Origin of the sequence: Streptosporangium sp. DT93, assembly GCF_049844535.1 — a bacterium.
GTDB lineage: Bacteria > Actinomycetota > Actinomycetes > Streptosporangiales > Streptosporangiaceae > Streptosporangium.
In genome coordinates, this window is record NZ_JBNCLF010000007.1 from 166,847 (window position 1) to 276,663 (window position 109,817).

Annotated in this window: 99 protein-coding genes, 1 tRNA gene, 3 pseudogenes and 2 riboswitches; of the genes and pseudogenes, 31 read left to right on the forward strand and 72 right to left on the reverse strand. The window is 71.9% G+C overall.

The features are described from left to right. Positions 1-170 precede the first annotated feature (170 nt). The 9 genes and pseudogenes from ACLQ2R_RS17730 to rpsP all read right to left on the reverse strand — a co-directional run. On the reverse strand, positions 171-494 hold the full coding sequence (locus ACLQ2R_RS17730; RefSeq protein ID WP_362797055.1) for a DUF2469 domain-containing protein: 324 nt from the start codon (positions 492-494) through the stop codon (positions 171-173). Positions 495-533: 39 nt separating this feature from the next. Beyond that, positions 534-1,220 carry a ribonuclease HII gene (locus tag ACLQ2R_RS17735; protein WP_425960855.1) on the reverse strand — a complete coding sequence of 229 codons (687 nt, stop codon included), beginning with the start codon at positions 1,218-1,220 and terminating at the stop codon, positions 534-536. 64 nt (positions 1,221-1,284) lie between these two features. Then, positions 1,285-1,890 (reverse strand): signal peptidase I, encoded by a 606-nt coding sequence (gene lepB / locus ACLQ2R_RS17740; protein ID WP_425960857.1) that lies wholly within the window; start codon positions 1,888-1,890, stop codon positions 1,285-1,287. Then, positions 1,887-2,756, reverse strand: a complete 870-nt coding sequence (gene lepB, locus ACLQ2R_RS17745; RefSeq protein WP_425960859.1) for a signal peptidase I — start codon at positions 2,754-2,756, stop codon at positions 1,887-1,889. Before lepB (ACLQ2R_RS17745) ends, lepB (ACLQ2R_RS17740) begins: the two co-directional genes overlap by 4 nt. Positions 2,757-2,912: 156 nt before the next feature. After that, on the reverse strand, positions 2,913-3,266 hold the full coding sequence (gene rplS, locus ACLQ2R_RS17750) for a 50S ribosomal protein L19 (RefSeq protein WP_386235244.1): 354 nt from the start codon (positions 3,264-3,266) through the stop codon (positions 2,913-2,915). Between the two features lie 485 nt (positions 3,267-3,751). Next, positions 3,752-4,528 (reverse strand): annotated as a pseudogene (gene trmD / locus ACLQ2R_RS17755) (tRNA (guanosine(37)-N1)-methyltransferase TrmD); the annotation flags it as partial. A gap of 1 nt (position 4,529) precedes the next feature. Continuing rightward, the gene (gene rimM, locus ACLQ2R_RS17760; protein ID WP_425960861.1) at positions 4,530-5,177 is read right to left on the reverse strand and encodes a ribosome maturation factor RimM; all 648 of its coding nucleotides are present in this window, start codon (positions 5,175-5,177) and stop codon (positions 4,530-4,532) included. Positions 5,178-5,422: 245 nt separating this feature from the next. Continuing rightward, the gene (locus ACLQ2R_RS17765; protein ID WP_030906210.1) at positions 5,423-5,665 is read right to left on the reverse strand and encodes an RNA-binding protein; all 243 of its coding nucleotides are present in this window, start codon (positions 5,663-5,665) and stop codon (positions 5,423-5,425) included. A 154-nt stretch (positions 5,666-5,819) separates the two neighbouring features. Beyond that, a pseudogene (rpsP, locus tag ACLQ2R_RS17770) lies at positions 5,820-6,230 on the reverse strand (30S ribosomal protein S16); the annotation flags it as partial. A 267-nt stretch (positions 6,231-6,497) separates the two neighbouring features. Between rpsP and ACLQ2R_RS17775 the strand changes: the two are divergent. Then, entirely contained in the window at positions 6,498-7,127 is a 630-nt protein-coding gene (locus tag ACLQ2R_RS17775) for a hypothetical protein (RefSeq protein WP_425960863.1), read from the forward strand. Positions 7,128-7,237: 110 nt separating this feature from the next. Here ACLQ2R_RS17775 and ffh read toward each other — a convergent pair whose 3' ends face one another. The 5 genes from ffh to ACLQ2R_RS17800 all read right to left on the reverse strand — a co-directional run bounded on the left by ffh (position 7,238) and on the right by ACLQ2R_RS17800 (position 13,687). Beyond that, complete coding sequence (gene ffh, locus ACLQ2R_RS17780) at positions 7,238-8,797, reverse strand: signal recognition particle protein (protein ID WP_425960865.1); 1,560 nt, start codon at positions 8,795-8,797, stop codon at positions 7,238-7,240. Positions 8,798-8,882: 85 nt separating this feature from the next. Continuing rightward, on the reverse strand, positions 8,883-9,476 hold the full coding sequence (locus ACLQ2R_RS17785) for a GTP-binding protein (protein ID WP_425960867.1): 594 nt from the start codon (positions 9,474-9,476) through the stop codon (positions 8,883-8,885). Further along, a complete protein-coding gene (locus ACLQ2R_RS17790; RefSeq protein ID WP_425960869.1) occupies positions 9,457-9,915 on the reverse strand; it encodes a DUF742 domain-containing protein in 459 nt (152 codons plus the stop codon). Before ACLQ2R_RS17790 ends, ACLQ2R_RS17785 begins: the two co-directional genes overlap by 20 nt. Before the next feature lie 24 nt (positions 9,916-9,939). Further along, a complete protein-coding gene (locus ACLQ2R_RS17795; RefSeq protein ID WP_386236572.1) occupies positions 9,940-10,353 on the reverse strand; it encodes a roadblock/LC7 domain-containing protein in 414 nt (137 codons plus the stop codon). A 43-nt stretch (positions 10,354-10,396) separates the two neighbouring features. After that, entirely contained in the window at positions 10,397-13,687 is a 3,291-nt protein-coding gene (locus ACLQ2R_RS17800) for a nitrate- and nitrite sensing domain-containing protein (protein WP_425960870.1), read from the reverse strand. Positions 13,688-14,174: 487 nt separating this feature from the next. On the opposite strand from ACLQ2R_RS17800, the gene ACLQ2R_RS17805 reads away from it, so the two are divergent. From ACLQ2R_RS17805 to ACLQ2R_RS17825, 5 genes are read left to right on the forward strand one after another with little or no spacing between them, the layout of a single operon-like run. Continuing rightward, on the forward strand, positions 14,175-15,161 hold the full coding sequence (locus ACLQ2R_RS17805; RefSeq protein WP_425960872.1) for an ABC transporter substrate-binding protein: 987 nt from the start codon (positions 14,175-14,177) through the stop codon (positions 15,159-15,161). Beyond that, the gene (locus tag ACLQ2R_RS17810; RefSeq protein WP_425960874.1) at positions 15,158-15,946 is read left to right on the forward strand and encodes an ABC transporter permease; all 789 of its coding nucleotides are present in this window, start codon (positions 15,158-15,160) and stop codon (positions 15,944-15,946) included. The genes ACLQ2R_RS17805 and ACLQ2R_RS17810 overlap by 4 nt, the downstream gene beginning before the upstream one ends. Then, positions 15,946-16,737, forward strand: a complete 792-nt coding sequence (locus ACLQ2R_RS17815) for an ABC transporter permease (protein WP_425960876.1) — start codon at positions 15,946-15,948, stop codon at positions 16,735-16,737. Before ACLQ2R_RS17810 ends, ACLQ2R_RS17815 begins: the two co-directional genes overlap by 1 nt. Positions 16,738-16,746: 9 nt before the next feature. Continuing rightward, entirely contained in the window at positions 16,747-17,529 is a 783-nt protein-coding gene (locus tag ACLQ2R_RS17820) for an ABC transporter ATP-binding protein (protein ID WP_425960878.1), read from the forward strand. Between the two features lie 24 nt (positions 17,530-17,553). Then, on the forward strand, positions 17,554-18,558 hold the full coding sequence (locus ACLQ2R_RS17825) for a methyltransferase (protein ID WP_425960880.1): 1,005 nt from the start codon (positions 17,554-17,556) through the stop codon (positions 18,556-18,558). Between the two features lie 176 nt (positions 18,559-18,734). Here ACLQ2R_RS17825 and ACLQ2R_RS17830 read toward each other — a convergent pair whose 3' ends face one another. The 6 genes and pseudogenes from ACLQ2R_RS17830 to ACLQ2R_RS17855 form a co-directional block, all read right to left on the reverse strand. Further along, a complete protein-coding gene (locus ACLQ2R_RS17830) occupies positions 18,735-19,274 on the reverse strand; it encodes a GTP-binding protein (protein ID WP_386235268.1) in 540 nt (179 codons plus the stop codon). A 7-nt stretch (positions 19,275-19,281) separates the two neighbouring features. Beyond that, positions 19,282-19,692 carry a DUF742 domain-containing protein gene (locus ACLQ2R_RS17835; protein WP_425960882.1) on the reverse strand — a complete coding sequence of 137 codons (411 nt, stop codon included), beginning with the start codon at positions 19,690-19,692 and terminating at the stop codon, positions 19,282-19,284. A gap of 9 nt (positions 19,693-19,701) precedes the next feature. Then, positions 19,702-20,124, reverse strand: a complete 423-nt coding sequence (locus tag ACLQ2R_RS17840) for a roadblock/LC7 domain-containing protein (RefSeq protein WP_307562194.1) — start codon at positions 20,122-20,124, stop codon at positions 19,702-19,704. Then, positions 20,121-23,567, reverse strand: coding sequence for a nitrate- and nitrite sensing domain-containing protein (locus ACLQ2R_RS17845; RefSeq protein ID WP_425960884.1), 3,447 nt, complete (start codon positions 23,565-23,567; stop codon positions 20,121-20,123). Before ACLQ2R_RS17845 ends, ACLQ2R_RS17840 begins: the two co-directional genes overlap by 4 nt. A 186-nt stretch (positions 23,568-23,753) precedes the next feature. After that, a pseudogene (locus ACLQ2R_RS17850) lies at positions 23,754-25,163 on the reverse strand (aminobutyraldehyde dehydrogenase); the annotation flags it as partial. 31 nt (positions 25,164-25,194) lie between these two features. Further along, positions 25,195-26,466: a glycosyltransferase gene (locus ACLQ2R_RS17855; RefSeq protein WP_425960886.1), complete on the reverse strand. Its 1,272-nt coding sequence runs from the start codon at positions 26,464-26,466 to the stop codon at positions 25,195-25,197. A 127-nt stretch (positions 26,467-26,593) separates the two neighbouring features. Here ACLQ2R_RS17855 and ACLQ2R_RS17860 point away from each other — a divergent pair, with 127 nt between their 5' ends. After that, complete coding sequence (locus tag ACLQ2R_RS17860; RefSeq protein ID WP_425960888.1) at positions 26,594-27,202, forward strand: TetR/AcrR family transcriptional regulator; 609 nt, start codon at positions 26,594-26,596, stop codon at positions 27,200-27,202. Here ACLQ2R_RS17860 and ACLQ2R_RS17865 read toward each other — a convergent pair. The 4 genes from ACLQ2R_RS17865 to ACLQ2R_RS17880 are packed head-to-tail and all read right to left on the reverse strand — an operon-like array spanning position 27,196 to position 30,989. After that, the gene (locus ACLQ2R_RS17865; protein ID WP_425960890.1) at positions 27,196-28,221 is read right to left on the reverse strand and encodes an ABC transporter ATP-binding protein; all 1,026 of its coding nucleotides are present in this window, start codon (positions 28,219-28,221) and stop codon (positions 27,196-27,198) included. The two genes, ACLQ2R_RS17860 and ACLQ2R_RS17865, sit on opposite strands and share 7 nt — an antisense overlap. Further along, complete coding sequence (locus ACLQ2R_RS17870; protein WP_425960892.1) at positions 28,221-28,994, reverse strand: ABC transporter permease; 774 nt, start codon at positions 28,992-28,994, stop codon at positions 28,221-28,223. Before ACLQ2R_RS17870 ends, ACLQ2R_RS17865 begins: the two co-directional genes overlap by 1 nt. After that, positions 28,987-29,838, reverse strand: a complete 852-nt coding sequence (locus ACLQ2R_RS17875) for an ABC transporter permease (protein ID WP_425960894.1) — start codon at positions 29,836-29,838, stop codon at positions 28,987-28,989. The genes ACLQ2R_RS17870 and ACLQ2R_RS17875 overlap by 8 nt, the downstream gene beginning before the upstream one ends. A gap of 26 nt (positions 29,839-29,864) precedes the next feature. Further along, positions 29,865-30,989 (reverse strand): polyamine ABC transporter substrate-binding protein, encoded by a 1,125-nt coding sequence (locus tag ACLQ2R_RS17880; RefSeq protein ID WP_425960896.1) that lies wholly within the window; start codon positions 30,987-30,989, stop codon positions 29,865-29,867. A gap of 391 nt (positions 30,990-31,380) precedes the next feature. Between ACLQ2R_RS17880 and ACLQ2R_RS17885 the strand changes: the two genes are divergently transcribed. Together ACLQ2R_RS17885 and ACLQ2R_RS17890 are read left to right on the forward strand one after the other, a co-directional pair. Then, entirely contained in the window at positions 31,381-32,343 is a 963-nt protein-coding gene (locus tag ACLQ2R_RS17885) for a hypothetical protein (protein ID WP_425960898.1), read from the forward strand. A 166-nt stretch (positions 32,344-32,509) separates the two neighbouring features. Beyond that, a complete protein-coding gene (locus tag ACLQ2R_RS17890; protein WP_425960900.1) occupies positions 32,510-33,583 on the forward strand; it encodes an SIS domain-containing protein in 1,074 nt (357 codons plus the stop codon). A 180-nt stretch (positions 33,584-33,763) separates the two neighbouring features. On the opposite strand, the gene ACLQ2R_RS17895 is transcribed toward ACLQ2R_RS17890, so the two are convergent. The 17 genes from ACLQ2R_RS17895 to ACLQ2R_RS17975 all read right to left on the reverse strand — a co-directional run bounded on the left by ACLQ2R_RS17895 (position 33,764) and on the right by ACLQ2R_RS17975 (position 55,542). Next, positions 33,764-34,219, reverse strand: coding sequence for a DUF742 domain-containing protein (locus ACLQ2R_RS17895; RefSeq protein ID WP_425960902.1), 456 nt, complete (start codon positions 34,217-34,219; stop codon positions 33,764-33,766). Then, on the reverse strand, positions 34,209-36,491 hold the full coding sequence (locus ACLQ2R_RS17900; protein ID WP_425960904.1) for a nitrate- and nitrite sensing domain-containing protein: 2,283 nt from the start codon (positions 36,489-36,491) through the stop codon (positions 34,209-34,211). The genes ACLQ2R_RS17895 and ACLQ2R_RS17900 overlap by 11 nt, the downstream gene beginning before the upstream one ends. 372 nt (positions 36,492-36,863) lie before the next feature. Next, complete coding sequence (locus tag ACLQ2R_RS17905; RefSeq protein ID WP_425961155.1) at positions 36,864-37,421, reverse strand: GTP-binding protein; 558 nt, start codon at positions 37,419-37,421, stop codon at positions 36,864-36,866. 10 nt (positions 37,422-37,431) lie between these two features. Further along, positions 37,432-37,794: a DUF742 domain-containing protein gene (locus ACLQ2R_RS17910; RefSeq protein ID WP_425960906.1), complete on the reverse strand. Its 363-nt coding sequence runs from the start codon at positions 37,792-37,794 to the stop codon at positions 37,432-37,434. A gap of 30 nt (positions 37,795-37,824) precedes the next feature. Beyond that, entirely contained in the window at positions 37,825-38,250 is a 426-nt protein-coding gene (locus tag ACLQ2R_RS17915; RefSeq protein ID WP_425960908.1) for a roadblock/LC7 domain-containing protein, read from the reverse strand. Then, on the reverse strand, positions 38,247-41,282 hold the full coding sequence (locus ACLQ2R_RS17920; protein ID WP_425960910.1) for a sensor histidine kinase: 3,036 nt from the start codon (positions 41,280-41,282) through the stop codon (positions 38,247-38,249). Before ACLQ2R_RS17920 ends, ACLQ2R_RS17915 begins: the two co-directional genes overlap by 4 nt. Positions 41,283-41,520: 238 nt before the next feature. Continuing rightward, positions 41,521-43,797: a [protein-PII] uridylyltransferase gene (locus ACLQ2R_RS17925; protein WP_425960911.1), complete on the reverse strand. Its 2,277-nt coding sequence runs from the start codon at positions 43,795-43,797 to the stop codon at positions 41,521-41,523. 3 nt (positions 43,798-43,800) lie between these two features. Then, positions 43,801-44,139 (reverse strand): P-II family nitrogen regulator, encoded by a 339-nt coding sequence (locus ACLQ2R_RS17930; protein ID WP_344888200.1) that lies wholly within the window; start codon positions 44,137-44,139, stop codon positions 43,801-43,803. Continuing rightward, positions 44,136-45,449, reverse strand: coding sequence for an ammonium transporter (locus tag ACLQ2R_RS17935; RefSeq protein WP_425960914.1), 1,314 nt, complete (start codon positions 45,447-45,449; stop codon positions 44,136-44,138). Before ACLQ2R_RS17935 ends, ACLQ2R_RS17930 begins: the two co-directional genes overlap by 4 nt. 807 nt (positions 45,450-46,256) lie before the next feature. Further along, a complete protein-coding gene (locus ACLQ2R_RS17940) occupies positions 46,257-48,497 on the reverse strand; it encodes a glycoside hydrolase family 9 protein (protein WP_425961156.1) in 2,241 nt (746 codons plus the stop codon). 168 nt (positions 48,498-48,665) lie between these two features. Then, positions 48,666-48,971, reverse strand: a complete 306-nt coding sequence (locus ACLQ2R_RS17945) for a hypothetical protein (protein WP_425960916.1) — start codon at positions 48,969-48,971, stop codon at positions 48,666-48,668. Positions 48,972-49,475: 504 nt separating this feature from the next. Beyond that, entirely contained in the window at positions 49,476-50,414 is a 939-nt protein-coding gene (locus ACLQ2R_RS17950) for a sigma-70 family RNA polymerase sigma factor (RefSeq protein WP_425960918.1), read from the reverse strand. Positions 50,415-50,611: 197 nt separating this feature from the next. Further along, a complete protein-coding gene (gene hutI / locus ACLQ2R_RS17955; protein WP_425960920.1) occupies positions 50,612-51,793 on the reverse strand; it encodes an imidazolonepropionase in 1,182 nt (393 codons plus the stop codon). Further along, complete coding sequence (locus ACLQ2R_RS17960) at positions 51,790-53,151, reverse strand: formimidoylglutamate deiminase (protein WP_425960922.1); 1,362 nt, start codon at positions 53,149-53,151, stop codon at positions 51,790-51,792. The genes hutI and ACLQ2R_RS17960 overlap by 4 nt, the downstream gene beginning before the upstream one ends. Further along, positions 53,139-54,305 carry an allantoate amidohydrolase gene (locus ACLQ2R_RS17965; RefSeq protein ID WP_425961157.1) on the reverse strand — a complete coding sequence of 389 codons (1,167 nt, stop codon included), beginning with the start codon at positions 54,303-54,305 and terminating at the stop codon, positions 53,139-53,141. The genes ACLQ2R_RS17960 and ACLQ2R_RS17965 overlap by 13 nt, the downstream gene beginning before the upstream one ends. A gap of 100 nt (positions 54,306-54,405) precedes the next feature. Next, positions 54,406-55,092, reverse strand: coding sequence for an SDR family oxidoreductase (locus ACLQ2R_RS17970; protein WP_425960924.1), 687 nt, complete (start codon positions 55,090-55,092; stop codon positions 54,406-54,408). A gap of 120 nt (positions 55,093-55,212) precedes the next feature. Next, on the reverse strand, positions 55,213-55,542 hold the full coding sequence (locus ACLQ2R_RS17975) for a hypothetical protein (protein WP_425960926.1): 330 nt from the start codon (positions 55,540-55,542) through the stop codon (positions 55,213-55,215). A 37-nt stretch (positions 55,543-55,579) separates the two neighbouring features. On the opposite strand from ACLQ2R_RS17975, the gene ACLQ2R_RS17980 reads away from it, so the two are divergent. From ACLQ2R_RS17980 to ACLQ2R_RS17990, 3 genes are all read left to right on the forward strand, one after another. Next, on the forward strand, positions 55,580-56,110 hold the full coding sequence (locus tag ACLQ2R_RS17980) for a PadR family transcriptional regulator (protein WP_425960928.1): 531 nt from the start codon (positions 55,580-55,582) through the stop codon (positions 56,108-56,110). 105 nt (positions 56,111-56,215) lie between these two features. Then, entirely contained in the window at positions 56,216-57,175 is a 960-nt protein-coding gene (locus ACLQ2R_RS17985; protein WP_425960930.1) for an ATP-binding cassette domain-containing protein, read from the forward strand. Between the two features lie 16 nt (positions 57,176-57,191). Continuing rightward, positions 57,192-57,941, forward strand: a complete 750-nt coding sequence (locus ACLQ2R_RS17990) for an ABC transporter permease (protein WP_425960932.1) — start codon at positions 57,192-57,194, stop codon at positions 57,939-57,941. A gap of 53 nt (positions 57,942-57,994) precedes the next feature. Here the strand turns inward: ACLQ2R_RS17990 and ACLQ2R_RS17995 are convergent, their stop codons facing one another. From ACLQ2R_RS17995 to ACLQ2R_RS18040, 10 genes are all read right to left on the reverse strand, one after another. Beyond that, on the reverse strand, positions 57,995-58,819 hold the full coding sequence (locus ACLQ2R_RS17995; protein ID WP_425960934.1) for a MurR/RpiR family transcriptional regulator: 825 nt from the start codon (positions 58,817-58,819) through the stop codon (positions 57,995-57,997). A 62-nt stretch (positions 58,820-58,881) separates the two neighbouring features. After that, a complete protein-coding gene (gene hutU / locus ACLQ2R_RS18000) occupies positions 58,882-60,537 on the reverse strand; it encodes a urocanate hydratase (protein WP_425960936.1) in 1,656 nt (551 codons plus the stop codon). Between the two features lie 405 nt (positions 60,538-60,942). Continuing rightward, entirely contained in the window at positions 60,943-62,670 is a 1,728-nt protein-coding gene (locus ACLQ2R_RS18005; protein ID WP_425960938.1) for an ABC transporter ATP-binding protein, read from the reverse strand. Between the two features lie 324 nt (positions 62,671-62,994). Continuing rightward, positions 62,995-64,236, reverse strand: coding sequence for a beta-ketoacyl-[acyl-carrier-protein] synthase family protein (locus tag ACLQ2R_RS18010; RefSeq protein WP_425960940.1), 1,242 nt, complete (start codon positions 64,234-64,236; stop codon positions 62,995-62,997). A gap of 123 nt (positions 64,237-64,359) precedes the next feature. Further along, positions 64,360-64,608, reverse strand: coding sequence for an acyl carrier protein (locus ACLQ2R_RS18015; RefSeq protein ID WP_386235334.1), 249 nt, complete (start codon positions 64,606-64,608; stop codon positions 64,360-64,362). 231 nt (positions 64,609-64,839) lie between these two features. Further along, positions 64,840-65,037 (reverse strand): hypothetical protein, encoded by a 198-nt coding sequence (locus ACLQ2R_RS18020; RefSeq protein ID WP_425960942.1) that lies wholly within the window; start codon positions 65,035-65,037, stop codon positions 64,840-64,842. A gap of 263 nt (positions 65,038-65,300) precedes the next feature. Further along, the gene (locus ACLQ2R_RS18025) at positions 65,301-65,996 is read right to left on the reverse strand and encodes a nucleotidyl transferase AbiEii/AbiGii toxin family protein (protein WP_386235337.1); all 696 of its coding nucleotides are present in this window, start codon (positions 65,994-65,996) and stop codon (positions 65,301-65,303) included. Then, the gene (locus ACLQ2R_RS18030) at positions 65,984-66,328 is read right to left on the reverse strand and encodes a hypothetical protein (protein WP_425960944.1); all 345 of its coding nucleotides are present in this window, start codon (positions 66,326-66,328) and stop codon (positions 65,984-65,986) included. Before ACLQ2R_RS18030 ends, ACLQ2R_RS18025 begins: the two co-directional genes overlap by 13 nt. Before the next feature lie 187 nt (positions 66,329-66,515). Then, positions 66,516-67,268, reverse strand: a complete 753-nt coding sequence (locus ACLQ2R_RS18035) for a hypothetical protein (protein ID WP_425960946.1) — start codon at positions 67,266-67,268, stop codon at positions 66,516-66,518. 60 nt (positions 67,269-67,328) lie between these two features. Then, the gene (locus ACLQ2R_RS18040) at positions 67,329-68,051 is read right to left on the reverse strand and encodes a FadR/GntR family transcriptional regulator (RefSeq protein WP_425960948.1); all 723 of its coding nucleotides are present in this window, start codon (positions 68,049-68,051) and stop codon (positions 67,329-67,331) included. A gap of 87 nt (positions 68,052-68,138) precedes the next feature. Here ACLQ2R_RS18040 and ACLQ2R_RS18045 point away from each other — a divergent pair, with 87 nt between their 5' ends. From ACLQ2R_RS18045 to ACLQ2R_RS18080, 8 genes are all read left to right on the forward strand, one after another. Beyond that, positions 68,139-69,494 (forward strand): glutamine synthetase family protein, encoded by a 1,356-nt coding sequence (locus ACLQ2R_RS18045; RefSeq protein WP_425960950.1) that lies wholly within the window; start codon positions 68,139-68,141, stop codon positions 69,492-69,494. A gap of 2 nt (positions 69,495-69,496) precedes the next feature. Continuing rightward, the gene (locus ACLQ2R_RS18050) at positions 69,497-70,846 is read left to right on the forward strand and encodes an aldehyde dehydrogenase family protein (RefSeq protein ID WP_425960952.1); all 1,350 of its coding nucleotides are present in this window, start codon (positions 69,497-69,499) and stop codon (positions 70,844-70,846) included. Positions 70,847-70,850: 4 nt separating this feature from the next. Further along, positions 70,851-71,615, forward strand: a complete 765-nt coding sequence (locus ACLQ2R_RS18055; protein WP_425960954.1) for a 3-oxoacyl-ACP reductase — start codon at positions 70,851-70,853, stop codon at positions 71,613-71,615. Positions 71,616-71,659: 44 nt separating this feature from the next. After that, on the forward strand, positions 71,660-72,355 hold the full coding sequence (locus ACLQ2R_RS18060; RefSeq protein ID WP_425960956.1) for a gamma-glutamyl-gamma-aminobutyrate hydrolase family protein: 696 nt from the start codon (positions 71,660-71,662) through the stop codon (positions 72,353-72,355). Positions 72,356-72,523: 168 nt separating this feature from the next. Beyond that, a riboswitch (glycine riboswitch) is annotated at positions 72,524-72,622 on the forward strand. Then, a riboswitch (glycine riboswitch) is annotated at positions 72,623-72,718 on the forward strand. It abuts the riboswitch before it with no gap. Positions 72,719-72,751: 33 nt separating this feature from the next. Continuing rightward, positions 72,752-73,843 carry a glycine cleavage system aminomethyltransferase GcvT gene (gcvT, locus tag ACLQ2R_RS18065; RefSeq protein ID WP_425960958.1) on the forward strand — a complete coding sequence of 364 codons (1,092 nt, stop codon included), beginning with the start codon at positions 72,752-72,754 and terminating at the stop codon, positions 73,841-73,843. After that, positions 73,840-74,232, forward strand: coding sequence for a glycine cleavage system protein GcvH (gene gcvH, locus ACLQ2R_RS18070; protein ID WP_425960960.1), 393 nt, complete (start codon positions 73,840-73,842; stop codon positions 74,230-74,232). The genes gcvT and gcvH overlap by 4 nt, the downstream gene beginning before the upstream one ends. A 73-nt stretch (positions 74,233-74,305) precedes the next feature. Continuing rightward, positions 74,306-75,682 carry an L-serine ammonia-lyase gene (locus ACLQ2R_RS18075; RefSeq protein WP_425960962.1) on the forward strand — a complete coding sequence of 459 codons (1,377 nt, stop codon included), beginning with the start codon at positions 74,306-74,308 and terminating at the stop codon, positions 75,680-75,682. Between the two features lie 168 nt (positions 75,683-75,850). Beyond that, on the forward strand, positions 75,851-78,004 hold the full coding sequence (locus tag ACLQ2R_RS18080; protein WP_425960964.1) for a hypothetical protein: 2,154 nt from the start codon (positions 75,851-75,853) through the stop codon (positions 78,002-78,004). Positions 78,005-78,228: 224 nt separating this feature from the next. Here the strand turns inward: ACLQ2R_RS18080 and ACLQ2R_RS18085 are convergent, their stop codons facing one another. Further along, positions 78,229-78,900, reverse strand: a complete 672-nt coding sequence (locus ACLQ2R_RS18085) for a DUF6286 domain-containing protein (protein WP_425960966.1) — start codon at positions 78,898-78,900, stop codon at positions 78,229-78,231. 149 nt (positions 78,901-79,049) lie between these two features. On the opposite strand from ACLQ2R_RS18085, the gene ACLQ2R_RS18090 reads away from it, so the two are divergent. After that, positions 79,050-80,243, forward strand: a complete 1,194-nt coding sequence (locus ACLQ2R_RS18090) for an amino acid deaminase/aldolase (RefSeq protein ID WP_425960968.1) — start codon at positions 79,050-79,052, stop codon at positions 80,241-80,243. A 21-nt stretch (positions 80,244-80,264) separates the two neighbouring features. Here the strand turns inward: ACLQ2R_RS18090 and ACLQ2R_RS18095 are convergent, their stop codons facing one another. Continuing rightward, the gene (locus ACLQ2R_RS18095; protein WP_425960970.1) at positions 80,265-80,597 is read right to left on the reverse strand and encodes a DUF3618 domain-containing protein; all 333 of its coding nucleotides are present in this window, start codon (positions 80,595-80,597) and stop codon (positions 80,265-80,267) included. A gap of 111 nt (positions 80,598-80,708) precedes the next feature. Between ACLQ2R_RS18095 and bcp the strand changes: the two genes are divergently transcribed. From bcp to ACLQ2R_RS18125, 6 genes are all read left to right on the forward strand, one after another. Continuing rightward, positions 80,709-81,173 carry a thioredoxin-dependent thiol peroxidase gene (gene bcp, locus ACLQ2R_RS18100; RefSeq protein WP_425960972.1) on the forward strand — a complete coding sequence of 155 codons (465 nt, stop codon included), beginning with the start codon at positions 80,709-80,711 and terminating at the stop codon, positions 81,171-81,173. Between the two features lie 523 nt (positions 81,174-81,696). Further along, positions 81,697-81,769: transfer RNA gene (locus tag ACLQ2R_RS18105), tRNA-Leu, on the forward strand. 356 nt (positions 81,770-82,125) lie between these two features. Further along, a complete protein-coding gene (locus tag ACLQ2R_RS18110) occupies positions 82,126-83,328 on the forward strand; it encodes a sensor histidine kinase (protein ID WP_425960974.1) in 1,203 nt (400 codons plus the stop codon). Positions 83,329-83,600: 272 nt separating this feature from the next. Beyond that, complete coding sequence (locus ACLQ2R_RS18115; RefSeq protein ID WP_425960975.1) at positions 83,601-84,287, forward strand: response regulator; 687 nt, start codon at positions 83,601-83,603, stop codon at positions 84,285-84,287. Positions 84,288-84,560: 273 nt separating this feature from the next. Next, entirely contained in the window at positions 84,561-85,331 is a 771-nt protein-coding gene (locus tag ACLQ2R_RS18120) for an ABC transporter ATP-binding protein (RefSeq protein WP_425960977.1), read from the forward strand. Position 85,332: 1 nt separating this feature from the next. Next, positions 85,333-87,843, forward strand: coding sequence for an ABC transporter permease (locus ACLQ2R_RS18125; protein ID WP_425960979.1), 2,511 nt, complete (start codon positions 85,333-85,335; stop codon positions 87,841-87,843). Positions 87,844-87,986: 143 nt separating this feature from the next. On the opposite strand, the gene ACLQ2R_RS18130 is transcribed toward ACLQ2R_RS18125, so the two are convergent. The 8 genes from ACLQ2R_RS18130 to ACLQ2R_RS18165 form a co-directional block, all read right to left on the reverse strand. Further along, a complete protein-coding gene (locus ACLQ2R_RS18130; RefSeq protein WP_386235391.1) occupies positions 87,987-88,256 on the reverse strand; it encodes a hypothetical protein in 270 nt (89 codons plus the stop codon). Between the two features lie 40 nt (positions 88,257-88,296). Continuing rightward, positions 88,297-89,046 (reverse strand): toxin glutamine deamidase domain-containing protein, encoded by a 750-nt coding sequence (locus tag ACLQ2R_RS18135; RefSeq protein ID WP_425960981.1) that lies wholly within the window; start codon positions 89,044-89,046, stop codon positions 88,297-88,299. 298 nt (positions 89,047-89,344) lie between these two features. Continuing rightward, positions 89,345-90,967, reverse strand: a complete 1,623-nt coding sequence (locus ACLQ2R_RS18140) for a molybdopterin-dependent oxidoreductase (protein WP_425960983.1) — start codon at positions 90,965-90,967, stop codon at positions 89,345-89,347. A 231-nt stretch (positions 90,968-91,198) separates the two neighbouring features. Continuing rightward, positions 91,199-91,846, reverse strand: coding sequence for an RdgB/HAM1 family non-canonical purine NTP pyrophosphatase (gene rdgB, locus ACLQ2R_RS18145; protein ID WP_425960984.1), 648 nt, complete (start codon positions 91,844-91,846; stop codon positions 91,199-91,201). Further along, positions 91,804-92,520 carry a ribonuclease PH gene (gene rph, locus ACLQ2R_RS18150; RefSeq protein ID WP_425960986.1) on the reverse strand — a complete coding sequence of 239 codons (717 nt, stop codon included), beginning with the start codon at positions 92,518-92,520 and terminating at the stop codon, positions 91,804-91,806. The genes rdgB and rph overlap by 43 nt, the downstream gene beginning before the upstream one ends. 5 nt (positions 92,521-92,525) lie before the next feature. After that, positions 92,526-93,278 carry an MBL fold metallo-hydrolase gene (locus ACLQ2R_RS18155; RefSeq protein ID WP_425960988.1) on the reverse strand — a complete coding sequence of 251 codons (753 nt, stop codon included), beginning with the start codon at positions 93,276-93,278 and terminating at the stop codon, positions 92,526-92,528. A 125-nt stretch (positions 93,279-93,403) separates the two neighbouring features. Then, on the reverse strand, positions 93,404-94,225 hold the full coding sequence (murI, locus tag ACLQ2R_RS18160; RefSeq protein ID WP_425960990.1) for a glutamate racemase: 822 nt from the start codon (positions 94,223-94,225) through the stop codon (positions 93,404-93,406). A 288-nt stretch (positions 94,226-94,513) separates the two neighbouring features. Beyond that, positions 94,514-95,305, reverse strand: a complete 792-nt coding sequence (locus ACLQ2R_RS18165) for a thioesterase family protein (RefSeq protein WP_425960992.1) — start codon at positions 95,303-95,305, stop codon at positions 94,514-94,516. Between the two features lie 401 nt (positions 95,306-95,706). On the opposite strand from ACLQ2R_RS18165, the gene ACLQ2R_RS18170 reads away from it, so the two are divergent. Beyond that, a complete protein-coding gene (locus ACLQ2R_RS18170; protein WP_425960994.1) occupies positions 95,707-97,638 on the forward strand; it encodes a DUF3352 domain-containing protein in 1,932 nt (643 codons plus the stop codon). A 120-nt stretch (positions 97,639-97,758) separates the two neighbouring features. On the opposite strand, the gene ACLQ2R_RS18175 is transcribed toward ACLQ2R_RS18170, so the two are convergent. From ACLQ2R_RS18175 to clpS, 5 genes are all read right to left on the reverse strand, one after another. Next, positions 97,759-98,706, reverse strand: a complete 948-nt coding sequence (locus ACLQ2R_RS18175) for a PLP-dependent cysteine synthase family protein (RefSeq protein WP_425960996.1) — start codon at positions 98,704-98,706, stop codon at positions 97,759-97,761. Between the two features lie 109 nt (positions 98,707-98,815). After that, positions 98,816-99,094 carry a MoaD/ThiS family protein gene (locus ACLQ2R_RS18180; RefSeq protein WP_425960998.1) on the reverse strand — a complete coding sequence of 93 codons (279 nt, stop codon included), beginning with the start codon at positions 99,092-99,094 and terminating at the stop codon, positions 98,816-98,818. A gap of 397 nt (positions 99,095-99,491) precedes the next feature. Continuing rightward, on the reverse strand, positions 99,492-99,908 hold the full coding sequence (locus ACLQ2R_RS18185) for a Mov34/MPN/PAD-1 family protein (protein ID WP_425961000.1): 417 nt from the start codon (positions 99,906-99,908) through the stop codon (positions 99,492-99,494). Between the two features lie 9 nt (positions 99,909-99,917). Beyond that, on the reverse strand, positions 99,918-100,442 hold the full coding sequence (locus ACLQ2R_RS18190; protein WP_425961002.1) for a DUF2017 domain-containing protein: 525 nt from the start codon (positions 100,440-100,442) through the stop codon (positions 99,918-99,920). Positions 100,443-100,575: 133 nt separating this feature from the next. Beyond that, the gene (gene clpS, locus ACLQ2R_RS18195) at positions 100,576-100,863 is read right to left on the reverse strand and encodes an ATP-dependent Clp protease adapter ClpS (RefSeq protein ID WP_425961003.1); all 288 of its coding nucleotides are present in this window, start codon (positions 100,861-100,863) and stop codon (positions 100,576-100,578) included. A gap of 40 nt (positions 100,864-100,903) precedes the next feature. Here clpS and ACLQ2R_RS18200 point away from each other — a divergent pair, with 40 nt between their 5' ends. Continuing rightward, positions 100,904-102,193: a nicotinate phosphoribosyltransferase gene (locus ACLQ2R_RS18200; protein WP_425961005.1), complete on the forward strand. Its 1,290-nt coding sequence runs from the start codon at positions 100,904-100,906 to the stop codon at positions 102,191-102,193. A gap of 4 nt (positions 102,194-102,197) precedes the next feature. Then, entirely contained in the window at positions 102,198-102,773 is a 576-nt protein-coding gene (locus tag ACLQ2R_RS18205; protein WP_425961006.1) for a nicotinamidase, read from the forward strand. A 6-nt stretch (positions 102,774-102,779) separates the two neighbouring features. Here ACLQ2R_RS18205 and ACLQ2R_RS18210 read toward each other — a convergent pair whose 3' ends face one another. Beyond that, the gene (locus ACLQ2R_RS18210; RefSeq protein WP_425961008.1) at positions 102,780-103,478 is read right to left on the reverse strand and encodes a hypothetical protein; all 699 of its coding nucleotides are present in this window, start codon (positions 103,476-103,478) and stop codon (positions 102,780-102,782) included. A 197-nt stretch (positions 103,479-103,675) separates the two neighbouring features. Between ACLQ2R_RS18210 and ACLQ2R_RS18215 the strand changes: the two genes are divergently transcribed. Further along, positions 103,676-104,095: a hypothetical protein gene (locus tag ACLQ2R_RS18215; RefSeq protein WP_425961010.1), complete on the forward strand. Its 420-nt coding sequence runs from the start codon at positions 103,676-103,678 to the stop codon at positions 104,093-104,095. Positions 104,096-104,183: 88 nt separating this feature from the next. Here the strand turns inward: ACLQ2R_RS18215 and ACLQ2R_RS18220 are convergent, their stop codons facing one another. The 5 genes from ACLQ2R_RS18220 to ACLQ2R_RS18240 all read right to left on the reverse strand — a co-directional run bounded on the left by ACLQ2R_RS18220 (position 104,184) and on the right by ACLQ2R_RS18240 (position 109,681). Next, positions 104,184-105,935 (reverse strand): DEAD/DEAH box helicase, encoded by a 1,752-nt coding sequence (locus ACLQ2R_RS18220; RefSeq protein WP_425961012.1) that lies wholly within the window; start codon positions 105,933-105,935, stop codon positions 104,184-104,186. Positions 105,936-106,190: 255 nt separating this feature from the next. Next, the gene (locus tag ACLQ2R_RS18225) at positions 106,191-106,877 is read right to left on the reverse strand and encodes a hypothetical protein (RefSeq protein WP_425961014.1); all 687 of its coding nucleotides are present in this window, start codon (positions 106,875-106,877) and stop codon (positions 106,191-106,193) included. Positions 106,878-107,015: 138 nt separating this feature from the next. Then, on the reverse strand, positions 107,016-108,413 hold the full coding sequence (locus ACLQ2R_RS18230) for an MFS transporter (protein WP_425961015.1): 1,398 nt from the start codon (positions 108,411-108,413) through the stop codon (positions 107,016-107,018). Beyond that, positions 108,410-109,108 (reverse strand): zinc metalloprotease, encoded by a 699-nt coding sequence (locus tag ACLQ2R_RS18235; protein WP_425961017.1) that lies wholly within the window; start codon positions 109,106-109,108, stop codon positions 108,410-108,412. Before ACLQ2R_RS18235 ends, ACLQ2R_RS18230 begins: the two co-directional genes overlap by 4 nt. 321 nt (positions 109,109-109,429) lie before the next feature. Continuing rightward, a complete protein-coding gene (locus ACLQ2R_RS18240) occupies positions 109,430-109,681 on the reverse strand; it encodes a DUF3039 domain-containing protein (RefSeq protein WP_362796968.1) in 252 nt (83 codons plus the stop codon). Between the last annotated feature and the right edge of the window lie 136 nt (positions 109,682-109,817).

A 109,817-nucleotide genomic window follows, 5' to 3' on the forward strand; every position in this document is an offset into this window, starting at 1 on the left:
CGCGAACGCCCCACGGCTCATGCCGACGGCCCTCCGGCCGGCCCCGGCCTCACGACGCCCCACAGCCCCCACGGCCATCCTCACGGACGACCCACGACCCACGGGCCCACATCACCGGCCCACAGGACACCCCAAAGGCCTCGTACCGCCCCACGGGTGCCGGGAGACGCTCAGGAGGAGAAGCCCTCCTTGGGCATCTCCAGGTCGGGCTTGGCGAGCTCCTCCACGTTGACGTCCTTGAACGTCACCACCCGTACGTTCTTGACGAACCTCGCGGGCCGGTACATGTCCCAGACCCAGGCGTCCTGCATCTTCACGTCGAAGAACACGTCACCGTTCTCGGCGGTGCGCACGTCCAGATCGACGGAGTTGGTCAGATAGAAGCGGCGCTCGGTCTCCACGACGTAGGCGAACAGGCCGACGACATCGCGGTACTCACGGTAAAGCTGCAGCTCCATCTCGGTTTCGTACTTTTCGAGATCCTCTGCGCTCATACCGGTCCTCCTGTCGAACACCCACCCCGAACCGTCCGGTCAGACGGTCCCGGCCCCCACTTCATTCTCACTCATCACCTCGCCCGCTCCTGACCGCGCCACCGTCGAGAACGAGAAGCGGTGATCCGGACACGGGCCGTAGGCTCCGAGAGCCCTTCGATGATCGGCGGTACCGTACCCCTTGTGCACGGCGAACCCGTACCGGGGATGGCGCTCGTGCAGGGCGATCATCATCGCGTCCCGCGTCACCTTGGCCACGATCGAGGCCGCCGCGACGCAGGCCGCCACCTGGTCCCCCTTCCACACGCCCAGTGAGGGCGCGGGCAGCCCGGGGACGGGAAACCCGTCCGTGAGGACGTAGCCGGGGTCACAGGACAACCGCGCCACGGCCCTGCGCATTCCGTCGATGTTGGACCTGTGCAGGCCGCGGCGGTCGATCTCCCCCGGAGGGATCACCACCACCGCCGTCGCCCGCGCCGTGGCCGTGATCCGCTCGTACAGCGCCTCGCGCCGTGAGGCCGTCAGCAGCTTGGAGTCGTCCAGGCCGTCGATCCGCTCGCCCAGCACCACCGCGGCGATCACCAGAGGCCCCGCACAGGCACCCCGGCCCGCCTCGTCGACCCCGGCCACGGGGCCGAGCCCGCGACGGCCCAGGGCCCGCTCATAGCCGTAGAGCCCCGAATCCCGCCGGACCACGCTGGGTCTCGGGCGGAACACCACCGTCATGACACCACGGGCGACACAGCGAACATGAGCAGAGAGTACGCCCCCTTCAGGGTATTCGGTACTGCTATCTCACCTTGAGGAAGCTCTCCGGCCGGGACAGGACGGTGGCCCTGGAGAACGGCCAGTAGATCGCGACGGCACGGCCGATGACGTCCGCCTCGGCGACCGTTCCCTCCCCCAGTCTCTCCTCCTGGGCGCGCGAGTCGGCCGAGGCGGTGCGATGGTCCCCCATGACCCACAGGCGGCCCTGGGGCACGACCTTCTCGAACTCGTCTCCCGAGGGGAAGTCCTCGGAGTAGAGGTAGGAGCTCTCGTTCAGCGGCACGCCGTTGACGGTGATGCGGCGCTTGGCGTCACAGCACTTCACGGTGTCACCGCCGACACCGATGACCCTCTTGATGGTGTCCTGGTTGTTCCAGCCCCTGAAGACCACGATGTCACCGCGCTCGGAGGCGCCGTGCAGCTTGTTGACGACCACCCGGTCGCCGTCGCGCAGGGTGCTCTCCATCGACTCCGAGGGGATGTGGAACGACTGGAAGACGAAGGCCTGCAGCAGCAGGGCCACCACGACCCCGCACACCAGCAGGAACAGCGACTCGCGCAGGCCGCCGCCCTTGCCGCGCTTCTTGCCCTTCTCGACCTCGGGCTCCGCCGCCATGGGCCGGGTCACCGCCCCAGGAGATGCCGGCGGCGCCACAGCACCAGCGGTACGGCACCCGCGAAGCCCGCCAGGAGCGGGGTGGCCCCTCCGGCGGCCGCGGCGACCTTGAGCGCCTGCTGGCCGAACGTGTCGGGGATGGGAAGGGTCGTGGCCCTGGAGAACGGCCACACGATCACGAAGGCCCTGCCGATCACCTTGTCCACCGGGATCGTCCCCCCGCCGGGGTCGCCCAGATGGGACCGGGAGTCCAGGGAGACCACCCGATGATCACCCATCACCCACAGGCGCCCCTCGCCGACCTTGACCTCGAAGGGCTGCTGCGAGGGCAGGTCCCCGGGGTAGAGGTAGCCCTTCTCCTCGATGGGGACCCCGTTGACCGTCATCCGGCCCTGGGCGTCGCAGCACTTGACCGTGTCCCCGCTGACGCCGATGACCCGTTTGATGTAGTCCTTCTCGCCGGGCACCATGCCGAAGGCGGTGCCGACCCAGCGGAAGAACCCGACGACCGGGTTGGAGGGCTCCTCAAGGTCGATCTCGGGGTCCCACGAGTCGACCCCGGAGAAGACCACCACGTCACCGCGCTCGATGTCGCGGACACGGTAGACGAGCTTGTTGACCAGGACCCGGTCGTTGGTGAGGAGGGTGTTCTCCATCGACTCGGACGGGATGTAGAACGCCTGGATCACGAAGGTCTTGATTATGAGGGCGAGCACCAGGGCCACCACGATCAGGACGGGCAGTTCCTTCCAGAAGGAGCCCTTCTTCTTTTCCTTGTCACCAGTGGCGGTCTTCTGGGTGTCTTCGGCGACCACGTCCACCTCGTCCTCGACAGGTCGACGCGAGACTGCGCCGTACTCCCGGTCTTCGCTAGTCATCGCAGACGAGCCTAGATGATGGGCGGCGCCGTGTGGTCGAGCGACCGGGTACCGCCTCGCCTGCTTATGGCCACAGGATCCCAAATCCCTTCACATACCACTGGCCCGCCCCCCGCTTTCCAGGGTGAGCGGGCCAGTACGGCGAGGGCCGGACGCCTAGCGGGCGTCGCGCTTCTCGCGGATGCGGGCGGCCTTGCCCCGCAGGTCACGCATGTAGTAGAGCTTGGCGCGGCGGACGTCGCCGCGGGTCACGAGGGTGATCTTCTCGATGACCGGGCTGTGCACCGGGAAGGTGCGCTCGACGCCGACGCTGTAGCTGACCTTGCGGACGGTGAAGGTCTCGCGGGCGCCACCGCCCTGACGGCGCAGGACGAAGCCCTTGAAGACCTGGACACGGGACCGGCTGCCCTCGATGACCCGGACGTGAACCTCGAGCGTGTCACCGGGCCGGAAGTTCGGGACGTCGGTGCGGAGCGCGGACTTCTCGAGCTCGCTGATCAGCGTGTGCATGGCAGTTGGTACCTCGTCTGTCAAAGGCCCGCGGAGGTCCGTCCGGCCGCGACGGAGCGGCGTCGTGACGGACACGCGTGCTGGAATGGACTGTGTCTGGGAGCCGGAACCGTCTGGCCGGCGACGCGCGCCGGCCCGAAGTCGACCGGCGGCAACGCTTCAGTCTGCCATATGCTCCCGACCGATCGGAAATCAACCGGTCAGACCACCGGGTCTCCCGGACCGGCGACGGTGCCGGGAGCATGCTCCGGTACGGGCTCACCGACCGGGCGCGGAGCGGGATCCGGTACGGGGTCGTGAGCGGGAACGGAATCCCGCGCCGGCTCGGGAACGGAGGCGGAAACGGGATCCGGCCCGGGGCCGGAGGCGGGATCCGGCACGGAGCCAGGAGCATGATCCGGTACGCAGCCGGAAGCGGAGTCCGGTACGGAGCCGGGAGCGGGATCGGAGGCGGAATCCGGTGCCGGGCCGCAGGCGGGAACCGGTACGGGATCGGAGGCGGCGGGGACCGGCTCCGCCAGGACCTCCCGATCACGCCGGTCCAGGCTCTCGGGGCCGATCAGCGTCAGCAGCTCGGGCCTGTTCCCTGCCGTACGGCGCAGCGCCTCGTCCCGCCGCCACCGCGCGATCCTGCCGTGATGCCCGGAGAGCAGGACCTCGGGCACCTCGTGCCCCCGCCACTCGGGCGGCTTGGTGTAGACAGGGCCTTCGAGGAGGTTCTCCATCGCACCGGGGGCGAACGAGTCGTCCACCGCCGAGCGGACGTTGCCCAGCACTCCCGGCAGCAGCCGCCCGACGGCCTCGATCATCACCAGCACGGCGACCTCACCCCCGGCCAGGACGTAGTCGCCGACGCTGACCTCGTCCACCCGCAGGCGGGCACCGTACTCGGCCATCACCCTGGAGTCGATGCCCTCGTAGCGGGCCGGGGTGAACAGCAGCCACGGCTCGGCGGCGTACTCCATCGCCAGCCTCTGGGTGAAGGGCACCCCGCTCGGGGTGGGCACGATCATCCGCGGCCGGGCGGCCGGATCGGTGGCCAGCACCGCGTCGACGGCCTCACCCCAGGGGCCGGGCTTCATGACCATGCCGGGGCCGCCCCCGTAGGGGGTGTCGTCCACCGTGCGGTGCACGTCATGGGCGTGGTCACGGAGCTGGTGGAGGCGGACGTCGAGAATGCCGCGCTCGCGGGCCTTGCCGATCAGGGAGACCTCAAGGGGGGCGAAGTACTCGGGGAAGATCGAGATGATGTCGACGCGCATGTCAGACGATCTCGTCCGGATCGAGCAGCCCGGGCGGGCCGTCCACGACGAGGACGCCCCTGTCCAGGTCGACCACCGGGACCAGGGCCTTGACGAACGGCACGTAGACCTCGACGGCCTTCCCCGCCTTGCCGGCCTTCCCTGCCATCGCACCCGCCGTGCCCTCGGTGCCCGCAGTGCCCCCGGTGCCCGCAGTGCCCTCGCTGCCCGCAGTGCCCTCGATGCCCCCGGTGCCGCCTCCCGCCGTCGCGGTCCGTCGTACGACGAGCAGGTCCTGGCCGTGGTGGAGCACGTCGGAGACCTCGCCCACCGCCTCGCCGCCGGGTGTGACGACGGTCAGGCCGATGAGCTGGTGGTCGTAGAACTCGTCCGGGTCCTCGGGCGGCGGGATGTCTCCTGAGTCGATGACGAGCATGGTCCCGCGGAGCTCCTCGGCGCGGTCCCTGCCGGTCACCCCCTCGAACCTGACCAGCAGGATCCCCGAGTGCCAGCGACAGGACTCCACGACCAGCGGGCCGGTCGAGGCCGGCTCGGTGGCCAGGGCGGTGCCCGGGGCGAAGCGCCTGTCCGGCTCGTCGGTGCGCACCTCCACGGACACGTCCCCGCGGAGTCCGTGCGGGCGGCCTATCCGCCCTACGACGAGCTGCACGCCCGCCTCCTCACGTCATGATGCCGGTCGATCCCGGAGAACCGCTCCCGGTCGATCCCGGAGACCCGGTCCCGGGCCGTCCCGGAGAACTGATTACGGTCGATCCCGGAGAACCGAACCCGGGCCGTCCCGGGCAACCGATCATGGAGACCCGGTGCCGGGCCGTCCCGGGAAACCGGGAAAAGCAGACGGGCCACCCACGCTGGGCGGGTGGCCCGTTCGCTCGATGGGACGCTTCTCGGCGCCTAGCGGGCCTCGTTCAGGTCGAGCAGGTCGACCCGGACGTACTTGCCGTCGCCGAGGGCGTTCACGACGGTGCGGAGCGCCTTGGCCGTACGGCCACCACGGCCGATGACCTTACCCAGGTCCTCGGGATGGACCCGGACCTCGAGCACACGCCCGCTGCGGATGCGGCGAGCGTGAACCTGGACATCGTCCGGATACTCGACGATGCCCTTCACCAGGTGCTCGAGGGCCTCCTCAAGCACCTCAGGCCTCGCCTTCCGGCTTCTTCTCCTCGGCGGCCGCGGTGGGCTCGGCCGGGGTCTCGGCGGCGGCCTCGGCCTCAGGCTTGGCCTCGGGCTTGGCCTCGGCGGGGGCCTCGGGCTTGGGAGCCGCCTCAGCCTTGGGAGCCTCAGCCTTGGGAGCCGCCTCCTCGGCCTTGGGAGCCGACTTGCGGGTCGACTTCTTCGGCGTGGTGGCGGCCTCCAGGGAGAGCGCCTCCTTGGCCGCGGCCTCGTACACCGCGTGACGGTCGCTCTTGGGCTCGGCGACCAGGAGCGGAGCCGGAGCCGGCTCGCCCTTGAACTTCTGCCAGTCGCCGGTCAGCTTGAGGAGCTTGAGGACGGGCTCGGTCGGCTGCGCGCCGACACCCAGCCAGTAGGCCGCCCGGTCGGAGTTGACCTCGATGCGCGAGGGGTTCTCCTTCGGGTGGTACAGGCCGATCTCCTCGATCGCCCGGCCGTCACGCTTGGTGCGGCTGTCGGCGATGACGATGCGGTACTGCGGGTTACGGATCATACCGAGCCGCTTGAGCTTGATCTTGACTGCCACTGGTGTGGTCTCTCCTGCATTAGAGCGTGGGTGAGCGGTGTCTCATCGAGTGGGGCACGAGGAGAGGACCGTTCGAGGGACAGGCATGGCACGCGAGAGTGAGAGGGCAACCGCGTGTCACGATGTTCCAACATGTCATTGTGCCAGACGTCCGGGGGTCCCCGGTCGTTCCACGGCCATCCGGCGGGGCGGCCCGAGGGCAAATCTCGGTAATCCCCGTGTGTCCGGGGCCGCGGGCGGGCCGGGGCGCTGCGCTAAATGGCCGCCGTGCCGACCACCCTCAGATCCCTGCTGCTGACCGCGACCGGATCCATCGCCGTGCTGGGCGCGGTGCTGGCCATCAGGACGGCCCCGGCGGGCCAGGCCGACGTGACCCGGCCGCCCGCACCGTTCCCGGCCGCCCCCGTCACTCCCGCCACCCCCGAGGTCCCCGCCCTCCCGGGCGTCCCGGGCGTCCCGGCCCCCACGCTCCCCGCGGCCCCGGAAGAAGCGGGCACGGAGGAAACGGGCACGGAAGGAGCGGGCACGGAACCGGTTCCCACGACCCCGCGGAACGCGGAGCCGCTCCTCCCCGGCCTTTCCCGGATCATCTCGGAGATCGTTCCCGGAGGCGTCCCGGAGATCGTTCTGAGGAGCGTCCGGGGAGACCTGCCGGCGTTCCCGCACGACGTCCGGGACGGTGTGTCGCACGGCGCCCCGGACGGTGCCGCGGACGGCGGCCCGTACGGCGGCACCGCGCGCCTCCCGGCACCACGGTCCGCAACGCCGGGAACGCCGGGAAGGCCCGTGCCCCCGGCGACACCCCCGGACACACCGAGGCCCCCGGGGGAGCCGGTGCTCCCCCGGGGGCCTCTGGTGCCGCTGACGCCCGAGCAGACGGGCACGGACACGCCCTGACGCGCCCTAGGCGGGGCGTACCCCGGCCAGCTCCAGCACGGCCACCAGGATGAAGCCCGCCACGATGATCACCCAGATCCACCGCGTCCGCGCGTAGAAACGATCGTCGCTCATTTCTGTCCCGGCAACTTGAAGGTGGAGGGGTCGAAGCCGGGGGGCAGCTCCAGGCCCGGCGGCAGCTGCTGCCGGGAGCCCAGCTTGCCGAGCAGCCCGTTCCCCGCCGGGGCGGCGGGGTCGGCGGCCGGGTCGGGGGTGGCCTTGCCGAGGGCCGCCTTGCGCGGGTCACCGCTGACCCTGCGCCCCTTGGCCGCCTTCTTCTGGGCGGCCTTGCCGGCCTTGCGTCCGCCCGGCATGCCGGGGATGCCCATGCCGCCGGCCATCTTCTTCATCATCTTCTGCGCGTCGAAGAAGCGGGTGACCAGGCCGCTGACCTCGGTCACCGACACGCCCGAGCCCTTGGCGATGCGGGCCCGGCGGGAGCCGTCGATCATCTTCGGGTTCTGCCGCTCGCCCGGGGTCATCGAGCGGATGATGGCGGCGATGCGGTCGAGGTCGCGGTCGTCGACCTGGTTGAGCTGCTCGCGCATCTGCCCCATGCCGGGCATCATGCCGAGCAGGTTCTTGATGGGGCCCATCTTCTGGACCATCATCATCTGCTCGAGGAAGTCCTCCAGCGTGAAGCCCTCGCCCGAGGTGAGCTTGCTCGCCATCTTGGCGGTCTCGGCCTCGTCGAAGGTCTTCTGGGCCTGCTCGATCAGGGTGAGGATGTCACCCATGTCGAGGATCCGGGAGGCCATCCGGTCCGGGTGGAAGGCGTCGAAGTCCTCCAGCTTCTCACCGGTGGACGCGAACATGATCGGCTTGCCGGTGATGTGGCGGACCGAGAGCGCGGCGCCGCCGCGGGCGTCACCGTCGAGCTTGGTCAGGACCACGCCGTCGAAGCCGACGCCCTCCATGAAGGCCTGGGCCGTGGTGACGGCGTCCTGGCCGATCATGGCGTCCACCACGAAGAGGATCTCGTCGGGCGAGACCGCGTCGCGGATGTCGGCGGCCTGCCTCATCAGCTCCTGGTCGATGCCCAGGCGGCCGGCGGTGTCGATGATGACGATGTCGTGCTGCTGCCGCCTGGCGTGGTCGATCGACCTGCGGGCCACCTCGACCGGGTCCCCGACGCCGTTGCCGGGCTCGGGCGCGTAGACCGCGACGCCCGCGCGCTCGGCCACGACCGAGAGCTGCTGGACCGCGTTGGGCCGCTGGAGGTCCGCGGCGACCAGCAGCGGCGTGTGGTTCTGCTCGCGCAGCCAGCGGGCGAGCTTGCCCGCCAGGGTCGTCTTGCCCGCGCCCTGGAGGCCGGCGAGCATGACGACGGTCGGCGGGTTCTTGGCGTACCGGAGCCGGCGGGTCTCACCGCCGAGGATCTCGACGAGCTCGTCATTGACGATCTTGACGACCTGCTGCGCCGGGTTCAGCGCCTGGGAGACCTCGACGCCGCGGGCCCGCTCCTTGACCCGGGCGACGAACGCCTTGACCACGGGCAGCGCGACGTCGGCCTCGAGCAGCGCGATACGGATCTCGCGGCAGGTCGCGTCGATGTCGGCCTCGGACAGCCGACCCTTGGATCGAAGGGAGGAGAAGACCGATGTCAGCCGGTCGGAAAGCGTCTCGAACACGTGATTGGCCAGCCTCTGCGCTACAGGTCTGCGACTCGACCTCCCAGCCTATCCGCTGGGAGGTGCGACTGACGCCCTCGTGGGGTCAGCGGCCCCAGCCGGGAACGGCCATACGCACGGTGAGCGCGTGCTCGACCAGCGTGATGAGCGTGGCCTTGACCGCGTCGCGGGAGCGCGCGTCCGTGCGGGAGATGGGGATGTGCGGGGCCAGCGTCAGCGCCTCGCGCACCTCCTCCTCACCGTGCAGGTAGGTGCCGTCCCACCCGTTGACCGCCACGACGAAGGGGAGCTTGGCCTCCTCGAAGTAGTCGATCGCCGGGAAGCTGTCGGCCAGCCGGCGGGTGTCGACCAGCACGATCGCGCCGATCGCGCCGCGGACGAGGTCGTCCCACATGAACCAGAAGCGGTGCTGGCCGGGCGTGCCGAACAGGTACAGGATCAGGTCGCGGTCCAGCGAGACGCGGCCGAAGTCCATCGCCACCGTGGTGGTGGTCTTGTGCGGCGTCAGCCCCAGGTCGTCGATCCCGGCGCTGGCGTCGGTCATGACCGCCTCGGTGGTCAGCGGCAGGATCTCCGACACCGCTCCCACGAACGTGGTCTTGCCGACGCCGAACCCCCCCGCGACGACGATTTTCGTCGATGTCAGGCCGCCGCCGCGGCTAGAGCCTGCGAAGTCCACTGAGCACCCTTTCCAGCAGGTTGAGATCCGGCTTGCCCGCGTCCAGCTGCGGCTGATGCAGCTGGACCAGATGCTCGGCGGCCATGTCGGCCACCAGGATCCGGGTCACGCCGAGCGGGATGCGGAGCATCGCGGAGATCTCAGCGACCGAACGCACTTGCCGGCACAGGGCGCTGATCGCCTGATACTCCGGGGTGCGGTTGGATAGATCGTGATGCGCGGACGTCGCCGAGGAGACCAGGGCCTCCAGGGCGAGCTGGGTCCGGGGGGCGGTACGCCCCCCGGTCACCGCGTACGGGCGGACCAGGGAGCTCTGTTCCGCCGGCGCCGGCTGCATGAGGTGTGACGGACCGCCCTGATGCCGGTGGGGGTCGTCCATTGATTGATAGGGGAACCCGCCGAGCGAGTCGCCCTCACCGGTCCAGCCGCGGCCTGCCACGGTAGCCTCCTAGCGTCGTCACCGTTACCGCGTATGGGAAGACTGCAGTTCGGCGCGCACGGCCGGTGTCAGCACCTGGCCGGCCCGCTCGACGAGCAGCGTCATCTGGTAGGCCACCAGGCCCATGTCGCAGTCGGCCGCGGCCAGCACGGCCAGACACGAGCCGTCGCTGATCGACATGATGAGAAGCAGTCCTCGCTGCATCTCCACCACGGTCTGGGTGACCGCGCCGCCCTCGAACACCCGTGAGGCGCCCTGGGTCAGGCTGATCAGACCGGCGGCGACCGCGGCGAGCTGGTCGGCCCTGTCGCGGGGGAACCCGTCGGAATACGCCAACGGCAGACCGTCCGCCGACACCACGACCGTGTGCGCCACACCTGGGACGTTGTTCACAAAGTCGGTGATCAGCCAATTGACCCCCCGGGCGGCCTGGCTCATTTCGCGCACGTGTCATCCTCCTTGGCGACCATGATGAGCTCGCTCACCGGTCCTCCTTGTTTCCTTCGACGTCCCGGGTGAAGTCGGGATACGGCCGCCCGTCCCCTGCGGCCCCGCCCCTGGCGGCCGCGCGGCCCTGCCGTACTCCCTGCTGGAAGCTCGCCAGCCTGTCGCGCACCGCCTCTGGGGAGACGGTCGGCCTCAGGACGGGAGCTTGGGGGGCCGCACTCAGGTCGGGTGCGGCCGTACCGGGTACCAGGTTCGCCTTGGGCACCCGCTTGGGCAGCCCGGAACCGGTGATCCCGCCCAGCGAGGGGTCGCTGGCGGCCTTGGCCGCCTGCCAGCCGGCGTCGGCGGGAGAGGACCAGCCGCTCGGCTGCGGCGGGGCGGCGGGCGGCGCCTGCTGGACGACGGTCTCCTGCGCCGACGCTGCCGGTGCGACCGGCACGGCCGCCTCGGGAGCCTGGGCCGGAGCGGCCTCCGAGAGGCGCTCGTGGACCGCGGTGACCGGCTCGACCTTCTTGAACCAGTCGGACTCGACGGCCGCGAAGATCGGCAGGAACTCCTCCTTGGCCTCCTCCATGGGCGAGGAGTCGGGCACCACCGGCAGCGGGCCGGTGTTGTCGGCCGTGTCGAAGGCGCGGCGCCCGAACGGGTCGGGTTCGCCGGTGGAGGGCCACCCTCCGGAGCCACCGCCGCGCAGGGAGGAGGTCGACCAGATGTCGGAGGCCTCGTCCCTGCCCTGCTGGCCGCCGGGCCAGACGGGGGCGTCGCCGCGTACCGGCGCGCTCGAACCGGACGGCCATCCGCCGGAGTCGCCGCGCGGGGCGCCCGGTCCCCGGCCGAATCCCTGCTCCTGCCCGAATCCCTGGCCCTGACCCTGCTGGCCCTGCTGCCCCTGGCCCTGGCCCTGGCGCCAGACCGACGAGTCGGGCTGGGAGACCTCGGGCCAGCCGGGAGCCGATCCGGCTCCGGGCGGCGGGGTCTGTCCCGGCCACGGGGTGTCGACGGGCGCCTGGCCGAACTGGCCTCCCCCGAAGGGGGTCTGCGGGGCCTCGAAGGAGTTGAACTGCTGCCCGAGGTCCAGCGAGGCGAACGAGTTCTGGTGCGCGGCCTCGAACGAGGCGAAGGACGGCATCGGGGGGGAGGTGGGGCTGGCCATCACGGGCGCGCGGTCCATCGAGCCCATGGAGGCGGCCCAGTCGCCGCCCTGTCCCATGCCGGCGGGGGCGCCGGGGCGGGCGGTGACGGCGAGCAGGTTCTCCGGGAGCAGGACCATGGCGGTCAGGCCGCCGCTGTCCTGCTGCCTGAGCTGGACGCGGACGCCGTGCCGCAGGGCCAGGCGTCCGACCACGAACAGGCCCATCCGGCGGGACACCGAGACGTCCACCACCGGCGGGTTGGCCAGCCGCCAGTTGGCCTGGGCGAGTTCCTCGGCGGTCATGCCGATGCCGATGTCGGTGACCGAGACCATCACGCCGCCGCCGTCGATGCGGTTGCTGGAGACGATGACCTTGGTCTCCCGGGGGGAGAAGGAGATCGCGTTCTCCACGAGCTCCGCGATCAGGTGCACGACGTCGTTGACGGAGGTACCGGCCACGGACACGCCCGCGGACAGCTGCAGGTCGACCCGCTCGTAGTTCTCGACCTCCGACAGGGAGGCGCGGACCACGTCGATGAGCGGGACCGGCTGGCTCCAGCGGCGGGCGGGTTCCTGACCGGCGAGGACCAGGAGGTTCTCGGAGTTGCGGCGCATGCGGGTGGCGAGGTGGTCCAGGCGGAAGAGGCTGCCGAGCCGCGCCTCGTCCTGCTCGCCCTGCTCCAGGTTCTCGATGAGGGAGAGCTGGCGCTCGACCAGGGTCTGGCTGCGCCGGGAGAGGTTGACGAACATCGCGTTGACGTTGCTCCGCAGCGTGGCCTCCTGGCCCGCCAGCCGTACGGCCTCGCGGTGGACCTCGTCGAAGGCCCGCGCCACCTCACCGATCTCGTCGTCGGAGGAGACGCCGATCGGTGTGATGTCGGTGGTCAGGACCTCACCGGTCTCGCGCATCGTCTGGACGGTCTCCGGCAGGCGCTGGCCGGCGATGGACAGCGCCTCGGTGCGCAGCGTGCGCAGCGGCCTGACCAGCGACCGCGCCATGATCGCGGTGACGATCAGGACGAGGATGAGCAGCAGCCCGATGAGCCCTGCGGCGATCAGCGCGCCGCGCTGCTCGGCCTGCTGCAGCACCAGGCTCTGGCCGATGAGGGTCTTGGCGACCTCCTCCTCGACCGTGCGCATCCGGGTGACGATGTCGCTGGAGACGTCGAACCACTGCACCTGGTCGCTGACCCTGCCGGTGGAGGCGTCGACGTTGCGCAGCGGGACGATGTTATTGAGGCCCATGAAGATGGCGCGGGCGCGCATGGCGGCGGCGCGGTCCTTCTTCTGGCTGCTGACCGTGTCGTCGTAGAGCTGACGCTGGACGATCGAGGCCTCGGCGCGGAAGGCCGCGAGCTCTCCGTCCAGCTGCGCGCGGGCGGCCAGCATGGCGTTGAGGCCCTCGGAGCTGAACTCCCCGGCGGCGAGCGCGATGGCGAGCTCGGCGCGCTCCCTGGACGCCTGTTCCTTGGCGCGGGCCAGCGAGCCGAAGGCGGCCGCGTCGCCGGCGAGGCCCTGGTCGGAGACACCCTGGATGATCTCGTCGTGCAGGGCCAGCAGGTCCGCGATCGTACGGGAGTACATGTCGATCACGGGCTTGGCGGGCATCGCGCCGTTGGTGCCCGTCGCGGTCTCGCGCATGCTCTTGAACTCGGCGATGCGACGGCGGATCTGGGTGAGCTCGGTCCTGCCCCGGGTGCCGAGGGCCTCCAGCACGTCGCTGTCGAGGTTGACGGCGTCGATGCGGGCGGACACCTCGCGGGTCACGTCGTCGACGGCCTCGTACTGCTTGCGGATGTTCGCCCTGCCGTTGCTCTGGCGTCCCTGGGCCGCGTACCGGGCCGAGAGGTCACGTTCGAGCTGCAGCTCGTCGACCAGGTGGCTGAGGTCGGCGGCGAGCTCGGCGGTGGTGTGCACCCGCTCGTACTCCCCCGCGCTGCTGAGCGAGGAGGTGACCCGCAGGCCGCCCAGCACGATCGCGGCGGCGGTGGGGATGACGATGAGCGCGATCAGCCTGGATCGCACCCGCCAGTTCTTGAGCGCGAGCCTTCCGCCGCTCCGTTCGGGCCTGGCGGAGTCGGCCCCGTCGGGGTCCGTGTCCTGGCCGCCCTTCGGCCCTGCTCCCCGGCCGCCGGATCCCAGGGCAGGTGCCAGCCCGGAATCGCGTTCGCTGGGGGTTGACGCTGTCCTCACTGGCCTCCGCTGCCTCTCCTCGGATCGTCTGCTTGGAGGGGATCGCGTCACGCAGTGATGTGCAAGTGACGCCGACGCATCCATGGGGTAGGGGTTATTGGAGCACAGCCGGATGAGATCGGCCAACAGCGCATAAGGCGCATCTCCCTACGAACAGGGACATAGAGCCCCCAACCGGGCAGGCACACACCCCCCTATGGCCACAAAATCCCACAAAGATGCGAAACAACTTTCTTGACATCTTTCAACACGCCCGCTAGATACCTCCCCCTCACTGATGTCCATGGGACAGAAGTGATGTATATGACCGCTTTGAGTCTTAGGGGCGAAAGGGGCGTTATTTATGTTTTGACTGATCCTCTCCGCTACTCTGATCCGCGGTCGGCATCCCCCCCTTGACCGACATGCCTCCCGGGACCTCCTCCATGTCGCCCGACGTTCCACAGCGAGTCCCGGACGGGGCGGTCGAACGCAGCTAAGGAGACCCATGAGGTTCACACTTGCGAGCCGGGCCGTCATCGCGGGAGTCGCCGCGGCCCTGGCCCTGAGCGCCTGCGGTGGTTCCGACGAACCGGCCGAGACCGCCGCCGCGAACGCGAACGGCCTGGAGAAGACCAGCCTCACGATCGGCGCGCTGCCCATCCCCGACTCGGCCTCGCTCTACATCGCCAACGCGAGGGGCTTCTTCAAGGACGTGGGCCTCACCGTCAAGATCGAGGTCGTGCCCGGCGGCGCCCAGGCCCAGCAGGGCCTGCTCGGCGGCACCCTGGACGCCACCCAGACGAACTACGTCTCGACCTTCCTGGCCGTCTCCAAGGGCAACAAGCTGAAGATCATCGCCGACATGTACCAGGCGACCCCGAACTCCTTCAACCTCATGGTGCCCAAGGACTCCACGATCAAGACGCCCGCCGACCTCAAGGGCAAGAAGATCGCGGTCAACAGCAAGCAGAACATCGGCACCCTGGCGGTGACCTCGGTGCTCAAGACGCACGGGCTGACCGAGAGCGACGTCTCCTTCGTCGAGTTCCCCTTCCCGGACATGAAGACCCAGCTGGAGAACGGCACCGTCGACGCGGCCTGGATGACCGAGCCGCACCTGACCGCCGTGCAGAAGACCATCGGCGCCCAGAAGCTCGCCGACACGATGGTCGACTCCACCGCCGACTTCCCCATCGCCGGCGTGGTCGTCACCGAGAAGTTCGCCAACGACAACCCCAACACGGTCAAGGCCTTCCAGAGCGCGATGGGCAAGGCCCAGCAGATCGCCGCCTCCGACCGTAAGGCGGTCGAGGAGATCCTGCCGACGTACACCAAGATCGACGCCGCGACCGCGGCCGTGATCACCCTCGGTTCCTTCCCCACCAGCCTCGACGAGACCCGGCTGCAGCGGGTCGCCGACCTGATGGTCGAGTACGGCTACCTGAAGGAGTCGATCCAGGCCAAGGTCATCCTGCCTGGAAACCTCGGGTGAGAAAGCGGCACCCGCTCGACAGCAAACTGCTCTGCGGCGCCCTGGGCGCCGCGGGGCTGTTCTGCGTTCTGGAGGTCGCCGGCCGGGTCGGGCTCATCGACCCGGCCGCCTTCCCGCTGGCCTCCGTCGTGCTCGGCCGGGCGGCCTCGCTCGTCACGGACGGGGAGTTCCTCTCCGACGTGCTCTCCACCCTCGGTGTGTGGGCCACCGGCCTGACGATCGCGTTCATGGTGGCCGTGCCCGCCGGTTTCCTGCTGGGCACCGTGCCCGCGGCGGAGAAGGCGATGCGGCCCATCGTGGAGTTCCTCCGGCCGATCCCGTCGATCGCGCTGATCCCGCTGGCGCTCGCGGTGTTCTCCGAGAGGTTCGACATGAAGGTCACCCTGGTGGTCTACGCGGCCACCTGGCCCATCCTCATCAACACGATGTACGGCCTCAAGGACGTCGACCCGCTCGCCAAGGAGACGCTCCGCAGCTTCGGGTTCGGCAACCCGGCCGTTTTGTGGCGGGTCTCCCTGCCCAGCACCGCGCCGTTCATCGCCACCGGCGTCCGGCTCGCCTCGGCGGTCGCGCTCATCGTCGCGATCAGCGCGGAACTGCTCGGCGGCGGCAGCGACGGCATCGGCAGCTACGTCCTGGAGAGCGCCGGCGGCGTGGACGCGGTGGAGTACGTCACCGCGGCCGCCATGTGGGCCGGGGTCATCGGGGTCCTCACCAACGGCCTGTTCGTGCTGGTGGAACGCCGGGTCTTCCGCTGGCACACCGCCCGTACGGAGGTGGTCTGATGAACGGCGCGCTGCGTGCCGCCGGCCGGCTGTGGCCGGTACCGGTCGTGCTGGTGCTGTGGGAGCTGGCCGCGCGCTCCGCGGAGGCGCTGACCTTCCCGCCGCCGTCCCAGATCGCCGCCAGCATGCACACCATGTGGCTGACCGGCCCGGCGGAGCGGCTCTGGCTCACCGACGCGGCCCTGACGAACATCCCGGTGAGCGTCGGCCGGCTGCTGGCCGGATGGGTGCTGGCCGGGATCGTCGGCATCGCGCTCGGCGTCGCGATCGGCCGCTCCCCGCTGCTCTTCCGCCTCGTCGACCCCCTGATCCAGTTCGCCAGGGCCATCCCCCCGCCCATGCTGCTGGCGTTCTTCATGGCCCTGTTCGCGATCGGCGCCCGGATGCAGATCAGCTTCATCGCGTTCGGCATCGTGTGGCCGATCCTGATCAACGCCTCGGAGGGCGCCCGCCTGGTCGACCTCCAGCACCTGGACACCGCCCGGGTCTTCGGGCTGTCCCGCGGCCAGCGGTTGCTGCGGGTCATCCTGCCCGCGGCCATGCCCAAGATCTTCGCCGGCCTCCGGGTCAGCCTGTCGCTGGCGCTGATCCTCATGGTGCTCTCCGAGCTGGTGGGCAGCATCGACGGGATCGGTTTCCAGCTCCTGGACTCCCAGCGGTCCTACGACCTTCCCGGTGTGTGGGGGTCGATCGTGGTGCTCGGCGTCCTGGGATACGTTCTGAACTCGGCCTTCCTTGCGGTCGAGCGACGTGTCCTGTCCTGGCACCGCTCCGCCAAGCAGACGACCTGAGGACCTGCCGTGCTTGAGATCACCAACCTGACCCACACCTACGGCAGCGGGCCGTCGGCCCACCACGCGCTGGGCGGCATCGACCTGAAGGTCGCCCAGGGCGAGCTGGTCTGCGTCGTCGGCCCGTCCGGCTGCGGCAAGTCCACCCTGCTGCGCTCCATCGCGGGGCTGCTCAAGCCCGGCGGCGGCCAGGTCGTCATCAACGGCGTCCGCGTCGAGCAGACGCCCGACAACCTGGCGGTGGTCTTCCAGGACTACAGCCGCTCGCTGTTCCCCTGGATGTCGGTGGCCGACAACGTCTCGCTCCCGCTGCGGCGCAGGAACATGGACCGGCGCCGCCGTACCGACGCGGCGATGGAGGCGCTGGGACAGGTCGGCCTGGAGGGCGCCGCGGCCAAGTACCCCTGGCAGCTGTCGGGCGGCATGCAGCAGCGGGTGTCCATCGCCCGCGCCCTGGCCTACCGTCCCGCCCTGCTGCTGATGGACGAGCCCTTCGGCTCGGTGGACGCCCAGACCCGCGAGGATCTGGAGGACCTGACCCTGCGGGTGCGCGGCCTGCACAACATGACGATCGTGCTGATCACCCACGACATCGACGAGAGCGTCTACGTCGGCGACCGGGTCGTGGTCCTGTCCAAGGCGCCGGCCACGGTCGTCGGCGACCTGCGGGTGAACCTGCCCGGCCCGCGCGACCAGATCACCACCCGGGAGCACCCCGGTTTCGTGCACCTGCGGGCCGAGGTCGGGCGCCTGGTGCGCGGCATGCGGAGCCCGTCGGCCTTCACCCCCTGAGCCCGACCCCGGAGAGGATCCCTCTTGAGCAACCCACAGGCACCGGTCTGGGACGCGATCGGCGGCGTCTCCCGTTTCGCCGCCCTGGCGACGATGGCCGAGCTCGGCTGCGCCGACCACCTGCGCGACGGGCCGCTGGACGTCGGCGAGCTCGCGCGGCGCTGCGGCGCCGACGCGACCGCGCTCGGCAGGGTCCTGCGCGAACTCGCCGCCATGGGCATCGTCACGACGGTACGGCCCGGCGTGTACGCGCTGACCGAGGCCGGGGACACCCTCCGCGACGACGTGCCCGGCTCGCTGCGCCCCGCGGTACGCATGATCTCCGAGGAGGGCTTCTGGTACGGCATGGGCAAGGTCGCGCAGACCGCCCGTACCGGCAGGTCGGGGTTCGCCGAGCGGCACGGCCCGCTGTACGGCTACCTCAAGGCCAACCCCCGCGCCGGGGCCCTGTTCAACGACTACATGGTGGTCAGGGCCAGGCCCTTCGCGGACGCGGTCGCCGACCGCTACGACTTCTCCGGGGTACGGACGCTGGTGGACGTGGCCGGCGGCAAGGGCCACATCCTGGCCTCCGTCCTGAACAGGTACTCAGATCTCTCCGGCGTCCTCTTCGACCAGGAACACGTGGTGGAGGATGCCAGGCTGTTCTTCTCCGGAACCCCTCTTGAAGATCGTTGCAGCTTCGCAGCCGGCGACTTCTTCGCGTCGGTGCCCGGCGGGGCCGACGCCTACCTGCTGAGCAGCGTGATCCACAACTGGTCCGACGAGGACGCGGTGAGGATCCTGAGCAACGTCCGCGAGGCCGTGTCCGACGACGGCCGGGTGCTGCTGGTGGAGTTCGTGGTCCCCGACGACGACCGGCCGCACATCAGCAAGGACATCGACATGCGCATGCTGGCCCTCTTCGGGGAGGGCATGGAGCGCAGCACCTCCGAGTACGCCGCGCTGCTGGAGGCCTCCGGCCTCCGGTTCACCCGGCAGGTGGAGCTGACCCAGGGCGCCTCCCTCCTGGAGGCCGTGCCGATGTGACGGCACGATTCCCGAAGGCACGACTCCCGAAGGCGTGATTCCCGAAGGCATGAGGCGACGGCCGGTGACGCGAGGTTCGCGTCACCGGCCGTCGCCGTCGCGTCCGCCTCGCGAATCCCGTTCCGGGGCGGCGGCCGGGCCTCGCCCCCCGCGGGGGACGAGGCCCGGCCGGGACGTCAGACCCGCAGCGTGAGGACGTGCTCGACGAGAGCGATCAGCGTCGACTTCACGGCGTCACGGGAGCGGGCGTCGGTCCGGACGATGGGGATGTGCGGGGAGACCGTCAGGGCCTCCCGCACCTCCTCCTCGCCGTGGATGTGTGATCCGCCGAACCCGTTGAGGGCCACGACGAACGGCAGGCCGGCCTCCTCGAAGTAGTCGATCGCCGGGAAGCTGTCGGCCAGCCGCCGGGTGTCGACCAGCACGACCGCGCCGATCGCCCCCTTGACGAGGTCGTCCCACATGAACCAGAACCGGTGCTGACCCGGCGTACCGAACAGGTACAGGATCAGGTCGCGGTCCAGAGAGACACGGCCGAAGTCCATGGCGACCGTGGTGGTCCGCTTCGACGGAATGTGCGAGAGGTCGTCGACGTCCGCACTGGCCTCCGTCATCACCGCTTCCGTGGTCAGCGGCATGATCTCGGAGACCGCACCGACGAAGGTCGTCTTGCCGACACCGAACCCGCCGGCGACGACGATCTTCGTCGACGTCATTCCGGCGTCAGAGCCTGCGAAGCCCACTGAGCACCCTTTCAAGCAGATTGAGATCCGGTTTACCCGCATCCAGTGACGGCTGATGGATCTGCACCAGGCCCTCGGCCGCCATGTCCGCGATCAGCACCCGGGTCACGCCGAGCGGCATGCGTAACAGGGCCGAGAGCTCGGCGACCGAACGCACCTGACGGGACAGTGTAATGATCGCCTGGTATTCCGTGGAGAGCATGGAGAGAGCGGCGGGATCCATGCTCGCGAACGTCGCCGAGGTGACCAGGGCCTCGAGAGCGAGCTGTACCCGGGGAGCGGTCCTGCCCCCCGTAACAGCGTAGGGGCGGATCAGACGATCTCGCCCGCTCTTGGCCTGAGGCGTGGCAAGGGGGTCCTCCCCCGGGCCGTGCCAGCCTGGTGCGTCCATATCACCCCCCTATCGCTGTACCGACTGCAGCTCGGCGCGGAGAGCAGGCGTGAGCGCCTGGCCGGCACGTTCTGCGAGCAGGGTCATCTGGTAGGCCACGAGGCCCATGTCGCAGTCCGGTGAGGCCAGCACGGCCAGCGCGGAACCGTCGCTGATCGACATCGTCAGCAGCAGGCCGCGCTGCATCTCGATCACCGTCTGTGCCACGGGGCCGCCCTCGAAGACCCGCGAGGCGCCCTGGGTGAGGCTGATCAGGCCGGCCGTGATCGCGGCGAGCTGGTCGGCCCGATCCCGGGGGAAGCCCTGGGAGTAGGCCAGCGGAAGCCCGTCCGCGGAGACGATCACCGCGTGCGCCACCCCCGGCATCTCCTTGACGAACTCGGTGATCAGCCAGTTGAAGCCGCGTGCGGCCTGACTGAGTTGGTTGTTCACTGCTGGTTCTCTCCCTCGACGGCGTTGGCGCGCTCACTCATCTCGGCGCGGCCCTGCCGTACGCCTTGCTGGAAACTGGACAGACGACTGCGCACCCGTTCCGCGGATACCGGCGGCATCGGCGCGGCGGGCGCCGAGGCGGCCGCCGGGGCGGACCCGGGGACGAGGTTCGCCTTGGGGACCCGCTTGGGCAGGCCGGCGCCGGTCACGCCGCCCTCCACGGGCTTCTTGGCGGTCTCCGCGGCGGCCCAGCCCTGGTCGGACGGGCTGCTCCACGGCTGCCTGTCGGCGGGACCGGCCGCGAGCGGCTCCGGCTGCCGCGGGGCCTGCGGCGCGGCCTGCGACGGCTGCTCGGGGTGCCTGGGCTGGCGCCGCGGAAGCGGCGGCGACGACGGCGACGACGGCGACAGGGACGGCGGCAGGGACGCCGCCGGGGACTCCGGGAACGACGGGGCCGCCGGGGCCGCCGGGGAGGAGTGCGAGATCTGCGGGATGTTCTGGGTCTCCAATCCCTGCGGGCCTCGCCTGACCCGCTGTTCCAGCGGGCGCGGCCTGCCCTCGCCACCGGACGGGGCGATCCGCTCGTCGGCCTGTCCCGCCACCTGTTCGGTGACGGGTTCGCCGGACGCCCCGGGCTCGGGCGCCGTCCCGGGCTCGGCGTCGTGCTCCCGCCCGTTCCCGGACGCGGCGGTGCGGAACCAGTCCGATCCCACCGCCGCGAAGATCGGCAGGAACTCCTCGGGATCGGGTTCGGTCGGTGAGTAGTTCACCGCGGGAAGGGCCTGGGTGCTGTCCAGCGGCTCGGACCGCCGCGCCGACCAGGGTTCGGACGAGGAGTGCTCCGGCCCGGTCGAGGGGAACGACGGCGCCGGAGCCGGTGTCAGCGGCGACGACCACATGTCCTCCACCGCCGAGGCCGACACCGTCGGCCCCGACCAGAGGTCCGCCGACGCCTGGCCGAACGACGCCTGGCCGAACGACGGCGCGGGCCGCCCGCCGTCGTCCGAGGGCCGGCCCCCGTTCCCTGCGCCGAACCCACCCGCACCGGACGCCGAGGCGAACGGATCGGCACCGAACGCGCCCGCGTCGGACGCGGAGGCGAACGGGTCGGCACCGGGCGCGGCGCCGAACGCGCCGGGACCGGGCGCCGAGGCGAACGGGTCGGGACCCGGTGCCGAGGCGAACGGGTCGGGACCCGGTGCCGAGGCGAACGGGTCGGGCCGCTGCGCCGCGCCGAACGTCCCGGCGCCGGGCGCCGGGGCGAACGGGTCCTGGTTCCGGTCCGCGCCGGAGGCACCGGCCGGGACGGTGCCGAACGTGCCGGTGCCGGGCGCGGACCCGAACGGGCCGGGCCTGCGCGCCGCGCCGAACGCGTCGGACCGCCCTGCCGTGCCGAACGGGTCGGGGTTCATCGCGGCGAACGGGTCGGCGGCGGGCGCGGACCCGAACGGGACGCCGGGACCGCCGAAGGAGCCGGGCGGCCCGCCCTGTCCCGCCATGGCCATCTCCGGCGTCATGGTGGCCTGGGCCACCACCTGCGCGGGCAGCAGCACGACGGCGCTCAGCCCGCCGGTGTCCGGCCGCCTGAGCTGGACCCTGATGCCGTGGCGCATGGCCAGGCGGCCGACCACGAACAGGCCCATCCGCCGGGAGACCGACAGGTCCACCGCGGGGGGCTCGGCCAGCCGCCGGTTGGCCTCGGCCAGCTCCTCGTCGCTCATGCCGATGCCGGAGTCGGTGACCGCCAGGATGACGGTGCCCATCTCGTTGCCGTTGCTGGTCACCGTGATCTTGGTGTCCTGCGGCGAGAAGAAGATCGCGTTCTCCACCAGCTCCGCGACCAGGTGGACGATGTCGTTGACGGCCTGTCCGATGATCGAGGTGCCCGGCTCGACCCGGAGGTTGACCCGCTCGTAGTTCTCGACCTCCGACAGCGAGGCGCGGACCACGTCGCTCAGCGGGACCGGCTCGCTCCAGCGGCGGCTCTGCTCCTGGCCGGCGAGGACCAGGAGGTTCTCGGAGTTGCGGCGCATGCGGGTGGCCAGGTGGTCCAGCTTGAAGAGGCTGCCCAGCCGGCCCTCGTCCTGCTCGCCCTGCTCCAGGTCGTCGATGAGGTCGATCTGGCGTTCCACCAGCGACTGGGTGCGCCGGGAGAGGTTGACGAACATCGAGTTGATGTTGCTGCGCAGCCGGGCCTCGTCGCCCGCCAGCCGGATGGCCTCGCGGTGGACCTCGTCGAAGGCGCGGGCCACCTCCCCGATCTCGTCGCGGGAGGACACCCCGATGGAGGGCACCTCGACGTCGGGGGCGTGGTCGCCCGACTCCCGCAGCACCCGGACGGTCTCGGGGAGCCGGTTGCCGGCCACTTCCAGCGCCTCGCTGCGCAGCTTGCGCAGCGGCCGGACGAGCGTGCCGGCCACCCAGGCGGTGATGAACAGGATCAGTACCAGCAGGACCAGGATCGAGGCGCCGGAGACGATGGCGTTGCGCTGCTCGGCGCTCTCCAGCGCCCGGCTGCGGGCGACCACCGCGGCGCTCAGGCCGCGCTCGACGGTCCGCATGCCGTCCACCTCGGCGGAGGCGGCGTTGTACCAGACCTCGGCGCTCCTGAGCCAGCTCGGGCCGATGCGCTCCAGCGGCTTGTTCTCCCGCATGAGCGACATGACCAGGGTGCGCATGGTGTTGGCCTGGATGGCCTGCGTGCCGCCGACCACCGTGCCGAACTGCTGGATCTGGCCGGCGGCGGCGGTCGCCCGGAAGGCGTTCTCCTCGCTCTGCTGGCTGCGGTACGCGCCCAGCAGGTCGGCCGGGTCGTCGAAGTCGAACTTGCGGTCCAGGAAGCTGACCAGCAGGGTGCCCCGCTGCCGCGCGACCTGTTCCTTGGCCCGGCTCAGCGCGCCCAGCGCGAGCGCGTCGCCGATGAGGCGCTCGTCGCCGCCGCTGCGGCCCAGGTCGTCGTGGAGGGTGATGAAGTCGCCGATCATGCGGCTGTACATGCCGAGGGCCGCGCGGGGCAGCACGCTGCCGTCGGTCATCAGCCTGCGCAGGCCAGGGAGGCCGTCGAGCCAGCGCTTGACCTGGGCGGCCTCGGAGCGGACGCGGGCCGCCTGCGACTGCTCCAGGGCGTCGATGGCGAGGCTCACCTGCTCGCCGGTCCGGTCGACCACCAGGCGCTGGTCCCTGACCCGGGTGAGCCGGGCGCGGGTGCCGCCGGCGACGTACCAGGCGGTGAGGTCGCGTTCCTCGGCCATCTCGTGGGAGAGGGTGCCGAGCGACTCGACGAGCGAGGCGACCTCGGTCATCCGGCGGTACTCGCCGGCCGTGGACAGGGCGGTGGTGAGCTGGAGACCGGAGAGCAGGACGGCGGCGGCGGTCGGGAGCAGGATCAGCGCGACCAGGCGGGGCCGCACGCGCCAGTTCGCCGGCAGGAGGCGGCTGCCCACCCCTGACGTCCGGTGGCCCGTCTCTGCCGTCCGGTGGGTCCGGTGGTCTTGTGTATTCACTGGCCTGCGTAACCCCTCGCCGGACTGGGAAGCGGCGGAAGCAATGTGAAGCACATCCTTTATGTCACTTCGAATGGAGTAAGTATCGGCAGACTCCTATAAAAGGGATCTACCGTATCAAAGTTTTCAGGCTGGCCGAAAAGAATCTCTCACCTCCGGCGCCTGATGCTTGATCATCAGATGGCGGGTCACCGAGTACTCCCCGACCGCCTCCTGGCTCATGTCCTTGCCGAACCCGCTGCCCTTGACCCCGCCGTGCGGCGCCTCCGAGGCGATGGGCAGGTGGTCGTTCACCCAGGTCACGCCGACGTCCAGGCGGTGCGAGACGCGCAGCGCCCTGGCCACGTCACCGGACCAGACCGAGGAGGCCAGCCCGTAGGGGGTGTCGTTGGCGAGGCGCACCGCCTCGTCCTCCCCGTCGAAGGGCAGGGCGACCAGGACAGGACCGAAAAGCTCGCCCTGGACGATCTCGCTGTCCTGGGCGGCCCCGGCCACCAGCGTGGGCGGGTAGTAGAAGCCGGGCCCCTCAGGAAGCGCGCCGCCGCACAGCACCGAGGTGCCCCGCGCGCGGGCGCGCTCGACGAACCCGTGCACGCGCTCGCGGTGACCGGCCGAGATCAGCGGCCCGATGTCGGACGCCGGGTCCCACGGATCGCCCGGCCGGACGCGCTCCAGCGTCGCGCGCAACGCCTCGACCGCCTCGTCGTAGATCCCGCGGGAGATGTAGACGCGCGTCGCGGCCGTGCAGTCCTGGCCGGTGTTGTAGGTGGCGCCCATCGCCACGCCCGTGGCCATCGCGGCCAGGTCGGCGTCGTCGAACACCAGCGCGGGGGCCTTGCCGCCGAGCTCCAGGTGGACCCGCTTGAGCGAGCCCGCCGCGCCGCGCATCACGGCCCGGCCGGTCTCGGTGGAGCCGGTGACGCTCACCATGTCCACGCCGGGATCGGTGACGAGCGCCTGGCCCACCTCGGCGTCGCCCAGCACGACCTGCAGCAGCCCGTCGGGCGCCCCGGCGCGGGCGAACAGCTCCGCCAGCCGCAGCGTGGTGCCCGGCGTCTGCGGCGCGGGCTTGATCACCACGGCGTTCCCGGCGGCGAGCGCCGGGCCGATCTTCCACACCGCCATCACCAGGGGGAAGTTCCACGGGGCGATCGAGCCGACGACGCCGACCGGGCGGCGCACCATGACCGAGGTGTAGCCGGCGCTGAACACACCCGCCCCGGTGCCGTCCTGCGAGCGGGCCGCCCCGGCGAAGAAGCGCAGGTTGTCCGCGGCGAACGGCAGCTCGCCGTCGCGGAAGACCGCGGCGGGCTTGCCGGTCTCGGCGACCTCCAGCCGGGTGAGCTCCTCGGCGTCGGCCTCGACGAGGTCGGCGAAGCGCAGCAGCACCCTGGCCCGCTCGGCCGGGATCCTCGCGCCCCACTCCTCGAACGCGGCGCGTGCCCGCCGCACCGCCGCGGCCACCTCGGCGACCGGGGTGTCGGCCGCGCGCGGCAGCGCCTCGCCGGTCGCCGGGTTGATCAACGTACCCATGGGGCCTCTTCCGTGGTGGTGGGGCGAGGGGGCGTCAGGCGCCGGCCCGCTCGATCAGGTCGGCGGCCCTGCGCAGGCCGTCGCGCCCGCGGATCTCCGCACCCGCGGCGGCGAGGCGCTCGCGCAGCGCGGTGTCGCCCAGCAGGCGCTCCAGCGCGCCGGTCAGCTCCTCGTCGGCGAAGGCGTAGGTGGCCAGGCGCACGCCGTAGCCGAGCTCGTGGACGCGCTGGGCGTTGTCGTACTGGTCCCAGAAGAGCGGCAGCAGGATCATCGGCTTGCCGAAGTGCAGCGCCTCGGTCACGGTGTTGTTGCCGCCGTGCGTGATGACCAGGTCGACCATGGGGATGATCGTGGTCTGCGGCACGAACTCGGCGCCCCACATGTTCCCGGCGAGCCTGATCTCCTCGTGCAGCGGGCCCATGGAGACGATGAAGCGGTACGGGGTGGTCGCCAGCACGTCGATCACCCGCTGCATCAGCGAGACGTCCGCCGAGCCGAGCGAGCCCAGCGAGAAGTAGACCAGCGCGCCCTCACGGCCGGCCAGCGAGGCGGGCAGCTCGAACTCCCCCTCGGTCTCGCGGACCGAGGAGTCCAGCCGGTGCCAGGTGGCGCCCAGCGGCCGGGCGCCCGTGTAGTCGAGGATCTCGGGGAAGACGTACAGGTTGAGGTCGCCCTCGTGGATGAAGTCCAGGTCGGGCAGGGGCGGCGCGCCCTGGGCGACGACCCACTCGTCGAAGGCGGTCCAGATCTCGCGGTGGGTGCGGTCGTACTCGGCGGAGAAGGCCGCCCACTGCGAGCGGTCGCCGGCGGGAAGCCCGGAGAAGACCGGGGCCACGCCCTCGCCGCGCACCTCCAGCGGGTTGCACGAGACGATCCGCACGAACGGCTTGCCGGCCGTCAGCAGCGCCGGGAACGTGATGACGTTGTCCTCGACGACGACGTCCGGGCGGACGCGCTCGATGATCTCCTTCAGCCGGGGCTCGCAGTATTTGACGCCGTCGACGAGGGCGTCCCAGATCGGCTTGGTGACCGTCTCCAGCTGCTCCAGCGTGGACCTGCGGTACTCGGGGGCGGTGTCCCTGATGAAGTCCTTCCAGAACTGCCCGGCGTCCTGTTCCTCCTCCGACGGCGGCGCGAGGTCGACCAGGTCCTCCTCGAATCCGAGCGCCTCCAGTTTCCCCTTCCACGAGGCCTCGGCCGCGAACACGACCCGGTGCCCGCGCCGGCGAAGAATGTCGCCGATGCCGATGCAGTTGTTCGTCGGCCCGTAGGCACTCTCCGGCATGAACAGGATCGTGAGTGACATCACGCCTCCTTGCGTCTGGGGGTTTACGGCTTTGTGAAGAACGGTGTAATTCCCGGGTGGCAAAAACCCTGGGGAAGGGTCACTATGGACCCCGGCACAGAGCGTGGTCTTCGAAGAGCGGGGAAGCATGACGCGTAAGGGACGGGCGGACAGGCGCCTGGATCTCATCGCGGCCGCACACCGCGCGATCATCAGGCACGGCACCGAGGGAGTGCACCTCACCCACGTCGCCGAGGAGGCCGGGCTCACCTCCGGAGCCGTCCTCTACCACTACCCCCGCCTCAGCGAGCTGCTGGTCGACGCCCACCACGCCGGCATGGAGCGCTTCTACGAGCAGAGGCTCAAGCGGATCGCCGGGATGCGCGACCCCGCGGAGAAACTCGTGGTCACCGTCCGCTCCGGGCTGCCGCACGGACCGGACGACCCGGACGTGCGGCTGCTCAACGAGCTCGGCGGCGCCGCGTCCCGCAACAGGATGTACGCGCTCCTGCTGACCACCCTCTACGACCGCCAGGTCTCGCTCTACCAGAGCATCCTCGACACCGGCACCGCCCTGGGGACCTTCTCGCTGTCCGGCGAGTGCCTGACCGTCGCCCGCAACCTGGTCGCGCTGGAGGACGCCTACGGCTACCGCATAACGGCCCGCCATCCGGTGATCGGCCCGCAGGAGGCGGCGGACCTCATCCTCGACTACGCCAGGACCGCGACGGGCCACCCGCTCACGTCGTCTCATTGAGGGATCAGCACCCCGTCCGCCTCCGCCCAGCCGAGCGCCACCGGCGAGCCCGCGCGGGCCCGGGTGGCCCCCTGCACGGCCACCAGGACCGGCGCCGGACGCCCGGCGACCAGGACCGACACGTGCGAGACGCCGCCGTAGAAGCTCACGTCGACGACCTCGCCGCGCAGCACCCCCTGGGCGCCCAGCCTCAGGCGCTCGGGACGCACGGCGAGCAGCGCGGGCGTGCCGTCGGGCAGCGTGGACACGCCGGGCAGGACGCCGAGGCCGTCCGCGGCCAGCCCCGCCGGGCAGGCCCGGCCCGCGAAGAGGTTGTTGGCGCCGACGAAACCGGCGACGAACGGGGTGCGCGGGCGCTCGTACAGCTCGACCGGGGCGTCCACCTGCTCGACCCGCCCGGTGTCGAAGACCGCGATCCGGTCGGCCAGCGACATGGCCTCCTCCTGGTCGTGGGTGACCACGACGAAGGTGATGCCGACCTCGTCCTGCAGCCGCTTGAGCTCCAGCTGCATCTCCGCGCGCACCTTCTTGTCCAGCGCCGACAGGGGCTCGTCCAGCAGCAGCAGGCGCGGGCGCTTGACGATCGCGCGGGCCAGCGCGACCCGCTGCCGCTGGCCGCCCGACAGCTGCTGCGGCCTGCGACCGGCCGTCGCGCCGAGGCCGACCTTCTCCAGCACCTCGCCGACCCTGCGGCGCACCTCGGAGCGGTCCAACCGCTCCCGCTCCAGGCCGTAGGCGACGTTCTTGGCCACGGTCATGTGCGGGAACAGCGCGTACGACTGGAACATCAGGTTGACCGGGCGGCGGTGGGCCGGCCTGGCGAGCAGGTCCTCGCCGTCGAGCGTGACGGTCCCCTCGTCGGGCGACTCGAAGCCCGCCAGGATCCGCAGCAGCGTCGTCTTGCCGCACCCGCTGGGGCCCAGCAGCGCGAAGAACTCACCCTGCCGGATCTCCAGGGAGACGTCCGACAGGGCCGTGACGTCGCCGAACCGGCGGCCGACTCCCGTGATCTTCAGCATCAGGACAGGGACTCCGTCAGTCGGGTCATCCGCTGGGCCACGATCACCACGGTGAAGCTCACCAGCAGCAGCAGCGTGGCCAGCGCGTTGATCTCGGGGGTGACCCCGAAGCGGACCATTGAGTAGATGACGATGGGCAGGGTCGGCGTGGTGGGGGCCGCCGTGAAGAACGCGATGACGAACTCGTCGACGGACAGCGTGAACGCCAGCAGCGCACCTGCCACGATGCCCGGCGCGAGCTGCGGCAGCGTGACGCGGGCGAACGTGGTCAGCGGGGTGGCGCCCAGGTCCCTGGACGCCTCCTCCAGGGAGGTGTCGGCGTGGGTGAGCCGGGTGCGGACCACCGCGGTGACGAACGCCGTGCCGAACACGGTGTGCGCCAGCAGCACCGAGTGCAGGCCCAGGGTCGAGCGGATCGTGGCGTAGAAGACCAGCAGGCCGATGCCGAGCACCAGGTCCGGCAGGACCGCGGGCAGCATGCCGAGCGCGTCCAGCGCCCGCGACCGGGTGTGGCGGACCAGGCCCACGGCCAGCAGGGTGCCCAGCACCGTGGCCAGCGCGGTGGAGCCCGCGGCCACGATCAGCGTGTTGACCAGGCCCTCGCGGATCCTCTCGTTCTGGGCGAGCACGCCGTACCAGTCGAGGCTGAACCCCTCGTAGACGTAGGGGGACTCCCCGGCGTTGAACGACATCGCCACCAGCACGACGATCGGCGTGTACAGGAAGACGTACGACACCCAGAAGGGCACGTACAGCAGACGGGATCTACGCACGTCGGGCACTCCAGGCCTGCAGCAGCAGCAGGACGACCAGCACGGCCAGCAGCGCCAGTACCAGGGTGGACCCGAACGGCCAGTCGCGCGCCTTGAGGAACTGGTCCCTGATCAGGTTGCCGACCATGATGGAACGGCCGCCGCCGAGCAGCTCGGGGATGATGAAGTTGCCGAAGCTCGGCACGAACACGAACAGGCAGCCGGTGACGACGCCGGGCAGGGTCAGCGGCAGCGTCACCGAGGCGAACGTGCGCGCCGGCGAGGCGCCGAGGTTGGCCGAGGCCTCGCGGAGCTGCGGGTCCAGCCGCTCGATCGCCGCGTACAGCGGCAGCACCATCAGCGGCAGATAGGAGTAGACCAGGCCGACGACGATCGTGCCCTGGTTGTAGAGCAGCTCCAGCGGACGCTCGATCAGCCCCAGGTCCAGCAGCACGCCGTTGACCAGCCCGGGGCCGCTCAGCAGGACGATCCAGGCGTAGATGCGGATCAGGAAGTTCGTCCAGAACGGCAGCACGATCGCGACCAGCGCGACGGTCTTCCACCTGCCCGGCAACCGGGCGATGAGGTAGGCCGTCGGGTAGCCGAGCAGCAGGGTGATCAGCGTGGCGATGCCGGCCAGCTTCAGCGAGCCGAGCAGCACCTCCAGGTAGAGGGGGTCGATCAGCCGGGTGAAGTTCTCCCCGGTCACCTCGTAGACGATCCCGCCGAAACGGCCCCTGCGGAACAGCGTGAAGCCGATCAGCAGCGCCAGCGGGACCAGCAGCAGGACGATCAGGTACGTCAGGCCGGGCCCCAGGAAGACGAGTCTCCCCAGGGCGCGCGAACGGCGCGCCCGTGACCTCACGGACGCGCCGGAAACGGTGGAACGTGTCACTGCTTGGTCGCGACCTCGGTCGCGAGCCTGGTGAACTTCGCCGAGTCCTCGCCCAGGTCGATGATCGACTCACCCTTGAGCAGGTCGGAGGGGGTCATCTGGAGCGGGGCGTTGTCGGCCTTGAGCTTGGCGTCCATCGCGTCCATGGCGGCCTTGTTCGGGACCTTGTAGAGGATGTTCTCCGCGGCCCAGCCGTGCACCTTCGGGTCCAGGATGTAGTTGACGAAGGCGTGCGCCGCCTCCTTGTTCTTGGAGGACTTCAGCACGACCATGGTGTCCACCCACAGGTCGCTGCCCTCCTGGGGCACCGTGAACTTGATGTTCTTCTCGGTGGTCGGGCACCAGCCGTCCCACGCCTCGACCATCACGGCCTCGCCGCTCTTGAGCTTGTCGCCGAACGTCGTGTCGTCGTAGCCCAGCAGCTTCGGCTTGGCCTCCAGCAGCTTGGCCTTCACCTTGGCGATCTCGTCGTCGTTCCTGGTGTTGACCGAGTAGCCCAGCGCCTTGATGGCGGGCAGGGCAAGCCAGCGCTCGGTGGTCATCATGGTGACCTTCCTGAGCGCCTCGGCCGGAGGGTCGAGAAGATCGTTCCAACTCTTCGGCGGCGTCTTCACCAGGTCGGTCCGGTAGCAGATGCCGGTGGTGCCCCAGGTGTAGGGGACCGAGAAGACGTTGCCCTTGTCGTAGGAGAGTTCCTTGGCCTCGGGGTAGAGGTTCGCGAGGTTGGGGATCAGCTCGGGGTGCAGCGGCTCCAGCAGGCCGGCCTCGTTGAGGGCCTGGGCGTACTGGCCGGAGACGAAGGCCACGTCGAGGCCGGTGTCGGCCCCGCTGGTCAGCTTCGCCATGATCGTCTCGTTGGTGTCGTGGAGCGTCACCTTGAGGTCGGTCTTGAGCTTGCTCTTGACCTCGGCCGCCAGCTCCTTGGGCGTGTAGCCGTCCCAGACGGAGATGGTGAGGCTCTGCTTGGACAGGTCGGCGTTGGGGTCGAGCTGCGCGGACGAGGCGTTCGCGGCGGGGGCCGCGGCGGTGTCGGCGGACTCCCCGCCACAGGCCGAGATCGCGAGTGCGAGGCCGGCGGCCAGGGCGGCGGCCGGAAGACGACGGATGTGAGTGCGGGGCACGGCCGCTACTCCTTAAGAATTCAGACAAATGGGGCAGACCGGCCGTGTGGGGGCACGGCAGACCAAAGCAGGAGTGTTGCAGCCAACATTAACGTGAGCAAGACTGACACCGACATCAGCCCAGGAAAGTTTGGTCCGTTTGTTAAATCCACCTTCAATCTGGGACGGACTGGACACGGTCCCCGAGGCCGGCGACGGACGGACCGCCGCCCTGCTCGACGCTCTGACCTGCGAGGAGACCGGAACGTTCGCCGTACGGCACTTCCGGCCGCTCCCCGTCGCGACCCACGAGCGTCTTTCAATCGACACTCAATCGTCATCGGCCCATCGGGGCCTCGCAGCGGCCGGATCTACTGAACGGAGCTTCAATGTCGATCAGACCAACCGGTCCGTGGTCGTCGGCGAGCGGGTGGTGGTCAAGTGGCTCACCCCTCCCGCGCCGTTCCCCCAGCCGGCGCCCGAGGTGTTCGCGCACCTGACCGCGACCGGTTTCACCGCGACCGCCACGCCGTACGCGTCCGTCTCGCGCCGCGCCGCCGACGGCTCCGAGTCGCTGGTGGCCCTGGTCACCGCCTACCTGCCCGAGGCGGTGGACGGCTGGGAGTGGTGCGTGGACGAGGCCGTCGCGGGCACCACCGCCTTCGCCTCCGACCTGGGCGCCCTCGCCGCCGAACTGCACGCGGCGATGGCGACCCCCTCGCCGGTCATCCCCGCCCCGGTACGGCACGCCGCGCCCGTACCCGCCGGTGAGAGGAGCGCCTGGTGGCTCCGGGCGGACGAGGCGCTGCGGGAGGCGCTGGCCCTGACCGGCGGCGAGGACGGCGACTGGCTGGCGTCCCGCGCGGGCGCGCTCCGCGCGGGCCTGGCCCCCCTGGCCTCCCCCGCCTCCGGCTCCGCCCCGGACGTCACCGGGGGCACCGCCTCCCCCGGCACCGGATCTTTGATCCGCATCCACGGTGACCTGCACGTCGGCCAGGTGCTCCGCTGGCGGGACGGGTACGCGGTGATCGACTTCGACGGGAACCCGACCGTCACCGGCGCCGACCCCTTCCAGCCCGCCGCCCGCGACCTCGCCCAGCTCACCACGAGCGTCGAGCACGCCGGCCAGGTCGCGATCCTGCGCCGCGACGCCTCCCCGTCGGAGATCGCCGGATGGTCCGCCGCGTCCCGCGCCCTCCTGGAGGACGCCTACCTGGCGCGGCTGACCGCGCTGGGGCACGCCGCCCTGCTGGACCGTTCCCTGACGGCCGCGTTCGAGATCGAGCAGGAGTGCCGCGAGCTGGTCTACGCCGCCCGGCACCTGCCCCGCTGGCGCTACGCCCCGATGGGCGTGCTGCGCTCCCGATACCCGTGAACGGCGCCCCCGGCGCCCCCGGCGCCCTCGGCCTCGTCGGCTTCACCGGCTCTTCAGGCTCTTCAGGCTCTTCAGAAGCTCACCCGTCCCCGCGCCCCGGCGCGACCCGCACCCGCGTACTCCGGCGCCCGCGTCCGGCACCCGCGTTCCCGACGAAGGAGAGCACGTGATCCCCGACCTCTACCTCGCCGACCTGGAGGCCAAGCCCGCCGCGCTGGCCGCCCTGGCCGACGCCCTGGCGGCGGGCGACCCGTTCTCGGCGATCCCCGTGCCGGTCCGGCGGGTGCTCCTGCTGGGCATGGGCAGCTCCCGCTACGCCGCCCGGGTGGCCGCGCTGCGGATGCGGGCGGCGGGGGTGGACGCGGTGGCCGAGTACGCCTCCGCCGCGTCGTCGTACCCGCCCGGTCCCGGGACGCTGGTGGTCGCGATCTCCGCCACCGGCGGCAGCCGGGAGACCCTGGACGCGGTCGCCCGCCACCGGGGCCGCTCCTTCGTGCTCGCGCTGACCAACGCCCCGGACTCGCCCGTCACCGAGGGCGCCGACCTGGTGGTGCCGATGCTCGCGGGCGAGGAGCGCGGCGGCGTGTCCTGCCGGACCTTCCAGCACACCCTGGCCCTGCTCCTGGCGCTCACCGCCCGCCTCACCGCCCACCCCACAGCTCAGGCCGGCCTCACACCGGACGCCTCCACCGCGCGAAACGGCCTCACCGCTCAGAGCGACCTCACACCGGACGACCCCACAGCCCGAAGCGGCCTCGCCACTCCCGGCCGGGACGTGCCCGGCCTGCTGCTGCGTACCGCCGAGGCCACCACCGACCTGCTCGACCGGCGCGCGGAGTGGCTGGAGGGGGCGGCGGCCCTGCTCGACGGCCCGCACGGCGTCTACACGATCGCCCCGGCCGAGCGCCTGTCCTCCGCCGAGCAGTCGGCCCTGATGGTCCGTGAGGGCCCGCGCAGGCCCGCCGACGCGTGCGAGACCGGCGACTGGGCCCACGTGGACGTCTACCTCACCAAGACGCTCGACTACCGCGCGATCCTGTTCCCCGGCTCCCGGTACGACGAGCAGGCCATGGACTGGATCCGGCAGCGGGGCTCGACCGTCCTGACCGTCGGCGGCGACCTGCCCGGCGGCGCGGCCTCGGTCCGCTACCGGCACGACGACGACCCCGAGGTCGCGCTGCTGACCGAGACGCTGGTGGCCGAGCTCGTCGCGGCCCGCTGGTGGCTCACCCCGAACTGACGCACCGACGCACCGACACACCGACACACCGAGACGGGACGGGGCGGGACGGGGCGGGACGGGGCGGGACGGGGCGGGACGGGGCGGGACGGGGCGGGACGGGGCGGGACGACGGGCGGGCCTGCCGGCGCGCGGCCCGGCGCTCGGTCCGGTGTGAGCCCGGCCGGGCCCGCGCGGCCGTCAGAGCCGGTCGAGGCCGCCCAGGACGCGCTCCAGCACGGCGGGCCCCGGCCGGCCCGCGTCCAGACGGGGACGATGGACCCGTACCAGCCCCTCGGCCTCCATGTCGGAGACCAGGACGCGGGCGACGCCCAGGGGGACGCCCAGCAGCGCGGAGATCTCCACCACCGAGTGGATCCGCCGGCACAGGTCACTGATCAGGCGGTACTCCCGGACGTAGGACAGGCCGAGCCGGTCGGCGGTCGCGGTCGAGACCAGCGCCTCCATGGCGAGCCCGCCGCTGGGGACGGTGCGCCCGCCGGTCACGGCGTACATGCGGACCAGCGAGCTCTCCTCCTCGACCGCCTCCCCGTACGCCGGCACGCGGCCGTAGGGGACCCTCCGCCCGGTCGCCTCCCTGTCACCGCCGTCGCCGCCCCCGTGCCCGTCCCCGTCCTCCCGGCCGTCACCCCGCACGGTCGTCCCTCCCGGCCTCGGAACGGTCGTTCTCCATCGACTCGAAGATCGGCAGGAAGTCGTCCTCCCGTTCCGGCGGCGGGGCCTGCGCCCCGGCCGACGGCGCGCCGCCCGCCGCGGGCCCTCCCGGGAAGGGCTCCGGCGCCCACGCGGAGCAGGAACCCACCGGTGCGGAGAGCGGCGGGCCGGAAACGTACGGCGACGGCGACGGCGACGGCGGACCGGCCACGCCCGCCGGGAGGGGGACCACTCCCGCGGGCAGGTTCCCGACGGTGGCGAGGCCGCCCGGCGGCGGTGCGGCGGGCGGGTGGACGAGCAGCGACTCCGGGATCAGGACCATCGCGGTCACCCCCGAGTCCTGGGGATGCAGCCGGACGCCGATGCCGTGCCTGCGGGCGAGGCGGCCGACCACGAACAGGCCCATGTGCCGGGCGACCGAGGCGTCGGCGTCCTGCGGACCGGCCAGCCGCAGGTTGACGCGGGAGATCTCCTCCCGGGTCAGGCCGATGCCCTGGTCGGCCACCGAGACCATCACGCCGCCGCCGCCGATCCGGTTCGCGGACACCGTGACGCGGGTGTCCGTCCGCGAGAACGAGAGCGCGTTCTCCACCAGCTCGGCGAGGAGGTGGACCACGTCGCTCACCGCGGGACCGGCCACCGCGACCTCCGACCGGACCCGGTTCGTCACCCTGTCGTAGCTCTCCACCTCCGACAGCGCGGCCCTGACCACGTCCACGAGCTCGACCGGCTGCCTCCGGCGGCGCGCCACCTCGTGCCCGGCCAGGACGAGCAGGTTCTCGCCGTTGCGGCGCATCCTGGTGGCGAGGTGGTCGAGCTCGAACAGGTCGGCGAGCCGCTGGTCGTCGCGCTCGCCGCGTTCGAGCCGCTCGACCAGGCCGAGCTGGCGCTCCACCAGGGTCTGGCTCCGCCGGGAGAGGCTGACGAACATCGCGTTCACGGTGTGGCGCAGCCTGGCCTCGTCCCCCGCCAGCCGCACGGCCTGCCGGTGGACCTCGTCGAACGCCCGGGCGACCTCGCCGATCTCGTCGCGGCCCGGCACGCCGATCGGCTCCACGTCCGCGACGACCTCGCCGTCGCGCGACTCGCGGACCCTGCGGACGTACGCGGGCAGCCGCTCCCCCGCGACCTCCAGCGCCTCGCCGCGAAGACGCCGCAGCGGCCCGACGAGGGAACGTGCCACCCCGGCGGTGATCGCCAGTACGAGGGCCAGCAGGATCGCGACGGCCGTGGCGACCAGCAGCGCGTGGTCCCGCTCGGCGTCGCCGAGCCGCCGGCCGCGCGCCGCGATGTCCTGGGCGTGCAGCCTCTCCATCTCGCGCATGGAGTCGACGACGGCGGTGGCCGCGCCGTACCACGCCTCGGCCCGCTCTCCGGCCCGCGTTTCGGCGCCGTTCCCGCGTGCCGGGCCGGGTCCGCTCAGCGAGGCCCCGGAGGTCGCGCGGAGCAGGAGCGGCTCGCGCAGGGCCTCGGCCCGGCCGGTGACACGGCCGTTGACGGACGCCTCGAACAGCTCCCGGTCACGGGGGGTGGCCTCGGCGGCGAAGACCTCGCGCTCCTCGCGCTCGGCGGAGACAGCCCCGAGGAACCGCTCCAGCCGCTCCCGGTCGAGCCGTCCGTCGACCAGCGCCACGGTCAGCAGCGCCCGCTGGAGCGAGACGGCCTCCTTGGCGCGGGCGAGCGCGTCCAGGGCCAGCGCCTGCCCGAACAGGACGTCGTCGCCGCCCTTGCCGAGTTCCCCGTACACGGAGAGCAGATCGGCGACGACCGCGCCGTAGGCCACGACGACCGCGTCGGGTGACGCGGCCGGGCTCAGGGCCTGCGCGCGCAGCGTGCGGAGATCGTCCAGGCGGGCGATCGCGGTCCGGATCTCGTCACGGGTGCGGCCCCCGGCCTCCGCGGCGAGCAGGGTGCCGGTGTCGCGGACGTGCCGGGCCGCGTCGTCGACCAGCTCCGCCCTCACCCGCATCCGCTCCAGGTCGCCCACCGGACGGCCGAGGGCGACGAACCAGGCGGTGTTGTCACGTTCCTCGGCCAGCACCTGGGTGAGCGCGCCGATGTGACCGCAGAGCAGGGCCAGGTCGCTGATCCGCCGGTAGCCGTCGGCGGCGCGCGTCGAGGCGAGCACCTGGAGGGCGGCGAGCAGCACGGCGGCCAGCGTGGGCACCAGGATGAGCGCGACGAGCCTACGGCGCACCCGCCAGTTCCGCGGGCGCAGGCTTGCGCCCACGTCGTGGATCGTGTGTCCGCTCACCGAACGCTGCCTCTCGGTGGATCAACCTCCTGGCCGAATGTGCATGGTTACCGGTAATTCGAGCACATATCGACCCATGGGGCCAAGCGAACTCAGACCGATAAATAGGCGTTCACCGTGAAATACTGATACGTTCTCGCAGGTCAGAGCGGACATAAATGGCTATTTTGGCCATCCTAATTCTGCGATGAGGTCTTTTGAGAATGGAGGGACCGTTAATCCCTCCCCGTACTCCGGGGAACGTACCCGCCTTCGGCGGATCACAACGGTGAATCGTTCACCCCACTCGGGGACATCCCTTCGAGCCGGGCGGGCCCGCCCCCTCCCGGAGACTCCGCGTCCCGCGCCGCCCCGCCCCGGACCGGCGTCGCCCTAGACCGACGTCCCGTACGCCGTGCGGGCCCGCAGCACGTGCTCGACCAGGGTGATCAGCGTGCCCTTGACGGACTCCCGGGAACGGGCGTCGGTCCGCACGATCGGAACGTGCGGGGCCAGCGTCAGCGCCTCGCGCGCCTCGTCCTCGTCGTGGGGGAACTCCCCGTTCCAGCCGTTGATGCCGACGACGAAGGGAAGCCTGGCCTCCTCGAAGTAGTCGATCGCCGGGAAACCGTCGGCCAGCCGCCGCGTGTCGATCAGGACCACCGCGCCGATCGCGCCGCGCACCAGGTCGTCCCACATGAACCAGAACCGGTGCTGACCCGGCGTGCCGAACAGGTACAGGATCAGGTCGCGGTCCAGCGAGACGCGGCCGAAGTCCATCGCCACCGTGGTCGTCGTCTTGTGCGGCGTCAGCCCCAGGTCGTCGATCCCGGCGCTGGCGTCGGTCATGACCGCCTCGGTGGTCAGCGGCACGATCTCCGACACCGACCCGACGAACGTGGTCTTGCCGACACCGAACCCGCCCGCGACAACGATCTTTGTCGACGTCAGGCCACCCTGGTTAGAGCCTGCGAAGTCCACTGAGCACCCTTTCGAGCATGTTGAGATCCGGTCGTCCCTCGTCGAGATGCGGCTGATGGATACGGACGAAACCCTCGTCGACCATATCCGCCACCAGCACGCGGGCCACGCCGAGCGGAACCCTCAGCAGCGCCGATATCTCGGCGACCGACCGGTACGAGCGACAGAGTCTGATAATGGCATCCTGCTCCGGTGTGAGCAGGGCCAGATCCCCCTCCATGATGAAGGAGGAGGACACCAGCGTCTCGATCGCCAGGTGGAAGCGGGGCTCGGACCTGCCACCGGTGACGGCGTACGGGCGGAACAGGGGCTCGTCGTCCGCGCCCGTGTCACCCCCGGGCACGGGCCCGCCCCGGCAGCGGGCCGGAGGCGTTCACCACCGGTCCCGGTTCGACTGCAACTCGGCGCGGAGCACCGGGGTGAGCACCTGCCCGGCCCGCTCGACCAGCAGCGTCATCTGGTACGCCACCAGGCCCATGTCACAGTCGGGCGAGGCCAGCACGGCGAGGCAGGAACCGTCGCTGATGGCCATCACCAGCAGCAGGCCACGCTCCATCTCCACCACGGTCTGGGTGACCGCTCCCCCCTCGAACACCCGGGAGGCCCCCACGGTCAGGCTGAGCAGGCCGGCCGCGACGGCGGCGAGCTGGTCGGCCCTGTCCGCCGGGAACCCCTCCGAGCTCGCGATCCTCAGCCCGTCGGCGGAGACGCACACCGCGTGCGCGACACCGGGCGTGCCGCGGACGAACTCGGTGATCAACCAGTCGAACCTGCGCGCCTCATGACTCAGGGTCGTCACGAGCCCTCCTCCTTCTCCCCCGGTCGCCCGGTGGCGGTCTCGACCACTTCGGCACGGCCTCGCCGTACACCTTGCTGGAAACTCGACAGGCGGCTGCGCACCCTGTCGGGCGAGAGCGACGGTACGGGAGAGGACGGCGCCGCCGCCGTTCCCGGCACCAGGTTCGCCCGGGGGGTGCGCCTGGGCAGGCCCGCCGCGGTGATGCCGCCGAGCGAGGGGTCGCTCGCCGCCCGCGCGGCCTGCCAGCCCGCGTCGGCGGGGGTAATCCACGCGTCCTGGCCGTCGTCCGCCCGCACCGGCCCGCGTGCCGTCCCGGACGGCAGGTCGTAGGCGGTGCCGGACGACAGGTCATGGGCCGTCCCGGACGACGGGTCCTGCGCCGGCACACCGGACACCGGGGTCGCCTCCCCCTCCTCGCCCGGCACCGTCCCGGAACCGGCCTCCGCCCCGGAGACAGCGTCCGCCCCGGCGGACGGGTCCTCCGCCGGCCGTGCCGCACCCTCCCCCTCCGCACCCTCCCCTTCTGCCCGCTCACCCGGCTCGCCCGCCCGGCGGAACCAGGCCGACTCGATCGAGGCGAAGATGGGCAGGTACTCCTCCTGCTCGGCGTCGAACGGGGAGACGCTCGCCGTCGGCAGCGCCTCGACGCCCTCGCGGTACGCGTACGGATCGACCGGCCCCGGGACGTGCCCGGTCCCCTCCCCACCACCGTTGGAGCCGTTGGAGCCGTTGGAGCCGTTGACCCCGTTGGCCCTGCGCCTGGGCAGGGGCGGGCCGTCGCCCGCCGGGCCCGCGGGAGCCGCCCATCCCCGGGGCGTGTGCTCGGCGGGCAGCGGAACCTGTCCGAACGAGGGGGCACCCGGCGACGACGCCCGCTCGAACGAGTCCTGCCCGAACGACGACCGCCCGTCCGAGGCCCCCCGGTCCGGGGGCGGCTCGTACGACGGCTGCCCGAGGGGCCGCTCGTACGAGGGCTGCCCGAACGGCCGCTCGTACGAGAGCTCCCCGAACGACGGCCGCCCGAACGAGGACCGCTCGTACGACGACTGCCCGGACGAGCCCTGCGCCGGCCCGGCGAGCGCTCCCACCCGCGCCTGGGACGCGAGGTCGCGCGACAGGTCCGGCTCCGCCCCCCAGGACGGGGTGTTCGCCGGCCGGACCTCCTGGATCACGATCTCCGAGGGGAACAGCACCATGGCGACAGTGCCGCCGCCCTCCTGCGGCCGTAGCTGGACCCGGATGCCGTGCCGCAGGGCCAGGCGGCCGACCACGAACAGGCCCATCCGCCGCGACACCGAGACGTCGACGACGGGCGGGTCGGCCAGGCGGCGGTTGACCTCGAAGAACTCCTCCCGCGTCATGCCGATGCCGGGGTCGCTGACCGCGAGCAGCGCGCCACCCCCCTCGATCATGCTGCTGGAGACCGTGATCGGGCTCTCCTTCGGCGAGAACTGGATGGCGTTCTCCACCAGCTCGGCGACCAGGTGGACGACGTCGTTGGCCGCGGGACCCGTGATCGAGATCGTCCGGTGCACCTTGACCTGGACCCGCTCGTACCCCTCGACCTCCGACAGCGAGGCGCGGACCACGTCGACGAGCACGGCCGGCCGGCTGCGCCTGCGGGCGGGCTCGTGACCGGCGAGGACCAGGAGGTTCTCGGAGTTGCGGCGCATCCGGGTGGCCAGGTGGTCGAGGCGGAACAGGTCGGCCAGCCGGCCGCCGTTCTCCTCGCCCTTCTCCAGCCCGTCGATCAGGGAGATCTGACGCTCGACCAGGGTCTGCGTACGGCGCGACAGGTTGACGAACATGGCGCTGATGTTGGAGCGGAGCTCGGACTCCTCGGCGGCCAGCCGGACCGCCTGCCGGTGGACCTCGTCGAAGGCGCGCGCGACCTCGCCGATCTCGGCGTCGGTCCCGACCGAGATGGGGGCGACGTCGGGCGTCCGCGTCTCGCCGGAGAGCCGCAGGTGGCGTACGGCGTCGGGAAGCCGGAAGCCGGCCACCTCCAGCGCCTCGGCCCGCAGGCGGCGCAGCGGCGTCACCATCGAGCGGGCGATGACGATCGTCAGTCCGAGGACCAGCAGGAGCAGCAGCAGGATCAGGGCGGAGGTGACGATCGCGTCGCGCTGCTCGGTCTCCTCCAGCGTGCGTGCCCGGACGACCACGGCGGCGGCGACCTCGGCCTCGACCTTCCGCATCCGCTCCAGGATCGTGGTGTTGTCCGCGAACCACTGCCTGACGTCGTCGAAGTCCGAGAGCAGCCGCCCGGTGTAGGCGGGGTTCCCGGCGAGCGCGATCGCCCTGGCCTTGGTCAGCTCGGCCCGGTGCACCCGCTCGTCGATCAGCGTGGAGGCCAGGAGCCTGCTGTAGGTGGGGCTCGCCTCGACGCCGAAGTCCGCCGTGAACTCCTCCATGCGGGAGCGGGAGGCGATGAACTTCTCGATCTCCCGGGAGTCGACCAGCGAGGGCGCGTAGTACCCGGCCAGCAGGCGGACGCGCTGCCGGGAGACCTCCTCCTTGGCGTACGCCAGCGCGCTGAGCGCGCGGGTGTTGCCGATGATCTCCGGGTCGTCGCTGACCAGCGTGAGCTCCTCGTGAAGCCGGAGCAGCGGGGAGATCATGAAACTGTATCGTTCCAAACGGGCCGTGCCCGACTGCCCGCGCAGTTCCGCCAGGCCCCCGAGCTGGCGCGTCACGTCCCTGGCCGCCTCGACGACGCGGGGCCCGTAGGAGTCGTCGATGGTCGCCAGGGCCGGCAGCGCCTTCCCGGCCAGCGCGTCCACGGCCCTGCGCTGGGCCTCCGCGTTCGCCTTCAGGCTCGCACCGGAGGACTGGAAGGACGCCCAGGCCCCCTTGTCGCGTTCCGCCCCGAGCGCCTGGGCGAGAGCGCGGACGGTGTCGGAGTGCTCCGCGGCGGCGGCGGTCCTGCGGTATCCGGACACGCCCTCGACGGAGGCCACCACGCGCGTGCCGGCGAGTACGACGCCCACCGCGGTCGGCACCAGGATCAGGGCCGCGAGGCGTGAGCGCACCCGCCAGTTCCTCAGCCCGAAACGGGCGGCGAACCGTCCGCCACGACCGGATGTCGCGGACGGCTCGAAGGGCTCAGATGTATCGGATGCATCGGATGTCGCCGTCGCCACCGCTCTCGCCACTCCTCAATCACGACGCAAGTGGACAATATGAGACCACAAGGTCACGCATAAGAATCAGCAAAACCGACATATCGACTTTAATCGTTACGAAGGCGACGAGAAAGGACCTCCCCGCTCAGCGCAGGGCGGCCAGCACCTGATCTCGCACCTGTGCCCGCTGGGCCTCGTCGGTCAGCGGGCGCCCGGCTCTGTCGACCACGTAGAAGACGTCAACCGCCTCTGCGCCGAGAGTCTCCACACGGGCGGCCCGTACGTCAAGGCCACATTCACCAAATGCTCTACCTATCCGCCACAAAAGCCCCGGACGGTCGTGGGCCCGTACCTCGACGACGGTCGCGGTGTTCGACGCGTCGTCCACCAGGTTCACCCGGGGCGGCGCCACCGGCACCCGGGCCGGGCGCATCGACCTGGTCCTCCTGGCCAGGCGCTGCTCGATGTCGAGCCGGCCGGCCAGGACCAGCCGCAGATCGGCCTCCAGGGTGGCCGGATCGGGCGGGGAACCGTACTCGGGGACCACCGAGAACTCGATCACGGCGGTCGCCCCGGCCGAGGCCGCCGAGGCGGCGCGGACCACCATCCGGTGCGCGGCCAGCACCCCGGCGGCACGCCAGAGCAGCCCGGAACGGTCCGGCGCGACCACGGTGACCGCTCCCCCGTTGACCCTCACCGCGCCGCCGCCGTGACGGGCCAGGGACGCCTGTTCCACCGAGAGCGAGGGCGCCGGACGCAGCGGGGTGCCCGAGAGCGCCGAACGGACCCGGCGTACCAGATCGGCGACCAGCGAGGCCTTCCAGGAGTTCCAGGCCGCGGGTCCCGTGGCGTGGCCGTCGGCCACGGCCAGGGCCGCCAGCAGTTCGAGGACCTCGCGCGAGCCGACCGCCCCGGCCACCCGGGAGATCGTCACGGGATCGTCCAGGTCGCGGCGGGTCGCGGTCTCGGGCAGCAGCAGGTGGTGGCGGACCACGGTCTCCAGGACGTCCACGTCCGCCGGGGGCAGGCCCATCCGGGCCCCGATGTCGCGGGCGACCACGGCGCCGGTGGTGGAGTGGTCCCCGGGGTAGCCCTTGCCGATGTCGTGCAGCAGCGCCGAGATGAGCAGCAGGTCCGGCCGGGAGACCTCCCGGGTGAACGACGCCGCCCCGGCCGCGGTCTCGATCAGATGCCGGTCGACGGTGTAGCGGTGCACCGGGTTGCGCTGCGGGCGGTACCGGACCCGCTCCCAGTCGGGCAGCAGGCGGACCAGCATCCCCGCCTGGTCCAGCTCCTCCCAGACCGGCACGGCCGCGCGCCCCGCGCCCAGCAGCGCCACCAGCGCGTCACGCGCCTCGTCCGGCCAGGGGGTGGGCAGCGGCGGCGACTGCGCGGCCAGCGTGGTGACCGTGGCGGGCGCCAGCGGCAGCCCGGCCTCGGCCGCCGCCGCGGCGGCGCGCAGCACCAGGACCGGGTCCGTGCGCGGGTCGGCCCCGCGGGCGAGCACGACCTCCCCGCCGTGCTCGACGACCCCGTCGGCCAGCGGACGCCGCCCGCGCGGCGCGGGCCCGGCCAGCAGCCGGTCGACGGTACGCCACGTGGCGTCGAAGGAGTGCCCGATCGTCCTGGCCGCCTCGGCCAGCCGGCGCATCAGCGCCTCGGCGTCGAGCAGCCCGAGCATCCCGGCCACCGCGTCCTGCTCCTGCAGCACCAGCCGGTCGGCGCCGCGCGCGGTCACCAGGTGCAGGCCGTGCCGGACGTCGAGCAGGATCTCGTGCGCCTCGCGGACCCTCGGCCCCGGGGCCGAGGCGACCCAGGCGGCCGCGACCGCCTGCATCGCCTGCACGTCGCGCAGGCCGCCACGGGAGTCCCTGAGGTCGGGCTCCAGCAGGAACGCCAGCTCCCCGCTCGCCTCGGCCCGCTTGTCCGAGGCCTCGCGCAGCTCGCCCAGGCGGCGCCGGGAGTCGGCCCGCCACTCGGCGAGCACGATCTCGCGGGCCGACCGTGTCAGCTCCGGGTCCCCCGCGACGTGCCGCGCCTGGATCAGCCCGAGGACCGCCTTGAGGTCCTCCCTGGCGACCTTGGCCGCCTCGTCCACCGTCCGTACCGAGTGATCCAGCCCCACCCCGGAGTCCCAGATCGGGTACCAGATCCGGTCGGCGATGCGTGCCACGTCGTCCCGGCCGTCGTGCAGCAGGACCAGGTCCAGGTCGCTGCCGGGCGCGAGCTCGGAGCGCCCCAGGCTCCCGACCGCGACGAGCGCGACCCCGTTCAGGGCACCGCGCTCGTCGTTCCTCGTCGTTCCCCCGTTGGACCCGTACGGCGTGCCGCAGGCGGTCCGGACCAGGTCCGTCAGCCAGCGGTCGACGTCCGCGGCCCGCTCCCTGCGGGCCGCGGCGTACGAGCGAGTGTCGCCTCTCACCGGTTAGAGCGCCTCGGGTCCGCGTTCCCCGGTACGAACCCGGATCACCGTGTCCACCGGGACGGACCAGACCTTGCCGTCACCGATCTTGCCGGTCTGCGCGGCCTTGACGATGACGTCGATCACGTCGTCGGCGTCCTCCTCCTCGGCGAGCACCTCCAGGCGGACCTTGGGCACCAGGTCGACCTGGTACTCCGCCCCCCGGTAGACCTCGGTGTGCCCGCGCTGGCGGCCGTAGCCGCTGGCCTCGCTGACCGTCATTCCCTTGACCCCGAACTGCTCCAGGGCCGCCTTCACGTCATCGAGCTTGAACGGCTTGATGATCGCGGTGATGAGTCTCATGCGTCCACCTTCTTAGACGCCGGGGTGAGGACCGGACCGTTGACGGCGGCCACACCCGAGGAGTGGATGGTGCCGAGGTCGTAACCGGTCTCGGCGTGGGAGGTGATGTCGACGCCGGTGACCTCTTCCTCGGCACCGATCCGGAAGCCCATCACCTTATCGATGATCTTCGCGATGATCCAGGTGACGATGAAGGAGTACGCGCCGACCGCGACCGGGCCGAGGATCTGCAGGCCCAGCTGCTTGAGGCCGCCACCGTAGAACAGGCCCTCGCTCTGCTGGTCGAGGACAGGGTAGGCGGCGAGGAAGCCCAGGGCGACCGCGCCGACCACACCGCCGACCAGGTGCACGCCGACCACGTCGAGGGAGTCGTCGTAGCCGAACCGGTACTTCAGGCCCACCGCGAAGGAGCAGGCCGCGCCGGCCAGCAGGCCGATGACCAGGGCCGCCCAGGGGTCGACGAAACCACAGGCCGGGGTGATGGCGACCAGGCCGGCGATGGCGCCGGAGGCGACGCCGAGACTGGTGGCGTGCCCGTCGCGGATCTTCTCGACCAGGATCCAGGCGCCGGCGGCGACCGCCGCGGCGATCTGGGTGTTCATGAAGGCCAGACCGGCGGTGCCGTCGACCGCGAGCTCGGAGCCGGCGTTGAAACCGAACCAGCCGAACCACAGCAGGGCCGCGCCCAGCAGCACCAGGGTCAGGTTGTGCGGCCGCATCGGCTCCTTGCGCCACCCGGAGCGCTTGCCGATCACGAGCGCGAGGGCCAGTGCCGCGGCTCCCGCGTTGATGTGGACCACGGTGCCGCCGGCGAAGTCCTCGATGCCGAGGCTGAACAGCCAGCCGTTGCCCCAGACCCAGTGGGCCACGGGGAAGTAGACGATCGTCGCCCAGACCACGGTGAACAGCACCCAGGCGCCGAACTTGGCGCGGTCGGCGATGGCACCGCTGATCAGCGCCACGGTGATGATCGCGAAGGTGAGCTGGAAGGCCGAGAACACCAGGCTCGGCATGCCGGTCCCGTCGTCCTTGGTGGCGGTGTCCACCAGACTCTGCAGTCCGAGGGCGTTGAAGCCGCCGACGAACTTGTTGACGAGCTCGCTGCCGTTGTCCGTGAAGGTCAGCGAGTGCCCGTACAGCACCCACGCGACGGTCACGGTGATGATGCTGGCGAACGACATCATCATCATGTTCAGGACGCTCTTGGCCCTGGTCATTCCTCCGTAGAAGAACGCAAGACCCGGGGTCATCAGCAGCACCAGCGCGGTGGCTGTGAGCATCCAGGCAGTGGTGCCGCTATCGATCTTCATTCGACGCGACCCTCCCTTACAAATGGCGTGTGGCCGGTTTCACAGTCGCAGTGATCGCTTCCTGGGCTCCATCGACCGGCCGCGCACTGACGTTGCGCCACAGCGTGTTCTTCCACGGTTTCAGGGTGCGACCTTGTGTGTTTCGCGTCTGTGAATCTCGGCTCCGCGGTGTTTCGGGAGAGTTTCGGACCATACATGGTTTGACTTCCAGATGACCCGAAGAACGGTCACGGTGAGCGTTTCCCCCGGGATCCCCGCGAGCCCGGACGACCACGAGCGACCGGGCTCCACGGTGGCCATCCCTTCCCTACCCAGGGAAGCGGCCCACCGTACCCGTGACGACCGGCGAGAACCCCGGACGGGACGATCATCCAGGAACGACCGGTCCGCCCGGTTTTCCGGATCGTGTCCGGAAGCACCCATCGGTCTTTTCGGTCACCCGTGGCCCCGGTCCGGGCGTTTCGGTCCTGTGATCACCGATGGGCGGCCCGGCGCCTCACGACGACGGAAGAACGGCGCTCCAAGGCCCCGGCCTCCGGCGCGGTGCTGTTCCACGACCGTGGAGGATGCCGTCGTCACGGCTCGGGATGATCGCGGGTCGTACCCGCGTGGAGCCCGCCGGCCTTGCGGCACCGGCCCCGGACAGGGTCGGGCCCGCGTCGGGGGCGAGCACCCGGCGTCGCGTCGCCGGGTGCCGGTCACCCCGCCGCCGGCACGAGGGCCGGAGCCCAGGGCGACCTCACGAGACGAGGGCCACGCCGGTGCGGAACGAACTCGGCTCCGCACCGGCGGATCTCCCCCTTCCGGTTACCTGGCGGTGCAGGTCACCGTGGCGGGGACGGTGTTGGCCCCGGTGCCGTTGAAGCCGAAGGAGGTGGTGCCCCCCGGAGACAGCGCGCCGTTCCAGGACAGGTTGGTCACGGTGACGGCCGAACCGCTCACGGTGTGCGCGCCGCTCCACAACTGGGTGATGGTCTGGCCGCCGCTGAAGGTCCACGCGACGGTCCAGCCGGTGAGCGCGGCGGTGCCGGTGTTCTTCACCTCGACGCCGGCCCCGAAACCGCCGGGCCACTGGTTGGTGACGGCGTAGGTCGCGGCACAGGCCTTACCGCCCGGCGTCGGGGTCGGAGTAGGCGTCGGGGTCGGGGTGGGCGTAGGCGTCGGAGTCGGAGTCGGCGTGGGCGTCGGCGTCGGCGTCGGCGTCGGCGTCGGGGTGGGCCCGGTGCCGCCGGCCTTCTCCGCCGTCCAGGCACTGACCCAGGCCAGGACCGCGTTCCAGTTGACGGCGACCTCGTTCACCGACCAGGCGTCGATGTCGTCCAGGTAGCACTTCTGCGGCCGGCAGCCGCTGAGGCGCTGCTGGGCGACCGGGTCCTCCAGGCCGCTGTTGGGGCCGCCGGCCAGGGCGCCGGGCGGGGCGATGGGCAGGGAGGAGTTGACCTGGTTGGCCCAGAACCGGTGGTGGACGTTGCGGGCGGGCTTGTCGCCGTAGCCGGTGACGTAGGAGTAGCCCGTCGGGTTGCGGCCGAGCTGGTACGCCATCGTCTCGAACACCCCGGTGCGGAACCGCTCGGCGCCGGTGAAGTCGTGGGCCAGGGCCAGCAGGACGGTGTTGTTGAGGATCAGGTTGTTGGACCCCCAGATGTAACCGCCGCCGGTCGGCTGGAAGGGCACCGGGTAGCCCTGGCCGCGCATCACGTTCAGCAGGCCGTCGGCGGCGGAGACGAAGGAGGCCCGCAGTTGCTGGCCGATGGAGGAGGTCAGGCCGTTGGGCACCAGCGCCAGGGTGATGTCACCCAGGCTGCCGACCTCGGCCCACAGGGCGCCCTCATTGCTGAAACTACGCCCGTAGTACAGCGAGGAGGAGGTCAGGTCGGTGCGGTATGCCTGCTTGCCGGTGGTGGCGTACAGCTCGGCGGCGGCCCAGTAGAACTCGTCGGTCACCTTGCCGTCGGCGTAGGAGCCGCCGCCGGTGCCGTCGGAGGCCGGGGCGAACCGCGAGGGGTTGGCCTTGGCCGCGGCGTAGGCCTTCTCGGCCGCGGTCAGGCAGCGGGCCGAGAACGTGGAGTCGATGGACGCCCACACCCGGGCGCACTGGGCGGCCGAGGCGGCCAGGTTCAGGGTGGCGGCGGTGCTGGGCGGCGACAGCACCCGGGCCTGGGGGTCCTGGGCGGGCAGCAGCGGCAGCCCGGTCCAGTCGGTGTCGTGGATCTTGTGGTGGACCATGCCGGCCAGCGGGCGGCCGTCGGGGACCTGCATCTTCAGCATGAAGTCGATCTCCCAGCGGGCCTCGTCCAGGATGTCGGGGACGCCGTTGCCGCGCTCGGGGATGGACATGGTGCCGTCGGCGAAGGCGCCGGTGTCGGCGCCGGGGACGTTCCTGGCCCGCTCGTAGGCGTTGACCAGCTGCCAGGCGGACATGCCGCCGTTGACGACGTACTTGCCGTGGTCGCCGGCGTCGTACCAGCCGCCGCGCACGTCCAGCCGGTAGCCGCAGTCGCTGCGGCACGGCACGTTGTTGTCGCCCTGGTTGGGGGAGACGTTCAGGTGGCCGGCCGCGCGGGCGTACTGGTTGCCTCCGGCGTACTGGGAGGTGATCGCGATGCCGCTGCGCTGGTGGTAGAAGAACGCCAGCGCGTCGTAGGGCAGCTTCTTCCAGGCGGCGGTGCCGATGTCGAAGGGGTGGCTGGACTCGTTGTTCACGGTCAGCGCGTAGCCGGTGCCGGTCCCGGTGTAGGGCGAGAAGTCGATCTTGTGGACGGAGTCGCCGGAGCGGGAGTCGGCGCCGAAGACGGTCGTGGTGCCACTGGCCACCACCTGGTCGGAACCGTCCAGCAGGCTCCAGGCGAGCGGCGATCCCGAGTTGCTGATCACGGTCGCCTGCTTGGCCGCGCCGGGCGCGTAGGCGACCTGGTTGACCTTGATGTTCTGGCCGAGCGCCGGTCGTACGACGGCGTGGGCGGTCCCTGTGGTGGCGGCCGCGGTGATCGAAACCGCGGCCAGGGCAGCGGCCAGGGCCGCCGCCGATAGCCGCATCCGGCCTGACATGTTCACACGGAATCCTCTCGACCTGTGCTGTGCGGGCTTCACATCTTGGAACCCCAGGCCGGGAAGAGACAGCCGCCGCCATCGCGGAAAGTGTTCCGCGCAGCTCACAGCGTCGGTGCCGCCGAATGATTTTGTAACTTTCACGAAAATTTCTGCCCGGCCCGGCGGTCAACTCCCCCCGGCCTCTCCGCGCAGGCGGTCGGCGTGCCGGGCCTGGTTGCGCAACGCGTGGCGCAGGAACGTCTCGATGAGTTCGAGCTCGGCGACGCCGAACCGGAGAAACTCGGCCCGGGCGTCGTCGGCGATCGGCCCCCAGATCTCCTGAACGCCTCCTCGGCCCCGTTCGGTCAGGTGCACCAGCACGCGGCGCCGGCCGGCCGTGTCACGGACCCGTTCGGCCAGCCCGGCCCGCTCCAGCCGGTCGATGGCGTGGTGGTGGCCCCCCGCACCCCGCACCCGTATTTCACGTCTCACGTGGGGAGCGCGGTGAAGCACCCCGCATCACCACGCCCCGCCCTGCGCTCCTTCCCGAGGCGACGCTTCAGCTACGGCGACCCGCCCTTGGGGACCCCGTACGGATCGCTTCAGCCGACCGGAGCACACCCGGCGGCCCGGAAGAGAGCGACTACGGCCCGCACCCGCCACCACCGAGGCGATGAAGCGGAGGTGGGCGGGTGGTCCGGCCGGCGTACAAGAGCCCGCGACCATCGCGCCCGTACGGCCGGAGGCCGCGATCACAAGACCGCCACTGAGACGGCCGGCCGGACCACCCGCCCACCGCAGCGGCCCCCCGACCCCGGCCACCAAGAAACCCGGAGACCACCAAACCCGGCCACCACGAAACCCGGAGACCACCAAACCCGGCCACCACCAAACCCGGCCACCAAGAAAAACCGGCCCCCACGAAAGACCGCCTCCCGGCGGAGACAAAAAGATCCGGCACGGTCCACACAGGAACCGTGCCGGATCAGAAGCGGCTCAGGCGGCCGTGGCCATCTTGCGCAGCCGGGCCAGAGCGTCACGCTCGATGCGCCGGGCGCGGTCGCGCCCGATGCCGTAGCGCTCGCCGACCTCGGTCAGCGTGTGCTCGCGGCCGTCCATCAGGCCGTACCGCCAGCGGAGCATCTCCCGGGTCTGCCCCTCCAGCCCGGTCAGCCACTCCTCCAGGCGCTCGCGCTCCAGGATGTCCATGGCCTGCTGCTCGGGATCGGCCCACGTGTCGTCGGCGATCATGTCGCCCAGCTCGGTCTCGTCCTCGTCCCCCACGCCCAGCTGCAGCGAGACCGGGTCGGAGGCCCAGCGCCGGAGCTCGCGCACCCGCTCGACGGGAAGCTCCAGCACCGCGGCCAGGTCGGCGTCGGTCGGCTCCTGGTCGAACTCGGCCAGCATGTCCCGGCGGACCCGCATCAGCCTGGTCATCTGCTCACCCGCGTGGGTGGGCAGGCGCACCGGACGGGCCTGCTCGTGGATGGCGCGTCCCACGGACTGCCTGATCCACCAGGTGGCGTAGGTGGAGAACTTGTAGCCCCGCCGGTAGTCGAACTTCTCGACCGCGCGCACCAGGCCCAGGTTGCCCTCCTGGACCAGATCGATCAGCGGCATTCCCCGCCCGGAATATTTGCGCGCGACGGCCACCACAAGACGTAGATTGGCCTGGATGAATTCGTCCTTGGCCCGTTGCCCGGAAACAGCCAGTCGTTCGAGCTCCTCATCGGCGGCGTCCGCGATTCGCGGCTCCGCCGACCCACCGTCCAGCAACTGCTCCGCGAAGAGGCCCGCCTCGATCCGCTTGGCGAGCTCGACCTCCTGCTCCGCGGTGAGCAGGGGCACCCGCCCGATCTCTGCCAGGTAGGTCCCGAGCAGGTCCCGATCCGAGACGTGCTGGTCCTGCGTCCGATTCCCCGTCGGCCTTGCCATCCGATGGCACCTCGCTCCGCCTGCTTATGACGGGCCCACCCGCTCGTTCGACACCCCGTGCGGCTGGACACATCGCTTGTCTTTTCAACGGGCGGATCATGGCAAAGATTCCCTCAAGAAGTACGTCTGGAGAACGGTTCTGAATTCCTCCTCAGGGAGGATGCCTCCCGTACTCCAGCGATCCCATGGAAACCCCGTCAGACCAGGCGGCGGCCGTCCTTCCACACCTGCGTCACCAGCGGCACTCCCGGCCGGTAGGCGAGGTGGACGTACGTCGGGGCGTCCAGGATCACCAGGTCCCCCCGGGTCCCCACCCTCAGCGTCCCGACGTCGCCCCGGCGCAGCGCCCCGGCCCCGCCGTGCGTGGCGGCCCTGATCGCCTCCACCGGCGTCATCCCCATCTCGCGGACGGCCAGCGCCACGCAGAACGGCATGGAGGAGGTGAAGGAGGAGCCCGGATTGCAGTCGGTGGCCAGCGCGACCGTCACCCCGGCGTCCAGCAGGCGGCGGGCGTCCGGGTAGGGGGAACGGGTGGAGAACTCGGCGCCGGGCAGCAGGGTGGCCGCCACCCCCGACGAGGCCAGGATCGAGACGTCGTCGTCGGTCAGGTGGGTGCAGTGGTCGGCCGAGGCGGCGCCCACCTCGGCGGCGAGGCGCACCCCGGGCCCCGGCCCGAGCTGGTTGGCGTGGACGCGCGGCATCAGCCCCGCCTCCATCCCGGCCCGCAGGATCTCCTCCGACTGCTCGGCGTCGAAGGCCCCGCGCTCGCAGAACACGTCGACCCAGCGGGCGTGCGGCGCGCACGCCGTGAGCATCTCCCCGGTGACGAGGCTCACGTACTCCTCGGCCGAGGAGGCGTCCTGCGGGACGACGTGCGCGCCCAGGTAGGTGGTCTCCGCGGTGAACCCGCCCGCGATCTCCAGGCAGCGGCGCTCGTCCTCGACCGTGAGGCCGTACCCGCTCTTGATCTCGACCGTGGTCGTCCCCTGGGCGAGCATCTCGGCCACCAGCGTCGCGGTGCGCGCCACCAGTTCGGCGTCGGAGGCGGCACGGGTCGCCGCGACCGTGGTACGGATCCCGCCCGCCGTGTAGCGGCGGCCGGCCATGCGGGCGGCGAACTCGGCCGTACGGTCCCCCGCGAAGACGAGGTGGGCGTGGCTGTCGACGAAGCCGGGGATCACGCAGCGCCCGTCCACGTCGATCCGCTCGTCGGCGTCGGGCGCCGATCCGGCGTGCCCGACCCACGCCACGTGGCCGTCCTCTACCACCAGCGCGGCGTCGTGGATCTCCTCGCGCGCGGGGTCGCCCGTGTGGAGCAGGCCGATGCGGTCGAACAGCGTGCTCCCGACCGGCCGTCCCCCGTCCGTGACGCGCCTCATGACGCGTTCTCCTCTCGTGTCGCGGCGATCGCCCCGGCGAGCAGGGCTCCGACGTCGCCGAGGACATGGTGCCCGTCCGAGACCACGTGACGGCCTCCCGAGACCACGGAGTGCACGTCGGCGGCGGTGGCGGCGAAGACCACGGTCTCGGCGAGGTGCTCGGGGGAGGCGCCGGCCGTGCGGACCGAGTCCAGGCGCAGCGAGACCAGGTCGGCCCAGGCGCCGGGGACGAGCACGCCCGCGCCGGGGAAGCCGAGCGAGTCGTGCCCGGCGGCGGTGGCGGCGTGCAGCAGTTCGGCGGCCGCCCAGTGGCCGCGCCGTTCGCTGGCCAGCCGCTCGTTCAGCTCGACCGCGCGGGCCTCCTCGAACAGGTCGACGACCGCGTGGCTGTCCGAGCCGAGCGTGATCGGCGATCCCGCGCCGGACAACGTCCTGGCCGGGCCGATGCCGTCGGCGAGGTCGCGTTCGGTCGTCGGGCACATGCACACACGGGTGCCGGAACCGCCGAGCAGCGCGACGTCGTCCGGCGACAGGTGGGTGGCGTGCACGGCGGTCGTGCGGGGCCCCAGCGCGCCGTGCGTCTCCAGCAGCCGCACCGGGCTCATGCCGTACGCCTCCTCGCAGGCGGCGTTCTCGGCCCGCTGCTCGGAGACGTGGGCGTGCAGCGGTACGGCGTGGCGCCTGGAGAGGTCGGCCACCACGGGGATCTGCCCGGCCGGGACCGCGCGGACCGAGTGCACGGCCACGCCGATCTCCACGTCCCGCTCGCCCCGGTGGCGGGCCGCGAGGTCCTCCACCCGCGCGGCCCACCGGTCGGCGTCGCCGTCGCCGAACCGGAGCTGGACGCCGCTCAGCGGGACGCCGGCGCCGCCGGTCAGGTAGCAGGCGTCCAGCAGCGCGATGCGCAGCCCGGCCTCGCGCGCCGCCTGGACGAGCACGTCACCCATGACGTTCGGGTCGTCGTAGGGCCTGCCGCCCGGGGTGTGGTGCAGGTAGTGGAACTCCCCCACGCAGGTGATCCCGGCCAGCGCCATCTCGGCGAAGGCCGCCCTGGCGAGGGCGAGGTAGGAGTCGGGGTCGAGCCTGCCGGCGACGGCGTACATCCGCTCGCGCCAGGTCCAGAAGGTGCCTCTCTCGCGCTGCGTCGCCCCGCGCAGGGCGCGGTGGAAGGCGTGGGAGTGGGCGTTCGCCAGGCCGGGCAGGGTCAGCCCCGCCAGGCGGACGGCTCCCGGGGGCGGGGACGCCGTCCCGGTGCCGATCCGGGTGATCACCGTGTCCGTGACCGTCACGAGCACTCCCGCGACGGCCCGGCCCGGTGGCAGCCAGGCCAGTTCGCACCAGTAGGTCAGCTCCCGCACAGATCCTCCAGGACGGCGGCGAGGACGGCGACCCCGGCGTGGCAGTCCGCCCTCTCGGCGTGTTCTTCCGGAGAGTGAGAGATGCCCGTCGGATTGCGGACGAACACCATCGCGCCGGGAACGCCCGCGGACGCGAGGATCCCGGCGTCGTGCCCGGCGCCGGTCGCCAGGACGGGGGCGCCTCCGGCGACGGCCGCGATCCGCTCCCGCAGCACCGCGTCGAAGTCCACGAGCGGGGTCCAGGACTCGGCGACGACCTCGGCCCCGGAGAACTCGGTCACCTCGGCGACCAGTGCCCTGACCGCGTCCTCGTCGCCGCCCCTGGCGTCCAGCCAGGCGCTGACCAGGCCGGGGACGGCGTTGGCGTTGTTGGGCGACACGCGCGTCCTGCCGAAGGTGGCGACGACGCCGTCGCTGCGCTCTGCGGCCTGCCGGGCGTGCAGCACGGTACGGGCGAAGGGCAGCATCGGGTCGTCGCGGTCGGCCAGGCGGGTGGTGCCCGCGTGGTTGGCCTGGCCGTGGAAGTCGAAGCGCCAGCGGCCGTGCGGCCAGATGGCCGAGGCGACGCCGACCGGCGCGTCCCGGTGGACCAGGTCCCGGCCCTGCTCGACGTGGAGCTCGACGAAGACGCCGATGTGGCGCAGGGTCTCCTCGTCGCGGCCCAGCTCCTGCGGGTCGCGTCCGGCGCGGCGCAGCACCTCGGCCAGCGAGTCGCCCTCGTCGTCGGTCAGAGCACGGGCTTTGCCGGGGTCGAGGACGCCGGTCAGCAGGCGGGAGCCGATGCACGGGACGCCGAAGCGGGCGCCCTCCTCGTCGGTGAAGCAGGCGATCCCCAGCGGCCGGGAGGGCCGGAAACCCCGGGCCCGCAGCAGGTCGAGGGCGGCGAAGGCCGACACCACGCCGAGGGGGCCGTCGAAGGCGCCGCCCTGGCGCACCGAGTCGAGGTGGCTGCCGGTGACCACTCCCGGGGTCGCCGAGGGGTCGCCCCACCAGGCCCACAGGTTGCCGTTGCGGTCCTGCCGGGTGTCGAGGCCGCGCCTGGCCGCCTCCTGCCCGAACCAGAGCCGCAGTTCCAGGTCGGCGGGTGACCAGGCGTCCCTCAGGTAGCCACGGGTCCGGTCGTCGCGTCCGAGGTGCTCGATGGCACCCCACATCTCGTCGAACACCCTCCCATTATGTGAATGAACCCATTCATTGGCGAGTCTCTTCCGCCCGAGGCCTTCGGAAGGGTGCTTCGGCGACCGGGAATCGCGCTCAGCTCGACGGACCCGCCGAGGGCCGGACGGTGATCTCGGTGACGTGGGCGTCCGGGGACGCGGTCAGCGCCGCCATCGCCGCCCGGGCCACCGAGTCCGCCTCCAGGTACTTCTCCGGCTGGTACGGGCCGCCCTCCTGGTCGCGCACCCCGCGCTGCATGTCGGTGTCGACCCGCCCGGGGTAGACCGTCGTCACCCGCAGGCCCGGCTCCTCCTGGCGGAGCACGTCGGCGAAGGCGCGCAGCGCGTACTTGCTGGCCGAGTACGAGCCCCAGCCGGGGCTGGTCCGCTGCCCCGACCCGGAGTTGACCAGCACCACGTGACCGCCCGCCGCGCGGAGCGCCGGGAGCAGCAGCCGGGTCAGCTCGGCCACCGCGATCACGTTGACCTCCATCGTGCGGCGCCACACCTCGGCCGGGGTCTCCTCGACGCGGCCCAGGGTCACCACTCCGGCGCTGTGCACGAGCACGTCGAGCCGGTCGATGCCGGCGACATCGGCCTCGGTGACGGCGGTGAGCTCCACCGGCCAGGGGCGGGCGCCGGGCAGGCCGGAGGCCACCGCGGCCAGCGCCTCGGTGTCGCGGCCGCCGAGCAGCAGGTCGTGGGCAGGGGCCAGGGCGCGGGCGATCGCGGCGCCGACCCCTCGTGAGGCGCCGGTGACCAGCGCGACAGGGCGTTCGGACATGACGATCACCCTACTCGGACCGCCGATCGTCCCTCCCCGCCGCCCGGGTCCCCCGGGACGCCCCGGCCGACCGGATCGTTCCGGCCGACCGTGCCGCCGGCCGCTCCTGACGGCCGCCGGTCACTCGGGGCGGAACGTCTCAGGCCCCGGACGCTCCAACGTCACCGCGAGGACGTTCTCGCGCGGGTATCCGATGTCGTCGGGGCGGATCCTGACCGCGTCGGCCGCCGCCTCGACGATCACACACCGGTACCACTCGCCGTCCTCCAGGAACCGCCAGTGGCCCATCAGCACCTCCAGCCCGGACCGGCGGACCTCCTCCAGCGCGTCCACCTCCGGACGAGGCTCCCCGAGCGGGTAGCCGAACACGGTCAGGGGCTCCCACCCCCCGGCCGAGGGGCGGATGAAGCCCAGCAGGGCACCGTCGTCGTCACGTCTGATCTCTCGCATGTTGACACCATACTCAAACTTGAATACAAATTTGAATATGTCCTCCACCCGCACCCTGCTGCTCGGCGTCCTGCTCGACGGCCCCCTCCACGGCTACGAGGTACGGCGCCGCCTCGAACTCTGGGGCGCCGACACCTGGGCCAACGTGGCCTACGGCTCGATCTACCACGGCCTGGCCAAGATGGCCGAGGAGGGGCTGCTGGAGATCGTCGAGCAGGGCAGGGGCGGCAAGACCGTCTACGCCGTCACCGAGGCCGGGCGGGCCGACTTCCACCAGCAGCTGATGAACAGCTGGTGGTTCGTGAAGCCGATCATCGACCCCTTCCAGGTCGCGCTCACCTTCATGGACCGGCTTCCCCCCGCCGACCTCGTCAACGCCATGGAGGCCAGGGTCGAGCAACTGCGCGCGTCCATCTCGATGATGGAGCGGGCCCTCGGCGGCAAACAGTCCTACGGAGCCCCCCGGCACGTCGACGAGTGCCTGCGGCTCAACATCCGCCAGTTCCAGGCGCAGCTCGACTGGATCGAGGAGACCGTCGGCGACGTCAGGTCCGGCAGGCTTCCCTGACCCCGCCCGCCCCGCGTACCGGCACGACGGGCGACCTTCACGGGGAACGGCCGGGTTCGCGTCCCCGTTCCCAGAACCTTTCTGCACCCCCCACCACGGAGAGTCATGATCATCGAAGCGCACGACCTGCGCAAGACCTTCACCGCCCGGCGCGGCAGAGGCGCCCCTCAGGAGGTCGAGGCCGTCAAGGGCGTCGACCTGTCCGTCGCCGAGGGCGAGATCTTCGCCTTCCTCGGCCCCAACGGCGCGGGGAAGACCACCACGGTCCGGATGCTCGCCACCCTCGTGACCCCCACCTCCGGCACCGCCCGGGTGGCGGGCCACGACGTGGTCACCGAGGCGGCCAGGGTCCGGGAGAGGATCGGTTACGTCGGCCAGGAAGGCGGCGTGGACGAGAACGCCCCCGGCCGCGAGGGCCTGGTCCTCGCCGCCCGGATCGGCGGCATGTCCCGTGCGCGGGCGAAGGCCCGCAGCGAGGAGCTCCTGGCCGCCTTCGACCTGGCCGAACTCGCCGACCGGCCCGTACGGACGCTGTCCGGCGGCCAGAAGCGCAGGTTCGCCCTCGCCCTCGGCCTGGTCAACCACCCACCGCTGTTCTTCCTCGACGAACCCACCACCGGCCTGGACCCGCAGAACCGCGTCCACCTGTGGGACGAGGTGCGCGCCCTGCGCGAGCGGGGCACCAGCGTGCTGCTGACCACCCACTACCTGGAGGAGGCCAACGCGCTCTGCGACCGGCTGGTCATCGTCGACCACGGCCGCGTCGTCGCGGAGGGCACCCCCGCCGAGCTCAAGAAGGAGGTCGCGGGCGACGTCGTCACCCTCCGCCTCGACCGGCTCTCCGAGGCCCGGACACTCCTGGACGCCGAGCCGTACGTCAGGGAGGTCCGCCAGGAGGAGGACGTCCTGCGCGCCTACCTCGACGACGGGGAGCACAACCTGCCCGCGCTGCTCCGCCTCCTGGAGGCCGGAGGGCTGCCGATCCGCTCGATCTCCCTGGAGCGGGCCACGCTCGACGACGTGTTCCTGCGCCACACCGGCCGTTCCCTGCGCGACGCGAACTGAACGACGAGGACCCCCCATGATGCGACACACGATGCTGTTCCTGGGCCACGAGCTCAGGGCCACCCTGCGCAACCCGGTCTGGCCGCTGTTCGGCCTGATGCAGCCCGTCCTGTACCTGCTCCTGTTCGCGCCGCTGGTGGCCAACACCACCGCGGGCGGCACCACGGCCGGCACGCTGCGGATGTTCACCCCCGGCGTGATGATGATGATCGCCCTGTTCGGCTCGCTCTTCGTGGGCTTCGGCATGATCGGCGAGATTCGCAACGGCTACCTGGAACGGCTCGCGGTCAGCGGCGTCTGGCGTCCCGCGATCGTGCTGGGCCGCAGCCTGCGCGACATGATCGTGCTGGTCGTCCAGGCCGTGCTGGTGATCGGGCTGGCCACGCTGATGGGCATGCGGGCCAGCCTGCCGGGGCTGGCGCTCATGCTGGTGCTGATGGCCGCCACCGGGTTGCTCGCCTCCGGCCTGTCGTACGGCACGGCGCTGGCGCTGCGCGACGAGAACGGCATGTCGCAGATCATGCAGTTCTTCGCGATGCCGCTGGTCCTGCTCACCGGCATCATGCTGCCCATGTCGCTGGCCCCCGACTGGATGCGCGCGGTCGCGCAGTTCAATCCGCTCTACCACGCGGTCGAGGCCGGCCGGGCACTGTTCGACGGCGACTTCTCCGACGGTTCGATCCCGCTGGCGTTCGGTCTCCTCCTGGCCCTGTCCGCGATCAGCCTGCGCTGGTCCGTCGGCTCGATGAAGCGGCTCGCGGGGTAGGGCGGCGAATCCGATCGGTCCGCCCGGCCGGTTCTCCCGGGGCGGCCGGAGCGTCAGCCGGGGTGCTCGGTGAAGACCCGCGCCTGCTCGGTCATCCGCTCGTACTCCTCCAGCCGGGCCTGGGTGCGCAGCGGCGCGGCGTCGGCCATGGCCTCGACCAGCACCATGGCCAGGGCCAGGGGCGCCGCGTGCGAGTCGAAGACGAGCCGCTCGCCCACGGGGGCGGCCAGGATCACGTCCGCCTCGAACGGCACGTCCGGCCGATCGGTGATCACGGCGATGCGCAGGCCCAGCTCACGGGCGGTGAGCAGGGCCCGCACGGCCTCGGCCGGGTAGCGCGGCAGGATCACCGCGAGCAGCCAGCCCGCCCCCGCCCGGCGCGCGGCGTGCAGGCCGTCGGCCAGCTCCGAGCCGCCGTGGGTGAGCAGCCGGACGTCGGGGTGGATCCGGCGGGCGAAGTAGGCGAACGTGGTGGCCAGCCCGCTGGAGACCCGCAGGCCCAGCACGGGCAGGGGCTCGCACCCGGCCAGCGTGGTGCCCAGGTCCACGATGCCCGAGGGGTCGCCCAGCGTCTCGCGGACGTTCCGCAGGTTGTCGATCTCCGCGTCGATCGCGGCCTGCAGGTCGTTGGCGCGCGACGGGGTCCGCCCGCCCACGACCAGGGGCCGCAGCGCGTGCCTGAGCTCGGGGTAGCCCGCGAAGCCGAGCACCATCGCGAACCGGGTCACCGACGGCTGGCTCACCCCGGCGCGCTCGGCGAGCTCCACACTGGACAGGAAGATGGCCTCCGCCAGGTGGTCGGTCAGGTAGCGCGCGATCCGCCGCTGGGCGGGCGAGAGCCGCCGTCCCTCCAGGAACCGATCGAGTCCGTCCGCCACGCCCCCTCCAACCGCACGACGCCCCACGGGCATTCCCGCCCCCCGCTCCCGCGGCCGGCCCGTCAGGACTCCCGCATCGGGACGCGCACGCCCCGCTCGGAGGCCACGACCGCGGCCTCGTCGTATCCGGCGTCGACGTGGCGGATGACCCCGGTGCCGGGGTCGTTGGTGAGGACCCGCTCCAGCTTCTCGGCGGCGAGCCGGGTGCCGTCGGCGACGGTGACCTGCCCGGCGTGGATGGAACGGCCGATGCCGACCCCGCCGCCGTGGTGGATGGAGACCCACGCGGCGCCGGAGGCCACGTTCAGCATGGCGTTCAGCAGCGGCCAGTCGGCGATCGCGTCGGAGCCGTCGGCCATCCCCTCGGTCTCCCGGTACGGGCTCGCGACGCTCCCGCAGTCGAGGTGGTCGCGGCCGATGACCAGCGGGGCCTCGATCTCCCCGGAGGCGACCATGTCGTTGAACCGCTCCCCGGCCAGGTGGCGCTCGCCGTAGCCGAGCCAGCAGATGCGGGCGGGCAGGCCCTGGAAGTGGACCTTCTCCCCGGCGAGCCGGATCCACCGGGCGAGCGGCTCGTTGTCGGGGAACAGCTCCAGGATCGCGCGGTCGGTCCTGGCGATGTCGGAGGCCGCCCCCGACAGCGCGGCCCAGCGGAACGGTCCCTTGCCCTCGCAGAACAGCGGCCGGATGTAGGCGGGCACGAAGCCGGGGAAGTCGAACGCGCGGCCGTAGCCGGCGAGCCGCGCCTCCCCCCGGATCGAGTTGCCGTAGTCGAAGACCTCCGCTCCGGCGTCCTGGAAGCCGACCATGGCCTCCACGTGCGCGGCCATCGACTCGCGGGCCCTGAGGGTGAAGCCGGCCGGGTCCTTGGCGCGCTCGTCGGCCATGTCCTCGAAGGCGACGCCCACCGGCAGGTACATCAGCGGGTCGTGGGCGGAGGTCTGGTCGGTGACGACGTCGATCTCGGCGCCCCTGCGCAGCAGCTCGGGCACGACCTCGGCCGCGTTGCCCTCCACGCCGATGCTCAGCGGCTCGCGCCGGTCGCGGGCGTCGTACGCCAGGCGCAGCGCCTCGTCCAGGTCGGCGGCGCGGACGTCCAGGTAGCGGTGCTCGATGCGCCGGTCGATCGAGCGGGGGTCGCAGTCGACGCAGATGACCACGCCGCCGTTCATGGTCACGGCCAGCGGCTGGGCGCCGCCCATGCCGCCCAGCCCGGCGGTCAGCGTGATCGTTCCGGCCAGGTCGCCGCCGAACCGCTTGGCCGCGACGGCGCCGAAGGTCTCGTAGGTGCCCTGCAGGATGCCCTGGGTGCCGATGTAGATCCAGGAACCCGCGGTCATCTGCCCGTACATGGTCAGCCCGGCGGCCTCCAGCCGCCGGAACTCCTCCCAGTTCGCCCAGTCGGGCACGAGGTTGGAGTTGGCGATGAGCACCCGCGGCGCCCACTCGTGGGTACGGAACACGCCGACGGGACGGCCGGACTGCACCAGCAGCGTCTCGTCGCCCTCCAGGGTCGTCAGGGTGCGTGTGATCGCGTCGAAGGACCGCCAGTCGCGGGCGGCCCTGCCCGAGCCCCCGTAGACGACGAGCTCCTCCGGATGCTCGGCGACCTCGGGATCCAGGTTGTTCTGGATCATGCGGAGCGCGGCCTCCTGCGGCCACCCCTTGGCGGTGAGCGTGGTACCGCGCGGCGCGCGCACAACCCGGCTGCCGGTCATGCCCGACCTCCCCATCGGAGATGAATGAACGCATTCATACTTGGCCACGCGGGGACCGCCGGTCAACCCACGGACGGGGTGCCGCAGGCAAGCGCGCCCACGACACCCCTGGTGGTGGCCGTAACGATCGTCACGCCCCGGCTCTCGTCCCGCACGGACGGGGTCGGGAGATCGAATGCGGCGCGCGCCCGATGGGCGCCCCGGTGCGAAGGAGAGGCTTCGCACTGGCGGGATGCCCGGTTCACCGGACGGCGAATCAATCCACCGGACCGATGTCCGCATTATTCTTTTTGAACGATATGAATTTGCACAACCGAGCCGGTGACCGTGCGATGCGTTCACCCGCCGGGTCCCGAGCGCCCGCACGAGCAGGGCCCGGGCGGGCGGGGGGCAGGGCGGCAGGGCTCAGGTGGGCAGCAGGAACTGGGTGGCGGCCAGCTCGCGGTAGAGGGCGTCGTCGGCGAGCAGCTCGTCGTGGGTGCCCACGGCCCGTACCCGGCCCGCCTCCATGACCACGATCCGGCCGGCGCCGGTCACCGTGGAGAGGCGGTGGGCGATCACCAGGACGGTCGTCTCCGACGCCACTTCCGCGATCACCTCGCGCAGCCGCAGCTCGTTGACCGCGTCGAGCTGGGAGGTGGCCTCGTCCAGCAACAGCAGCCGGGGGCCGCGCAGCAGGGCCCGCGCGATGGCGACCCGCTGGCGCTCGCCGCCGGAGAGCATGATCCCGCGGTGCCCGACCCGGGTGTCCAGGCCCTCGGGGAGGCGGGAGACCAGCTCCTGGAGGTGGGTTCGGGCGAGCACCCGCCGGATGGCGGCCTCGTCCACGCCGGGCGCGGCGAAGACGAGGTTCTCCCTGAGGGTGCCGTCCAGCACCGGCGCGTCCTGCTCGACGTAGCCGAGGCAGGCGCGCAGCTCGGCCAGCGGCCAGTCCCCGATGTCGCGGCCGTCGATCCTGATCGACCCGGCCTGGCGCTCGTAGAACCTCTCCAGCAGGGAGAAGACCGTGGACTTGCCCGCCCCGGACGGCCCCACCAGGGCGGTCAGGCCGCCCGCGGGCACCTCGAAGGAGACGTTTTCGTGCACGACCGGCCTGTCGTCGCCGTAGCGGAAGGCCACCCCTTCGAAGACCACCCCGGCCGGTGCCCCTCCGGACCGGTAGAGCGCGCCGTCGGCCGCCTCGGCGGGCAGCTCCTCGATCTCGCGGATCCGCTCGGCCGCGGCCAGGCCGTTCTGCAGCTGCGTGACGCCCTGGACGAGCTGGCCGATGGGGGCCACCAGGTAGAACAGGTAGAGCAGGAAGGCGATCAGGGAGGAGACCTCCAGCGAGCCGGAGGCGACGCGGGCGCCTCCCACGCCGAGCACGGCCACGAACGCGAGCTGAGCGGACACCCAGGCCGAGATTCCGGCGATGGAGTTCAGCCAGGCGACGGCGATCCCCCGGTCGCGCGCCTCGCGGGCCGCCGCGCCCACCGTGGCGATCTCCCGCTCCTCGGCGCCGCTCGCCTTGACCGTGCGGAACGCCTGAAGCACCCGGTCCAGCACCGCGCCCATCTCGCCGACCGCGGCCTGCGCCTGGACGGACGCCTCCCGGATGCGCGGCATGATCAGGCCGACCATGCCGCCGACCAGGACCAGCACGCCGAGCGTGATGAGGAGCAGCATCCCGTCCATGATCGCCATCAGCACGATGGCGCCGATCAGCATGAACACCGAGCTGACCATCTCGACGACACCGTTGGTGAACACCGCCCGCAGCAGCGTGGTGTCGGAGGTCACGCGGGACATCAGGTCCCCCGGCTTGAGCCGGTCGACCTCCGGCACCCGCAGCCGCAGGATCCGGTCGACCAGGCGCCGGCGGGCCGAGAAGACGATGCCCTCGCCCATCCGCTCCATCACGTAGTTGCCCAGCGCGCCGATGGCCGCGCCCGCGAGCACGGCGGCGGTCAGGCCCAGCACCGGGCCGAGCAGGGAGCTTCGCTCACCGAACGCGTCGATGACCGCCTTGGCCAGCAGCGGCATCGCGAGCCCGGCCAGCGAGCCCACCAGGGTGAGCGTCCCGCCCAGCAGCAGTGCCCGACGGTGCGGCCGTACGTAGGCGGCGAGCAACCGCCAGGACGCGGTCTCGGGCAAAGCGGCCCCCTCCGTGACGACGTGATCGGCCTCAGGCCGCCCTTCTTGTCTACCGCGCATACGTCCGCTCCGAGCGTCTCGTCCCTGTCCCGTCGCCGGGAATCGATGGCGTCAACATAGGTTGACGAAGCCGTCGCCGTCAACTTCAATTGACACGAAGAGGGGTGCACATGGACGTGGACACGCCGGACGGGGAGGTGAGCACGACGGGCACGCGCACGGGGCACACGCACGGGGCACACGCGGACACGGACTGACACGGACGCGCGGGGGGCCGTGGGGGAACCGGGGAATTCCACGAAACCACGAAACGCCCCGGGACGGTCAGGAGCGCGGCGCGGGTCTCAGGACCAGGCAGGCGTTGCTGCCGCCGAAGCCGAAGGAGTTGGACAGCACCGGGGCTGCGGGGACGGGCCGGGGCTCGCCGTGGACGAGGTCGAGAAGGTCGGCCTCGGGACCGCCGGTGAAGTTGGCGGTCGGCGGGACCAGTCCCTCGCGGGCCGACAGCAGGGAGATGACCGCCTCCAGCGCCCCGGCGCCGCCGACGAGGTGCCCGGTCACCCCCTTGGTCGAGGTCACGACGGGCCTGGCGCCGTCGAAGCAGGCGTACAGGGCCGCGGCCTCGGCGCTGTCGTTGTGGGGGGTCGAGGTGCCGTGCGCGTTGACGTGCCCGATGTCGGCGGGGCCGAGCCCGGCGTCGCCCAGGGCCGCGCGCATGCATTCGGCCGCGACGGAGCCGTCCCGCAGCGGTGCCACGATGTGGTTCGCGTCGCAGTTGGCCGCGTACCCCGCGACCTCGCCGTGGACGCGGGCGCCACGCGCGCGGGCGAGGTCGGCGCGTTCCAGGACGAGGAAGGCCGCCCCCTCCCCCATGACGAAGCCGTCGCGGTCGGCGTCGAACGGGCGGCACGCCCGCTCGGGCGCGTGCGTCCGCTCCGACAGCGCGCCGACGCGGGCGAAGGCGTGCATGGCGAGCGGGGAGAGCAGCGCGTCCAGGCCACCGGCGACGGCCGAGTCGACCACGCCGGAGCGGATCGCCCGCAGCGCCTCGCCGATCGCGGTGGCCCCGCTGGCACAGGCGGTGTTGAAGGTCAGGCAGGGGCCCCGGAAGCCGTACCTGATCGCGATGCGCGAGGCGGTCGAACTGGACATCAGCGACGGGACCGCGTGGACGGGGACCTTCTCCCGGCCCAGCGTGTGCCCCACGATCAGGCTCTCCAGGGTGGCGAACCCGCCCCCGCCGGTCCCCAGGTAGACCCCGCACCGCCCGGCGGGCGGACCGCCGTCGGCACCGCGGCCGACGCCGGCGTCGGTGAGGGCGTCGATCGCCGCCGCGAGCCCGATCCGGGCGGTACGGTCGAGCGTCCTCAGCTCGCGCTCGCCGAAGTAGTCCAGCGGCTCGAACGGGACCAGCGGGCACCCGATCGTGACCGGCACCTGAGCGTCGGCGAGCCCGGGGATCTCGGTGGCGAGCGAGGTGCCCGCGAGCACCGCGGCGAAGACGTCCGCGGTCGTGTTGCCCGCCGGGCTCTTGACGCCCATCCCGGTGACGACGACCCGCGTCACCGCGCCGTCACCGCGCCCGTCGTCATGCCGTCACCGCGCCCGTCACCGCGCCCGTCACCGCGCCCGTCACCGCGCCCGTCACCGCGCTTGTCACCGCGCCCGTCATCATGGTCACCGTGCTCGTCACCGGGAGGCCAGCGCGGCGTGCAGGACGCCCGCCATGTCGGCCACGGTCCTCGCCCCGGCGAAGTCGGCGGGGTCGAGCTGGATGCCCAGTTTCTCCTCGATGATGACGGAGATCTCCACCCATTCCAGGCTGTCGATCTGGTGGTCGGCGATGGAGGCGCCGGGCTTCACCTGGTCGCTCGGCACGCACAGGACCTCGGCGATCGCCGATCGGACGACGGACGTGGCTGAATCGAGGCTGGTCATTCGCCCACCTTCAAATGATCGGTCCACTTACGCCCTTTAATGCCTCCGGACTATAGCCAAACAGACATATATTCTGTCTATGTACGATCATGCGGAATTCGCGAAATTTCCGCTCATGAAATGATGAGTAATAGGACCCGGACAGCAGAAAACCGGTGTCCCGCCGACGCGGAGTCGGCTCCGGCAGGAGCCCGTCGGCGGGACACCGGTGACCGGTGCGGTGGACGAGGGTCAGTGGCGGCGGGCGCCGTACTCCTTGCGCATCTCCGCGACGGTGTCCAGGATCTCGTCCTGGGTCTTCAGAAGCTTCGCCTCGGCCTCCTCGGTCCTGGCCTCGGCCACCAACCGGCGGTTGCCCGTCCGGCTGCCCAGCTTCAGCTTGGCCTTGGCCTTCATCTCGCGCAGGTTGAGCTTCTCCATGAGACCCATGATCAGTACTCCTTCGGCAGAGAGGACCTTCGACTGCCCGGCGCGCGACCGAGTATGCGTCCGGGAAGTCCTCCCTTTTCACCGGGGTCCCGTCTGTACCGCTCTCGCCCGGGTTCCGGCGTTCACCGCTCTCGTCCCGTTCCGGCGCCGCGCCTCCGGTGCCGCGCGTCCGGCGTCAGGTGTCCGGCGCCGCGTGCCGGATATCCGTGCCAGGGCCGCGTTTCAGGTGTCGCGTCTCCGGTGCCGCGTTTCGGGTGCCGCCGTCAGTCGGGGTCGGGAACGTCGTCGTACTCCACGTCGCCCTCCTCGGCGCGGCGCAGGCCGATGTCCTCCACCCAGGCGTGGGCGAACCTGCGGATCTCGGTGACCCGCTCGCCGTTCACGCCGTAGGCCTCGAAGTCCTCGTCGGCGATCAGGTCGACGAACTCCAGGCGCATCACCAGCTCGGCGAGCGAGAACTCCTCGTTGTGCAGGCGGGCGAGGTGTTCCAGCTCGCGGAAGCCGTACAGGTGGGAGACCGAGGCGATGTCGATGACGTCCCTGGCGAGGCTGCGCTCGTGCAGGGCCCGCATCTTCAGGCCCACCGCGTCGTCCAGGGAGACGACGGAGAGGTCGCCGACGATCACGGGCTGCTGCTGGAACGCCTCCCTGAGCAGGTCGAACTCGCAGCTCTGCTCGGTCACCGGGTCGCTGACCACGAGGCGGCCCATCCTGGGCGTCACCTCCGTCAGGGTGACCTCCAACCCGGCCTGCCGGAACGCGTCGGCCATCCCCTCGGCCACCTCGGGCAGCGGCGTCTCGGCGGCGGTGGCGAAGTCGAGGTCGTTGCTCGGGCGTTCGGTGAAGCCGTGGGCGTTCATGGCGTAACCGCCCGCCAGGACCAGGCCGTACCGGGTGCAGGCGGGCAGGGCGGCCTCCAGCATCCGCTGCTGGAAGGGGGGCAGGATCACCGCGGCCATCCCGGCGCCAGGGCCTCGTGCCCCAGCGCGGTGATCTTGGTTTCCCAGGCCCTGCGGTAGCTCGGCCCGATGCCCCGGCGCAGGGTCGGCCAGTCGGCCAGCAACAGGTCGGCGTTCAGGAAGGACTCGGCGTCGGAGCGGCCGCCCCCGGTGATGACCGTGCGGTACAGGCTCATCCGCAGCAGCGGATCGACCAGGTCGTACTCCGCCAGCCCGGACCAGCCCAGATGGCCGGGCAGGGCGACCTTCCCGGTCGCCGGGCCGCGCAGGTCGGTCAGCGATTCGGGGACGCGCTGCTCCACGCCGTCCCAACGGGAAGGAAGCGTACTCACGCCCTCCAGTATGCCCGCCTCCGGCGCGCGGGTACCGCCCGGCGCGCCTGGCGCCGGCGCGCCGGGCGCCGCGGCACCCGGTCCGCGCGCGAAAGCGGCGCCGCACGGCCCGGCGGGAGCGACAGGAACGACGGGAGCGGCAGGAAGCCGCGGCGTACGGTTCGGCGAAGGAAACGCCGGAAGCGGCTCAGCGGCGGGAGCGGCGGCGGGTGGAGGGCAGGTCGTGGCGGCCGGAGAGGAACTCCTGAAAGGCGATCTTGGCGCGGATCACCGGGCGGCGCCATCGCTCCTCGCGGCGCTCGGCCCTGGCCAGCTTGGCCGGGCGCGGCCGCCGGGCGCCCGGGGCGAGGAACCAGTGGGCCCAGGGCGAGCCGGGCCTGGCCAGCCGCAGGGCCCCCGGCACCAGCAGGAGCGGCAGGAACAGGCCCGCCAGCCCGGTCCAGATCTTGCCCTTGAGCAGCGTGATCACGGCGAGCCCGAGGTTGACCACGATGAGACCGGCCGCCGGCCATGCGCCCAGCGGGGTGCCGTCGGAGTCCCCCCAGCCCAGGGGACGCAGGCCGAGCAGGAGCAGGCCGGTGACCGCGACGGCGATGAACACGGCGTCGACCGAGGCGCGCCCCTCCTCCTCCCAGTAGACGTCCCTCAGGTGCAGGATGAGCGCGAACTCGTCGAGGATCAGGGCGGCCCCGGCTCCGAAGACGGCCGCCGTCACCGCGTACCAGCCGTCGGAGACCCCGGAGACGATGAGGCCCGAGACCCCGCCCAGCAGGGTGAGCACCACGCCGAACACCACGTGGTGGATGTGCATCTCGCCGACGTTGACGTTGCCGAACCAGCCGATCCTGGCGCGGATCAGCCGGACGTTGACCCGGGTGAACAGGAAGGCGGCGATCAGCGCGACGAAGAAACAGAACAGCGGCAGCCGTCCTGCGTCCATGATCCGTTCCTGGAACAAATCCTCCACCGGCCCATCAGGCTATGCGAGAACCCCGCGGCGTCAGGCGAGGAAGCCGCGCAGCAGGGCACCGGTGCCCTGCAGGTGCTCGTCCACGGCCCGGCGCGCGGCCTCCGGGTCCCGGGCCAGGATGGCGGCCACGATCGCCGCGTGCTGGACCGCGGCGTGCTCGATGTTGCGCTGCAGGATCGGGATCGCGTCGAGCAGGTCGGTGATCCGGAGCCTGGCGTCGGCGCAGCAGGCGGTCAGCAGCGCCGAGCCGGTCAGCTCGGCGATCGACAGGTGGAAGGCCGTGTCGAGACGGCGGTAGTCGTCGGGGTTGGCCGAGTTGACCGCCTGCAACCGCTCCCGCAGGGCGTCGCGGCGCTCCCGGGTCAGCTCGGTGGTGGCGAGCACCTGGGCGGCCCCGCACTCCACCGCCATCCTGAACGTCAGCGCGTCCTCCAGGTCGTCGGTGCCCATGTCCACGACGGCCCGGCGCAGCTCGTCCTCCTGGCGCGGCCGGGGCGGGGCGTAGGTGAGGAACGCGCCGCCGTACCTGCCACGGCGTACGCTGAGATAGCCGGCGTCCTGCAACGCCCGGATGGCCTCACGCAGGGTGACCCTGCTGATGCCGAGCTGGGCGGCGAGCTCCCGTTCGGGCGGCAGTTTCTCGGCCACCAGGCCGAGCTTGATGACCTGGAGGAGCCGCTCCACGGTCTCCTCGAACGCGTTTCCGGCACGTACCGGCCGAAGCACGGTCACCAGCCGCGACACCTCGTCCACATCTCACCTCCGGCCCTTGACAAGGCTCCCCTCGCTGCACGTCAATGGTCTGACAATAGCCCAATAAGACTCCGGCGAGGAGGGCGCGTGGACACCGACGAGCTTCACGACGAGGTGCGGGCGGGGCGGATCGACACCGTTCTGCTGGCGGTCGCCGACATGCAGGGGCGCCTGCAGGGCAAGCGACTCTCGGCCCGCTACTTCCTGGAGGAGGTGCTGGGGCACGCCTCGGAGGGCTGCAACTACCTGCTGGCGGTCGACGTGGACATGAACACGGTCGACGGCTACGCGATGTCCTCCTGGGAGCGGGGCTACGGGGACTTCACCATGAAGCCCGACCTGTCCACACTGCGCCGCGTGCCCTGGCAGGACGGGACGGCCCTGGTGATGGCCGACCTCCTGTGGGAGGACGGCTCCGACGTCACCGCCTCGCCCCGGCAGATCCTGCGCCGCCAGCTCGACCGGCTGGCCGGGCACGGCTGGGGCGCGTTCGTCGGGACCGAGCTGGAGTTCGTCGTCTTCGCCGACACCTACGAGGACGCCTGGCGCCGGGGCTACCGGGACCTGACCCCCGCCAACCTCTACAACGTCGACTACTCCCTCCTCGGCACCGCCCGGGTCGAGCCGCTGCTGCGCCGGATCAGGCTCGGCATGGAGGGCGCCGGGATGTACGTCGAGTCGGCCAAGGGCGAGTGCAACCTGGGCCAGCACGAGATCGCCTTCCGCTTCGGCGAGGCCCTGGCCGCCTGTGACAACCACTCGATCTACAAGAACGGGGCCAAGGAGATCGCCTCCCAGGAGGGGATGTCGATCACCTTCATGGCCAAGCCCAACCAGCGCGAGGGCAACTCCTGCCACATCCACATCTCGCTGCGGGACGGGGACGGGGAGCCGGTCATGGCCGGGGGCGGAGGATCGTCGGGCAAGCACGGCCTGTCGCCGGTGGGCGAGCGCTTCATCGCCGGTCAGCTGGCCCTGATGCGCGAGCTGACCCTGCTGTACGCGCCGAACGTCAACTCCTACAAGCGCTACGTCCCCGGCAGCTTCGCGCCCACCGCGGTCAAGTGGGGGGTGGACAACAGGACCTGCGCGCTGCGCCTGGTCGGCCACGGCCCGTCGCTGCGGATCGAGAACCGGGTGCCCGGCGGCGACGTCAACCCCTACCTGGCCGTCTCGGCGCTGATCGCGGCCGGGCTGCACGGCATCGAGAACGCGTTGCCGCTTGAGGAGGCGTTCGGGGGGAACGCCTACTCGTCGGGGGCGGAAACGGTTCCGCACACGCTGCGGGACGCGCTGGAGCTCTGGGAGGGCTCCTCCTTCGCCCGGGACGCCTTCGGCGAGGACGTGGTGGCCCACTACGCGAACAACGCCCGGGTCGAGCTGGCCGCCTACGACGCGGCCGTGACCGACTGGGAGCTGTTCCGGGGATTCGAACGGATGTGAGCGTGAAGATCATCAATCCGGCGACGGAAGAGGTGCTCGCCGACATCGAGCCCGCGGACGCCGCGGCGGTCGACGAGGCGGTGGGACGCGCCGGGCGCGCCTACCCGGCCTGGCGGAGGGTCTCCCCCTCCGACCGTGCCCGCCTGCTGCGCCGCTTCGCCGCCCTGGTCCGCGAGCACGCCGGGGAGCTGGCGCTGCTGGAGGTCGCGAACGCCGGGCACACGATCGGCAACGCCCGCTGGGAGGCGGGCAACGTCGCCGACGTCCTCGACTTCTACTCCGGGGCGCCCGAACGCGACCACGGCCTGCAGATCCCGGTGCCCGGCGGGCTGGACGTCACGTTCAGGGAGCCGCTGGGCGTGGTCGGCGTGATCGTGCCGTGGAACTTCCCGATGGTCGTCATGACCTGGGGTGTGGCCCCGGCGCTGGCCGCGGGCAACACCGTGATCGTCAAGCCCGCCGAGTGGACGCCGCTGACCGCGCTGCGGGTGGCCGAGCTGGCGCTGGCCGCGGGCCTGCCCGAGGGGGTGCTCCAGGTCCTGCCCGGTGAGGGCGAGGTCGCGGGCGCCCGGCTGGTCGCGCACCCCGGCGTGTCGAAGATCGTGTTCACCGGGTCGACCGAGGTGGGCAAGGAGATCGCCGCCGTCTGCGCCGGGCAGGTCAAGCGGCTCACGCTGGAGCTGGGCGGCAAGAGCGCCAACGTGGTCTTCGCCGACGCCGACCTGGAGAAGGCCGCGGCGACCGCGCCGTACGCGGTGTTCGACAACGCGGGACAGGACTGCTGCGCGCGCTCGCGGATCCTGGTCCAGCGGAGCGCCTACGAGGAGTTCATGGCCCGGTTCGGCGAGGCGGTGCTGGGCGTCCGCGTCGGCGACCCGCGCGAGGAGGGCACCGAGATGGGCCCGCTGATCAGCGCCGAGCACCGCGAGCGGGTCGCCTCCTACGTCACCGAGCCGCCCCACCTGCGGGGATCGTGCCCCGAGGGGCCGGGGTTCTGGTACCCGGCGACCGTCCTGACCCCGCGCTCGACCGGCGACCGGGCGTTCACCGAGGAGATCTTCGGGCCGGTGGTGTCGGTGGTGCCGTTCGACGACGAGGCCGACGCGGTACGGATCGCCAACGACACCCCGTACGGGCTGAGCGGGTCCATCTGGACCCGTGACGTCGGCCGGGCGCTGCGGGTGGCCCGGGCGGTCGAGGCGGGCAACCTCAGCGTCAACTCGCATTCCAGCGTCCGCTACTGGACGCCGTTCGGCGGCTTCAAGCAGTCGGGGCTCGGCCGTGAGCTGGGACCGGACGCGCTGGCGGCGTTCACCGAGACCAAGAACGTCTTCATCTCCGAGGAGGGGTAAAGCGATGCAGCGTCTGCAGGACCGGGTGACCGTGATCACCGGCGCCGGAAGCGGGATCGGCCTGGCCACCGCGCGCCGGTTCGCCGAGGAGGGCGCCCGCGTCGTCTGCGTGGACCTGGACGAGGCGACCGGTTCGGCCGCCGCGTCCGAGGTCGGCGGGCTGTTCGTGAGGGCCGACGTGACCGTCGAGGACGACGTGGACCGGGTGTTCAGGACCGCGTTCGACACCTACGGCAGCGTGGACGTCGCGTTCAACAACGCGGGCATCTCACCGCCGGAGGACGACTCGATCCTGGAGACCGGCATCGACGCCTGGCGCCGGGTCCAGGAGGTCAACCTCACCTCGGTCTACCTGTGCTGCAAGTACGCCATCCCGTACATGCGGCGCCAGGGCAAGGGGTCGATCGTCAACACCGCGTCGTTCGTGGCCGTGATGGGCTCGGCGACCAGCCAGATCTCCTACACCGCCTCCAAGGGCGGGGTGCTGGCCATGTCGCGCGAGCTGGGCGTGCAGTTCGCCCGGGAGGGCATCCGGGTGAACGCGCTCTGCCCGGGGCCGGTGAACACGCCGCTGCTGCGGGAGCTGTTCGCCAAGGACCCCGAGCGGGCCCAGCGCCGCCTGGTGCACGTCCCGCTGGGGCGCTTCGCCGAGGCCTCCGAGATCGCCGCCGCGGTGGCGTTCCTCGCCTCGGACGACGCCAGCTTCATCACCGGCTCGGAGTTCCTGGTGGACGGCGGCATCTCCGGTGCGTACGTCACCCCGCTGTAGAACATCCCGGGTTTCCGGGAAAGAGCAAGGTAAGGCAAAAGATCATGTCCCGTCCCGTCATCGGCATCACCTGTTACGTCGAGCCCGCCCGGTTCACCGTGTGGGAGACGACGACGGCGTTGCTGCCCTACGACTACGTCGACCACGTGGCCCGCGCGGGCGGGCAGCCGGTGATCCTGCCCCCGGCCGGCGAGCCCGCGCCGCTGGTGGAGCGGCTGGACGGGCTGATCCTGGCCGGTGGCGGGGACGTCGGCCCGGAGCGGTACGGGCAGGAGCCGCACGCCAGGACCGGTCACGTCCGGCCGTTCCGCGACGACGCCGAGCTGGACCTGGTCCGGGCGGCGCTGGAGCGGGGCCTGCCCTTCCTGGGGGTGTGCCGGGGCATGCAGATCCTGAACGTCGCCCTGGGCGGCACCCTGCACCAGCACCTGCCCGACGTGGTCGGCCACTCCGGGCACGCCCCGGCACCCGGGAGCCACGGCAGGATGCCGGTGCGCCTGGCCCCCGGCAGCCGGACGTCGAAGGTCTTCGGGACCGACACCGTGGACGTGGCCCACTACCACCACCAGGCCCTGGACCGGCCGGGCGAGGGCCTGACCGTGACCGCCCACGCCGAGGACGGCACGATCGAGGCCGTGGAGCTGGACGACCACCCGTTCGCCGTCGCCGTCCAGTGGCACCCCGAGGCCGACGACGAGTCGGCCCTGTTCGAGGCCCTGGTCCGGCACGCCGCCCCCTGACCGGCCCGACCGGGCAGAGACTCGCCCCCCCCTTCGGGGACGCCGAGCTGCGCGTGGACTGCGCCGAGCACCGGCCTCGGGACACCGGCGCCCCCTGACACGGGAGCCGGCCGGGGCGGGGGATTCCGCTCGGACGGTGCGGGCGGTTAGGGTGGCGGTGACACCGATGAATCCCGCGCGGGAGAGCGTCCTGACATCCAGGCCAGGACCCCTGAAGGAGCAAGCCCTCCCCGCGAACCTCTCAAGGCAAAGGACCGTGCGGGTAGGTGCTCTCTGGAAAGCAGGCCCCGTGGCCTCGCCGAAGGTGAAAGTCCGGGCAAAAACCGGATGAAACTCTCAGGCACCCATGACAGAGGGGGAGGATGATCTCATCTGTCCCCTGCCTGAGGTGTGCACATGTCCCGATCTACGCCGTTGCGCGGCGTGCACGAGGCTCTCGGCGCGACGCTGACCGACTTCGCGGGCTGGCTGATGCCGCTCCGCTACGGCAGCGAGTCCGTCGAGCACAACGCGGTCCGCCGGGCGGCCGGCCTGTTCGACCTCTCCCACATGGGCGAGATCTTCGTGACCGGCCCGCAGGCCGCCGAGGCGCTCGACTACGCGCTGGTCGGCCACCTGTCCGCGCTGGAGCCCGGCCGCGCCCGCTACACGATGATCGTCGACACCGAGGGCGGCGTGCTGGACGACCTGATCGTCTACCGGCTGGCCCCCGAGGAGTTCATGGTCGTCGCCAACGCCTCCAACTCCCCGCGCGTCGCCGCCGAACTGGCCGGCCGCGCCAAGGGCTTCGACGCCGTGACCGATGACCGCTCCGAGGGGTACGCGCTGGTCGCGATCCAGGGCCCGCGCTCGGCGGAGATCCTGGCCGGCCTGACCGACGCCGACCTGGGCGGGCTCAGGTACTACGCGGGCCTGCCCGCCTCCGTCGCGGGCCGCGAGGCGCTCATCGCCCGTACCGGGTACACCGGTGAGGACGGGTTCGAGCTGTTCGTCGCGTCCGGGGACGCCGAGGCGATCTGGTGCGCCATCAGCGAGACCGGCGCCTCGCACGGGCTGATCCCGGCCGGCCTGTCCGCGCGTGACACCCTCCGGTTGGAGGCGGGCATGCCGCTCTACGGCAACGAGCTCTCGGCCGCGCTGACCCCGTTCGACGCCGGGCTGGGCCGTGTGGTGAGGTTTGACAAGCCGGGCGACTTCGTCGGCCGGGCCGCCCTCGAACCCCTCAGGGACGTCCCGCCGGGCCGCCGCCTGGTCGGCCTGGTCACGAACGGCCGCCGGGTGCCCCGGCACGGGTATCCGGTGGTGGCCGCCGCCGACGGCGCGGTCGTCGGGGAGGTCACCAGCGGAGCGCCCTCGCAGTCGCTGGGCAGGCCCATCGCCATGGCCTACGTGGACAACGGCCTGTCGTCGGGACTGGCCGTCGACATCCGGGGCAGCCGCGAACCGGTCGAGGTCGTCGCACTGCCTTTCTACAGGAGGACACAATGAGCAGCATTCCCGAGGACCTGCACTACACCAAGGAACACGAGTGGGTCTCAGGAGTGGATGACGGCCTGACCCTCACCGTGGGGATCACCGCCTACGCCGCCGAGGCGCTGGGGGACGTGGTCTACGTGCAGATCATCCCCGAGGTCGGCAGCACGGTCACCGCCGGCGACACCGTCGGCGAGGTCGAGTCGACCAAGTCGGTGAGCGACATCTTCACACCGGTCAGCGGTGAGATCGTGGAGGTCAACCAGACCGCCGTGGACGACCCCTCGCTGGTCGGCGCCGACTCCTACGGGGAGGGCTGGCTGTTCCGCATCCGCCTGGAGGGCTCCGCCGACGACCTGCTGTCGCCGGAGGAGTACGCCGCGCTCACCTCGGGCGAGTCCTGAACCTCCCGCTCCGTCACACCCGGGCCACGCGCGTCCCCGGGCGCGCGTGGCCGCCCACGCTGGAAGGACCCAGATGACGATCAGCGTCTTCGATCTCTTCAAGGTCGGAATCGGCCCGTCCAGCTCGCACACGGGCGGCCCGATGGCCGCGGCCCACAGGTTCGCCCGCGGCCTGCACCGCGACGGGCTCCTGGAGAAGACCGCCCGGGTGAGCGCCGTCCTGTACGGCTCGCTCGGGCTGACCGGCAAGGGACACGGCAGCGACAAGGCCGTGATGCTCGGCCTGTCCGGTGAGAAGCCCGAGCTGGTCGACATCGACACGGTCGACGAGCGGCTGGCCGCCATGCGCGAGTCCGGCACCGTCACCCTCTACCGCTCCCACGAGATCCCCTTCGTCGTCGGCGAGGACCTCGTCTTCGAACGCAAGATCTCGCTGCCCGGCCATCCCAACGGCATGCGCTTCACCGCCCTGTCGGAGTCGGGCGAGACGCTCCGCGAGCGGGTCTACTACTCGGTGGGCGGCGGTTTCGTGGTGGACGAGAACGCCACCGGCGCCGACCGGATCAAGCCCGACGACACGGTCGTGCCCCACCCGTTCGGCACGGCCGCCGAGCTGCTCGCCCGGTGCGCCGAGACCGGGCTGTCGATCTCGGGGCTGATGCTGGAGAACGAGCGGGCCTTCGGCCGCAGCGAGGCCGAGATCCGCGAGCGGCTGCTCACCCTCTGGCACGTCATGACCGAGTGCGTGAACCGGGGCATCGGCAAGGAGGGCGTGCTGCCCGGCGGCCTGAAGGTGCGCCGCCGCGCCCACCAGCTCCACCGGCAGCTGCGCAGCGAGACGCAGGAGAAGGACTCGCTGCAGACGATGGACTGGGTGTCGCTGTTCGCGCTGGCGGTCAACGAGGAGAACGCCGCGGGCGGGCGGATCGTCACCGCCCCCACCAACGGCGCGGCCGGCATCGTCCCCGCCGTGCTCACCTACTACGACCGCTTCACGCCCGACGCCGACGACGAGGGCGTGATCCGCTTCCTGCTGACCGCGGGGGCGATCGGCGTGCTGTTCAAGGAGAACGCCTCGATCTCCGGCGCCGAGGTCGGCTGCCAGGGCGAGGTCGGCTCGGCCTGCTCGATGGCCGCGGCCGGGCTCACCGAGGTGATGGGCGGCACCCCCGAGCAGGTGGAGAACGCCGCCGAGATCGGCATCGAGCACAACCTGGGCCTGACCTGCGACCCGATCGGCGGGCTGGTGCAGATCCCGTGCATCGAGCGCAACGCGCTCGCCGCCATCAAGGCCATCGCCGCGGCCAGGATGGCGCTGCGCGGCGACGGCCGCCATTTCGTCTCGCTGGACAAGGCCATCAAGACGATGCGCGACACCGGCCGCGACATGCTCGACAAGTACAAGGAGACCAGCCGCGGCGGGCTCGCGGTGAACGTCATCGAGTGCTGAAATGGGACCGGCTCGCCCGGCGGGACCGGCGCGAGACCGACGTGCGGAACTCGCGGTGAACGTCGTCGAGTGCTGAACGGGGCCGCCGCGTCGCGGCCCCTTCCGTTCCTTATGTCCCGATCGACACCAAATCTCGCATCCCGTAGGGCAGTCCGCGGCACCACGCCTATGCTGGGTGACCTCATCCGCGGGACGATGGAGGTCGTGGTGGTGACGGGAACGCACGCGGTGAGCCCCTCCCGCCGTTCCGGTCCGGCCACCCCCTCCCGGGGCCGGCGGGTGCTGCGCCTGCTGGTCTCGCACCGGGTCTTCCTGCTCGCCCTGCTGGCCGGTGGCGGGGTGCGCGCGCTGGCCGTGCTCGGCTACCGCCCGGCCCTGTGGTTCTGGGCCGACTCCTTCGTCTACCTGAACGCCGGGCTCTCCCCGCGCCCCCTGGAGTCCCGTCCCTCCGGGTACGCGCTGTTCCTGTGGATCCTCAAGCCGCTCTCCAGCGTCCAGGCCGTGGTCGTCGTCCAGCACCTGTTGGGGCTGGCCGTGGCCGTCTGCGTCTACCTGCTGCTGCGCAGGCTGGGCGGGCTGCCGGGATGGGGGGCGACGCTGGCCGCGCTGCCGGTGCTGCTCGACGTCCACCAGGTCCAGCTCGAACACCTCGTCATGGCCGACCTGCTCTTCCAGTTCCTGGCGGTGGTGGCGGTCACGCTGCTGCTGTGGCGGCGGCGCCCCGCGACGTGGGTCGCGGCGACGGCCGGCGCGCTGCTGGCCGCGGCGACCGTCACCCGGACCGTGGGGCTGGCGCTGATCGCCGTCGTGGCGGTCTGCCTGACGGTCCGCCGCGCCGGGTGGCGGGCGGTCGCCGCGACCACGCTGACCGCCGCGATCGGCCTGGGCGGGTACGCGGCCTGGTTCGCCTCCGAGCACGGCACCTACGGGCTGACCCGGGGGAACGCGTTCCTGTGGGCGCGGACGATGACCTTCGCCGACTGCGCCGTCATCCGGCCGCCCGGCCCCGAGGCCGCCCTGTGCCCCGCCGAGCCGCGGGACGCGCGCAAGGCGCCGCCGCTCTACATCTGGGACGGCGACTCGCCGCTGAACAAGGTCAAGGGGAGCTGGGCCGAACGCGACGCCCTCGCCGGGGCCTTCGCCACCCGGGCCGTCATGGCCCAGCCCGTGGACTTCCTGCGGACCGGCCTGGCGGACGTGGCCCACATCTTCGACTGGGACCGGCGCGTCTACCCGGTCCCCGGGCCGCAGAGCGCCTACGTCTTCCCCGGCAGCGCCCGGCCCTTCCCCGCCGGGACCGCCTCGCAGGGCAGGACCGCCGAGGAGCTCACCGTGGCCTACCAGGGCGCCTCGGGGGCGCCGGTCCTGGTCGAGCCGTACGCGGGGCTGCTGCGCGGCTACCAGGAGTACGGCTACGTACGGGGTCCCTATCTCGCGTTGATCTGCCTGGTCGGGCTGGTCGGCGTGCTGCGGCGGCCGCGGCGGCTCGGCGGCGCGGTGCTGCTGCCGTGGACGGCCGGGACCGTGCTGCTGGTGCTGCCGCCGTTCATCGCCGCCTTCGACCACCGCTACGTCGTGCCCGCCCTCCCGCTGCTCTGCCTGGCCGCCGGGCTCGCCTTCGGCTCCCGGCGGCACGAGGAGCGGCAGGAGGAGCGACACGAGCGGGAGCGCGCCCCGGGAGGGCCCGGCCACCCGCACGACGACGCCGGGACGGATCCCGGGGACGGCCCCGGGGGCGACCCCGACACGACAGGGCCGGACGACCAGGCGCCGTACGACGGGGCGGAGGACCACCGCTGGGCGTCCGGCCGGCCAGTGTACGCCAGCCCCGTCCACGAGGTGGCCCACCACGAGGGCGGCACCGCGGAGGGGTCGCCGGGAGCGTACGGCGGGACCGGAGGGATCGCCGGGGCGATGCCGGGACACGGCCCGCAGGGAGCGTACGGGGCGCCGCTCTTCGGCAGGCAGGCCCACGACGAGACCGGCGGCGGGCCCCACGGGGGCTCGCACAACGGGTCCTACGGCGGGTACGGCGGGTCCTACCGGGCCTCAGCGACGCCGGACGTGCAGCCGGACCAGCACGCCGAGTTCTACCTCCCCGAGCGCCCGTCGGACCTTCCCCACCGCGTCCCGGTTGAGCCGCGCCACCAGCTTGCCGACATCGGTCCCCGGGGCGCAGCACACGGTGACGCGCAGCCGCTCGTCCCGTACGTGCCTGACCCCGACCCGGGTGAGCCCTTCGACTTCTTTAAGGGCAACACCGAGCACGGCCGTCCCCGTCCCGGCCCGCCTGCCGCACCGTCCCCACCCCAGGGCGTGTAGCAGCCACCGCACCGCCAGGACCGCCAGCACCGTCAGCGTCAGTGCGGCCAGCCACCCCTGCCAGGGGTGCTCGGCCAGCCATCCGGGAAGGCCGCGGTGCGCGAGCCGGGTGTCCGGGCGGTGGCCGGGAAGGTCGCCGCGTCCCCGCAGGAAGGCGTACAGCCCGGCGCAGCCGAGCGCCGCGCCGGTGGCGGCCAGGCCGATCCGGTTGCCCGCGTACGGCCTCACCTGCTCCCCCGGCGGCACAGCCGCACCGTGACGTCGCCGCCGTACATCGAGCCCAGGCCCGCCAGGCGGTCGCCCACCGCGGTGCCCACCCGGCGCAGGACCGGCCCGGTCCGTTCCGCGCCGGTGAAGACCGTGACCTCGACGACCCGCGAGGCGAGGCGGACCCGGGCCCGGTTCACCTCCTCCACCGACTCGGCGGCCTCCCGCAGCGTGCGGCGGAGACCGGACCGGGTGATGCCGATCACCAGGTGCGGGTCGCCCGGCTCCAGCGGGACCAGCCGCGGCCGTCCCGGCAGGACGGCGAGGGCGAGCATCGCCAGGCCCGCCGCCATGGCGAGCGCCGCGACGGCGAGGACGGCGGGATCGGACCACCTCCACGAGCCCGGCCCCTCGACGAGCAGCCGGTAGGGCTCCCGCGCGACCGGCGACCCCATCAGCAGGCCCACCGTCGTCGAGGCCGAGAGCGACAGCAGCGCGGACGCCGTCAGGGCCGCGGGGACGCCAGCCGGGGTCCTGCCCGGCCGCAGCAGCCGCAGCGACCTGCGGCGTACCTCCTGGAACTGCTCGCCCGCGGCCTTGCCGGCCGCGCCGCCACCTGCCGAGCCGCCGCTCCCCGAGCCGCCACCGCTCCCCGAGCCCGCCAGGATGTCCTGGAGAGTAGTCGTCATTCGTTCAGATGTACGCGCCCCGGCCGCCCCGGACGGGAGTTCCCCCGCCCACTTGCCCGTTCCTGTGCCCTCCCCGGCGGGAGAATTGATCACCCCGGAGACAATGTGAACATTACTCATATTCGTTGTCGCCGGGTTATCCTGCGGACATGGACGACCGCCAGCGCTACGACCGGCTCACCGCCCACCTCGATCCCCCCTTCGCCGTCGTCGACCTGCCCGCGCTGCGCGCCAACGCGGCGGCGATGGCCCGGCGGGCGGCGGGCAAGCCGATCAGGATCGCCAGCAAGTCCGTCCGTTCCCGGGCCGTGCTGGAGCGGATCCTCGCCATGGACGGCTACGCCGGGATCATGGCCTTCACCCTCCCCGAGGCCCTCTGGCTGGTCTCCACCGGGATGCGGGACGTCCTGGTCGCCTACCCCACCGCGGACCGCGCCGCGCTCGCCGAGCTGGCCGCCACGCCGCGCGTCGCCCAGGAGATCGCCGTCATGGTGGACCGGGACGAGCAGCTCGACCTCATCGAGGCCGCCGTGGCCGGGGTCCGCGACCGCCAGGAGATCCGGGTCTGCCTGGACGTCGACGCGGGCTACCTCGCGTTCGGCGGCCGGTTCCGGGCCGGCGTGCGCCGCTCCCCCGTCCGCGACATCGGCCAGGCCGTCGACCTGGCCACCGAGATCGCGAAACGGCCGGGCTTCCGCCTGGTGGGCGTGATGGCGTACGAGGCGCAGATCGCCGGGGTCGGCGACGACCTGCCCGGCAGGCCCGCCCGCGCCCGGGCCGTCCGCTGGATGCAGTCCCGCTCCCAGCGCGAGCTGATCACCCGCAGGGGCCGGATCGTCCAGGCCGTGCGCCAGGTCGCCGACCTGGAGTTCGTCAACGGCGGCGGCACCGGCAGCATCGAGAAGACCGCGAGGGAGCGTGCCGTCACCGAGATCACCGCGGGCTCCGGCTTCTTCCACCCCCGCCTGTTCGACTTCTACCGCAACTTCACCGGCAGGCCCGCCGCCCTGTTCGCGCTGCCGGTGGTGCGCCGTCCCGCCCCGGGCGTGGTCACGGTCCTCGGCGGCGGCTACACCGCCTCCGGGCCTCCCGGCCGGGACCGCCTGCCCCAGCCCTACCTGCCGTACGGGCTGCGCTACGACCCCGACGAGGGGGCCGGGGAGGTCCAGACCCCCCTGATCGGGGAGGCCGCCGAGGACCTGCGCCCCGGCGACCGGGTCTGGTTCCGGCACGCCAAGGCCGGTGAGCTCTGCGAGCGTTTCACCAGCCTGCACCTGATCGAGGAGGACGGGATCGCCGACGAGGTCCCCACCTACCGGGGCGAGGGCCACGCCTTCCTCTGACCCCCGCGCCGAACGTGTCCGTCAGCGGTTGCGACGCCTCCACAGCATGATGATCGCGCCGAGCGCCAGCGCCGCCCCCACTCCGATCAGGACCGGCGCCAGATCCGGCCGGTCCTCCTCCCACAGGTCGTCCGGCTCGCCGGCGACCCGCACCGGCTTCGGCCCGGCCGCACCGCTCACCAGGTCACCGACCTGCGCGACCAGGTGCTCCGCGTTCGCCCTGACCTTCGCCACGCCACGCTCCGCGACCCGCTTGGGGCTCACCCGGTCCGCGATGGCGTCCACCGTCTGCGCCAACTCCGCACGTGTGCGCTCGATCTGCCGTTCCAGCTCCGCGGGATCGGTGTCCGCCATGGCTGTCCTCCCCTACACCTCGACGTCGATCAGTCTGTCAGGTCCTGTCCACCCTCGGCACTTCGGGCGGGCCGGTAGGTTGACCCGGGAACCATTCCTCGGAGGACCATCATGAAACTCGAGCCGGGCGACGCCGCCCCGGACTTCACGCTTCCCGCCGCCGACGGCACCACCGTGTCGCTGGAGGCCTACCGCGGCAGGCGCGTCATCCTCTACTTCTACCCCGCCGCGATGACCCCGGGCTGCACGAAGCAGGCCTGCGACTTCCGCGACAGCCTCGACTCCCTGACCTCGGCCGGGGTCGCCGTCCTCGGCGTCTCGAAGGACACCCCGGCCAAGCTCGCGAAGTTCGCCGAGCACGACGCCCTGACCTTCCCGCTCCTGTCGGACCCCGGCCTGGAGGTCCACCGGGCCTACGACGTCTACGGCGAGAAGACGATGTACGGGAGGACCACCATGGGGGTCATCCGCTCCACCTTCGTCGTCGACGCCGACGGCAAGGTCGAGAAGGCCCTCTACAACGTGAAGGCGACCGGCCACGTGGCCCGCCTCCGCCGCGAGCTCGGCCTCGGCTGACCGTCCGCGTCATCCGCGTCATGTGACACGACGTGAGCGGGCCCCGGGAATCGTCGAATCCGTCGTACGATCCCGGGGCGTGCCGTCGAATACGCGTCGCACACGTGAAATACCCGGGAATGCTCTGGAATGCCCGGGGAGCCCCGGCCCGTGCCATGTCGGCGTCATCCCGTGAGCGACGACCGCACCCGCCTCGCCGTCGGCCGCCGCGCTTCACAATGACACGTCCCGCTTTCACGGGGCCGTTCCCCGCCGGGGAAAGCCTCACTGTGCCGTCGCCGTCCGGAACGGGTTCCCGTCCGTGGGGCCGACGGCGGATCCCGCGCAGCTCAGGGGCCTCCTGATCGTAATGGGGATGCCGTGGGGGCGCACGGGATGTAGGATCGAACACGTTCGGCGCGGCCGGGAATCGACACCGAACGTTCACCGCATCAATGGCGGCCGGCCGACAAAAGAAAAGAAATCCCCCGTTCTCTCGGCCCGAATCGTGGTTCACGGCGGAGAAACGCGCGGGGAAACTCCAGGGGCCGTAGTCCAACGGCAGAGACACACGGTTTAGGTCCGTGCCAGTTCGGGTTCGAATCCCGACGGCCCTACAGAAGAATTCACGGCCGTCGACGGTGCGGGGCCGGAAGGCTCCGGCAGGCCCTGTCGCCCGGCGGCGTGTTCCCCGCGGGGACCCGCGAAGGCGCGGAACGCGCACCGCCGGGAACACCGGGGAGAAAACGAAAGGTCACGCGGCCCGTTCTCAGCGACCGCGTGACCCGTCGTCGTTGTGACTGATCACCACAAACTGCTCCCTTTACTCACCCCTGAAGGTGCTCCCAAAGACCATCGTGCCGTAGGGGCCGTAAGGCCCGTGTAAGCGGTGCCGGATGTGCGACCTGGGTCGTACACCCACTTCCCCCTTCAGGGGGAAGGGTTCTGATCTGGTGATACGTATCGTGGTGGTGTGTTCGGCAGACTACGCGCCTGGAGCGGGCGCCATCCCAGGATCATCGACGCCCTCTGGCTGGTCCCGTTCCTGCTGGTCTCGCTGCTCAACGTGGTGGCCGTGGGGAGCGGCACCACCGCCTGGGAGGCCGCGGGCCTGGAGGCGTGGTGGTTCGCGGGGCTGGGGATCCTGCTGTTCGCGCCGCTGTTCTGGCTGCGCGGGCGCCCCGTCACGGTCTTCGCGATCATCTCGGCGACCTGCTTCCTCCAGTGGATGCTCGGCGTCCAGCCGCTGTTCTTCAACGTCTCGGTCCTCATCGCGATGTACGGGGTGGCGTCGCGGAGCTCGCTGCGCTGGGCCGTCGCGGCGGGCCTGGTGGTGGAGCTGGGCCTGTTCCTGGCGTTCACCTGGCCGTCCGCCGAGGAGGCGGGGAGCGGGGTCGTCCTCGCGACCGTGTCGGTGTTCCCGGCCGCGATCTGGATGGCGGGGATCTACGCCAACACCCGGCGCCGCTACCTGGAGGGGCTCGAGGAGCGGGCGGAGCGGGCCGAGCACGAGCGCGACCAGCAGGCCAGGCTGGCCGCGGCGGCCGAACGGGCCCGTATCGCCCGCGAGCTGCACGACGTGGTCGCGCACAACGTGAGCGTGATGATCGTTCAGGCCGACGGGGCGGGGTACGCGATCGACCACGACGTGGAGCAGGCGCGCCGGGCGATGCAGGCGGTCTCGGCCACCGGGCGCAGGGCGCTGGCGGAGATGCGGCGGATGGTCGGCGTGCTGCGGGCCGACGACGCGCGGGGGGAGTACGCGCCGCAGCCGAGCCTGGCGCAGCTGGACGAGCTGGTGGCGCAGGTGCGGGCGTCCGGCCTGCCGGTGGACCTGCGGGTGTCCGGGACCGTCAGGGACCTCCCGGAGGGGGAGCAGCTCACGGTCTACCGGATCGTCCAGGAGGCGCTCACCAATACCCTCAAGCACGGCGGCCCGGTCAGCAGGGCCACGGTCGAGATGGAGTACGGCGTGCGGGATCTGCTGCTGCGGGTGACCGACGACGGCCGGGGCGCCTCGGCGCCGGAGCACGAGGGCGGGCACGGCCTGGTGGGGATGCGTGAGCGGGTGGCGATGTTCGGCGGGAGCGTGGAGGCCAGGCCCGGTACGGGCGGCGGCTTCCGGGTGGTGGCACGGCTCCCCATCGCCGGGGCCGGGACGGGGCGGGCGGCATGACGGAGCGGACGGCATGACGGAGCGGACGGCATGACGAGGCACGGCCGGTATGACGGCCCGGACCGTTCTCCGGTGGGAGAGGACCGGCCCGGAGAGACTCCACGGGACCGGGACCGGGACCGGGACCGGGACCGGGACCGGGACCGGGACCGGGACCGGGACCGGGACCGGCTCGGACGGGAACGGCTCGGACGGGAACGGCTCGGACGGGTGGCGGCGGGGCGGGATCGCCCGGCAGGGAACGGCGCGGGCCGGGAGCGGGAGGCGGCCCGATGAGCGGCGAGGTGATCCGGGTGATGCTCGTCGACGACCAGGAGCTGCTCCGCGCCGGGTTCCGGATGGTGCTCGGCGCCCACCCCGACGTCGAGGTCGTCGCGGAGGCGGGCAACGGCGCCGAGGCCGTGGCGCTGGCCGGGCGGGTCGCGGTCGACGTGGTGCTGATGGACGTGCGGATGCCGGTCATGGACGGGGTGGAGGCGACGCGGCTGATCCGCTCGGCGCCCGAGGGGCCCCGGGTGCTGATCCTGACCACCTTCGACCTGGACGACTACGCCTTCGCGGCGTTGAAGGCGGGCGCGTCGGGGTTCCTGCTGAAGGACGTGCCCCCCTCGGACCTGGTGAGCGCGATCCGTTCGGTGCACAGCGGGGACGCGGTGGTGGCGCCCAGCACGACCCGGCGGCTGCTGGAGCGTTTCGTCGCGCACCTCCCGTCGGCGGGGGCCTCGGGCACGGCGGAGCCCGCGGCGTCGTCGGGGCTGACCGCCCGGGAGCGGGAGGTGCTGGTGCTGGTGGCGAGGGGACTGTCGAACACCGAGATCGCCGGTCGGCTGGAGCTGGCGGAGGCGACGGTCAAGACGCATCTGGGCCGGGTGCTGGCCAAGCTGAGCCTGCGGGACCGGGCACAGGTGATCGTGTACGCCTACGAGACCGGCCTGGTGACCCCCCACTCGGCCGACTGACCCCGGCCCCGCCCGTCCCCCGCGTCCCCGCCGGTCCGGTTCCGACCGGCTCTGCCCCGCCCCTCACCGCCGTGCCGACCGTCGTCACCGCCCCGGCCGCCCGGTGTCTCTCGGCCGAACGGCCGAGGCGGCCGTACGACGAAGGTGGCGCCCCTCCTCCCCCGGGCGCCCCCCGCACGGCCCCAGGTCGGGCCTAATGCCTGATGGATCCGCCTCTCCACGTCAATAGCGTTTCCTGCGTCATAACGTCGTACGTCGTCGAGGAGAGCTGTCGTGACCATCACCGGAGAGGTCGGCGCGTGGGACGCCCGAAGAGGCGCGGCGCCGGCCGTGACGGCCAGGGGCCTGACCAAGGTGTACGGCCGGGGGGACACCGCCGTGCACGCGCTGCGGGGCGTGGACGTCGCGTTCTCCACGGGTGCCTTCACCGCCATCATGGGGCCGTCGGGGTCGGGCAAGTCCACCCTGATGCACTGCCTGGCCGGGCTGGACACGGTGAGCGGCGGGCAGGTGCGCGTCGGGGACGTGGAGCTCACCGGGCTCGACGACAGGAAGCTCACCATGCTCCGCCGCGAGCGGATCGGATTCGTCTTCCAGGCGTTCAACCTGCTGCCGACGCTCACGGCCGAGCAGAACATCCGGCTGCCGCTGGACATCGCCGGCCGGATGGCCGACCCCGCCCTGTTCGACCGGGTGGTGGACACCGTGGGCCTGCGCGAACGGCTGGGGCACCGGCCCTCGGAGCTCTCGGGCGGGCAGCAGCAGCGCGTCGCGGTCGCCCGCGCCCTGATCAGCTCGCCGCAGGTCATCTTCGCCGACGAGCCGACCGGCAACCTGGACTCGCGCAGCGGCGCCGAGGTGCTGTCGTTCCTGCGCACGTCGGTACGCGAGCTCGAACAGACGATCGTGATGGTCACCCACGACCCGGTGGCCGCCTCCTACGCCGACCGGGTGATCTTCCTGCGGGACGGCCTGCTGGTCGACGAGCTGGCCGGGCCGACGCCGCAGTCGGTGCTGGACACGCTGATGAAGCTGGAGGCGTGAGGTGCTGAGGACCACGCTGGCCGGGCTGCGCGCGCACCGGTTGCGCCTGGCGCTGACCTCGCTGGCCATCGCGCTGGGCGTGGGGTTCATCGCGGGCACGTTCGTGCTGACCGACACCATCGACGCGGCGTACACCCAGAGGTTCTCCGCGGCGGCCGACCGGCTGGACGTCGCCGTCCTGCCCGCGCCCGGCAAGGGCGACGAGGAGGCACTCGTCTCGGACGCGACCCTGGAGAGGATTCGCGCCACGGACGGCGTCGCCGACGCCCAGGGGCTGGTGCGGGGAACGTCCGCCCTGATCGGCAAGGACGGCAAGGCCACCGGCGACTACCCGACGCTGGGGATCTCGCTCCCCGAGGGGAGACTGAACCGTACCGCCGTCGTCGCGGGGCACGTCCCGCGGAACGGGCGGGAGGTCGTGCTCGACGAGGGCACCGCCAGGAAGCGGGGGTTCCGCGTCGGCGACGCCGTCACCGTCCTGGACGCCGATGACGCCCGGCACGCGTTCACCCTGGTGGGGCTGTTCGACGTCGGCCTGGACCAGGAGATCGGGTACATGGGGGCGGTGGGCTACACCACCGCCACGGCCCGCGAGATGACCGGGAAGCGGGGATTCGCCCAGGTCGACGTCGCCGCCGCCGAGGGCGTCTCCCAGGAGACGCTGCGCGCCTCGGTCGCCGCGGCGGCCGGGAAGGGCCACAAGGTCACGACCGGCGAGCGGTACGCCGTCGACCTGGCGAAGGCGAACGGCGGCAGCAACGAGATCCTCACCGTGGGACTGCTGATGTTCGGCGTGGTGGCGATGTTCGTCGCCGCGCTGGTCATCTACAACACCTTCACCATCCTGGTGGTGCAGCGGACCCGGGAGATGGCGCTGCTGCGGTGCATCGGGGCCACCCGCGGCCAGGTCTTCGGCTCGATCCTGCTGGAGTCGGTCGTGGTCGGCCTGCTCTCGTCGGCGATGGGCCTGCTGCTCGGCTACGGCCTGGGCGCGGCGGCGCTGGCCGTGCTCGCCGCGGTCGACGCGCCGCTGCCCACGGCGACCGCCTCCCTGGCTCCGCGCACGATCGTGCTGGGCCTGGTCGTGGGCCTGGTCGTGACCGTCGGCGCGGCCCTGCTGCCCGCCCGGACGGCGACGCGGGTGGCGCCGGTGGCCGCCCTGGGCGCGCAGGTCGAGGAGCCGACCTTCCGGGCCGGTGTGCTCCGGGTGGTCTCCGCGGCGCTGCTGCTGGTCGCGGGGGCGGCGGTGATGACGCTGGCGGTGCTGATGGACCCGGGCCAGGCCGCGCTCTTCGTGGTCATGGCGGGCGCCTCGCTGGTGTTCCTGGGCGTGCTGGTCCTGGGCCCGGTGATCGTCAAGCCGCTCTCCGCCTTCGCCGGGTGGGTCCCGGCCAGGCTCTTCGGCGTGCCCGGCAGGCTGGCCCTGGACAACTCCCGGCGCAACCCGAAGCGGTCGGCGACCACCACGGTGGCGCTCACCGTGGGCGTGACGCTGATGACGGTCATCTCGGTCGTCACCGGCACCGTGCGGGCGACGTACACCCAGCAGCTCGACGAGCAGTTCCCCGTCGACTACATGGTGCAGAGCCAGGGACGCGAGCCGGTCCTGCCCCGCTCGATCGCCGAGGAGCTGCGCACCAGGCCCGAGCTCGCCTCGGTCGTCGCGTTCCGCTCGGCCACCGCCTCCCTGGAGTCCCAGGACGGCACGTACGACGTGGGGACCTTCACCCCGGCCCCGGGGTTCGCCCCGAAGCTCGACGCGGGCTCGATCGACCGGCTCGCACCGGGGACCGCGCTCGTCGCCGCCTACGTCGCCGAGAACCTCAAGGTCGGCGTCGGGGACCGGATCACCGTACGGACGAAGAAGGCCGGTCCGGTCGCCCTGACGATCGCGGGCGTGTCCGGCACGGAGTCGAACCTGTTCGACGTGACGGTGCCCGCCGGGGAGTTCGACCGCTACTTCCCGGGGGTCGACGACGCCCGGGTGATGGTCAACTACCGGGACGGCGTGAACCCCGACACGGCTCTGGCGGTGGTCGAGGCGGCCACCAGGGCGTACCCGACGGCGAAGGTGATCAGCTCGACGGAGGTGCGGGGTGAGTTCGACGAGACGCTCGACATGATGCTGATGATCATCACGGGCCTGCTGGGCCTGGCCGTGCTCATCTCCCTGCTGGGCATCGCGAACACGCTCTCGCTCTCGGTGCACGAGCGCACCCGCGAGTCCGCGCTGCTGCGGGCGCTCGGCCTGACCCGGCCGCAGCTGCGGCGGATGCTCATCGTCGAGGCGCTGGTCCTGGGGCTGATCGGCGCGCTGGTCGGCGTGGTGCTGGGTGTGGTGTTCGGCTGGGCCGCGGCGCAGACGATGACCACGGACGTGCTGTTCCGGCTCCCGGCAGGGCAGATCCTGGCGTTCGTGGCGCTGTCGGGGCTGGCCGGGGTGCTGGCCGCGGTCCTGCCGGCCCGGCGCGCGGCCCGCGCCTCGGTGGTCGGCTCCCTCGCGAGCGGCTGACCCGGGGCCGGTCCGTCCCGGTCCGTCCCGGTCCGTCCCGTGACTCCCGGGTTCCGGTCGGCACCTGCCGGGCGGAGACGGGGGGCCGGCGGGCCGGGGCGCGAGGCGGGCCGGGCGAGGGGCGGGTGTGGCCGGGACGTCTCCTATCGGGGGCGGCGTCCCGGCCACTGCTCGGCCACCGTCTCGGGGTTGAGCAGCGGCCGGATGACGATCTCTCCGGTGGCCTTGTCGATGACCACGCACCCGGCGCCGACGGTGTCGGGCAGCACGCCGGGATCGTCCGGCTCCGGCTCGTTCGCCCAGGCGACATAGCCCTCTTTGAAGGCATAAATCCGGATGTCGGAGTTGGCGCCCGCGCCGCGGACCCCGCTGAAGTACTCCTCCGCCACCGCTCTGGCCTGTTCCGGGTTCACAGCCGCCACCCCTCCCTCGCCGCTCTGGCCTGTTCCGGGTTCACAGCCGCCGCCCCTCCCTGTCGATCACGACGCAGAACACGCCGGTCACCGATTCGTACAGCGGCTCCACCGCCATGTGCCCCCGCTGCGCGTCGATCCAGATCACCTCGCCGTCGAAGTTCACCGCGTTCCACGCGTGACTGCCCCCGGCCGGCCAGCGGTTGACGATCAGCGCGGCGGCGCCGTGCCCCCCGGCCAGCAGTGCCTGCGCGACCGGGATGTAGGAGTGGCGCCCCTGCCCCACGTACTGGAAGCGCTGCCCGAGCCAGCGTTCCGCCCTGGCCACTCCCCCGGCCTCCCCGCTGAGCAGCGGCTTGCCGACCCGGTCGTACTCGGGCCGCCGGGGGGCGGCCACCGCGGGGACGCCGTACCAGGTGGAGAGCACCGACAGCGCGCAGTCGACCGCGTTGGTGGCGCGGAACGGGTCCTCGCCGGACTCGCTCCCGTTGACCAGCCTGATCCACATGCCGCGCGGGTCGGGGAAGCGGCGAGGGGTGCCCTGCTCGGTGACCGGGACGGCCTTGAGCATGTCCTCCTCGGTCTGCGGGTCCGGCCTGGCCAGCCCGCCCGCCAGCCCGTACGGCCGGCACTGGTCCAGCCGCGCGGGCCCCCAGCGCATCGGCTCGCGCTCCCTCGGCGCCGCCACCACGGCCGACACCTGGATCTCCAGCTCGAAGTCCCGCCACCGCTGCCCGTCCGCGGTCACCACGGGGTTGTAGACCCCCGCCGGCACACTCCACTCGTTCACGGCTCCCCCGTCACCCGTCCTCTGCGAGCCAGATCGTAGGACGGGGCCTGTCGCGCCGACGAGGAGTTGACCATTTACAGGCCACGTCTCCGGCGCGGCGTGGGACAACGAGAACCACGCCCCTCTTCGGGACCGTCTCCGAGGTCACCCGGACGGGTCCGCACCGGCTCGACGCGGCTCACGGCCACCAGGACCCGGCACGGTCCCGGAGATCACGTCGGCGGCCGCGTATCGTCCCCGCGCACGAAGCCGGGACGGCTCCCGCCGGAGAGCGGGCAAGAGGGGATCGCCCTCCCGGTCAGGTGACCTCCACCCGGACGGTGTGCCAGCCGGTGGCGCCGTCCGGGGCGATGGGGGCCTTGTCGGCGGTCTGGGTGTAGCCGGTGGCGTCGGTGGCGCGGACCTCGATGGTGTGGCTGCCGGGGGTGGCGTCCCAGTCGTCGAGGACCCACTGGCGCCAGGTGTCGGCGGTGGGGGCCTCGGCGAGGCGGGCCTGGCGCCACGGCCCCCCGTCGACGCGGACCTCGACGGCGTCGATGCCCTTGTGCTGGGCCCAGGCGACGCCCGCGACGGCGGTCCTTCCGGCCGGGACGGACGAGCCGCTCGCGGGCAGGTCGATGCGGGACTGGGTCTTGATCGGGCCCCTGGCGGACCAGCCGCGCGGCGTCCAGTAGCCCTCGTCCCGGTCGAAGCGGGTGACCTTGATCTCGGTGACCCACTTGGTGGCCGAGACGTAGCCGTACAGGCCCGGGACGACCTGGCGGACGGGGAAGCCGTGGTCGACGGGGAGCGCCTCGCCGTTCATGGCGAAGGCCAGCAGGGAGTCGCGGCCGTCCATGACGACGTCGACCGGGGTCCCGGCGGTCCAGCCGTCGGCCGACGTGCTGAGCAGCATGTCCGCCCCCTTCTGGACGCCCGCGTCGCGCAGCACCCCGGCGAGGCTGACGCCCAGCCAGCGGGCGTTGCCGATGTAGGGGCCGCCGACCTCGTTGGAGACGCAGCAGAGCGTGACGTCGGCCTCGGTGACGGTGCGCTTCATCAGGTCGGCGAAGGTGAGCTCGACCGGGCGGTCGACCAGGCCGTGGATCGTCAGGGTCCACTCCTGCGGGTCCACCTGCGGGACGACCAGGGCGGTGTCCACGCGGTAGAAGTCGTTGCTCGGGGTGACGAACGGCGACAGGCCCCTGATCCTCAGGTCGGTGCCCGCCGGGAGCGGGGCGAGGGGCGTGGCGGGCTTCGGCAGCGTGATGTCGCTCCGCGCCGCGGTCACCTCGGCCCTGCCGGAGAACAGGCGGCCGGCGAGCCCGGCCACCCCGGCGACGGCGACGCCGCCGAGCGCGCCGGTCAGCAGGCCCCGGCGGTCGAACGCGCGCAGGTCGTCCCCGGCCCGCATGACGGGTGGGACGGCCGCGTCCGCGGCCGGCGGGGCGGGCGGGGTCTCCCGCAGGGTGTGGTGAACGCCGGGGAGCTCGTCGGCGGGCACCAGCGATCGGCGGACGAGCCGTCGCAGGAAGAACATGCCGGCGCCGACGCCGAGCAGCGTCGGCAGGAGGTCGGTCACGCCCGCGCCGGGACGGGTCAGCACCGCGGCGACGCCGAGCAGGCCGAACGCGGCCAGGCCCGCCATCCCGTACCGGAGGTCGCGGACGGCGGCCATCCCCAGAAGGGCCGCGAGGACGGCCATCACCACCAGGATCCCGCCGACGAGGACCACCTTGTCGCTCTCGCCGAACGTGCGGATCGCCCACTCCTTGAGCGGCGCCGGGCTGAGGTCGACGGCGGAGTCGCCGACCGCGACGACCGGGAAGGCGGAGGGATTCACCAGACCCGCGACGAGCAGGGAGAACCCCACCGCCACGATGCCGGTGACCAGGCCGATCAGCGCCGCGGCCCACGAGGGCATGCGCCTGTTGCTCTGCATACCCCTGACGCTACGCCCTCGGGGGACCGCCGGATCTTACGCCCCGATTACGTACGGGACGGATGATCTCCCCGGCCTCGACCCGCGGGTCGGGTGATCTTCTCGGCCGAGGCCGGACGACCTTCTCGGCCTGGGTCGCTCGGGGTCTCCTCGGCCGGGGCCTCAAGGGTCCGGTCATCCCCGGGACCGGGCCCGGGAATCAGGTCGTTCCCGGGACCGGGACCCCACGCGTCAGGCGATCTCCTCGGTCAGGATCGGGACGAGCGCGCGGAAGGCGCGGCCCCGGTGGCTGATGGCGTCCTTCTCGGACGCGGACAGCTCGGCGGTCGTCCGATCCTCCCCTTCCGGGATGAAGATCGGGTCGTAGCCGAAGCCGTTCGTGCCGCGCGGGGCGTCGATGATCACGCCGTGCAGGGCGCCCTCGGTGACCCGCTCGTGCCCGGACGGCAGCGCCAGGGCGGCGGCGCACGCGAAGTGCGCGCCCCGGTGGCCCTCGGGCACGTCGGAGACCTGCGCGAGCAGCAGGGCGAGGTTGGCCGGGTCGTCACCGTGCCTGCCCGACCAGCGGGCGGAGAAGATGCCGGGCATGCCGTTCAGCGCGTCCACGCACAGGCCCGAGTCGTCGGCGATCGCCGGAAGGCCGGACTGCCGGGCGACGGCGTGCGCCTTGAGCAGCGCGTTCTCGGCGAAGGTCAGGCCGGTCTCGGCGACGTCGCCGATCTCGGGGAACTCCTCCAGGCCGACGATCTCGACCGGGACGGAGGCGTCGGCCAGGATCCGGCGGAGTTCGGCGATCTTCCCGGCGTTCCTGGTGGCGAGCACCACCCTGGGTGCGCTCACGCCAGGGCCTCGCGCTGCAGGCGGGTGAGCTCGGCGCATCCGGCGACACCCAGGTCGAGCAGCTCGTTCAGGGCGGCCCGGTCGAACGGCTTGCCCTCGGCGGTGCCCTGGACCTCGACGAACTCGCCGGAGCCGGTCATCACCACGTTCATGTCGGTCTCGGCGGCGACGTCCTCGGTGTAGCAGAGGTCGAGCAGCGGGGTCGAGCCGACGACGCCCACGGACACGGCCGCGATCGAGTCGATCAGCGGGTCGCCGCCGCACATCTTCTTCTTGCGCATCCACGCGACCGCGTCGACCAGGGCCACGTACGCGCCGGTGATGGCGGCGGTGCGGGTGCCGCCGTCGGCCTGGAGCACGTCGCAGTCGATGACGATCGAGTTCTCGCCGAGCGTCTTGTAGTCGACGCAGGCCCTCAGGGAGCGGCCGATCAGGCGGGAGATCTCGTGCGTCCGTCCGCCGATCTTGCCGCGGACCGACTCGCGGTCGTTACGGGTGTTGGTGGCACGCGGCAGCATGGCGTACTCGGCGGTGATCCACCCCTGACCGCTGCCCCGGCGCCAGCGCGGCACGCTGTCCTGCACGGAGGCGGCACAGAGCACCTTGGTGCCGCCGAACTCGACGAGCACCGAGCCCTCGGCGTGGGCGAGCCAGCCGCGGGTGATCGTGACGGGGCGGAGCTGATCGGGAGAACGTCCATCTGCACGGGCCATGCCGTTCACCCTAGGTCATACCGGGCCCCGCTCCGCGCCAGTTCCATGCGTCCGCCGAACCCCCCGCGCGAGGCGTCCTCAAGGACGCGGTCGCGGTCGTTCCAGGGCACCAGGTGGGTCAGGACCAGGGTCTCCACCTCCGCCCTGGCCGCGTGTTCCGCGGCCTGGCGGCCGTTCAGGTGCAGCCCGTCGGGCAGGCCCGGCCGGTCGAGGTGTGAGGCCTCGCACAGCAGGACGTCGGCGCCGGAGGCGAGCTTGACGAGCTCGGAGCTCTCACCGGTGTCGCCTGAGTAGGCCACCGACCTTCCCCCGTAGGAGACCCTGAAGCCGTAGGTCTCCACCGGGTGGTTCACCCGCGCGGCCGTCACCTCGAACGGGCCGGCCTCGAACACGCCGGGCGTCAGGCCCACGAAGTCGAAGGCGGTGTCGAGCGGCGGCTCGTCCGGCATCGCGTAGGCCGAGTTGAGGCGCCGGCGCGCGTCGGCCGGCGCGTACACCGGGATCGGCGGCAGCGGGCCGCACGGCGAGTAGGTGCGCACCACGTGGTACGGGCACATGTCCAGGCAGTGGTCGGCGTGCAGGTGGGACAGGCAGATCGCGTCCACGTCGTACAGTCCTATGTGCTTCTGGAGGGCGCCGAGTGCGCCGTTCCCGAAGTCGAGCAGCATGCGGAACCCCTCCGCCTCCAGCAGATAGCAGGAGGAAGGGCTGTCCGGGCCGGGGAAACTCCCCGAGCACCCGATGATCGTCAGTTTCATGGCGGCCTCCTACGGTCACGTTGCGGCGCCGCGCGTCACGGCGCGAACGCCGGTGGCCGGTCCCCGCCCGCCCTCCCTTCGTCCGCCAGGTCCCGGCGCTCCCCCTACGGAGCGCCGGGACACCCTCACGCGCGATACCCGTTACTCGGAACATCTCCTACAGTCGCCGCCTCGACCGCCTGGATCTCCGGTCCGAGGAACCGTCGGCCGAGGTCGGCGAACAAACCCGCGTCACCGGTGGCGCGGAAACGGTGCCTGGGCACGCCCCCTACGGCGGCCAGGCCCCGGTCGTGCAGGACGCGGTACACGTCCTTGGCCGTCTCGTCGGCGCTGGACACCAGCGTCACCCCGTCCCCCACCACGTAGGAGATGGGCCCGGTGAGCAGCGGGTAGTGCGTGCATCCCAGGATCAGCGTGTCGCACCGGTCGGCGAGCACCGGCTCCAGGTAGTCGCGGATGACGCCGATGAGCTCCTCGCTCATCGTCTCCCCGCGCTCGACGAACTCCACCAGGCGCGGCGCCGCCACCCCGGTCAGCCGGACGTCGGGGGCCGCGGCGAAGGCGTCGTGGTAGGCCATCGACTCGATGGTGGCCCTGGTCCCGATCACCCCGACCCTGCCGTTGCGGGTCGCCCGTACGGCACGGCGGGTCGCCGGCTGGATCACCTCGACCACCGGCACGTCGTAGCGCTCCCGGGCGTCCCGGAGCACCGCGGCGCTCGCGCTGTTGCACGCGATCACCAGCATCTTCACGTCGTGCTCGACGAGGTGGTCCATCACCTCCAGCGCGTAGGCGCGGACCTGCGCGATGCTTTTCGGGCCGTACGGCTGGCGGGCCGTGTCGGCCACATAGAAGATCGACTCGTTGGGCAACTGATCGATGATCGCCCTGGCGACCGTGAGCCCGCCGACACCGCTGTCAAAGATTCCGATACTCGCTTGCGACACAGTTCCCAAGGCTAGGCGACCTGGGAGGATCGATCACGGTAAGAATCCTCACAACGCTGAATACCAGACGAGATGTGTACTTTCCATGACATCTGTTGTCGGTGGCCTCACGGAGCGCTCCGGTCCCACGGGTCCCGGCGGCGTTCCATGGGTCCCGGCGGGGTTCCGCCGGTCCCGGCGACCCGGTGGAGGTCGTCGCCCGGGTGCGGGGAGTTCCACCGGCTGCCGGGCCCGGCGGTCGTGCCGGCCGCATGCCGGCCGGCGTGACCGCGCGACCAGGCGGTCGCGTCAGCCGCGGCCGACGCGGGCCAGCTGGCGCGACTGGGCGACCAGACGGCCGGCCGAGTCCCAGACCTCCACGTCCTCGTCGAACCAGCCGTCGCCGATCAGGCGTCCCGACCCGATCAGGGTCAGCCACCCGGGGGCGGGCAGGGCGCGCAGGTGCCAGGTGAGGTCGACGGTGGGGGCCCAGCCGCGCTCGCCCGCGGAGAAGACCACCGGCGGCAGGGCGTCCACGGCCAGCGCCAGCACGTACGGGTCGGGGTCCTGGAGCTCGGCCATCCGGAAGTGGGCACGGGCCTCGGGCCGGCCGGTGGGCTCGCCCGCGAGCCAGCCGATCGTGGGCGGGTCGAAGGCCATCTCCATCTGCGCGTTGAGCGTCATGCCGGACTCGGGTCTGGGGTCGGGCAGCCGGACGCACTCCTCGATCGGCGGTATCGCCGCCGACGGGCCGTCCGTCCACCTCGGGTCGGCGCCGCCGAGGGTCGCCGTGGTGACGAGGGCCTCGAGGTAGGGCTCGTCGTTCTGCAGGAGGGTCGCCCGGGCCATGGTCGCGGTACGGCCGGTCTTGATCTGCTCCACCCGTACCCGGGCGGGGCCGGGCCGGGCCGCGCGCAGGAACTGGACCGAGGTGGTCACGGGGTGCTCGTGGGGAGAGGCGTCCACCGCGGCGCGCAGCAGCACGGCCATCAGGTAGCCGCCGTTCAGGGGGCCGCCGATCGAGTACCCGGGGTCGAGACAGACGTCGTAGGTGGTCTCGTCCACCCGGATGGCCGCTGTCGCCTCGTCGAACTTTGTCATCCACGCTCCCGAACCTTGTTCTAGAGGGCACACTTTACCCATCCCGGGCGTCCTCCGCCTCCCCGGCCCCCACCGGCTCCGGGCGGCCACCGCGCTCCGCAGGGGCGCGGTGGAGACGAATCCCGCGTGAAAAGCGCGGAAACGACCGTCTCCTGAAGACCGGAACCAGCCCCGAACCGGTCGAAACCAGGTCGACGGTGGGGAGCGAGACCGGACCGGAACAAGGCCGGAACCGAGTCGGAATCAGGCCCGAACCGGACCGGCCTGCCACCCGGAACGCCAGGCAAGAGCCGCACAGCCGCCTTGGACGGACCAAACGCGTAGTTAGTTCAATGCAAGCGAACTGCTAGCAAAGTGCACTAACTTCATTCGTATCCGCGAAGTCCACATTGTGAGTGAGCATGCCTGCCAACAATCCCCCCGACCAGACGCCCACGCCGGGGCAGCAGCCCGACAGGACGATCGCCTACCGTTGGAACGAGGGTGCGCAGCCCAACGACCAGCCACACACACAGGCCTACCCGCAGGGTCAGCCCGGATACTCCCAGCCCGGTGGCCGGCATGGGCAGCCCTACCCGCAGCAGGGCCAGCCCTACGGTCAGCAGGGCTACGGTCAGCAGACGGGTCAGCCGTACGGGCAGGCCACTCCCACGCAGCCCGGCGCCCAGCAGGGCTACGGACAGCAGGCCTACGGGCAGCAGGGCTACGGCCAGCAGACCCAGGGGCAGCAGGGGTACGGGCAGCAGGCCCACGGTCAGCAAGGCTACGGACAGCAGAACTACGGTCAGCAGGCCTACGGCCAGCAGGGCTACGGGCAGCAGCAGGCCGGGGGCTGGCAGCAGCAGGGTCCCGACTTCCTGAGCGCCGGCCCGCCGACCGGCTCCTCCCCCCGCAAGGGCCGCAAGGGCTGGCTGTTCGCGGTGATCGCCGCACTGGTCGTGGCCCTCGTGGGCGGCGGCAGCGCCTTCGCGGTGAACCTGCTCAGCGGTGGCGGCACGCAGCCGCACGACGTCCTGCCCTCCAACGCCATCGGCTACGTGCGGCTCGACCTCGACCCGGCCGCGAACCAGAAGGTGGCGCTGTTCGGCATCGCCCGGAAGTTCAACGCCACCAAGGCCTCCTTCAGCGGCGAGGACCCGCGCCAGGCCCTGTTCGACCTGCTGAAGCAGGGCAACGCCGACGACTTCGGCGCGATGAACTACGCCGCCGACATCGAGCCCTGGCTCGGTGACCGCATCGGCGTGGCCGCGCTGCCGGCCGCCAAGGCCGGGGCGGCGCCCGGCGTCGTCGTGGCGGTCCAGGTCAAGGACCAGGACCAGGCCAAGACCGGCATCGCCAAGCTGATGGGCAAGGAGAAGTACGGCATCGCGTTCCGCGAGGACTACGCGCTGCTCGGCATCACCCAGCAGCAGGCCGACCAGGCCGCCGCCGCGGCTCCGCTGAGCGAGAACGCCACCTTCAGCGAGGACCTCGGCGCCCTCGGCGAGACCGGTGTGCTGTCCTTCTGGATGGACGCGGGCAAGATCGCGGGCCTGGCCCCCGAACTGGCCGGCCAGGACCCCACCGCCCTGGAGCAGATCAAGAACGTGCGGGTCGCGGGCGCCCTGCGCTTCGACGGCGAGTACGTCGAGCTCGCGGGCATCAGCCGCGGCGCCCAGAACCTGGACATGGGCACCCCCGAACCGTCCCGGATCGGCACGCTTCCGGCCTCCACCGCCGGCGCGCTCTCCTTCTCCGGCCTCGGCGAGGTGATCGGCAAGCAGTGGGCGCAGATCATGAAGTCGGCCGACCAGGCCTCGGGCGGGACCGCCGGCTTCCAGCAGTTCGCCGACCAGGCCCAGCAGAAGTACGGGCTGCGGCTCCCCGCCGACCTGGTGACGCTGCTCGGCAAGAACATCACCCTGGCCCTCGACTCCAACGGCCTCGAGGGCAACCAGCCCCGGTTCGGCGCGAAGGTCGTCACCGACCCGGCCAAGGCCGAGGAGATCGTCGGGAAGATCGAGAGGCTCCTCGTCGACTCCGGGGCCGCCACCCCGCAGCTCGCCAAGGTCGCCGGCGACGGCACCTTCGTCCTGGCCGGTTCGCAGGACTACGCCGCCGAGCTCGGCAAGGACGGCTCCCTGGGGGAGAGCGAGACCTTCCAGCTCGCCGTTCCCGACGCCGGCAACGCCACCTTCGCCGCCTACGTGGACCTGGACAAGGTGGAGAAGCTCTACCTGGCCGGCCTGCAAGGCGAGGAGAGGGCCAACCTCCAGGTGCTGCGCGCCGTGGGCATGAGCGGCACCCAGTCCGGCAGCGACTCCAGCTTCTCCTTCAGGCTGCTGTTCAACTAGCCCTCACGGGCACCGCCGGAAAAGACATCGGCGGAAAAGGAAGGCCGGCTCCCGAGGAACCTCGGGAGCCGGCCTTCCTTCTTGTCTTCCTCGATCCTCTCCGGACCTCTCCCACCAACCTCAGGCCCAGAGCTGGCCTTCGAGCCGCTCCTCCGCCTCGTCCAGCGTTCCCTCGTAGGCGCCGGTCGACAGGTACTTCCAGCCGCCGTCCGCGACCACGAACACGACGTCCGCCCGCTCCCCCGACTTGACGGCCTTGGCCGCCACGCCGAGCGCGGCGTGCAGGGCGGCGCCGGTGGAGACGCCCGCGAAGATCCCCTCACCCTCCAGCAGCTCGCGGGTGCGGCGCAGCGCGTCGGCGGCGGAGACGGAGAAACGCGTGGTCAGCACGTCGGCGTCGTACAGCTCGGGGATGAAGCCCTCGTCCACGTTGCGCAGGCCGTACACCAGCTCGCCGTAGCGCGGCTCGGCGGCGACGATCTTCACGTCGGGGACGTGCTCGCGCAGGAACCGGCCCACGCCCATCAGGGTGCCGGTCGTTCCCAGGCCGGCCACGAAGTGGGTGACCGACGGCAGGTCCGCCAGGATCTCCGGCCCGGTCGACTCGTAGTGCGAGCGCCAGTTGGCCGGGTTGCCGTACTGGTAGAGCATCACCCAGTCGGGATTCTCGGCCGCCAGGCCCTTGGCGACCCTGACCGCCTCGTTGGAGCCGCCCGCCGCGGGCGAGGAGATGATCTTCGCTCCCCACATGCGCAGCAACTGGCGGCGCTCCTCGGAGGTGTTCTCCGGCATCACGCAGATCAGCCGGTACCCCTTGAGCCGCGCGGACATGGCCAGTGAGATGCCGGTGTTGCCGCTGGTGGGTTCGAGGATGGTGCAGCCCGGCTGGAGCAGCCCGTCCTTCTCCGCCTGCTCGATCATCCACAGCGCCGGGCGATCCTTGATCGAACCCGTCGGGTTGCGGTCTTCGAGCTTGGCCCAGACCCGCACGTCCTCCGAGGGGGAGAGCCGGGGCAGGCCGACCAGAGGGGTCCGGCCGACCGAGTGGATCAATGAGTCAAAGCGCATGATGTACGGCTTCCGCCTCGGGGTGACATGCCTGATGGGAACGGGCCGGGACCCGCGGCACGCGCCGGCCGTCCCCCGGGGTGTCGCGGGACGGGCGGCGCCGCGCTCGCTAGCGGGAACCGCCGGCCACGGCGGGCAGCACGGTGATCGTGTCGCCGTCGGCGACCGGGGTCTCCAGCCCGCCCAGGAACCGGACGTCCTCGTCGTTCAGGTAGACGTTCACGAACCGGCGGAGCGCGCCCTTGTCGACCAGGCGCTCCTTGAGCCCCGGGTGCCGGGACTCCAGGTCGCCGATCAGCTCCTCCAGCGTGGCGCCCTTGCCGTCGACGGCCTTGGCACCGTCGGTGTAGGTGCGCAGGATGGTCGGAATGCGAACCTCTATGGCCATCGCGGGTCAATCTCCTTGTGTCGTCATGGGAGTGCAGCCCATCGGATCAGAACACCGGTGGGTACCGGGGGATTCCGGGGAAACCGGCCGGCGACACTCGTAGACGACGACGGAGGGCGTGTGCGCGAACAGGAAGTTCTGCACGGGTGCGACGCCCGCGTGCCGTGCCCGGGCACCGGGACGCGAGAGCACCACGTCCTCCTGGCTCGGGGCGGCGATCGACATACGAGCCAGTTTACCCAAAGGGGCCATTCACCTCACGACCGTACCGGGTGAAGGCCACACGACGACGCAGGGAACACGAGCGGACGGATCACCCGGCGGTGGTTACCCCGAGGCGAACGCCCGGAGGTGGTCATCCGGAGGTGAACACTCGAAGGTGATCACCCGGAGACGGTCACCCGGAGGTGATCGTCACCTCCTCCTCGCTCACCGTCCCGTCGACGATCCGGTACGAGCGGAACTCGGCGTCCTCGCCCAGCTCCTCACGGGTGGAGACCAGCACGTAGTGGGCGTTCGGCTCGGAGGCGTAGGAGATGTCGGTGCGCGAGGGGTAGGCCTCGGTGGCCGTGTGGGAGTGGTAGATCACCACCGGCTCCTCGTCGCGGTCGTCCATCTCCCGCCAGACGCGGAGCTGCTCCATCGAGTCGAACCGGTAGAAGGTCGGCGACCGCTCGGCGTTCTCCATCGCGACGAACCGTTCGGGAGAGTCGGAACCGACCGGCCCGGCGATCACGCCGCAGGCCTCGTCGGGATGATCCGCCCGAGCGTGCGCGATGATCCGGTCCACCAGTTCCCGAGAGATCGTGAGCATACCTGGAAGTTACCAAAGGGCCCGGACCAGGGTGTCCTGGAGGTAGGTCAGCCAGTCGTAGATGACGTACGCCGCGTAGCGCGGGTCGCTCTCCGACATGTCGGCGATCTCGTCGTGCACCTCCTCGGTCACCTCCAGCCGGATGCCGAGCGCGAGGCGGACGTCGTTCAGCGCGCGCATCCACGCCTCGGCCTGCTCCCGGGTCAGCTCGATCCGGCCGGCCTCGGCACTGTCCAGCATGGCCTTGGCGTCGGCCCGCTTGCCCTCGCGCAGCGTCGCCTCGGTGTAGCGGCGGAACTCCGCCGCCGCCTCCCCGTCCTCGTACGCCGAGGGGAACAGCCGCGCCAGCACCGGATCGTTGGACTGCTCCGAGGCGCCGATGCCCAGGGCCTTCTCCAGGGGGTCGTCGCCGGTCTCCCCGGGCTCGACGAGCCCCAGGATCTGCGTGACCAGCGAGCGCAGGATCGACACCTCGGCGGCGTCGAAGACCGTGACCACGCCCCCCCCGGGGCCCTGACTGAATCCCGAACTCATCCGCTCTCCACCGTTCCTCGCGGGCCGCGTCCCGGCCCCGTCCGCCCCTCGGGACCCGTCCGCCACCCGTGACACGGGCGGCACCGGCGGTCCCGCGGGCGCGACGCCCGGCGGCACCGTCCCGGCCGTCCGCTCACGAATCCCGCTGGACGGTCGCCCAGAGCCCGTAGGAGTGCATGATCTGCGCGTCGCGTTCCATCTCCTCGCGAGTGCCGCTGGAGACCACGGCCCTGCCCTTGTGGTGCACGTCCAGCATGAGCTTCTCCGCCTTCTCCTTGGAGTAGCCGAAGACGGACTGGAAGACGTACGTCACATAGGACATCAGGTTGACCGGGTCGTTCCAGACGATCGTCAACCATGGCAGATCCGGTCGTACGTCGACTGACGGACGCTCGACCTCGGTTGGAGCGGTGCTACCCACATTCACCAGTCTGCCCTACCCCGGGCTTAGTCTTCGACTCGTGACAAAGAGCATGAGCACCGCGTTGCTTACCGATCACTATGAGCTGACGATGCTGGAGGCGGCCCTGAAAAGCGGCGCCTGGAGCAGGCGTGCGGTCTTCGAGGTGTTCGCCCGCCACCTCCCGGACGGGCGGCGCTACGGCGTCGTCGCCGGGACCGGCCGGTTCCTGGACGCCCTGGAGGCCTTCCGTTTCGACGACGAGACGCTGGAGTTCCTGCGCGCGAACCAGGTGGTCGACGAGCCCACCCTGGAGTTCCTCGCCGGGTACCGCTTCTCCGGAAGGGTCGACGGGTACGCCGAGGGCGAGTGCTACTTCCCCGGCTCCCCGATCATGACGGTGGAGGGCACGTTCGCCGAGGCGGTCCTGCTGGAGACCGTGATCCTGTCGATCCTCAACCACGACTGCGCGATCGCCTCCGCCGCCGCGCGGATGGTCCACGCCGCCGGGACCAGGCCGCTCATCGAGATGGGCTCGCGCCGCACCCACGAGTCCTCCGCCGTGGCCGCCGCGCGGGCCGCGTACCTGTGCGGGTTCTCCGCCACCTCCAACCTCATGGCGGGCCACACGTACGGCGTCCCGACCGCCGGGACCGCCGCCCACGCCTTCACCCTGCTGCACGACTCCGAAGAGCAGGCCTTCCGGGCCCAGCTCGACTCCCTCGGCGCCGCCACCACGCTGCTGGTGGACACCTACGACGTGACCCGGGCCGTACGGACCGCGGTGGAGCTGGCCGGACCGTCGCTGGGCGCGATCCGCCTGGACTCCGGGGACCTCGGCCAGATGGCCCACGAGGTCCGCGAGCAGCTCGACTCCCTCGGCGCCCACAAGACCAGGATCATCGTCACCAGCGACCTCGACGAGTACGCCATCGCGGCGCTGTCGGCGGCGCCGGTGGACGGCTACGGCGTCGGAACGTCGCTGGTCACCGGCTCCGGCTCCCCCACCGCCGCCCTGGTGTACAAGCTGGTGGCCCGCGAGGACCTTGAGGGGATCATGCGGCCGGTCGCCAAGAAGTCGGTCGGCAAGCCCAGCCAGGGCGGGCGCAAGGGCGCCTTCCGCGAGCTGGAGCCGGACGGCACGGCCGCCGCCGAGGTGGTCACCGTCTCCGGCGAGCACCCCGAGGGCGCCCGCCCCCTCCAGGTCCCGCTGGTCAGGGACGGCGAGGTCGTCGGCCGCCAGGAACTGGGGACGATCCGCGCGCGGCACCGCGAGTCCCTCGCCGAGCTGCCCGCCAACGCCCACCAGCTGTCCCGGGGGTACGCCGCGATCCCGACCGTGTTTGACTAGCCACATGCCAACCGCACTGATCATCGTCGACGTCCAGAACGACTTCTGCGAGGGCGGCAGCCTGCCGGTGGGCGGCGGCGCCGACGTGGCGGCCGCCATCTCCCGGCACGCCGCCTCCCACGGCTACGACCACGTCGTGGCCACCCGTGACTACCACGTGGATCCCGGCTCCCACTTCGCCGCCGAACCCGACTTCGCCACCTCCTGGCCCGTCCACTGCGTCGTCGGCACCCGGGGCTCGGACTTCCACCCGGCCCTGGAGGTCGAACGCGTCGAGGAGGTGTTCAGCAAGGGGGCTCACGCCGCGGCCTACAGCGGCTTCGAGGGAGCCGCCCCCGACGGTACGAGCCTGGCCGACTGGCTCGGCGAGCGCGGCGTGGACGCGGTGGACGTCGTCGGGATCGCCACCGACCACTGCGTGCGGGCCACCGCCCTGGACGCCGTGGCGAACGGCTTCTCCGTGCAGGTGCTGCTGGACCTCACCGCCGGGGTGGCCGCCCCGACCACCGAGGCCGCCCTCGCCGAACTCGGCTCCGCCGGAGCCCGTCTCACCGGAACCCCGGTGGTCCGCCCGGCCTGAGGCCCCTCAGACCCTGGGCATGTCCAGGAAGAGGATGATCCGGTCGAGCTTCCCGTCCATCACCCCGAAGTCCTGCCTCAACCCGGCCACATCCTCCTTGACCTCGGCCACGTCCACCTTGACCTCGGCCATGTCCACCTTGAGCTCGCTGACGTCCTGCTTGACCTCCGCCAGCTCTTCCTTCGTGGCGCACTTCGCCACATCCTCCTTGAGCCCGGCCACGTCCACCTTGAGCTCAGCGACATCTGTCTTGAGCCCGGCGACGTCCTGCTTGACCTCCGCCATGTCCACCTTGAGCCCGGCGACATCCACCTTGAGCTCGGCTACGTCCTGCTTGACCTCCGCCATGTCCACCTTGAGCCCGGCGACATCGACCTTGAGCTCGGCCACGTCCTCCTTGAGCTCAGCGACATCTCGCTTGACTTCGGCCATGTCCACCTTGAGCCCGGCCACGTCCTCCTTGAGCTCAGCGACATCTGTCTTGAGCTCGGCCACGTCCACCTTGAGCCCGGCGACGTCCTCCTTGACCTCGGCCAGGTCCTGCTTGACCTCCGCCAGCTCTTCCTTCGTGGCGCACTTCGCCACGTCTCGCCGCAGTTCGTCGACATCCTGTTTGGTGGCGAGAGTGTCCATCTTCGCCATGATCTGCTCGAACATCGGCGCCACGTACTCCATGATCTCCGTACGGATCATCTCGGCCAACACGCGTCCTCTTCGAAAGGGGTATCAGGGGGAACCGGTCAGAGGGCCCGGTGTCGTTGCGGCGACAGACTACCAAGGACGGTCACGCTGAGCATCCGAACGACTACCCGATCGGCACGGATCGGCAAACCCGGCCGTCACCTGGCGGGACAGGAGTATCACGGGGAGTGAAGACCTCTCACTATCGGTGGTGACCTCACATGTTCGTACTCGGTGTCTCCTGGCTGGTCCTGACCCCGCTGTGCCTGTGGAACCTGTTCCGTGGCGGAAGGCTGGTGCGGCTGACGAGCGTGCTGGCGCTGGTCGCGCTGGAGGCGGCCACGATCTGGGCCACCACCGCCGCCCGCGTCCCGCCGCGGACCCCGGTCCTCGCGGCCCCTTCCGTCGTGGCGCCGGGCCAGGCGCCGCCCCCCACCGGCCTGTCCGGCCCGTTGCCGGAAGCCTCGCGGCAGGACGCGCGGTCCGCCTCCTGTGCCGCCGGGACTCCCGTCCCGGCCCTGGTACGGCCGGCTCGTCGGCGGGACGCGGCGCGGGGCATGACGCTCCTCTGGACGGCCAGAGGGGACGGGTGCGCGACCGCGTCCGTGGTCCTGCGCCACCGGAACCGCGTCGTCAGGTGACCGGAAGGCCCACGTAACGCCGTCCGGCCCGTCCGCCCCGGCGGGCGGGCCGGCCCCCGGTGGTCGCGAGGCGGCCCCGGCGGCCGGGTCAGTGGGAGCGCTGGGTGGCCCAGTGGCGGATCTTGGCGATCCGTTCCCTGACCTGCTCGGCGGAGGCCTGCGCGATGGCCGGGCCGCCGCAGGATCTGCGGAGTTCGGCGTGGATGACGCCGTGCGGCTGGCCGGTGCGGTGGTTCCAGGCGCCGACGAGGCCGTTCAGCTCCTTGCGCAGGGCGGCCATCACCTCGTGCGGGGCGACCTCCGGCTCCTTGGCCTCGGGCTTGGCGCGCCTGGCCTTGAGCTGGTCGGACTGGCGTTTGCTGAGCAGGGTGCGGACCTGGTCGGGCTCCAGCAGGCCGGGCAGGCCGAGGAAGTCCTCCTCCTCGGCGGAGCCGGTCTCCGCGGCGCTGCCGAACTCGCCGCCGTCGAAGAGCACCCGGTCGAAGGTGGCGACCGCCTCCAGGGTCTCGAACGGCAGCTCGTCACCCAGGACGTCGGGGTTGTCCTTCTTGCGCTGGGCGTCCTCCAGCAGGAGGTCGTCGAGCCCCTCCTCGGGCGGCTTGCGGTCGAGGACGTGGTCGCGTTCGGCCTCCATCTCCCCGGCCAGCGCCATCAGGGTCGGCACGGAGGGCACGAAGACGGACGCGGTCTCGCCCCGCTTGCGGGCGCGGACGAAGCGGCCCACGGCCTGGGCGAAGAACAGGGGGGTGGAGATGCTCGTGGCGTAGACGCCGACGGCCAGGCGCGGGATGTCGACGCCCTCGGAGACCATCCGGACCGCGACCAGCCAGCGCTGCTCGGAGGCGGAGAACTCCTTGATCTTCTTGGACGCGGCGGGGTCGTCGGAGAGCACGACCGTGGCGCCCTCGCCGGTGATGGTCCGGATGTGGCGGGCGTAGGCGCGGGCGGTCTCGTGGTCGGTGGCGATGACCAGGGCTCCGGCGTCGGGCACGCCCCGGCGTACCTCGGTCAGCCGCCGGTCTGCGGCCCGCAGGACCTGGCGGATCCACTCGCCCTTCGGGTCGAGCGCGGCCCGCCACGCCTGGCCGAGCTGGTCCTTGGTGAGCGGGGTGCCCAGGGTGGCGGCGATCTCGTCGCCCGCCCGGGTGCGCCAGCGCATCTCCCCGGAGTAGGCGAGGAAGATGACCGGCCGGACGACGCCGTCGGCGAGCGCCGGGCCGTAGCCGTAGGAGTAGTCGGAGACGCTGCGCCGGACGCCGTCGCCGTCCTCGGCGTAGGTGACGAAGGGGATGGGGTTGACGTCGGACCTGAAGGGGGTGCCGGTCAGGGCCAGACGCCGGGCGGCCGGCTCGAACGACTCCCGCACCCCGTCGCCCCAGGATTTCGCGTCACCCGCGTGGTGGATCTCGTCGAAGATCACCAGGGTCTTGCGGGCCTCGGTGCGGGCGCGGTGCAGCGCGGGGTGCATGGACACCTGGGCGTAGGTGATGGCGACACCGATGTAGTCGCGGGAGGTGGCGCCCTGGCTGTTCTTGAACTCGGGGTCGATCGCGATGCCGACCCTGCTCGCGGCGTCCGCCCACTGCTGCTTGAGGTGCTCCGTCGGTGTGACGATCGTCACAGCGCGGATGATCCCCCGCGACAGGAGGTCGCTGGCGACGCGGAGCGCGAAGGTCGTCTTGCCCGCTCCCGGGGTGGCGACCGCGAGGAAGTCGCGCGGCCCACCGCGGGTGTACAGGTCGAATGCCTCCTGCTGCCACGCGCGAAGCTTCGGCGCGGTGCCCCAGGCGGCACGGTCCGGATAGGAGGGCGGCAGGTGAGATGCGGCGAAAGTGCTCACAGTGTCCCCAGCGTAATCGTCGTCACCGACACGACGTGCCGGTCGGCCGAGATGCTCGCCAAGGCCACTTCGGCGTGCTAGGGAGGCGCGATTCCCCCGGCGGAGGGCTCTGCGGGCCGGTGACCTGGGCGGAGACCTCTCCGCGGGAATGCCTTCGCGAAGAGGCCGGGGACGTGCGCGGCATGGGCCCCGCGAAGAGGCCGGGGACGTGCGCGGGGCGGGCCCCCGCGAGGAGGCCCCACGGGGTACGCGACGTCAGCGCAGGCCCGCGATCACCGTGTTGATCCTGGCTCTCGCCGTCGGGTTGTCCGGCTGGGCCATCCCGACCACGAGCACCGGCCGGCCGGGGCCGGTGAGGAGCGTCACGCGCAGGTAGGCGGGCCGGTTCACCACGTCCCGGTACTCGGCGCGCAGCGAGCGGGTGTGGCCGGTGCGCGGCCCCACCGTGATCCCGGTGTCGTCCACGACCTTCACGTCGTCACCGTGCAGCAGGAGCCGCGCGTACAGCTCGCTGAACTCGGTGGTGGTGGCGCGCGCGTCGGTGGCGGGCTCGGCCGGCATGACCATCACGGTCGTGCTGGAGCCGTCGCCCACGACGGAGGTGAACCCGGTGACCGGGGCGGCCGTCCCCGCGTCCCACTTCTCGGGCAGCGGGTAGCTGATCCCCGCGACCGGATCGGTCACCCGGCCCGGCGGCGGTGAGGGCAGGGCGCGCAGGCCCAGGACGACCGCTGCGGCGAGGACGGCGCCCCCGGCCGCCAGGGCGAGCAGGACGGTCATCAGGCGGCGCAGGCGCCCGGGCTCGCGCTCGGGCGGGGCGATGGGCGTGCCGTACCAGCGTGCCGAGGGAGGGAGGTCGTCACCCGGCTCGGGGATGCGGGGCGGCCAGGTGAGGTGGGAGCGCTCGTCCGGCGGGTCCGATCCGCGGGGTCGTTCGTGCACGGCACCTCCTGCCTGTGACCATGGTCATACCGTCCTACCACGCCCGCCGCGGCGCGGTCCGGCTATGGGTGAGCGCTGTTGCGGAAGTGACCAATGAGCCTGGGGATCCACGCCTTTCCCGGCGGCGGAGCGGACGGGTCACGTGAGCTCGCGCATCCGGCCGGCCACGGCCACCCCGAAGAGCCCGATCGCGGCCATCAGCGCGGCGATCGTGACGTAGCCGGTGCCGATGTCGTCGTGGCCGATCAGGTTGACGATGACGCCGCCGAAACCGATCGTGAGCGCGCTGCCCAGGGTGTCGACGACCTGGAGGGCGGCCGAGTTGGCGCCCTGCTCGGCGTCGGGGGACTGGCGCATCGCGGTGATGTTGACGCTGGTGGTGCCGATGCCCATGCCCAGGCCGGCGACGATCCACGCGGGCGCGACGATCCAGCCGCTGACGCCGGGCACCAGCGCGAGCAGGGTGAGCAGGATGCCTGCGGTGACCGCGGCGGCGCCGATCCGCACCAGCAGGGGGCGGTCGTAGGTGCGGCGGCTCTGCAGGTAGGAGCCGCCTGTCCAGCCCAGGGCACCGGTGGTGAGCGCGATGCCGGCCTCGCCGACGGAGAAGCCCTGCACCTTGGTCAGGAGCAGCGGGATGAAGGAGTTGACGGCGAAGAACGCCGAGGCGAGCACCCCGCGCATCATGAGCGTGGTGGGCAGGCCGTGGCCAAACCTCAGGGCACGCGGCGGCAGCAGCCTCGGCAGGCCGGCGCCGAGGACCACGAGCCCCGCGACGGCGGCGACCGCGCCGGGCAGCGGGGTCTGGTGGAGGCGGTCGGTGCCGTACAGCAGCACACCGGCGCCGCCCGCGGTGGCGACGGCGGCCAGGGTCATCGTCAGCGGCCGGGAGCGCGGCCCCGTCGGAGCGGGGACGGCGGGGACGGCCGGATCCTTCCCGCCACGCAGGGCGGGAAGGAGCATCACGAGGGCGGGGACGACCAGCGGGACGATGCCGTAGAAGACCCACCGCCAGCCGGCGGTCTGGGCGATGAGGCCGCTGAGGCCGGGGCCGACCAGGGCGGGGAGCACCCAGGCGGCCGAGAGCGCGGCGAAGATCCGGGGCCTGGTCGCGGGGACGTACACCCGCGCGATCATCACGTAGATCGCCACGATGACGGCGCCGCCGCCCAGGCCCTGCACGGCCCGGGCCACGATGAACAGTTCCTTGGTGACGGCCGCCCCGGCCAGGGCCATGCCCGCCGTGAACAGTCCCACGCCGAGCAGGAACGGCACGGCGTGCCCCCTGCGGTCGGACCACAGTCCCGCGACGACGTTGGCGAGCAGGCCGGCGATGAGGAAGGCCGAGAAGCTCATCCCGTACAGGTCGAGGGCGTGGAGGTCCTTGGAGACCGCGGGCATGACGGTGCTCACCGACATGCCCTCGAAGGCGATCAGCGTGACGACGAGGAGGATTCCCAGGGAGGCGGTGCGGTACTCGGGGCCGAAGATCCGGGGAGGTTCGTAGGCAGCGTCAGGTGTCTTCGGTACTGTCACCCGTCAAGGGTAGTGTCCGCCTCCACCCCCCGGTATGCGGCCCACATCTGCTGCATCCGCAGGGCCTGGCCTGCGGTGAAGCCGGACATGCAGCGGTCGTCGGAGTAGTCCATGAAGTTGTCGACCGGGTCCGGCCCGCCGCCCTCGCAGGTGTCCTTGACCGGCGGGCAGCCCTCGGTGGGCCGGCCCTGGGGCGAGGTGTCGTCCACGCCGTCGCCCGTCGCCGCGCAGCCCTTCTCGAAGGTGTGCAGCAGCCCGAGCCAGTGGCCGATCTCGTGGACGCCGGTGAAGCCGCGGTCGAAGCTGCGCATCGCCCCGCCGGGAAGGCTGCGCCAGTCGATCACCACGCCGTCGAGGGCGGGCGCCTTGCCGTAGCCGTGGGGGTAGGTGGAGTAGCCGAGCACCAGCTCGCCGAGCTGGGCCAGGTAGAGGTTGAGGGTCCCCGGGCCGCCCTTGCGCAGCTGCTTGATCTCCCGCTCGTGGAGGACGGGGTCGCGGAACCAGGCCGTGTTGACCGTACGGGTGATGCCGTCCAGCCTGAACCTGATCCCGGTGTCGGCCCCGCCGAGCCCGCCCGAGTAGGCGGCGTTGAGCGTGGCGATCTGGTCGCGTACGGCGGTCTCGGGGGCGCCCAGGCGGCCGTCGGTGAGGACGTGCACCCAGGTGGGCACGGTGACCGGGAGCGCGAGCGACACCGGTGCGGCGGGTCCCTCGGGCGGGGCGGACCCTCCGGACGGAGTGGCCCCTCCGGGTGAGGCGGTTCCCTCAGGTGTGGCGGGGGCCCCGGGCGGAGCGGATCCCGTGTGCGGGGAAGGGACGGCGGGTCCCCCGGGTGGGGCGGGGGCGGCGCGGGCGCAGGGCGCGGCGACGCCCACCGTGAACAGGCATGCGGAAAGAACGGCGATCGCACGCCGAAACATGGACTCCCCCGACAGATCCAGGCGCTGGTCGTTTGGCCGCCCCCCGGCGACATCCCGACCGTAGCCTCATCCGCGGCCTTCACCCACGAGCAACACTCACTCGTTGCCGGCGTCCTCGCCCTTGGGCAGTCCCGAGTAGATCTCCTTGCACTCCGGGCAGACCGGGAACTTCTGGGGGTCGCGGTTGGGCACCCAGACCTTCCCGCAGAGCGCGCGGACCGGAGATCCGCTCAGCGCGCTCTCCATGATCTTGTTCTTCTCGACGTAGTGGGCGAAGCGCTCGTGGTCGCCGTCGCCGTGCGACAGGTCCGGGCGGACGTCGCTCTCAGGGAGAATCTTCGTACTCACCCTGGCGATTTTATGCCCGGAACGGCCCGCCTCGGCCACCGGTGGCCGAGGCGGGCCGCCGCGAGGGCCGCCGGCTCGTACGGGACCACGCCCCGGGGTCACGCGGGCCGGGTGCGGGGGGTTATAAACCAGTCGC

What these genes read in the sequence shown, in the direction of transcription:
- ACLQ2R_RS18185 (WP_425961000.1), bottom strand. Translation starts at nt 99,908, where the DNA reads ATGCTCACGATCTCTCGGGAACTGGTGGACCGGATCATCGCGCACGCT.
- ACLQ2R_RS18155 (WP_425960988.1), bottom strand. Translation starts at nt 93,278, where the DNA reads ATGAAACTGACGATCATCGGGTGCTCGGGGAGTTTCCCCGGCCCGGAC.
- ACLQ2R_RS18190 (WP_425961002.1), bottom strand. Translation starts at nt 100,442, where the DNA reads ATGAGTTCGGGATTCAGTCAGGGCCCCGGGGGGGGCGTGGTCACGGTC.
- ACLQ2R_RS18140 (WP_425960983.1), bottom strand. Translation starts at nt 90,967, where the DNA reads ATGCAGAGCAACAGGCGCATGCCCTCGTGGGCCGCGGCGCTGATCGGC.
- ACLQ2R_RS17730 (WP_362797055.1), bottom strand. Translation starts at nt 494, where the DNA reads ATGAGCGCAGAGGATCTCGAAAAGTACGAAACCGAGATGGAGCTGCAG.
- ACLQ2R_RS17975 (WP_425960926.1), bottom strand. Translation starts at nt 55,542, where the DNA reads ATGCGAGAGATCAGACGTGACGACGACGGTGCCCTGCTGGGCTTCATC.
- ACLQ2R_RS18035 (WP_425960946.1), bottom strand. Translation starts at nt 67,268, where the DNA reads ATGGACGCAGGACGGCTGCCGCTGTTCTGTTTCTTCGTCGCGCTGATC.
- ACLQ2R_RS17865 (WP_425960890.1), bottom strand. Translation starts at nt 28,221, where the DNA reads ATGCTGAAGATCACGGGAGTCGGCCGCCGGTTCGGCGACGTCACGGCC.
- bcp (WP_425960972.1), top strand. Translation starts at nt 80,709, where the DNA reads ATGAAACTCGAGCCGGGCGACGCCGCCCCGGACTTCACGCTTCCCGCC.
- ACLQ2R_RS17930 (WP_344888200.1), bottom strand. Translation starts at nt 44,139, where the DNA reads ATGAGACTCATCACCGCGATCATCAAGCCGTTCAAGCTCGATGACGTG.
- lepB (WP_425960859.1), bottom strand. Translation starts at nt 2,756, where the DNA reads ATGACTAGCGAAGACCGGGAGTACGGCGCAGTCTCGCGTCGACCTGTC.
- ACLQ2R_RS17735 (WP_425960855.1), bottom strand. Translation starts at nt 1,220, where the DNA reads ATGACGGTGGTGTTCCGCCCGAGACCCAGCGTGGTCCGGCGGGATTCG.
- ACLQ2R_RS18090 (WP_425960968.1), top strand. Translation starts at nt 79,050, where the DNA reads ATGGACGACCGCCAGCGCTACGACCGGCTCACCGCCCACCTCGATCCC.
- ACLQ2R_RS18170 (WP_425960994.1), top strand. Translation starts at nt 95,707, where the DNA reads ATGCCTGCCAACAATCCCCCCGACCAGACGCCCACGCCGGGGCAGCAG.
- rph (WP_425960986.1), bottom strand. Translation starts at nt 92,520, where the DNA reads ATGGCCCGTGCAGATGGACGTTCTCCCGATCAGCTCCGCCCCGTCACG.
- ACLQ2R_RS18180 (WP_425960998.1), bottom strand. Translation starts at nt 99,094, where the DNA reads ATGGCCATAGAGGTTCGCATTCCGACCATCCTGCGCACCTACACCGAC.
- ACLQ2R_RS18215 (WP_425961010.1), top strand. Translation starts at nt 103,676, where the DNA reads ATGTTCGTACTCGGTGTCTCCTGGCTGGTCCTGACCCCGCTGTGCCTG.
- ACLQ2R_RS17970 (WP_425960924.1), bottom strand. Translation starts at nt 55,092, where the DNA reads ATGTCCGAACGCCCTGTCGCGCTGGTCACCGGCGCCTCACGAGGGGTC.
- hutI (WP_425960920.1), bottom strand. Translation starts at nt 51,793, where the DNA reads ATGAGGCGCGTCACGGACGGGGGACGGCCGGTCGGGAGCACGCTGTTC.
- ACLQ2R_RS18060 (WP_425960956.1), top strand. Translation starts at nt 71,660, where the DNA reads ATGTCCCGTCCCGTCATCGGCATCACCTGTTACGTCGAGCCCGCCCGG.
- rdgB (WP_425960984.1), bottom strand. Translation starts at nt 91,846, where the DNA reads ATGCGCCGAGCTCACCCGCCTGCAGCGCGAGGCCCTGGCGTGAGCGCA.
- hutU (WP_425960936.1), bottom strand. Translation starts at nt 60,537, where the DNA reads ATGACCGGCAGCCGGGTTGTGCGCGCGCCGCGCGGTACCACGCTCACC.
- ACLQ2R_RS17830 (WP_386235268.1), bottom strand. Translation starts at nt 19,274, where the DNA reads ATGACGTCGACGAAGATCGTCGTCGCCGGCGGGTTCGGTGTCGGCAAG.
- ACLQ2R_RS17860 (WP_425960888.1), top strand. Translation starts at nt 26,594, where the DNA reads ATGACGCGTAAGGGACGGGCGGACAGGCGCCTGGATCTCATCGCGGCC.
- ACLQ2R_RS17965 (WP_425961157.1), bottom strand. Translation starts at nt 54,305, where the DNA reads ATGTGGGGTGCCATCGAGCACCTCGGACGCGACGACCGGACCCGTGGC.
- ACLQ2R_RS17985 (WP_425960930.1), top strand. Translation starts at nt 56,216, where the DNA reads ATGATCATCGAAGCGCACGACCTGCGCAAGACCTTCACCGCCCGGCGC.
- ACLQ2R_RS17935 (WP_425960914.1), bottom strand. Translation starts at nt 45,449, where the DNA reads ATGAAGATCGATAGCGGCACCACTGCCTGGATGCTCACAGCCACCGCG.
- ACLQ2R_RS18015 (WP_386235334.1), bottom strand. Translation starts at nt 64,608, where the DNA reads ATGACCAGCCTCGATTCAGCCACGTCCGTCGTCCGATCGGCGATCGCC.
- ACLQ2R_RS18080 (WP_425960964.1), top strand. Translation starts at nt 75,851, where the DNA reads ATGCTGGGTGACCTCATCCGCGGGACGATGGAGGTCGTGGTGGTGACG.
- ACLQ2R_RS18085 (WP_425960966.1), bottom strand. Translation starts at nt 78,900, where the DNA reads ATGACGACTACTCTCCAGGACATCCTGGCGGGCTCGGGGAGCGGTGGC.
- ACLQ2R_RS18165 (WP_425960992.1), bottom strand. Translation starts at nt 95,305, where the DNA reads ATGACAAAGTTCGACGAGGCGACAGCGGCCATCCGGGTGGACGAGACC.
- ACLQ2R_RS17835 (WP_425960882.1), bottom strand. Translation starts at nt 19,692, where the DNA reads ATGGACGCACCAGGCTGGCACGGCCCGGGGGAGGACCCCCTTGCCACG.
- ACLQ2R_RS17950 (WP_425960918.1), bottom strand. Translation starts at nt 50,414, where the DNA reads ATGGCAAGGCCGACGGGGAATCGGACGCAGGACCAGCACGTCTCGGAT.
- ACLQ2R_RS18075 (WP_425960962.1), top strand. Translation starts at nt 74,306, where the DNA reads ATGACGATCAGCGTCTTCGATCTCTTCAAGGTCGGAATCGGCCCGTCC.
- ACLQ2R_RS17795 (WP_386236572.1), bottom strand. Translation starts at nt 10,353, where the DNA reads ATGAGCCAGGCCGCCCGGGGGGTCAATTGGCTGATCACCGACTTTGTG.
- ACLQ2R_RS18055 (WP_425960954.1), top strand. Translation starts at nt 70,851, where the DNA reads ATGCAGCGTCTGCAGGACCGGGTGACCGTGATCACCGGCGCCGGAAGC.
- gcvT (WP_425960958.1), top strand. Translation starts at nt 72,752, where the DNA reads ATGTCCCGATCTACGCCGTTGCGCGGCGTGCACGAGGCTCTCGGCGCG.
- ACLQ2R_RS17980 (WP_425960928.1), top strand. Translation starts at nt 55,580, where the DNA reads ATGTCCTCCACCCGCACCCTGCTGCTCGGCGTCCTGCTCGACGGCCCC.
- ACLQ2R_RS17805 (WP_425960872.1), top strand. Translation starts at nt 14,175, where the DNA reads ATGAGGTTCACACTTGCGAGCCGGGCCGTCATCGCGGGAGTCGCCGCG.
- ACLQ2R_RS18025 (WP_386235337.1), bottom strand. Translation starts at nt 65,996, where the DNA reads ATGGCCGCGGTGATCCTGCCCCCCTTCCAGCAGCGGATGCTGGAGGCC.
- ACLQ2R_RS17815 (WP_425960876.1), top strand. Translation starts at nt 15,946, where the DNA reads ATGAACGGCGCGCTGCGTGCCGCCGGCCGGCTGTGGCCGGTACCGGTC.
- ACLQ2R_RS17855 (WP_425960886.1), bottom strand. Translation starts at nt 26,466, where the DNA reads ATGTCACTCACGATCCTGTTCATGCCGGAGAGTGCCTACGGGCCGACG.
- ACLQ2R_RS18020 (WP_425960942.1), bottom strand. Translation starts at nt 65,037, where the DNA reads ATGGGTCTCATGGAGAAGCTCAACCTGCGCGAGATGAAGGCCAAGGCC.
- ACLQ2R_RS18115 (WP_425960975.1), top strand. Translation starts at nt 83,601, where the DNA reads ATGAGCGGCGAGGTGATCCGGGTGATGCTCGTCGACGACCAGGAGCTG.
- gcvH (WP_425960960.1), top strand. Translation starts at nt 73,840, where the DNA reads ATGAGCAGCATTCCCGAGGACCTGCACTACACCAAGGAACACGAGTGG.
- ACLQ2R_RS17990 (WP_425960932.1), top strand. Translation starts at nt 57,192, where the DNA reads ATGATGCGACACACGATGCTGTTCCTGGGCCACGAGCTCAGGGCCACC.
- rplS (WP_386235244.1), bottom strand. Translation starts at nt 3,266, where the DNA reads ATGCACACGCTGATCAGCGAGCTCGAGAAGTCCGCGCTCCGCACCGAC.
- ACLQ2R_RS18175 (WP_425960996.1), bottom strand. Translation starts at nt 98,706, where the DNA reads ATGCGCTTTGACTCATTGATCCACTCGGTCGGCCGGACCCCTCTGGTC.
- ACLQ2R_RS17940 (WP_425961156.1), bottom strand. Translation starts at nt 48,497, where the DNA reads ATGTCAGGCCGGATGCGGCTATCGGCGGCGGCCCTGGCCGCTGCCCTG.
- ACLQ2R_RS18205 (WP_425961006.1), top strand. Translation starts at nt 102,198, where the DNA reads ATGCCAACCGCACTGATCATCGTCGACGTCCAGAACGACTTCTGCGAG.
- ACLQ2R_RS18095 (WP_425960970.1), bottom strand. Translation starts at nt 80,597, where the DNA reads ATGGCGGACACCGATCCCGCGGAGCTGGAACGGCAGATCGAGCGCACA.